This window comes from Legionella erythra (assembly GCF_001467615.1).
GTDB classification, from domain to species: Bacteria; Pseudomonadota; Gammaproteobacteria; order Legionellales; family Legionellaceae; genus Legionella_C; species Legionella_C erythra.
In genome coordinates this window covers 183,889-268,643 of the sequence record NZ_LNYA01000024.1, presented here as the reverse complement: position 1 = coordinate 268,643, position 84,755 = coordinate 183,889, and the positions used below count along the sequence as shown (strand labels likewise).

Here is an 84,755-nt window from a genome sequence, read left to right as displayed (position 1 = left end):
CGATAATATTTGGCTATCACTGAATTTTGATCTTTTCATGAAGAATCTCCTCCCGCATAGATTATGAGAAAACTCTACTTTTGGCATCAGTTATTTTTCGGGGGGATTACCCCTGGACCCGTTGTATATATAACGCTCTCTTTTAGCAATTGTGAACGGATTTCATCAGGCATATCATCGTCCGAAGTCATATAAACAGACAATTGCTGCAGGGTTAATGACAGGATGGCCTGACGTGTTTCCACTATGGTTTTACCCGCACTTAATTCAGCCAATTTTCTTACCAGGTTATAATTGGCAACTGTTAATGCCTCTGGGTTTAACTTGTACTGTTTATACTGGGCGGCTATCTCGGCAAGCCGTTGACTTATCGTTGTGTCAGCTGGGGTCTGGGGTTGTCTTTTGCATGCTTTGATAAGATCTTCCTGGATCGTATTAATTTGCTCACTGGCTGCCTGGCTATCGATAACGGCGATAGTGTCTGTATTCAGGGCGATGCATTCTAATCCATCAGGATGAATAATACTGCCTATATGAAATAACAATGGTTTTTCAACGGGGATGAATTGAGGCAACGAGCTGGTGTTAAGATAGGTATCAAAATCCGTATACGTTCCGCGTTCATAAACAGGAGAAAGCCAACGTAAAATGTCACTGGCTGCTGCCAGGTTCCCCCCTTCGTGAATATGAAGAATCTCGTTTTCATACAGTTCAATTAATTTTTTTTCATTTTCCGTTTTACAAACGGGGAAAACATCGCTTCGCACATCAACCGGATGCAGATTGCATTTCTTACAGAAATAAGCCAGCTCACGTTGTGCCTGCTCTGACAAAAGCAAACTATCATAAACAAAATGGATGGTGTCATTAGGATTGTTATCTCTTACTGTAAGCAGCCGAAGAATATTTTCGAGATTTAGAAATGAATCCTTATCTTTGCTAAGCCATATTTTAACATGAGCATGGGGGTTGAATTGATAGGTCATTTTGGTTAAAGCAAGTCATGATTTTTAGTATTATACCTTATTTTGGTCAATATTAGGTCATACATACTGACAGCAAGCGCCCAATTTGCTCCCAAATGGGTTTACGGCCCCCCTGTAACATCCTGTTTGCAAGCCAACACACTACACTCGTTTACCCCGGTTAGAAACTAAACCCATGATAATTTGCGTAATGGCCTGGAATCACTATGATTAATAAGAGGCCTGATTTATCGCTTGAATAAGACCATGTCGGGGAATGCCACAAAATGGCAATGGAATAGTATTGGCCTATAAACGTCATTGAAATGGATTGGAGAGCCCATGGATAAAATAGGCAGGGCACCTTACCTGGAAAATACCCCTTGGTTACCCCTTGCATTAAAAGCCTTCCTGCCGCCTGGCTTTTTGGCATTAATATGTATTTTTATTGGCCGTTACGCAGGCTTTCTGGCATTTCACTTACTAGCCGAACTCATCACGGTCTTTATTAGCCTGATTGCCATGACGGTGGCCGTCACATCGCAGCAATTTACAAAAAATCACTTTGTCGTGGTTATTTCACTCACAGCCGGCTGGTGCAGCACCCTCGATATTGCGCATATTTTAGTCTACAAAGGCATGTCTATCCTACCATTTACAGGTGGAAATGAAAGTACACAACTTTGGATTTCTGCCCGTTTTATCCAGGCGATGTCATTTGTTATCGCCACTTACTTTTTTCGCCACGTTTTGCGGGTTTGGATACTTCACTTCCTCCTTTTTGTGGTTATATCGACCATTTTTATAGCGGTTTTTTCAGGGTATTTCCCTCAGACATTCATTGATAATTATGGATTAACACCTTTTAAGACTTATAGTGAGTTGGTCATTATTGTGATTTTATTTGCAGCGTTGATATTGCTTTGGCGAAACAGGCGCTTTTTAACTACCACGTCTCTGTTTTATCTGTCTATGAGCATTATCACCATGATGCTCACAGAAACCCTGCTCTCCTACTACACGAGTTTATTTGGTATTGAAAATGAGATCGCTCATGTTTTAAGGATATTTTCCTATTGGTTTATTTATATCGCCCTGGTTATCCAAACATTAACCAACCCCTTCAGCATGCTGGCACGCGCGGCAAATACCTATGATCATGTCCCTGATCCGACCTTAATCGTTCAGATGGATGGTTATATCAGTCAGGCAAATCATGCAGCTGGATCCATGGCGAAAACACCCCCTGAAAATCTGGTTGGCCTGTCATCCCATACGCTATTTCATAACCGCTCAACCGATCGCAGCCACTGCCCCGTCTGCGCTCACTTGCCAGAAGCTACACAACCCTTTGAGGCTGAAGTCGAGATTGAAGACGGTTCCTGGATGGAGTGTATTCTGTCCCCCATCCATTCTGACTTTTTCCCAAATGCCTGGGTACAGGTCATAAGAAACATTACACCGCGTAAACGGCTTGAACTGGAACGAAATAAATTAATGCATACTCTCGGAGAGCGGATTAAGGAATTGAAATGCCTCTACCATATCTCAGAGTACAGTGGCCGCAAAAACATTAACATTGAAGAGTTATTCGCTGAAACTGCAAGGCGATTGCCGCAAGCGTTCCAGTATCCTGAACTGATGGTTGCCAAAATCGAGTCCATTTGGGGTAAATTCAGTTCAAACCCAGACGTTCATCCACTATCTCCCCCCTTGATCAAGACCTTTTGTATTGACACCACTTCGCAAGTCTGTATTGAGGTAGGATATCATCACCTTCCGACTGGTAAATCCCCCCTTTTCTTAAGCGAAGAAGTGGCCTTACTTGATTCAGTAGCGACCATCCTGGCCAGTACAATTGAGAGAATAATCTCCAATCAACAAATAGCCATGTCACGCGAGAGTGAAAAATATTTTCAAGCCTTCATTGAAAAAGCAGGAATTGGTATCTATGTGCGAAATAAAGAAAAGTTTCTTTATGTCAATCCAAGGTTTTGCGAAATAGTGGGCTGGAGTAAGGAGTCGCTCTTAAGCATCGGCCTATTGGACTTAGTTAACGATCAGCCCTCACGAGAATTCATCCTTAAACATTGGGCATTACTTGATCAAGGACAGCCCAATGCTTCCTATACCTTTCCTTTCCTGAAAGAAGATGGCGTTACCATCACACTCCGGGTCGATGTGACCGCCCTCTCCTGGCAAGGTAATTTTCAGTATTTGTCCCTGGTTCAGGATATTACAGAGATTCAAATCGCACGTGAAAAAATAGAAGACTATGTAGTCCAGTTAGAGAAGGCTATCAAAGGGACATTCCGGGCAGTATCCAACATGGTTGAATTCCGTGATCCCTATACAGCCGGTCACGAGTACCGTGTTGGATTAATTGCCAAAGCCATTGGCGAAGAATTGGGTTGGCCGCCAGCACGTTGTGACTCGTTGGAATTAATGGGATTAGTCCATGATATCGGCAAGATTGCGATACCGGCTGAAATTCTGGTGAAACCAAGCAAATTAACAGCCATTGAGATGGAATTAATAAAAAGCCATCCTCAAACAGGTTATGACATTTTAAAGGATGTTCACTTCGATGCCCCTGTCGCTGAGGTTATCTTACAACATCACGAGCGCCTCGATGGCAGCGGCTACCCTCGCGGTTTAAAAAGAGACGACATTCTTCCAGAGGCACGGGTAATCGCCGTTGCCGACGTCCTGGAAGCCATGTCATCTCATCGCCCCTACAGACCGGCTTTAGGCATTGAAGCCGCGGTCGCGGAAATTCAACGCGGTAGAGGACTGCAATATGATGCCGATGCAGTGGATGCCGCTTTAAAATTAATCGAGGACAAGAGGCTGCGCCTGAATGAAAAACGCCCAACAATGGATCATGATAATACAGAATAATCACAAGCTTTTTTATTCAATCACCTGGCTAGTGGGGTCAAAGCGCCCATACTCACACGGACAATGTCTATCTGAATCCGCCTCCAAGGGATATTTACAGTTCATCCTGCTCCAATATGTTTTTCAGGTTTGCCGCAATTAAGTCCACTATATTGATTTGGTTGGTGGAATCTGAAATGGTATTACAGGTAATAATGGCAGCTGCCCCGGAAGCAAATAAATTAGCCTTCGTTTTTTGATTCAGGAGTGGATGGATAGCCAGGCAAATGCCCTGATGCCCCTGTAATGACAGCTGGTTAAGAATGGCTGCCATGCTTGAACCAGTCGATATTATATCATCCAGAATAATCAGTGTTTCATCCGTATGCGAGAATGGAGGAATTTCAATGGTTACTTCATGAGCCGATAACCGATTTTTCCTGCATACGATGTAAGGCGCTTTTAATTGCTCAGCAACCTCAGAGACCCATTGTTCACTTTCCCTGTCAGGGCCAATTAAAAAAGGCGACTTGATATTGGCTTTTATCCATTGGGCAATGACCTGTGTCGCGTGCAAAGTCAAAACAGGAATAGAATAGATACTTGAGAGTTGGTGGACACGGTGTAAATGGGGGTCTATCGTTATCAGGTAATCCACCCAATTTGAAAGGCATTTCGCAAACAGGTGGGCGGAAATCGCTTCGCCTGGTTTAAACCGTTTATCTTGACGCATATAGGGGAGGTAAGGAGAAATCAAACTAATTTTTTTGGCACCCAATTCCTTCAATGTCTGGGCGGCAAACATCAAAGGCAGCATCTTTTTATCTGGATTGTTTAAGGTGCAAACGAGAATAACCCGTTTCGCTTTAACCCTGGAATGGATACGCACATAGGACTCCCCATCAGGAAATTTCTTGATAGTGAGCTCCCCTTCCTCAAGGTGCAGTTTATTGGCTAAATCACGAGTCAATCGTTTATTTCCAGGCAATGCAAAAATAATGGTTTTGTCCATAGGCACCTATCCAATTAACATCCATTTAACTACTCGGTAAATCAATTTTAATTTTAGAGCCAAACGCCAGGCGCAATGCATTAACAATTGCAAGAACATCAATGCATTCTTGCAAAATTGCCCCCATAACCGGACTTATAAAACCCGTTGCTGCAAACCCCATGCCGATGAGACTCAACAGCATGCCGCCAATAGCACTCTGCGCTGCAATCGTCCTCGTGCGGATACTTAGATGCAGTAATTCATCCACTTTAATTAAGGTGTTTTCCATGATAACAGCTCCTGCGGCTTCAGCCGTTACCTGGCTGTGTTGTCCAAAGGCAATGCCTACGGTCGCTGCCGTTAAAGCCGGGGCATCATTGATCCCGTCTCCCATAAACACTGTCGGTGCTTTTTTTCTTTCTCTGCGCACGATGGCTAATTTTTGTTCCGGACTCTGCGCAGCATAAACCGCTGTGAACGGCACTAATTCAGCGAGATAATGAACCTCTGATTCACGATCCCCGGAAACCAGCATAACTCGGTTAAATTGATGAGCAGGCATTAAATGGCTAATAAATGATTTGCTTTCGGTTCGGGGCGCATCATGAAAATGTAAGGTAGCCGCATAGTGGTTATCTAACAAAATCACACACTCTAAACCAGGCGCAACAGGGGGAAGCAAGGCATTGCATTCCGGCATCATTTCTAATAATTTTTTTCGGCTGGTAACCATAACGGTTCGATGATTAACGATGCCGTTTAAACCCTGTCCCGGTTTTTCGGATACGTTTGTCGATTCCAATAAATCAATAGGCCATTCTTGGGCTGCTTTAATGACGGCACTGGCAAGGGGATGCCTGGAATAACGTTCGAGACTGGCCACATATTGTAATACCTGCTCTTTGGTATAATCGGGTGCGGTATAAATTCCGGTTAATGTTGGTTTGCCGTAGGTCAGCGTTCCTGTTTTGTCAAAAATAGCTGTTTTACAGGTCGGTAATTGTTCGAGGACAACCGGATCTTTTATAATGATAGCTTGCTTTGCAGCGCGCGAAATCGCACTGATGATGGTAATGGGAATCGCGATTAATAGGGGACATGGTGTTGCAATAACCAGCACGGCAAGAAAACGAATGGCATCTTGGGTAAAATACCAGGTGACCGCCGCTAATAGAAACGCTATCGGTGCAAAAATAGCCCCAATTTGATCACCCAAGCGGCGAATGGAAGGCCGTTTTTGTTCTGCTTCTTCCAATACCTTCACAATAATGGCGTATCTTGAATCCACGGGTAACCTCGTGGCTTGAATAATGAGGACCGAATCACCGTTAATAGCCCCTGATAAAACGGATGCACCGGGTGCCTTGGAAATTTGATAAGGCTCGCCTGTCAGATAAGATTCATCCATAGAGCCATTGCCATCAATCACAATGCCATCAACAGGGCAGGTTTCATGCGGATAAACGACCATGTCATCATTAATCTGAATGCCATCCAATGAAATATCTTCAATGCCGTCTTTAATCTTCCGGTGAGCAATGGTGGGCATTCGTTTCACCAATGCCAATAAAACAGAAGACGCTTTATGCCGCGCATAACGCTCTAATGTCTGACCGCTGGCTAACATCAGAATAATCAACGATGCCGCTAAATATTGTTGTAAGACAACCCCGGTTATTAACGCCATGGCCGCCAGCGAATCAGCCCCCCAATTCCCCTTTAGCAGTTTCAAAAAAATTTGCAAAAATAAGGGTATGCCGCCAATGAGAATTAAAAAAATCAACGGCAGGTTGCTAAACACTGGATTGATAGAACTCAGAGTCAGGGAGATACCGATACCCACAAGGGAAAGGATCACGATTAATGATTGCCATCTGGATTCCAGTGAGAAAAAACGGATTAATTTTTCTTTCTTCATGGGGTAACCACTGTCTTTTAATTAATCATGATTACTGCCGAGCCCGTGAAACGCCCATGGCGCAGATCATCGAGGGCTTCATTGACTTCTCTTAGAGAATACGTATGAATTTCAGTTTTAACCGGGATGGTCGGTGCCAATGATAAAAATTCTTCGCCATCCTTTCGGGTTAAATTAGCCACGGAACAGAGCGTGCGCTCGCCCCAAAGGAGCTCATAAGGAAAACGGGGGATATCACTCATGTGTATCCCTGCACAGACAACAATCCCCCCTTTAACGGTATGTTGCAAGGCAAGTGGAACCAGGGCGCCAACCGGTGCAAAAATAATGGCCGCATCAAGGGGTTGAGGCGGTGATTGATGCGAATCCCCCGCCCAGACAGCGCCTAATTGATATGCAAATTTTTGGGCCATGGCATCACCAGGGCTTGTGAAGGCATACACTTGACGCCCTTGTTTACAGGCAACCTGGGTCAAGATGTGGGCCGCTGATCCAAAACCATATAAGCCTAAATGGTTTGCTTCCCGTGTTTTCAATAAAGCCCGATAACCAATCAGCCCGGCACAAAATAAAGGTGCAGCCTGTACATCTGAATAGCCATCCGGTATAGGAAAACAGAATCGATGATTGGCGACGCAATACTCTGCAAAGCCGCCGTCAATGTGATAGCCGGTAAATTGTGCTTTATCACACAGGTTTTCTCGGCCGGTCAAACAAAATCGGCAAACCCCGCAGCTGCCGCCTAACCAGGGGATGCCAATGCGCTGACCGACACGAAAAGCATGAACTTCCTCGCCCAATGCCTCAATCACACCAACAATTTGATGGCCTGGCACCAGAGGAAGTTTGGGGTACTTCAATTCGCCATCCACAACATGCAAATCCGTTCTGCATATACCGCAGGCGGTGACTTTAATCAGCATTTGGTGAGCAGCCGGTACGGGTTTTTCAATGTTGGTGTAGATTAACTTTTCATGGCTGTTGTTCATCAGCATGGCATGCATTTTCATTTATGCTTCATCCTCGCCAAGCGTTGCAGTTTTAAGATATGAAGGGATTTCACATGGCCAGTGAAACCGTTGTTTTATTTGAGCTTTCAGCGCTTCAGCCGCCTCAGTTTCACCATGGGTAATGAATACTTTACGCGGGGCTTTTCGTAGATGAGCCAACCAATGAAGCATTTCCGCCGCATCGGCATGGGCAGATATAGTGTCTATCTTCACTATTTCAGCCCGTATGGGAATCATTTGCCCAAACATCTTTATTTCTTTCTCGCCTCGAATCATCCGGTCGCCGCGTGTTCCACCGACCTGAAAACCACTGAATAAAATAGTATGTTTCGGATTAGGGGCAAAATGACGGATGTGATGCAGGATGCGGCCGCCAGTTGCCATGCCACTGGCGGAAATAATAATGACTGGTTTTGTCGTGTGATCCAGGGTCATGGATTCCTCGACGGAGTTAACATAATGAGCAACCGCACAGACCGCTTGATTTTGTTCTTTTGTTAATCGATTTTGCGCCGCATAACGGGCAAAAATTTTGGTCGCGTTGGTGGCCATTGGACTGTCAACGAATACGGGGATATCGGGAATGTCCTTTTTTAATTTCAATTGATGAAGATAATACAGCAAGGACTGGGTCCGCCCCACGGCAAATGAGGGAATAATAATGGAACCACCGCGTTTTACTGTGCGATTAATGACTTCTTTCATCTGAATCAATGGATCAGTCTTATCATGTACGCGATTACCATAAGTTGATTCAATAACAAGATAATCCGCGTCGGGAGGGGCTTTCGGTGCAAACATCAAGGGATCCTCTGGCCTCCCAAGATCACCTGAAAATAATACAGACGTATCGCCCTGCTCCAAACGAATGAAGGATGCGCCTAAAATGTGGCCACCGTAGTAAAAGGTTGCATAGAGATTTTTAGCTATCTGAATGCGGTCATCAAACGAAACCACCTGAAAATAACGGAGTGAATCTTCGGCCTCCTGTTGTGTATAGAGCGGCAAGGCCGGGTGATGTTTCGAGTAGCCTTTCCTATTGGCATAATTTGCATCTTCCTCATGCAGGTGACCACTGTCGGGTAATAAAATACCGCATAACTCTTTTGTAGCAGCCGTGCATAAAATTTTTCCATTAAAACCATTTTTTACCAATAACGGGATATAGCCACTGTGATCAATATGCGCATGGGTGAGCAATACGTAGTCGATTTTTTCAGGGTCAATCGGAAGAGCAGCCCAGTTGCGCAACCTCAACTCTTTATACCCCTGAAAAAGGCCGCAATCCACCAATAGATTCATTTGATTGGCTTGAATAAGATATTTCGAGCCCGTGACTGTTTGAACTGCACCTAAAAATTGAATTCTCATACAGGCTCTGGTTAACGATAATATTTTGATTATAGATTTGTTTTTTGGTTTTTAATAAAAATTATTCTAAGATTTATTCATCAGGCAAATGACTGGTTTGGATAAAAATTGACGGTAAAAAACAAGCTTTCCCTAAAATATTTAGGCATTAACACCTATAAAGAGCCGATTGTTTATATGCGTGCAGATTGCTTTATTTGCAAATCAGAGGGATTTAATGCTCAGGCAAGAGTCATGGTTACGCTCGGAAAACGCGCTATTATCGCCACACTCAATATCGTTGAAACGGACCTGTTAAAACACAATGAAGCCAGTTTGTCTAATTATGCCTGGAAGCTATTGTCGGCTAATCCAGGCGATGAAATTACAGTCGCGCATCCCAAAACACTTGAATCAGTCAATTACATCCGTTCCAAAATTTATGGAAACGAATTAAGCAAGCTCGAAACAGAATCCATTATCCAGGATGTCGTATCAGGACAATTATCCGATATTCATATCGCGATGTTTATCGCGGCCAGCGGTGGAGACCGATTATCCAATCAAGAAATTCTTCATTTAACGCACGCGATGGTTGATACCGGCCAGAAAATCGATTGGCCATCCCCTGTGATAGTCGATAAACATTGTGTGGGTGGATTATCGGGAAATAGAACCACCCCTATTGTGGTAGCCATCGTCGCAGCCTATGGGCTTTGGATTCCTAAAACATCCTCTCGAGCGATTACATCACCTGCAGGGACCGCCGATACCATGGAAGTGTTTACCAATGTAACCCATGATATTGCAGCCATGAAAAAGATCATGGAAAAAGAACAGGGTTGTATTACCTGGGGCGGCGCTATCGGCTTAAGCCCCGCCGATGATTTACTCATCAGGCTTGCACGCACGATAAACTTGGATAGCATGGGGCAAATGGTCGCCTCTATTTTGTCAAAAAAAATTGCTGCAGGTTCAACGCATGTGGTGATTGATGTCCCTATTGGGACCACTGCCAAAATAAGAACATTGGGGCAAGCAGAACAGCTTCGGTCATTATTGCACTTTATAGCCAGTCAGTTTGATATCAAAATAAACGTCATATTTTCAGATGGTTCACAACCTGTCGGGCGAGGCATTGGACCCGCTCTTGAAGCCCGCGACATCTTGGCCGTTCTTCAAAATGAAAAACAAGCGCCCCAGGACCTGCGTGAACATGCTCTCGTTTTGGCAGGCCATTTGATTGATTTTTCGCCTGGCAAGACGGCATCAAATGGTTTTGAAATAGCCAAATCTATTCTTGAAAGCGGCGAAGCGCTTAGAAAATTTAAAGCCATTTGTAATGCACAGGGTGGTATGAAAGACATTCCGGTTGCGCCGTTTACTTATACCGTGGAATCAAAATATTCTGGTTTAATTCGAAATATAGATAACCGGCATATTGCAACCATTGCCAAATTAGCCGGAGCCCCGGATGCAAAAGCAGCAGGCATTGAACTGTTAGCGAGATTGAACTCGAATGTAGAGAAATCGCAAGCGCTGTTTAAAATACATGCAGAAACGAAGGGCCAACTTCATTATGCCGTAAATTTTTTTAATGAGGGGCACGATATTTTTCAAATTGAGGAAAATATATGATTGGCATCATGCCTCGCCTGATACAATCTGGGATGCATGTAACCCAGGAAGTTATTCTCCTGCCATTAGGGTATTGAATCCGCATTGTCCGTAAGCCTTGTTATACCGTCTTAAACCGTTAACTCACGAAAGAGCTTATGGAGCGTGGGGCCTCATGCTCATAATATTTACTCATCATTTTATGACCGGCCAGGCACCCGCTAAGAATAGAGTTCCCCGATAATTTTTGGTCCAAATCCAGTAAATAGTCGAAAAACTGCTCCTGCTCTTCCGGAGAAAGCATCTCACATACCAGGATTTTATCCAGATTTTTATGGTAGATTGTTGCAATCTGTTGCGCTAAATCAGCCATTATTATGTAAGTGGGTTGAGTATCATCACCTATAAAAGTACTCCATTTTAAATGGCCTTTAATGTATTTAACTAGCCGACAGTTCCCATCCTTTACCCCTTGCAAAACATGCCCAACAATACTTTTCTTTTGTACTAATTGCACACCTTGTAAAGTCAATGGGCGGCCTCTGTGATCTTTTATGACATTATTTTTAGCCTCAATATCCCGGGTAGGTTCAATGTCTATTTGCTTTAAAACAGAATTAATGCATGATTCGGCACAAAAAAGATAATCAAACGCCCTTTTCTTATATTTGTCATCGATGGACGATGATGCACCGGCCTGGATGAGCGCATCCGCGATATCATAACGCCCAAGAATTACCGCATAATGAAGCGCGGTCCTGCCTGAGCTATCCTGATAATTAAAATCAATTTTTTCTTTATATTGCTTTATAAATTTAAGTGGCAACATACCATTGGATACCATCATGGTTAACAGGATTAAAAGGGATTTTTTACCATAGAATGGTCCATCGCATAAATTGGGGTTTATGTATTGGGGTATTAAATCTAGAAATCGCTCAAAATCATTAAACCTTTCATTGGCTAAAAGAAGATGAAGAACAGGGTTATCATGCGCCCATTTCTTATTGACATTAAATCCTTCTTTTACCATAAACGAAACCAGTTTTTTATCATCCAAACTCAGAAAGCCCAACGAGGAAAACGTTGGATTATTGCAATAGTAATTAAATGGCATAAAAAACAACTTCAAGCGCAAGATTGTGCCTAATTTTAACTCAAAATAGATTAAGTGGAAATTAATTGATCTGAACAGGCTCATTTGAAAGAAGACGTTATTACCGCAAATTCCATCAAATCCAATAATTAACCGCTAATGAGATGGTATTGTTGGTTAAATTAACACGCGCATTCCCATTGGTATCGACCAGCCCATAGACACTGGGTAATTTCAGTTTGATAACATTTCCATAATCCATGTGAACATATTCAGCAAGCAATAACCAGTTTTTCCCAAAGGCCCACTCCAATCCTGCGCCCAATAACCAGCCCGCTCGCGTTGTATGTTGTGAGTAAAAGTCGCCGCCCTCATTGGCGTATGCCAATTCGGCATGAGCAAAACTTACCCCAGTTGTTAAATACGGAAACAAAGACCCTTTATCCGAATTCAGGGAGAGACCTCCTCGACCCTTAATAGAAAATTGCCCCTGATTCTTAAATGAGAAACGATCTGAAACCTCGGGATTAATGGAGCAGGGACAACTTAAGCTGTCCTTTTGACGCGTGTTAACGGTCAGGTTCGTTTCTATTCCTGATACAAAGTCATTGGCAAATTGATGAACATAGCCCCATTGTATACCAGGAAAAAATGTTGAAAAATCAGCGCTGGTATTGCAACGTTCACTCAGGTTAGTAAAACCTAGCTGCTGTGATCTTAATTGGACATGGTTAAACACAAACCCGGCATTCATACCCGTATAAAATCCCGTCCAACGGCTTAATGAGGAATCCTGTGAGGCGGCATTATCAGCATAAACGACCCCAATAAGGCTTATTGCCGCCAGTATACGCATCGCTGTTATGGAACGCTTATTCATGGTGCTATTACCTTTAAGGGATTCGACTTAATGCCATTTTTTGTACCGATAATAGTACAGGAGCCATTTTTACCATGCATCTTCAGATAAGTTTGCGACGAGGTTTGCCCAATTTGACACTGAACGTTGCCGGTGCGATTGATGATGGTATAAATGGTAGGGCCCGAACCGGGTACAGGTAAAGGACCAAGAAGAACGGGTCTGCCGCAACAGACAACAGCGGGATTTAAGACTGGAGAGCCATTGACTGTCGCAGGTATATCAACGGCCGACGAGGGGTAACCTAAAAAATTTAATTGCACATAGGTAGGCGCTCCGGCTGGTAAATAGGAGAGCGTGTAATTTGGCGTTGCTCCTGCCAGTGTGGCGGAATTGGTAAATGTGACCGAATTAAAGGTCCCTGTAATACCGGCTGAAGTGAGCAGAATATAGGATCCAGGCGTAGCGCTTGGCTCCAGATTAATTTCCAGCGTACCGGCTAGCGAGGCAGCCCCGGTAACAGCAACGAACGATGTACCGCTGGAGTTGATGTTAATATGAACCAGGCTTCCAAGACTTCCACCCATTGCGGGATTAAGAGACAAGCTGCCGAGAGTCATTTCCGGTTAAAACCCCTCTCCCGCTCAGCGTCCCTCGTTGGGAACTGATGCCCGTATTCCTGCAGACGAAAACAGAAGCCTGATCAATTTGCCCGTTCACTTTGAAATTGGCATTGTCGATTTTGACTATGCCAAGATAATCGGTTGTGCCATTGTAAATAACCGATCCATTGCCATTAACAAAGACACTGGTATTTCCGGCGCCAAAAACAGTATCATCGGCAAATGCGACTTGATTGCCCAACGTCAAAATATCATTCGCATTTTGTGCCCTTAAGGTGAGAGAAGACCCTGCCCGAAGGAAAATACTGTTTCCCATGGCGGAACCATCCAGGCCGTCTGTCCCGCCTGGACCACCCGCGCCATGTGTTCCTGCCTGGGTTGTGTTATTGGATGTATTGAAGACCGTAGGAATACCCGGCAATGCCTGTACCGTCAAATTCAAATTGCTATCCACAAAGATAGCCCCTCCAAGCCCACTTCCGCCACCGCCGCCGCCATAGCCACCGCTCCCGGCCTGCCCATCGATGCCATTGGAAGGGCCGACAATAACAACGCCTCCCCCACCGCCTCCCGCACCATCGCCGCCATTCCCGCCGGACGGTGTGGCATTGACGCGAAATTTTCCTTGAAGCGGTGGTATATTCCCTTGAGCCGACATGCCATTTGCCCCGAGACTTCCGCCCCCGCCTCCTCCAAAAGCTATAGCGGCTCCGCCACCGCCGCCTCCCGCATTGTTTCCTCCACTATTACCGCCCCCACCAGAACCCGCGGTAATCGTAAGACCATAACCGTTCCCATCGAGTCCGGCGTTTTGATCCGAGCCTCCATGACCAAGATTCGTGGTCACTCCTACCGTGGCACGGGATCCGAGGCCACCGCCTCCCCCGCCACCGAGCATGTCGGTGGTTGAAAGGGTGACATCCCCTCCATCACCACCATAACCGCCACCTCCGGCACCGCCAGTAATCCCAGTCGTTGTAATCGAGCCGCCATTTCCGCTAAAGCCACCGCCGCCACCTTCATGGCCTGTAGCAGCGGGGCCTAAATAATTCCCTCCATTTCCCCCGACGGCAGAACAATTGTTTATCGAGACATTCATCAAGGTAATGGAGGGGTTAGAGCCATTTAAGAAGGATTGGGGGGCATAAATGGCTCCCCCGGCCCCGAGGCCGCCACCGCCGCCCGAAATGCCATCGCCACCATTGCCACCTTTTGCAGTGAGGTTTTGGAAAATCATGTTTTGGATGGTCACATTCCCTGTAGGGATGAAAAAGCCGCTGTATGCACCACTGTTGCCATCAATGATCACGGTAGGAACAGGACCGGGATTGCCGATGGTAATATTCATCGGGTTTGGGGAGTTGTTAATCACCGGCAGAATGCCATTGAGTTGAATCGTCATCGGCGAAGCAAAAACAATGGCATAGTCATCGGGTATGGTGTTTAAATCCTGATTCATAAGATTTAACATATATCGCAGATCGCCGACGTCTCCCATGCCGCCTGGATTATTATCTGAACTGAGTGTAACCGTCAGGGTGGTTAAGGCATATAAAGAATGCGAGACGAGAAGAAGACTCCAATATCTGAATTTGAACATGGAATAATTTTTCTTATAAATTATGGAGTTAAAAAATAATTATAGGTTTCCTGCCGTTCAAATTCAATATAACCTATTGTCTCCACAACCCGCCAGTTACTATCCAATCAACGGCATTTCAGACCAATAATTGACCACATTGACCATGAGATGGTAAAATGATGCCCATTTAATTTTCTTGGTCATGGGCAGAGTTCAGCAGAAGACGTGTGCCGCAGACCACTGTCTAATTTAGTCAGGGAATACCATGCGCCTTAAATTATCTAATCTATCCATGGCCGAAATCATGGCCCGGTTACACGCTATGAATGGCCGGGGTATCACTCATCTTGATTTATCAAAGTGCAATTTCGGGCAGAGTGCCTATGCTGAGTTGGAAGCCTTGTTCAACCGGATCAAAGCGATGGGGATAACGCACCTTGATTTGCGCTTAAATCATCTGGGGCAAAAGCCAGGGCCTGAATTAATCGCTTTGTTCAATATCCTTAAAGAGGCTGGGATCACTTACCTTGATTTAAGCTTTAACGCCCTTGATCAACGACCCATGGCTGAACTGTCAGGCCTGTTCGCTGTTCTTAAAGACTTGGGGATTATCCATCTGAAACTGGATGCCAATGGCCTTGGAGAAAGGACAAACCCTGAATTAATCACTCTATTTCAGGCGCTTAAAGGCGCTCCCACCACTCATCTTGGTTTAAGCACGAATGAGTTTTACCGAAAGACGGGAGCCGAATTGGCTGACCTGTTAGCCATTTTAAACGATTTGGGCATCCGCCATCTTGATTTTAGCTTCAATGACTTGGGCAAAAAACCAGTTTCCGACCTGATAACCCTGTTTAAAGCCGTGAGTGTAACGTTAATCACTGAACTCAATTTGAGCTTTAATGACCTGGGTCAAAAGAAACGATTTGAATTGGCACTCTTGTCCGATACCTTAAAAAAATCCGCCATCACCCGCCTCCATCTACGGTCCAATGGTTTGGGAGAAAGGCCAGGTGACGTATTGGCGTCTATGTTCCGTTCATTTAAGGATTCTTTGGTGACGGATCTTGATTTACGCTCGAATGAGCTTGGTCATAAAAATGGCGGTGAATTGTCGCTGATGTTCAGTGCGTTCAAAGACTCACCCATGGCCCGTTTTAATTTAGCGGATAATGCCTTTTGGATGCGTCCAGGCGACCAATTAGCCGCCCTGCTGAATGCCATGAAAGACTCCCAAATCATCGAGCTTGATTTAAGCAATAACGGATTGCACCGAAAAACAGTGGCTGAGTGGGTGACGATGTTCGCGGCTTTAAAAGGCTCCCCCATCACCCATCTTAAGCTGCGCTTCAATAAACTTGGAGAAAAGACAGGGGCTGAATTAGCTACGATACTAGCCGCGCTTACCGACACCAGCCTGACCCATTTGGATTTAAGCTGTAATGAACTTAACCAAAAGACAGCGGTCGAGTTGGCTACCCTGTTCAGTGCCCTTCAAGGCACTGAACTCATTCATCTTGATTTAAATTTTAATGGTTTTGATACGAAAACAGCACAGGAGCTGCGTCTTATATTTAATGCATTACCAGCCCATATTGCGACGATTGCCTTATCACTTCAGGAATTCACTCAAATGAATAACGAGCAACGGCAGGCGATTCAAAGCCGTTTTCCCAGGGCCGAGCAACTTATTCTCGTCGATAACGAGGATGGCAGGGCTTTAAACCCTGCGCTATCCCTGAGCGATGCCAATGTCTATCAAGCGCTTGGCTTTGTTGGCCTGGCACCGCCATCGCTGGTGAACCAGGCGTCTTTTTTTGTGGCCAGAAACAGTACCCGGTTCAACCGTGAAGAAGGTGAACTTCCAGACGAAATTAAAGCGAGCATCCTTAAGTTTAAGTTGCGCGGATAACATGGGTTTATTCGCGTGGAAAGGCCGCTTATAATTTTTTTCCCACAGCGATATCCTGGGCACAACCATCATAGCCATGCGGATCATCAAACGGCATATCAAGATAATCATGCTGTCTATAAAACCTCAATGCCTCTGGCGACGATTCAAGATGCAAAGACTGATAACCCTGTTGTTTGAGCCACTTTTCACACAAAGCCAATAATTGACTGCCGCACCGCTGATTTCGTTTGGCTTCGTCAATGACAATGATACGCAAAGCCGCGCGCGCTTCGGGCCATAATTGCAAATGGGCATAGCCAATGATGTCACTGCCTTGAAATAATACAAAATGCACATGATCCAGATGTTCAAACGTCCAGGTGTAGGGATCAATAAGGCCTGCTTTGCAAAAAAAATAAAATTGCCTGAAATGGCGAACTGCCTCCCATTCCCGAGGCGTCAAGGCTTTCACCACCCGTAATCCATTAAACCCGGCTTTCTTGTCAATGGCGGCAATAAAGCGTTCTTTACCCAAACAATACGCCATGATGTCCTTTGGGTATTGGCGCGCCAAATCCTGCTTTAAACGAGCATAGGTCTCTCTATCTTCAGCATGAATCCTCATCCAATCCCTGAATTTTAAATGGCGCTCAATGTCCACATGACCGGCCTCAAACGCATGAATATGATGCGTGCGTTGACTCCCCCCTTTGTGGAAATAACGGCGAAAAGGGATGCCGTATTCGCCGTTTATGGCGTAGCCCAAAGCCTGCATCCTGGCATTGGCCTCATCGACCTGACCAATATCCGCCACAACAGGCATCATATCAATCACGGGTTTTGCGGCTAAATCAGGTACGGAGGTCGACCCGATATGATGAACCTCAAGGCAATTGTCTCCCATTGCCTTTTTAATCCGCTCGGCTTCAAGGGCAAATGCCTGAGGCCAGCTGGGGTCATAGGAAACGACTTGAACGAGCTGTTGCCCGGATTGCATTGCCATTATTGCTACTCCTCTTTTTTATCGGGTAAAAATCCACCCACCTGTGCATCCCACAAGGTTTTATACAAACCCTCGCGGCCCAGTAATTCAGTATGCGACCCATCATCGACAATATGGCCTTTATCAAAGACTAAAATGCGGTCCATATGCAAAAGCGTGGATAAGCGATGCGCAATGACTAAGGTTGTTTTCCCCTGCATTAACGCCCAGAGGCTTTCCTGGATATGGGATTCGGTAATCGAGTCCAATTGGGACGTCGCTTCATCGAGTATAAGGATGGGTGCATTTTTTAAAATGGCCCTGGCAATGGCAATGCGTTGACGCTGCCCGCCGGACAGCTTGACGCCACGTTCGCCAACCAGGGTCTGATATCCCTCTGGCAAGAGGCAGATGAATTCATCCGCATGCGCCTTTTTAGACGCCGCAATCACCTCATTCTCCGGCGCCTCCAACCAGCCATAACGAATGTTGTCCATTAAGCTTCGATGAAAAAGGCTGGGGTCTTGGGGAATCATGGCAATGGCTTGCCGCAAGCTGTCCTGGGTAACCTGCGCGATATCCTGGCCATCAATTAAAATTTGGCCGTCAACCAGATCATAAAGCCGTAAAATCAGGTTCACAAAGGTTGATTTGCCACTGCCGGAGTACCCGACCAATCCGACTTTTTGGCCTGATTCGATGGTGACGGATTTATTTTTAAAAAGGGAATAGCCGCCTTGATAATGGAATCTAACCTTGGCGAATTCAATCCGCCCCCGGGTTACAGTCAATGAAGAAGCCTGGTGGCTGTCCCTGATTTCATGAGCAACACTCAGCGCATTCAGGCTTTGCTTAGCCTTGCCTAAAGCCTGATTAAATTCATCCACCTGATACATGGTGTACCACATCATGTGCCCCAACTCCATGGAAATCCCAAGAATTAAGGCAAAATCCCCGATGCTGACAAGACCCTGGCCATGCAAATGGATTAAGGTCATCGCAGCTAACCCCATCATCACCGCAATCATGCCGCCCTGCGCGCAGCATAAGAGCACAATAAAAAGTTCTTTTCTCTGGAAGGCCTGCTCGACCCTGGCAAAGAAATGGTTCATTCGTTTTATTTCATAGGCTTTCTGCGAAAAGATACGAATGTTGGCCTGGTTGGCGAGGCCATCCACCAATTGCCCGGAAAGCTGCGATTCCGCACTCGCATGATCATCCGATAAAGAAACCAATCGCGCCGAGAGATAAATACTGACAACCGCAAAAGCGATGAACCAGACTAACAGGATATAAAAGAATAAAGCATTCACCGCATAGGCGGTGATAAATGAAATCACCAGAAGCGAGGTGCCGCGAAGAAAATCCACGGACACCCGATGCAGGATGATTTCAATATTGTCAGCCAGGGTGGTTATCTGATCGGCAATACGTCCAGATAGATTATCCTGAAAAAACTGGGTACTGGCCCCAAACACATAGGCTAAGGTCTGACTGATGACCTGGTTTTTGATACGGGCTTGGTGTTTATAATTTAAAAAGCCAATGGTGCGCCAGGTGACATTATCAAAAACAATGAAGTTGACCACCAGTAATGCCGCTATCCAATACAAGGACGAAGGATCCGGACCCCTTTTTGCCGCCAGGGTATTAATAAACGACTTCACCAATAAGCTATTGAATGGCCCCCAAAATCCAGCCAATAAGGCAAGCATAACGAATAGCGTGACAACCGTTCGATAGGGCTTTAAGACATGCCATATAAAAGAGCCCAACTGCTGGGGGATAACCGGGCTATTGTTCGATGAGACAGGTTTATGGTTCATGATTTACTCTTAAGTCTGTCGATTAGGACAATAAAAAAAAATCAAAGCCAAAAATGACTTTGTTTTGTTTTTGCCCTGACAAGGGCTTCTTAAGATGTAGTTTTCATGACTGCGTGAGACCGGGTTAGATAGATAAAATTAATAACCGACCATCATAATTAAAACATCTATGTCTGTCAATACGTTTTGCCTGATTGTGCCAAGGCCAGCTTCACAATCCCCTCACCCAATTGACACCCGTTGAAATTTTGGCTAGATTTTCGCCCCTCCTGATGGACAAGGTGCGCTGTGAAACAGGTTATCATTGATATTACTAGCTTATCCAATCTGCTACGCAAAAAGCGATTGCCTCATGGTGTGCCTCGCGTGGCGCTGGCTTATTTACGCCATTATCTCGACGACATGCACATCCTTTTCAGAATCCGCGGCAGAAGCATTATTTTATCGAAACAGGATTCAAAAAAAGTAGCCCGCCTGTTACTTGCCTGGGAACCGGGTTCTTTCTTTCAGTTAATTCGTCTCATTTCAGGCGCGGCATTTCGACCGTCTGGCCTTAGACCTGATTGCCGCTATTTTGTCATTAAACTCGATTACAAAGGGTTTAAATATGAACGCTTTCTTACCACCATTACCCAAAATAATTTGACCATGCTGGCGGTTGTGCATGATTTAATTCCTCTTCTAAACTCGGAATTCTGCACACTGGCGGAGACCACGCAATTCAAAAAGCATTTATCCAAAATTCTGACTCACGCGCAAGGGATAGTAACCATTTCGGAAGCCACAAAACAGCAGTTGCAGCACTACGTGCTGAAAGAAGGTCTCTCCTGCCCGCCAGTCTTAAGCGTCCCCTTGGCTCCAGGCCTTACGAATGACATAACCATCGGTAAACCGCTTGTAGCAAGCCCCTATTTCATCGTCTTAAGTACCATTGGAGCACGTAAAAATCATTTATTATTATTGCGTGTCTTTCAAAAATTACTTGCACGTTATGGCCCAAATACCCCCAAACTGGTCATTGTCGGCAAGCGCAGTACCTCTTGCCCCTCAACCCTGGCCTTACTCGATAAGAACGGACCCTTGGCAGAAATTATTCTGGAAGCACAAGCCAGCGACACTGATTTAGCCAATTACCTTCATCATGCCAGGGCTTTGTTATTCCCTACCTTTGCCGAAGGGTATGGTTTACCGCTCGTTGAAGCCTTAAGTTTCGGCGTACCGGTGATAGCGAGCGATTTGCCGGTTTTTCGTGAAATTGCTGGCGATATTCCCGACTACTTCGATCCACTTGACGGCTTAGGGTGGATGCACGCCATTGAAAATTATGCTCAGGAAAACAGTGTCTGCCGTCAGGCTCAACTGAAACGGCTGGCCTCTTTCCGTGTACCTGCCTGGCAGGTACACTTTACGCAAGTGGATGCCTTTATGGATGACTTATTAGTGAGGAATACCCCAAAAACCATCTGCTAAACGGCATCAATTGATTAAACTTTGACCAAAAGCTAAAAATAAAATATACTGTTAAGTGCAGCGATTTAGCCTGCGCTAACCCATCGCTCGATGGGTTAGCTGTTTTAACCGCGTGCCGGTCTGTTTACGACACCTCGATTAACATCTTTAAAAGGAATTTAAAAATGCCTAAAACTATCCATGCAGATCCAAAAGGAACCCTGGGAATGGCTTATGGCATGGTCGGCAATACCCTGGTTATTTCCGCTTCCCATAGCCGCCGTGAAATGATGCCATTGCAGTTCATTAAACCGAATGGCGAATGGAGCAAACTCCAAGCCTCCGATATGGACACGTTACCATTCTCAACAGCCATCAATACCTTTGTTAATCGCAAGGAGGGTATTCAAAATGTATTATTCACGGGTGATGTGAATCTCGGGTATTCCAATCAAAGCGTGGTTTCACCGCTGGTTGATGATTTGTTAAAAGGTTTTGAATCAACCCCTATCCCCGTCACGAAAGTGCTCTTTTCTGGAGAACCCAAGATTGTTCGGGATTGCAATATGCAGATTAAGAAAGATCCCGAACTTATCGCCAATGCAGGGCATACCCATGTGGTGGATATGGCATCTCTAGCCGTCGCCAATATCATCAATGGCAAACCCGTCAAGAAAACGCCAGTCTATGGTACGGGGCCATCGCATGGTCAGCCGCCAGGCACAATGACCAAGGAAAATCAGGCCGAAGAACAGGACATGTGGGCCAGAACAATGCCAACGGAAGAAGACGAAGGCATGAATGCCCGGAACGATTTTTACAATAAAACACATCCGCAGCAATTAACCCAGGCGGAGCTAACCCACAATCAGACGTTAAAGCAAAAATTGGGTGATGAGCTTGGAAAAAACGCGCCGGATAATAGCAATCATTATAATCCATCATGAGGCATTGCCTGATGAGGAGAGTAGAGTCTGGTTATCTCTCCTCATCACTGTTTTAATCGCTGATGAGAAAAAAAAGTGAGTCAGGTGGTCGTTTTTTGCTATAGTCTCTGCCTGTTTTTCTAAAATCTGAGTAGCCATGAAAAAAGTCATCCTAACCGGCGATCGTCCCACCGGCCCCTTGCATCTTGGACATTACATCGGCTCGTTAGCCAATCGGGTAAAGCTGCAGGAATCGTATGAGCAATTCGTTATGATAGCCGACGTGCAGGCCTTAACGGACAATTTCGAAAACCCAGCCCGAATTATTGAAAACCTCTACGAGGTCGCATTGGATTATCTGGCTGTTGGCATAGAGCCGCAAAAAAGCACTATTTTTATTCAGTCGCAAATTCCTGAACTGACCGAACTCACCCTGTATTTTTTAAATTTAGTGACACTCGGGCGTCTGGAGAGAAACCCAACGGTTAAAGCCGAAATTCAGCAAAAAGGTTTTGATTCATCCATACCCGCCGGTTTTTTCTGCTATCCGGTCAGTCAGGCGGCAGACATTGCCGCATTCAAGGCAGAGGCTGTACCCGTCGGTGATGATCAGGTTCCGATGATTGAGCAAACCAATGAAATCATTCGCAAATTTAATCGCATTTACCATACGGATTGCCTGAAAGAAACCCAGGCGGTTTTAAGCAAAACCTCACGTCTCATCGGTATCGATGGACAGGCCAAGGCCAGTAAATCCTTAGGCAACACCATTTTCCTGTCCGACTCGCCAGAGGAAATCAAACGCAAGGTCTTTTTAATGTTTACGGATCCAAATCATTTAAAAATCAGTGATCCGGGTCAGGTTGAAGGCAATGTGGTCTTCGCCTACCTGGATGCATTTCACCCTGATACCGAGGAAGTGGCGGCTCTTAAAGCGCATTATCAAAAAGGCGGGCTCGGCGACTCGACCATTAAAGCCCTGTTAAATACCACCTTACAAACCCTGCTTGAGCCTATTCGCGAAAAACGAAACCGTTTCAATAAAGAGGAGGTGATGGATATGTTAATCACCGGCACGGCGGTTGCGAGAAAAGTGGCTCAACAAACCCTGGAGGAGGTACGTCACGCCATTGGCTTGAATTATTTTGGGAAATAGCCTTGGTGGGGTTTAAGCCTAGCCTGCATTTCATCGTGAGTCTTTATCCAGTATACTGATTAAAAAAATAAAGCGTGAGGACAGTCGAATGAAAGCACTCGTTTACCAGGGCCCGGGTAAAAAAGAGTTGGTTGAGCGCCCGAAACCGACCATCATGCATCCGAATGATGCCATTGTTAAAATGACTAAAACCACCATTTGCGGCACGGATCTCCACATTCTGAAGGGCGACGTTCCCACCTGTACCCCGGGCCGTATCATTGGCCATGAGGGCGTAGGGATTGTTGAGGAGGTGGGAGCTGCTGTAACCACTGTGCAGCCGGGTCATCCTGTACTTATTTCCTGCATTTCATCCTGCGGCACCTGCCGTAATTGCCGCAAAGGCATGTACTCGCACTGCCTCACCGGCGGTTGGGTGCTCGGTCATACCATTGACGGTACGCAAGCGGAATATGTACGCATTCCCCATGCCGACACCAGCCTGTATAAAATTCCTGCCAATCTGGCAGAAGAGGCCCTGGTGATGTTAAGCGATATTTTCCCAACGGGCTTCGAATGCGGGGTTCTTAATGGCAAAATACAGCCCGGGCAAACAGTAGCCATTGTCGGTGCCGGCCCCATTGGTCTTGCCACCCTGTTGACGGCCCAGCTTTACTCCCCGGCCGAAATCATCCTAATCGACATGGATGAGCATCGCCTCAACGTGGCTAAACAATTAGGCGCCACCCGGATTCTTAACATCCAGCACGACAATGTCATTGCCAACGTAATGGAATTGACGGAAGGGATTGGCGTTGATACGGCAATTGAAGCGGTGGGGATTCCTCAAACCTTTGAACTGTGTGAAGAGTTGGTCGCTCCCGGTGGAATCATCGCCAACATCGGCGTGCATGGCGTCAAGGCAGATTTGCACCTTGAGAAACTCTGGTCGCATAATATCACGATCACGACCCGCCTGGTGGATACGGTTTCCACCCCCATGTTATTAAAGGCGGTACAGACACACAAACTGGATCCCTCCGCCCTTATCAGCCACCGGTTTAAATTGACTGACATCATGCAGGCTTACGAGGTATTTGGACAGGCGGCAGCGACCGGCGCCCTTAAAGTCATTATTGACATGGAATGAATTCCTGGCTCGGAATTCTATGCTATAACTGAACGAGGTTATCTTTAAATGTGGACTCATGAGAAAACCCACACAGGATGAGTTTCTGGAAATGTCAGACGCCGAGGTGTTTGATCGCGTATACCCCTGTAAATTAAATTTGTCTGTTCTTTTAAACGGCACCAGGCGATGGTATCTGACTCAGCAGTTTGAAAAGCCGCCTGAAAAAGAATTGAACCATGCCGAATTACTGGATTTAATTTATGTCAACATAGCCAAGCTGTTTAAACAAACGGCCAATTTGGGGGTATACCGTATTTTTGGCCCCGCTTATTCCAGAGTACAACGCTTAAGGGACGGGCCTGCTCATGAATAGTAAATCAATGGCTTGATGAACCTGCATCGTCATCAAGCCCTGGTGTCGCTCTATCAGCAAAACGGTTTTAAAGTCTATTTTCCTAGTGATTTAAGCTTTCTACCCGCAGAAAGTCCAGGAAATGAAAGAATTCTCACAATCTACGCTCAAAAGTAACCGCTATTGCGTTTATTATGATATGAATAATCAGAATAGCTATAATTACCTTTTTAAATTAGCTTATGATTTTATTCAAATTTATCATAAACCCCCTACGTGGGAAGATATAGTTGAAATGTATTATGACTATCGAGACCTGGGTGAGTTAAATATCCTTATCTGCAATGGCAGATTTTACGGCAGAACAGGCATACCCCCTCTGCTCGGAAATTTAAATTCAGACGGCATTTATGCCACGGCTGTTACTCCCCCTGTTAATGACCCCTACCCTTTGAAGACGCATTTTGTATGATTATCTATATGTAAATCCACCTCAGGGGGTTCATTATCGGAACATAAGCCAGGATGATTTACTGCGGCTTAAAGTCTATTATCAGGCGAATAAAGACAAGTTACTAGCCTTACTCAACAATATGGGCAATTTGTATACCCTTTTGAAGAGCAGGTCTGGCCCGATGCCTTTTTTAATCCACCTAAGCCTAGTGAATGATCAACTCCAGAGCTCTGAGGTTGGCAATGACTTGTTTATCCAGCTCATGCGTGTCCTGCTGACGATTAACCCAATAAGCCGTCATCCCTATGGCGCTTGCACCGGCCACACAGACTTGTTCATCATCAAAAAACACACACTCTTCCGGCTCGACGCATAATTTTTTGCACAATGCCAGGTAAGCTTCAGGAGCCGGCTTTCTGACGCCGATGGTGGGCGCACTGATTGCTTCATCAATGTAGGCATCCAGGTTAAACCATTCCAGCGATTCCTGCAGGCTGGCCAAAGGAAAATTCGATAACACCCCACCTTCATGTTTTTCTGTTTACAAAACCTTAAAGCAGGAAGCGTATCGGGAAAAACATCAATAAATTCCATGTAGTTAAATTGTTGAATCGCGGCTTGCCGTTTGGGGCTTATGGTGTAATGATCAGCTAAGGCCTGCCAGAATTTATCAAAAAAGAGAATTTCTTCTTCTGAATTTTTTGGGAACCCATGCACTTTTCCAAGCGACTCCCAAATGCTCATGCCTTCCTGCAAAGTAAATTCAGGTATAAATTTTGAAAACGCTTCGATAACTTTCTTAAACAAAAAGAATGTCAAAACACCATCCCGATCAAAAATAACTGTGTTAATTTTTTTCATAATTGCGTTGTATCCTTTGATGAATATTAACATTTCAACTCAACGTCAATGGCCTTCTTTCTGCTGTCCCCCTTTACCATACCGGTTTAGGGCATATTGTCCCATGTTGTCGGCAATTTCACCCTCGGCAAAAAAAACTTTTCCCGGGACTTCATTCTGCAGGAGCAGGGCTTCCTCTTCATCATGGCTGCGTACCACGATTTCTATATCCGGATTGAGTGCACGCGCACAGGCAATCATTTTTCGCACATGCACCGTATCAGACACCACAATCATCAACATGCTGGCTCTGGCAATATGGCCCTGAATAAGGACTGAAGGCTCCGACGCGTCCCCATAAACAGCTGCCATATCAGCCTCCCGCAGTTGCGTAATAATTTCACGGTTTTCATCCACCACCACAAAAGGAATGGCATGTTCAGCCAATAAATTGGCAATCCGTTTGCCAACCCGTCCATATCCGACCAAGACCACTTGCCCGGCCAGGTATTCTTCCCGCGTTGTCTGCGGCAATTCCGCCAGGGGATCGTTACCGCGCTCAAACAGCGCAAGTAGAGTTGGATGCGATTTAACCCAATTGTGCACCGGATTAATGAGCTTAAAGATGAGTGGATTCAGGGCGATTGAGATGATTGCACCGGCGAGAATAAAATGGCGGCCTTCTTCCGGCAACAGGCCAAACCGGATCCCCAACTCAGCCAGAATAAACGAGAATTCGCCGATTTGTGCGAGGCTCGCTGAAACAATCAAGGCCGACCGCAGGGGATAGTGAAAGGCGAGAACCAATATAAATGCCGCAATGGATTTACCAATAATAATGATAGCCACCACCGACAAGACCTGCAGCGGCTGCTCAACCAGCACCATGGGATTAAACAGCATGCCCACCGACACAAAAAACAACACCGCAAAGGCATCGCGCAGCGGCAGCGATTCTTCAGCCGCCCGATGACTGTAGGACGATTCCCTAAGAATCATACCGGCAAAAAAAGCGCCCAATGCGAAGGAAACGCCAAATAATTGCGCCGCAGCATAGGCAATGCTTATCGCTGCCGTAATGACGCACAGCGTAAACAGTTCCCGTGACCCAGTGCGGGCCACATGCCAGAGCAATTTCGGCAAAAGCCTGCGCCCAACCACAAACATCAGGATAATAAAACTCAATACTTTCAGCAGCGTCAGGCTTAAAACCAGCCATAAGGGCTGCTGCTGAACGTCCACTGGTACATTATCACCCAATCCATGCGAGAGAGAGGGCAATAACACCAGCACAATCACCATGGCCAAGTCTTCAACCAAAAGCCAGCCCACGGCAATGTGACCGTTAATCGAATCCAGAGCGCCTCGCTCTTCCAGGGCGCGTAACAAAACCACCGTACTGGCAACCGAAAGCGATAAGCCAAAAATCAGGGCGCTGCCGTAATCCCAACCCCACCAGACAGCTAGCCCACCGCCAAGCAGGGTGGCGGCAATCATCTGCACAACCGCTCCGGGAATGGCAATGGTGCGCACCCGCTTTAAATCGTCTAAGGAAAAATGCAATCCAACACCGAACATCAGGAGCATAATACCGATTTCAGCGAGTTCCTGAGCGATTTTCACGTCAGCGAACAAGCCGGGAGTAAAGGGACCGATGACGACGCCGGCTAACAAATATCCCACGAGAGCGGGAATTTTAAACCGCACGGCAATAAATCCCAGAATGAGCGCCAAGGCAAATCCCAGAGCAACGGTGGTAATCAAGGGGAGCGAATGGTGCATTTAATCCGTCCTTGCTGTGATGTTTTTATCATAAGCTGACATCTCTTGATTAAATGGTAGCCAACAGAACGATGAAGGGAAAGTAAAGTGCCTAAATAGTTATTTTTAAATCGATTTGATTTATTTTTTCCTATTGGCTATAACACTAATAATTTGGACTGAGAGTAATCTATCTTGCCGATTACAAGTTACTTAATGGACTGCCAAAACAGAGTTAATCTGGCGCTTGAACGTCATTTGCCCTGCCAAAACACTTACCCGACCATACTTCATGAAGCAATGGCTTATTCGGTATTAAATGGGGGTAAACGCATCCGTGCGGCATTTGTTTATTCAGTCGGGGAGCTTTTTCAAGGGGATGAACTCGTTTTGGATGGATTGGCTGCTGCCATTGAAATGATCCATGCGTTTTCCCTCATTCATGATGATCTGCCTGCCCTGGACAATGATGATTTGCGCCGTGGTAAACCCACCTGCCATAAAGTCTATGGAGAAGCAGTCGCCATTTTGGCCGGTGACGCCCTGCATACCTTAGCCTTTAATAGGCTCGCCAATCTGGCGTTTGAATACAACCAGTTGACAGCCGAAAACGGGTTGAAAATGATTGCTACTCTCACCCAGGCTATCGGCTCAGCCGGCATGGTCGGGGGAGAAGTGCTGGATCTGCTGGCTTTACAGACACCGACAACCGTCCGTGATCTTGAAACCATCTACCGCATGAAAACAGGTGATTTAATCAGTGCGGCTGTGGTTTTGGGTGCATTGTCCTCCACAGAGGATGCGGAAATTTTAAATTTGCTGCGGGAGTTTGGTCTCCTGATAGGGATTGCCTTCCAAATTCATGATGACATCATCGGCATAGAATCGAGTACAGAAACGCTTGGAAAATGCCAGGGAAAGGATTTGGAGCGGCATAAACCCATCTATCCCGTGATAACCAGCCTTGATGACGCCAAAAAAGCCGAAAGACATTTTTATGACCAGGCCCTGGCTTGTTTAGCCAAAATACCTGTTAATACCGGTAAAGTGAAAGGCATTGCTGACTTCATTCTGCGGCGCCATCACTAATCGAACCTGAATAACGAGGGTAATTTTGGCCAACCAACGGTCTGCTCGTGTGAAATAATGCTATCTTAAACAACTCTCCTCGTGATTGAAAATTTAAATGGGACATCAACCCCTGCAGCGGGTAATCGGATTGACTGGCGCGACACTGATAGGCCTTGGTTCCATGCTTGGCACCGGTATCTTCGTCAGTATTGGCATCGCCGCAGGGGTTACCGGGCCCTGGGTCATTTTTGCCATCCTGCTTGCCGCACTCGTTGCATGTTGCAATGCGTTGTCCAGTGCCCAGCTCGCAGCCAGCCATCCGGTCAGCGGCGGAACCTATGCTTACGGTTACCGCTATCTTCATCCGGCGCTGGGTTTTACCGCCGGATGGATGTTTTTATGCGCTAAAACCGCTTCCGCTGCGACCGCAGCTTTAGGATTTGCCGCTTATTTACTGCATCTGTTCCACCTCCCTTTCGCCTCGATAACCCCGGTAGCCGCCATCACCGTCGCCCTGCTGACTCTGCTCGCGGCCAGTGGTATGCGGCGCACCAACCTGACCAATACCGTAATTGTTGCAATTACCCTCTGTTCTTTAGGGCTTTTTTCGCTTTCTGGCAGTGTTTATTTGCTTCAGCAAGATGGAAAATATTTAAATTCTTTTTTCACACCTGACACCCTCAATCCCGGTGATTTTCTTTATGCAACGGCCTTAATATTTGTGGCTTACACGGGTTATGGCCGTCTAGCGACCTTGGGTGAAGAAGTGAAACAACCGCGCACGACCATCCCCAAAGCCATTATGCTCTCCTTGCTGTTTAGCGCCTTGCTTTATGTGTGGGTAACCTTAGTCGCCCTTGGCTTAACCGGGTGGGAACAATTGGCCAGTGCAACCCGGCATTGGCCTACCCCGCTTGAGATGGCAGCCAACACCATGACAATTCCGGGCTTACCCATCGTGGTCATCGTCGGTGCCTGCACAGCCATGCTCGGTGTTTTGTTGAACCTTATCCTTGGCCTGTCGAGAACTGTCCTGGCCATGGGGCGGCAGCAGGATCTGCCGAAACGGTTTGCTGTGATTTCCGGCAAACATCAGACCCCAGTCGCCGCCATCATTGGCATTGGCATCAGTATTCTGGGTTTAGTCGCCATTGGCAATGTTAAAACCACCTGGTCATTCAGTGCGTTCACCGTTCTGATTTATTATGCGATAACCAACCTGGCCGCCTTACGCTTACCCAAAACTGAGCGCCGTTACCCTGCCATTATCGCCTGGATTGGGCTTTTTGCCTGTTTGTTCCTGACCTTTTGGGTGCCGCTTGCGATAGGAATATCCGGATTGGGTTTAATTGCTCTTGGTCTCTTGTGGCACTGCCTCTATCGCTCGTTTGTGTTAAAAAGATAATCAATTAGTTTTTTGTCTATACTTAATTCAGGTTTTAGCAAATGAGGTTAGGTATGAAACAGCACAAAACGACTAAGAAAAAATCCAAAACACTGTCTAAAGAAGATTTGAATAAAGTTTCTGGCGGTAACCAGGATAACAGTTTCGGCACGCGCGTTAGAGAAGGCTTTGAAAGGATGACGCCCCCTAACATCGATCGAATCATTGAACATTTCAACAATAAACGCAACAGATAACCCATGAGTTTTTGTTAAGCCGCAAGGAAACAACGTTTTGTTGCGGCCCCTCCTTTTGAGGATTGACAAGGCTTCCCTGTTTTCGTTAGCATCAACTCTCCCGCAGAGGCTGGTGTTTACAACTATTCTCGATCCTTCCCGAGTTGTAACGACAATCCGTCCTTAGGGCGAGGGATACTTTAAATGGATTTCATTAAGGTATCTCTATGTTCAAAGCGGCTCAACCCAACACCCTGTCAATCAACCTCGACGATTTTCCCGGCGGCGTGGCAGCCTGGGGGGCATTGCCGGCTGTCTTTGACAGTTATGCCCATGGTTTCGACCGCGGCGTTCATTTGCATGCCCGCCTCACCGATCCCGGCAAAAAACAAATCGATCAGTCATTTGCCGAAGTGGAAATCTGCTGGAAGAACCGCCGTCTGCTGCTAACCGAAGAAAGCGCGGTCCATTATACCTTAAGCTCGATATTTAATTTCCCCATTCTGAGTATGGATTGCTGCCACTGCGGCCATGAATTACTGGATATCGGCCTCGCCGCCGTCATGCCTTCCTTTGACCACTACTGCGGTTTCTGCGGCCAGGTCACCCTAAGCGAACTACGGTGCACTGCCAATCCAATTATGCGATTTAAGCGCTATCTGGGTGATGAGCAAATCAAACGGCCGGTGATTATCCCTGCGCGCAAAATCAGCCTCGATGCTGAACGCTACCCCGGCGGATTTCAGATTTGGGGCTCCAATCCGTCCATCCTTTGGACAGCGACGCGTCAGGAAGAAAGCGCCATCCATGTGCATGCTTACGACAGTCAGGGCAAGCGCGTCGTCGACAATACCTATGGTGAAGTCCGGGTGATGGGTCGGTTGCTGGATATTGAGATGGTGCGGGTCCTGCAAATTCAGCAAGCCCTGCCTTCTTTACAAGACTATTTGAACAGTTACCATTGCCCTTATTGTGACCATCCCCATTTTGATCAGGCGCTCTTAGCTGTCATACCCCATCAGAAGCATGCGTGCGAACAATGCCACAGAGTCTTTATCACACCCAGAGCAGTCAGCAATCCTGCACTGGCACTTTTAAAACAACTTGCTTCAGCGACGGAGGAAATAAACGATGAATCCTGTTCTTAAACCCACCATTATTAAAGCCGGCGCCTTGATTTTTGATGAGCATGATCGTGTACTGGCCGTGCATAAACGCGGAAAACCGCCAATGGATTTAATTGTCCCGGGCGGAAAAGTCGAGGCAGGGGAAACGGATGAAGAGGCGTTGCGGCGCGAATTGCAGGAAGAATTACAGGTTGAATTGCGCTCTGCCACTCCCTTTGGCCGTTTTCAGGCCCAGGCGATTTATGAAGAGGCCCTGCTGGTGATGCACGTTTATCGGGTTACTATTGACGGTGTTCCTGTACCCGGGCAGGAAATCGATCAATTAGTCTGGCTTGATGACAATTATGTAAACAGCGGTTATCAGTTCGCCTCTATTTTAGGACAACAGATTTTACCCAAACTATTCACGCAAGCCATGCCCCTGAACCCCCATATTGCCCTATAATTAAAACATGTGATTTTTTAATATGCAAAAATGACCCTTATTCTAGAGCAATTCCTGAGAGGTGGTATTCATGAGCGCGTATTGATCACAGACGATGCGCCCAAGGGCCGGAAGCCGCAAAATTTTGAAGAATATTTACAAGTCCTGGACGCTATTTCTGCCATCCGTGAAGAAGGCAGTCAGGCGTCAGAATCCGATCTGATTAAAAGACTGGCTGTAAAAATTCTAATCGAATACAAAAAAGAGCTTGAGCGTACCAGCGCCCAATGGAACCATCCACGCAACCCGCAATTATTTGTTATCGCCACAAAACTGTAAGCCATCGCCTATCTCGTGGGTGACAAATTGGTCGATGATATTTTTTTTGGGGATAAGGACAAGCCAAACCCGGGGTTCTCTTTTGAACTGCTGAGGCGAATCCATCGGGAAAAAACTTCCTATCAGACGGATAATTTTCTGGCCCGGGAAAATGAAGGCCTGATGTTTGCTCATTTCTCGCGACCCAAGCTGGCTGTGCAATTAATGCTGCGTGTTTTATCGCCTCGCTACATCAATCAAAGCAATGATCAGGTCTGCGGCGTGAACAGTTTTGTTCATAATATTGCTCTTATGAACCCCGTGGTGTATGTCAAAATGGTCGACCAATTGGCCACTCACGGTGAATTTGATTTCAGTACCCTGTTTAAACAACACGGTGACTTTAAGTTCAAATTACTGAAACCGCCATTTTTGAAAAACCCGAGGAAACCGGTCATGACGGTATTCACGATGCTGACCATATTATCTTAAATGGCATCCGTTCTTCACAAAATATTCTACATACCTATCGCCCCGAAGGCCCGCAATTCATCAAACAGATTTTTGGCGTCAGCATGCCCAAGGAATTAAAGCGCTGGATGAAAGCCTCAGGTTATAGCAATGTGCATAGGCTGACTTTATCCACGGAAGAATCTTTCCAGCAATTATAATTGTTGATGGCAGATGGCTGCAGCGTGGCTTTTCTTGGTACGGGCACATTGGCCCAGATTATCCTTGAGCAATCAAGCCCCGAGGAGCTCGGCAAGCCCAATGCACTGGCGCAAAAACTCGATGGTCACTTTTTTGTAATTAACCAAATCCAATACGACAAAGCAAACCAAAATGTGCAACTGAACATCATGACCTGGGGTGAAGAAAAAACCGTTACCTTACCCTTTGAAGTTTGGCAGCAATACCGCGGACAGGCTACGGCATTTGTGGGCAAAAACCCTTACATGACCTCCCTTTTTCGTAATAAAATACGCCAATCGGTGAGTGAAGGAAGTGAACCTTATTTTGCCGCCGAGGCTTACTGCCTGTTCATTCACCAGTTGCTATCCAATCCACAGGCCACGTCGGTATCGACTGCCCAGCGTCAACAGATCATTGCAAAACTGCATGAAGCCTATCGCCATGAGAAGGGACAAACCTGGCTTCAAGCCGCTATTGATCTAAGGAATTACATTCAGGCCCTCCCCCCCGAAGAACAAAAAAGCATGCCGTTGAATGCAGCCATTCTTGACATGGACCTCTTTACCCATGTCAGCGCCCTGGATGAAGCCTTGAAGGCCAACGCCTATTGTCATTTTGTTAAACAACACCTTGACCAGTTTCCGGACGTATTAAAAACCCGGTTGTCCGCAAGGCTAAACCAGGTGAATGATGAGTCGCCAACCGATTGGGTCGATGCAACACTGTCCATTAAAAATTTAATCATCGAAGAACAGGCACGTGCCTTCTGCAAAGAAGCCGAGACTATTGACGTTTTACAGGGACGCATTAAAGCCATTTTAGCCTCCAGTAAAAACTGGGTGGAAGCAGAACACCAGATCAGGGGCTTGTTTTTTCATGTAGATAAAGAACTCCAATCCAAACTTCCTGCCAGGGTAAAATACCTGGAAATCCCCCCCACGGAAACATTACTGGCTGAGGCGTCTCTTTCTGCCAATGAAGAAAAAATCGGTTGGCTTGAATACCTTCGCGCCCAGCAAGATCATATCGAGATCCGGCGTCAACTCCTGGCGCTGTAGATTGCCGAGAAGAAATGGTCAAAAGCGTTAATTATGTTTGATCATCTAGAAGATCCTGTGGATAAAGCGATGCTCTGTCACGCCTTAAAAAAAGCATTACCCGCTGAGCAATCGCAAAAATCCCTTAATCCCATCCAGCCCACACCCTCTCCGCCAAGCGTCTTGCCCCTGATCGGATTCGCAGTGGCCGGCGCGATTGGCGCCGGCCTGACTGCCCTGCTGGGGATTGGTTCGCTTATTTTTGGTTTGGTCACTTTAAAAACTGACTCATCTGGCAATAACCCCACCCCGCAATCTGATCCCAGTCTGGATAAACTGGAAGATTTGGCGATGAATGGCACCCCCTGCCAGTTAGTCAGCCAATTAAACGTTAAACCGGAAACAATTGGCCAATCGCCGCAAGAGGATGACGACTTATCAGCCGAAGAGGAAGAAAAAGAGAGCCTGGATTTCGCACAACCGCAGTTTGAGGATTTGTCCGATCAGGAAAACACCCCGGAAGCAATCTATAAATAGCATGCATTTAAGCAATAAAACTTTACTTTAAGTCGAAAAAAATCCAGGTATAATGCGTGACTGATTCGCTTAAATTTTGCATGAAATTAAGCAAATAACATCTTGAAGAGGAGGTTCAAACCATGTTACCCGGCTGTCTTTTACGATATCTATCCGTATAAACAAATTCCTCGCCATGACCTTACCAGAAATAATCAAGCATCTCCTCATCCACGATGAAACCCACGAGGCGATTAAACACATTAGGCAGCTCAGCCAGCAGGAACTCGAAGCTCAGGACCAGACAACACAGGGTTATTTGTTTGATTTTGCCGTTCGCCACAGCCGACATCCCGATGTATTCCATGCGTTCATCACTCAATATGCCAAGCTTACCGGCGACACCACCTTACGCGCATTGACCCTCGATTGCCACCCCACAGCATTTAATCACCTGGATGTGGCATTCATTATGGGAAAACTTCCCATCATGCGGCATGAGGCATTAAACCAATACAAAAACCTGATGAATCTGCAAAAAATAATCTATTGTCATCGCATCATGAATGAGGTTAAAAAGCTCTCGCTTTATGGGGCTAAATTACTCCTTGAAGTGCTGAACCCACCGCAAAAAGGGATGATTGAAAAGGCCATTATTCATTACGAAAAAAGGCTTATTGATAGTAACGATTTCAACACCACATTCCATGCCAATGAACCCGCAGACACCACCACAGTCACATTCAGGAAAGCACGCATTATCCAGAAAATCGCCTTTGAATTGATGAACATGACTTTTCAGTTTTTAAACAACGATCAACAGCCTTTGAGCAGTTATCAAAACGCGGCAAGGGACATGCTGCATTCGCAACAAGCCATTATGCAAACCTGCCGTGGGCTTGGGAAAATAGTAAGGGATATCGGCAACGCCATTGCCCATTACACAGGCTTAAGTCTCCTTGTCTCGCTTTCTCAGGGAAAAATCAATGAATTTCAAGCCGGACGCTGGACATTGTTTTCAAACCGCTCCAAAACCCAGCAGCACCAGGAAACCATCCTGAACGTCATTGACGTCTTACCCCCTCTCGGCTAATCATCCGTTTTAAACATTTTGTCAATTTATTTGCTTTTATGATAATTTAGAAAAAAATACCTCAGGGAGGGCCAGAATGAAATGCTATGCCATCATTACGCGTTTTGAAGGTGAACGCGCCACGCTCCATATTCCATTGAACCCAATCATGCTTTCCCTGATGGGAGACCAAATAAAAAAGCATGTAGCGAAGCTTGAAGAAATCGGTGAGGCCTTGGAACCAGGAAAATACTTCTTCGACACCATTGGCGAGATGAGAGTTTACGGACTCAAGTTAGGCGGAAATTATTGGGCTGTTGCCTGTGACAGTGACATGAGTCTTGAACAGCAACGCAACCTGACTCTTAATTTACTGTTTCATAAGTACCCTCTTCCGGAAGTGGCTCAACACTTAAGCCAATTCATGGACAAGGCGTTGGATCCCAAGATACAGAAATTTCAACAGGAAATCGATGAAACCCGCGATGCCGCACTCAAAGCATTGGATTCTCTGGATATGCGCGGTGAAAAAATAAGCGATTTATTGCAAAAAACCCAGAGTTTAAGTGAAGCCTCCTTTGCTTTTAAAGAAAAGAGTGAGGATTTAAACCGCTGCTGGCCCTGTGTGATTCTCTAAATGTTACCGATGAACGAAATTATTCTTGCGACCAGCAACCCCGGCAAGATTGCAGAGTTGTCAGCTCTCCTTGCCCCCATCACCTGTATTCCGCAGGCCTCATTAGCTATCACCGATGCGGCCGAAACCGGGCTCAGTTTTGTCGAAAATGCGCTGATTAAAGCCCGGCATGCCAGCCGCGAAGCCCAAAAAGCAGCGCTTGCGGATGACTCCGGGCTTGTGGTCCCGGCACTTGGGGGGCGCCCCGGTATTTACTCCTCGCGTTTTGCCGGACCATTGGCGACTGATAAAGACAACATCACGCTGTTGCTGCAACAGTTAACCGGCATGCCCGACGTTAAACGGCAAGCCTTTTTTTACTGCGCCATCGTGCTGGTACGCCATGCCGATGATCCCATGCCTCTCATTGCCTGCGGTCAGATTGAAGGGCAAATCAGCGAGACATTAAGCGGCGATCAGGGGTTTGGCTATGATCCCGTGTTTTATGTTCCTGCAAAACAATGCACAATGGCCCAATTGCCTGCTAAAATAAAAAATACCATCAGCCATCGCGCCCAGGCGCTTCAACGGCTGCAACAACAACTTAGCGCCTCATGATTAAAACAAGCATTCAACCGTTTTCGGCACTAACTCCCGAAGATATTTACGATATCCTCGCACTGCGTAATCAGGTCTTCATTGTTGAACAGCAAAGCATCTACCTCGATGTGGATTATCAGGATCAATCCGCCCTGCATCTTAAGATGCGGGATAATAAAACCTTGGCTGCCTATGCCCGCCTGCTGAATTACGATAAAAAAACCATGAGTTTTGGCCGTGTGATTGTGGCGCCGGCTTATCGTGGGCAAGGTCTTGCCAGGCATATGATGACGTTGATTTTAAACTACCTCAGGGACCATTACCCTGACCATGACATCGCCATCACGGCCCAATATTACCTCAAGGCCTTTTATGAACAATATGGGTTTGCCGCCAAGGAAACGCCCTTTGATCTGGATGGCATCCCGCATGTTCTCATGGTAAAAAGCCGTGACCCGCATTGACGAATTATTTGCAGAAGCCCAGATGCTGCAGGCACAGGAGAAGCTGCCGCAGGCCATGACGCTTTACGAGCAAATCCTGGCCGAGAATCCAAATCATGAACCGAGTCTGAAGAGCCTGGTTGTCGCCTGCATCCAGCTTGGCGACAACACCAGCGCCGTGGACTACCTCAAACGTGCCTTAGCCCTTAATGCCCAGGATCCAGCCCTGCACAATAATCTGGCCAATGCTTACCGTAAAACCCATCAACTGGACTTAGCCATTCATCATTATCAGCAAGCCATTGCTTTAAAACCGGACTATGCTCAGGCCTATGGCAACTTAGCCGCTGTTTTTGCCATGAACAATGACTACAGGAACGCGTTGGAATATTACCGCCGCGCCATTCATGCTCAACCCGATTTTACAGCAGCGCACTATAACCTCGGCCTGCTCCTCCTGAAAAATAATCAACTGGAGGCAGCACGCATTCAATTCAATAACGTGCTCGCACTCCATCCCGAGCATGTAGAGGCGCACTTTTACCTCGGCGTATTAAGCCTTGAAGCCAATCAACTCGATGACGCAGAAAAAGCGTTCCAGCATGTGGTCATGCACAACAACGCGCATGTACAAGCCTTAACCAATCTGGGTGTCATTGCCTTAAAACGGGAGCGCGGTCAACTGGCGGTTGATTTCTTTACCAAAGCCCTGGCTCTGGACAATAATCACCTGGATGCGCGCAATAATCTCGCTGCGACATTCATGCATCATGACCGGTTTGAAAACGCCCTCATGCATTATGATGTCCTGCTTAAGCAAATGCCTGATAACATTGAATACCTCTATAATTCCGGCGTGGCACAAATGGCGCTGGGGCATTTAAATGAGGCCATTAACCAGTTCGAACAATTGCTGTCCTTAGACCCGCAGCATTTTGCGGCACTTAATAATCTTGCGGCTATTTTTATCCGCCTTGAGGATAAGCCCAAAGCCATTGAGCTCCTGCAGCGCGCACTGGCTGCCAACCCCAAAGACTTAGCCAGCCGGCACATGCTGAGCGCCCTGCAGGGTGACAAGTCAACGGCCGACACCTGTGCTCCCTATGCGGCTAATCTTTTTAATAATTACGCGCTTTATTATGACAAGCACATGCGTGAGCAATTAAAATACACACTCCCCCTGCACATCGAAGCCCTGTGCAGGGAATATGATCTTGGCCATTTCACCAAAGCCCTTGATTTAGGCTGCGGCACCGGCCTGACCGGCGATATTTTGCGGCCACTTAGCCGCCACTTAACCGGGGTGGATATCGCGGCCAAAATGCTCGCCATTGCCCGGGAAAAGGCGATTTATGATGACCTTGTCGAAGCCGATATCATGGCGTTTCTAAGCAGCGACAGACAACAATATGATCTCATTACTGCTGCTGATGTGTTGCCTTATTTTGGTGAGTTAAAACCTCTTTTTGCCGCTGTACACGAGCATTTAAAGCCAGCTGGATATTTTATCTTCAGTATCGAAATCAGCGATACCCTACCCTGGCAATTGCAGGAAAGCGCCCGTTTCTGTCATCATATTGATTATGTTGAACGCCTTTGCCAGACGTTTGGGCTTAAACGCCTTGAGTGCCAACGCGTCATTGCCCGTCAGCAAAACAACGACGGCTTGCCTGTGTTTTTATTTCTGACCCAGGCCGCTTAAGCTAAAACGAGGGGAGCTTTTTTTGCACACATCCGTTGATTTAAATTACAATAAAAATACTCTGGCTTATTATCAATCCGCTAAAGAGTTGCTGCTGCCAGCCGAACTGGTGGAAGATATTGAAGGGGTGGCTGTTCAGTTAGGCAAACGCACCTATTATTTTCGCGGCGGTGAAACCCCTTTTAACAACAGTTGCAGCGCCAATATCGCCAGCAACAAGTATTGTGCCAATAAAATGCTTGAGCGCGCCGGCATCCCGGTACCTAAAGCCACCGCTATTCATGTCGATGATTTTCATAACGGCCTTCTTGAAGAAGTGATTGCCGATTTAAGCTTTCCGCTGGTGGTTAAACCCTCGAAAGAAGGACGTCTTGGACGTGATGTGGTTTGCAATATTCAGACGATGGACCAATTAAAGGCATTCATGGAGGATATTTTTCCTGCCTATGAATTTTTAAGCATTGAGGAATTCCACGGTAATTTAAATTCCTACCGTGTTTTAATGTTTAGGCAACGCATCCTCGGTGTGGTACGCCGCTACCCCGCTCACGTCATCGGTGACGGGCAACATACGATTAGCGAGTTAGTCGAACTTGCTAATGCCGAACGCGCCCGCCTAAGCGACACCTTAAAACCTATCCAGATCGACGGTGAATGCCAAATCAGGCTGAGCGAGTTGGGCATGAGTATCAATGACATCCCCAAACTGAACGAACGCGTGGACTTGTGTTATACCTGCAATGCCACCCGTGGCGGGACCTATGAAACCATTAAAACCCGCGTGTGCCGGGAAAACCGCCGTTTATTAAAAAAAGCGGCGGCCACCTTAAACCTGGCTGTCGCAGGACTTGACATTGAATGCGTGGATTTAACCATCCCCATTGAAGAGTCGGGCGGTGTCATCATTGAAGCCAATCCGGCCCCCAGCGTGCGCATCCACGAAACACCGCAAAAAGGCAAAGCCCGGCAGGTGACTAAAATTATTGTCCGCTCATTGATCTATCGCCACCCCCTTTCTTACCTGCATGTGCTATATAAACATAATCGAACCGCGTTTTATGTAAGAAGTTTAATATTACTCCCCATTTTATATTTCTTTTACAGGAAACTGATTTAAACAGCGGAAGCAGGATGGCGTACCATGAACCCATTACACGTTTTAGATGTCTCGCTACGGGACGGGGGCCACAGGACCAACTTTCATTTTTCATCGGATGATTTAAAGGCCATACTCACCCCGCTTGATCATTCTGGCATTGAATACATCGAGGTGGGTTATCGCAATGGGTCCTTGCACCCTATTCCCGGCATTGGCGATGCCGGGTTATGCCCCAGATCCTACCTGCAGTTATGTCAAAACCTCATTCAACGCGCCCGCATAGCCGTGATGGTGCATCCTGAGAATGTCGCTCGCAGTGATTTTGTCGAAATGAAAGCCTGCGGCGTCAAACTGATTCGCATCTGCGTTATCCGGGGCGGTATCCAGGCTGCCTGTGAAACCCTGGATCGCGTCAAAGACACAGGTCTTGATGTCTCGGTTAATTTCATCCATACCTCCCAGTACCAGGAGAGCGAACTGGATAACGTCGTAGCCCAGGCCGCAAGCCACCACCCTGATATGATTTATTTCGCCGATTCCAATGGCAGCCTCATGCCTGCCCGCGTCAGCGGGATTTATAAGCGCTACATTCCCCGTTATCCAATCGCTTTTGGCTATCATGCCCACGATAATCTCGGTCTGGCGCAAGCGAACACGCTGGCCGCCATCGATGCGGGCGTACAGTATGTGGATGCATCCCTGGCGGGAATGGGAAAAGGGATAGGGAACCTCAAAACCGAATTTTTTGCCGCCTATCTTCACGCCAATCAACTGACCAAATACAATCTGGATGATTTGCTCACGGCATCCAATTATACCCGGCATGCACTGGGCATTGGTCAGGAAGCCATTGAAATGGATGAATTTATTCGCGGCATCGCCGATCTTTCGACCGCACAAGTGAAGCAACATTCCGTTAAGTAGGCATATCTTATATACTGCGCAAAACAGTTACCCGGGGTTGACCAATGACTCAAAAACGCCTTTTAATCCTGGCACCCGTCATGCCGCAATCCACCGACCTTACCGGCATCGCCGATTCGCTTGGTTTTTTATCATCCCATTACCAGTTAGATGTGTTTGACCCTCTGGCGGAAGTGGACATCACGCTGCCCAATGATGCCTATTATCAGCATTGGCGAGAAAAACTGATTGCCACCATGCCGGGCTACCACGGATTTATGGGCTTTTCTTTTGGCGGCGTCATCCTGCAGCAATGCCTTTCCCTGTTCGTCAACAAGCCTCTGATTCTCTTCTCAACCCCCGCTTTCGCGGATAAGCCCCTGACTGAAAAATTGATGCGGGTTGTCCACCTGTGCCAACAGCACCAACTGAAAACAGCCCTTGAATGCTTGTACAGCGACGTTTATTTTCCAAATCCGCCCCCTGTCCACGCGTGGTCTATTGCCGACACGGCAGCAGCAGAGCATCGCCTCATCACGGGCTTAACGAAAGTATTGGCTACAGATTCATCTAAACTAATAACAACGAGTGAGGCAAATTACCTGCATTTTATTGGTGAGAAATCCAATCTGGTCAATCGCCAGAATGTGCTGGCTCCGCCCCAGGGTCAATTGATCATTGTTCCGGGCGCGAGCATGCGCGTATTGCAGGATAATCTACCTTTTTGCAAAAAAATAATCCTGGAGAAACTGGATTATGACGCTGAATGATGTGATAAAAATTGCCGTATTGCCGGGTGACGGCATCGGTAAGGAGGTCACCGAGGCCGCCTTGCCGGTTTTTAAGGCCTTGAATCTACCTGTCGAGCTTCATCGCGGCGACATTGGCTGGACCTGCTGGCAGGAGCATGGGCAGCCCCTTCCGGAAAAAACCTGGCAATTAATCCGTCATTGCGATGCCACATTAATCGGTGCCATTACCAGCAAACCCATGCGCGAAGCCTTACGTGAACTATCACCCAAACTGCAAAAGCATCATGCGGAATACGTCTCCCCTCTTATTCAACTCAGGCAAAACCTTAATTTATTCGCTAATGTCAGGCCCTGTTTTAATTTGGTTGACGGTAAAAAGCCATTCCGTTTCTGCATCATTCGGGAAAATACTGAAGGCCTGTATGCAGGTTTTGATTTTCACCCGGCTCCAGAGTCCATCAGCAACTTGATTCATCAACAAAAGCGCTGGCAGCATACCGCAAGTCAGGATTTGAGCGTCACGCTGCGCCTGCAAAGTCGGGATGGGTTGCAACGGCTGTTTGAATTTGCCTTTCAATACGCCAAGGATAATCATTTCACCCGCGTCACGTTTGCCGATAAACCCAATGTTTTACGGCAAAGCAGCGCGTTTGCGCGTGATATTTTTGAAGCAGTGGCCGCACGCTATCCTGCTATTCACGCAGATATAACCAACGTCGATGCCACCGCGCTTTGGCTGGTCAGGCGGCCTGAAGAATTTGGCGTCATTGTCGCTGAAAACATGTTTGGCGATATCCTTTCTGATGTCGGGGCGGCTGTTATGGGCGGCCTGGGCTTTGCCCCCAGCGCCAACATTGGTCATAAGGGCTGCTATTTTGAACCGGTACACGGCAGCGGCCCGCGCATAAGCGCCCACCGTGCCAATCCCAGCGCCATGTTCCTGACCATTGGCTTGTTATTAAATCATTTTGGCTACTGCGAGGAGGCCGAGCGCATCACGCGTGCCATCGCCGCGGTTATTCAGGATGGTCGTTACCTTACTTATGATTTAGGCGGCAACAGCACCACAGACGAGATGGCTCAGGTGATCATCGAGCAGATTATTCACCCTGACTTGCCGACCCCGTTTTTTTTAAAACAGAGGGGCGAGGGAGAAAAATTAACCCTGGATTTACAGCTTCAACAACTCAAACAGTTCAGCACGGCTGAAATTTCCGATGCCCTGGATGCCTGCGGCGTGGACGGTGCGCTCCTGCACATTAAACCCATTGCCCCTGGCCAAAAACTGGCAGGGCCTGCCTATACGGTCCAATACAGTCCCTCTCAACGAACCGCCGGGCAACCGTTTAAGCAAGCGGCGAATTACATGGATAACGTGCCGGCCAATGCCGTCATTGTTATTGATAATCAGGGGCGGATTGATTGCACCGTCTGGGGTGATATCCTCACCCAGACGGCTTTGGTCAGAGGCATAGCCGGTACCATCGTCCATGGCGCTGTGCGCGATGTTCCCGAGATTCTGCAAAGCAACTACCCGGTATTCTCGGTTGAGCGCTTTATGCGCTCCGGCAAAAACCGCGTGCAAAAATCGGGTGAACAATGCCCCATTACCATCAATGGGGTTGTCATCCACCCCGGTGACATTCTGTTTGCTGATGACAATGGGGTGCTGGTGATCCCGGTTAAGGTATTGGCCGACGTTCTGGTGAAGGCACAGGCCATTTGCCAGACTGAACATAAAATCATGGATGCCGTCAGAAAAGGGCAGCGTCTTGACGAGGCCCGGGAAAGGTATCGTTACGATCAACCCTGGCTAAACCCTGAGACAAAGGATATGAAATGATTTCTGCTGAACTGGACTTCATTGATATTCATTACCATGCCAATCCTGATCTTTATGAGCGTAAAGTGGATGCTTTAACGGCAGGCCGCATTTATCAATCCTTGCGGGGTGCTGTCGTTTTAACCAGTCATCTCGGTGCAACCAGCATTGAGGCGACGCTCGCCCAAAAACAGGGGTTGCCGGTTTGGCCATCCCTTATCCTCAATCACATCAGTGGCGGCATTCATTACCGTGCGGTGTTGCAGGCCTTGGCCCAGTATCAGCCAAGCCTTCCTGGAAAAATGATTGTCCACTTCCCCACCATTACCGGGCGGCATTACCGTTCTCGCCTGGCCAGGGAGTTAACTCACCCACGCCTTAATGCGGCGACCCAACAAGGGGAAACCCTCTTTAATGACCAATCGCACTTGCGCCCGGAAGTAATCGATGTGATCAAAATGGCTACGGATTACCCCATTGTTTTATCCACAGGACATGCGTCAAAAGAAGAGGTCTATGCGCTGATTGATGCCTGTATCCAGCACCATGTGCCGGCGCTTTTGCTGAATCAGCCGGCCAACCCCCTGACGCACCTGCAGGCACCGGAACTTGCAAATTTATCCCATCTGACCTGGCTCTGGATAGAACAAACCCTGTTAACCTACCTGTTGTATTATCAGGATAAAGAGGATTTTGCCGATGTCGTCCAAACCCTGCCGCGGGTCATTTATAGCTCCGATTTAGGTCAAAGCAGTCAAATCGATATTCACACCTGGCACGAATATACGAATACCCTGTTTCATGAATTAGCCCTTCCGGCGTCCCGCCAAACGGCATTACGGAAAACAAATCCCTTGCATTTACTGGGTATCATTTAATTTCCCCTTAACATTTAATCACTATAATTCGGCTTTTTGAGTAACGGTGTACTTCATGCCCATCCGACCGATGACCAAAGAGGACTGCAAAGCGTTTCTGGCCCTTGATCGCATCGTATTTCCGAATGAGAAAGCCTGGACCGAATATACCTTTAATTATTATTTTCAGCCCGGTCTTGCTTTTGTCTCTTATGATGAAAAAACCGGGCAGATGAAGGGGTATGTGTTTGCCAAACCCGAGGGGAATAATATCCACATTTCCAATCTGGGTGTCGATCCCGAGGCCGCTGGTAATAAAATTGGCATGCGATTAATGGAGACCGTGATTGAGGCCGCACAAGCCCATTATACTCAGCCCTCTATCAGTCTGCAGGTACGGAAAGGAAATGACATAGCCAAGAGGCTCTACACCAAATTTGGTTTTGTTATCACGAATGATGCTGCCGATGAGGGATTTGATGCCATGAAACGGCCCTTACACCTTGTGCCGGCTAAACAGCAAACCGATATCCTTATTCTGCAACCTGCTCTAAAAAATACCCCCAAAGGGATCCAGGCAGTCGAGCAAGAAATTAAACGCCTCAGAAAAAACGCACTGTCTTTTTTCAGTATTGGCAATAATCGTAAAGCCGACGCTATTGAAGCCGCACTCAACCAGGCCGTTTTAGACAAAGACAGCGACGTCAGGCAAAACGCCGCCGTGAAAACCGCTTTAGCCAGGCACCGCCTGTGCAGCTTCTTTGGAACCAAAACGGCCGATGCCTTATTGAATGTCAATAAAAGCTATCCGATGACGTCTTTCTCTGGCTAAGAGCCGACATAAAAAAGCGGCCTGTCATAAGACGGCCGCTAATCCTTGAAAATTTCGTCCAGAAATAACGCCGTGGTCTGCCACGAACGATGGTCAGCCGCCGCGTTATACACCAATCCCGTTTCTTTTTCATGGGCTTCAGGATTGCTGAAAGAATGCGCGGTTAAACCGTACATATGCACTTGCCAATCGACCTGCTTGCGCGTCATTTCATCAGCAAACTGCCTGACTTGTTCTGGAGGCACCAGCGGATCATCGTAGCCATGCAAAACCAGTACCTTAGCCTGGATGTCAGCATGGCTGCCTGCGGGTTCAGAAAGCAAGCCATGAAAGCTGACCACCCCTCGAAGCGCAACACCGGTCCTTGCCAAATCCAGTACACATAATCCACCAAAGCAGTAGCCAATGGCCGCTATTCGCCGGGCATCCACCTGGGGTAAATGGCACACGGTATTATAAGCCGCAAGAAGACGCTCGGCCAAATGCTCACGATTTTGGACCAGCGGCGTCATAAGTGCGCGCCGTTGTTCATTATCAAGGCCTACGCGAGCCTCCCCATACATGTCCATGGCAAAACCCACATAACCCATGCTCGCGAGTTGCCGTGCCTTTTCACACGCAGCCTCCCCGCGTCCGCGCCAGTCAGGCGCAATCATGACCACGGGGCGAATCGCGCTCGCCTGATCATCATAAGCAAGGTACCCTTGACATACGGTATCGCCATGCTGGTAGTTGACTTCATTGCATTGAATCATTGAATCCCTGGATTAATCACACGGTTAACTACCATAAAGCACATTAAAAGAACATTCAAGGTTGTTTTACTCATTAAATCTTGCTATTGTTTTTGGTTTTTCTATATAATTATAACGATGACTCTATCCAAATCGCTCTTCGCCGGTCTTGGGACGGGTGCTGGAGTAGCCTGGCCTTTGTTTGGAATTGTCAGTTCTGCTTTAAGTCTTGCTCTAGGCGGCCTGACTGTTGTCGGTTTTGGGGCGGCTTGTTCGTTGTTGTTTTTGCTCATTTGTTTACCTGTCTTTTATTTTTCCTATCGGCAGGAAAAACAGCAAAAAGAACAGTCAGAAGCCAAATTTGTGAAGGCAAGTCAAGAACTGGTCGACAATCTTTATGCTGTCTTTATGCTAAGAGGCGATTGCAATTATGTTAAATTTGTGCGGGAATGGCTGCGAAAAAAAGACGATTTTCCAAAACAATTAGTGCCTTTTCTATCCATACTGTTATTAAAAATGAATGATGCCGGTGCGAAGATACCGGATGAGCAAATGATTCAGCTCGCCGCCAAACACTATTTGGCCGCAATACAGGCCAGACTACCTGCTCCCCCCGCAAAAAAGCTGGCACAAACCGCTTTTTTAAGCTTCGTCGGTACATTTGGTTCCATAGCCGGATGCAGTGCCGGTATGATGGGAGTTGTTTCTTCTTTAGGCATTATGACAGGATTTGGCGCTATTCCCCTGCTGGCAGCTGTCATTCTGGGCACCGCCATCATCTGTGGGATTTATGCAGCAACGCAGGCCATGGCAAGCGAAACCGCAGAGTGGAAAAAAACACAAATAAGACAACAATTAAAATCCTTTAATCGTACCTTTGCCATGGACATAATTGTTGAAAGTCGGCTAAAGAAAGAGCAAAAAAAAGAGGGGTTCCGTCATCTTTCTGACCCGACTGAAAACCTGAAGTCAGAAAATCTGCAAGAGGCCCTTTTAATATCTGACCAGGACGAGGCCATGACAGGAAATTTTTTACACAATTGATCGTTATTTTACCTTTTTGAAAAATCAGCACGAGTGCCTTGCTGCTATATTTAAAATATAAGCATAATCTTGGTTTATTCAGGCAAGGAAAAGGCCATGTTAGCGAATTACTCCGTGAGCCGCATGACCAGGGACGAGATCGAATTGGCCATTCAATGGGCAACCAATGAGGGCTGGAATCCCGGTTTACACGATGCCGAGTGTTTTTATGAGGCCGATCCTGAAGGGTTTTTCATCGGCAAGCTGGATGGAAAAATCATTGCCATGGGATCAGCGGTTGTTTATGACGATCAGTTTGCCTTCTGTGGTTTTTACATGGTCGCTCCCGAATACCGCGGCAAAGGCTATGGTCTTGAATTAACCCGAAAACGCCTCGATTACGTGGGAAACCGCAACGCCGGCATTGACGGTGTACTCAACATGCTCAACAAGTATGAACGCCTGGGATATCAAATTGCCCATCAGAATGCCCGTTACAAAGGGCAGGGGTTACCCATACTCAAGGAATTTAACAATGCCATTGTCCCGCTTGGACCAGAGCAGGAGAACGAATTATTTGCCTACGATAAACGGCACTTTCCAGCCCCTCGGGAGCAATTTTTGCGGCACTGGATAAGGCAGCCTGAAGGGGCGGCCTTAGGCTGGGTTATCAATGGTCAATTAAAAGGCTATGGCGTTCTGCGCGCTTGCCAACAAGGCTTTAAAATCGGTCCCCTGTTTGCCGATAATTCCCACATTGCCTTTGGCTTATTCGATAGTTTAGCCAGTTATGCCAAGGGGGAGACCGTATACATTGATATACCCGAAAATAATCCGCATGCCTTCGCATTGGTCAATCGGCACGCCATGCAAAAATGCTTCGCCACGGCCAGAATGTACTTAAAAGGTGAGCCTAAGCTGCCCATTGAGCACATTTATGGCATTACTACCTTTGAATTGGGTTAATGATGGGCAGAAACTTAACCGGTTACGCGGGTCACACCCCCATTTCCTGCTGGCCAGGGGGGGCTCGCATCGCCATTAATTTTGTCATTAATTACGAAGAAGGTGCCGAATTAACGCCGCTTAACGGCGATACACAGGCTGAGACCTATGGCGGTGAATTTCCCATGCCGCCGCGTCCTCAAGGCCTGCGCCATTTAGGCATGGAATCCCTGTTTGAATACGGAAGCCGCACCGGGATCTGGCGGCTTCTTAGGCTGTTTGAGCAGAAAGCCATTCCTTTAACTTTTTTTGCCACCGGATTCGCGCTGCAACTCAATCCAGAACTCTGCCAGTATTTACGGTTCAGCGGTTATGATATCGCCGGCCACGGCTGGCGATGGATTGATTATGCGTTTATGCCAAAAGAGGAAGAAAAAAAACACATCCAACAATGCGTTAACACCATTGAGCAATTAACCGGCCAACGGCCAGAAGGGTGGTATACCGGTCGACGCAGTGAACATACTCGGCCATTGCTGCGGGAAATCGGCGGGTTTCTCTATGATTCTGACAGTTATGCTGATGATCTCCCTTATATTGAAGAAGAGCATCTGATTATCCCCTACACGCTGGTCTGCAATGATTTTCGTTATACCACCAATCCTGGCTTCCCAAACGCGGATGCCTTTTACCTTGCGCTTAAAAACACGCTCGATTATCTCCATGAAGACAATCGCCCCGCCCTGATGACCATCGGCTTGCACGCGAGAATCAGCGGCCATCCGGGACGATGCCTCGCCGTCAGGCGATTCATTGATTACTTACGTCGGTTTCCCGATGTATGGATTGCGCGGCGCGTGGATATTGCCCGGTACTGGTTAAGTGAGATCAGGACTCCGTCAAAAAATGACCACCCAGCACGCCGTCAAAAAAAGCAATGAGTTAAAAATCGATGGCTAAACCATGATCTATTTTTTTAAGTTGTGATTTAAATAAATTCTTAATGGCTTCCAACCGTTCTTCATTTACCGCCTCAAACCGTGCCACCAGACAAGGGGTCGTATTGGAGGCGCGTAACAAACCCCAGCCATCTGGAAATTCTACACGCATGCCGTCAATATCAATGATCTCGGCCGCAGGAAAATGGGCTTCGCGGATGAAGCGCTCCATGAAGGGGAATTTTTCTTCTTCCGGAATAGGGATTTTAATTTCCGGCGTATTGATGCTATTGGGGATTGCAGCAAACTGCTCGCCCACAGTAAGCGGCGACGCACTGATAATTTCCAGCAAACGGCAAGCGCTGTAGAGCGCATCATCAAATCCATACCAGCGATGTTTGAAGAACAGGTGGCCGCTCATTTCACCTGCGAGTGCCGCCTGCTCCTGCTTCATCACCGACTTCACGATGGAGTGGCCTGTAGGGCACATTTTTGGCGTACCGCCTCCCGCTTTAATCACTCGGGCGAGATGATTGGAGCATTTGACATCAAATACAATGGTCGCACCCTCCACCTGCTTTAACAGATCGCGGGCATAAAACATCATTAAACGGTCAGGCCAGATGATTTCGCCGGTGTTGGTGACCACGCCCAGGCGATCAGCATCACCGTCGAAAGCAAGCCCGATATCAGCCTGATGCAAGGCCACGACCTGCTGTAAATCGCGTAAATTGTCTTCAATGGTTGGATCAGGGTGATGGTTGGGAAAACGCCCATCCACGTCGCAATACAACGGTATAACCTCACACCCCAGTTTTTCAAGCACCATCGGGATTACCGGGCCGGCAATGCCGTTGCCGCAATCCACAACGACTTTTAATGGTTTCGCTAAAACCACGTCGGAGACAATGCGGGCGATGTAGTCTAAAAGCACATCCTGGTTAATCAATGTCCCCATGCCGGATTGAAACTGACCCTGGCAAACCCGCTGGTATAACGCATCGATGTCTGTCTGCACCAGCGTTTTACCGGCAAGAATGATTTTGATGCCATTGTAATCAGCCGGGTTATGGCTGCCGGTGACCATCAACCCGCAGTCCAAATCATAGGCACAGGTGGCGTAATACATGACCGGTGTCGCCACCGCGCCCAAATCAACGACATCAATGCCGCTGTCTAATAGCCCCTGTTTTAACGCCGTGCATAAACTGTCGCTGGTTAAACGCCCATCGCGGGCTACAAAAATTTTACGGCGTTTCAGGGTCTGTAATTCGAGGCTAATGGCCTTGCCAATCGTATAAAAGGCATCCTCATCCAAATGGGTGCCGATAACGCCGCGAATGTCATAAGCGCGAAAAACCGCACGGTCAATTGGCCGTGGTTGATAATGCATCATTGTCTCCCGGAACTGCCAAAGCCGCCTTCACCTCGGCTCGTTTCGGTAAAGGCGTCAACCACGGTAAAACTGGCTCGGGCCACGGGCAGGAAAACCAATTGAGCGATACGATCACCGGGTTGAACGGTGAAATGATCCTGGCTGCGGTTCCAGCAGGAAATTTTTAACTCCCCCTGGTAATCCGAATCGATCAACCCCACCAGATTGCCCAGTACGATACCATGTTTATGACCCAAACCTGAACGGGGAAGAATCACCGCGGCCAGGTTGGGATCAGCGATGTAAATTGCAAGACCTGTGGGTAACAAGACCGTTTCATTCGGCGCAATTTGCAACGGCTCATCCATGCAGACCCGCAAATCAAGACCTGCCGAACCGGGCGTTGCGTAGGAGGGCAATTCAATGGTTTTACCCAGGCGGGGATCAAGAATTTTAAGTTGAATCGCTTGAAGCATATTAATTCCTTGCTTTAGTAAGGGAGCCATTTTGAAGAGTTGCCGCAAGAATTGCAATAATTTCTCCCGCCACGCGTGTCTTGTGTTGGAAGGCCAACGTCCTTTCCCCCTCTTTCGTAATCACGGTGACTTCATTACCATCCTGATCAAAGCCTTTATTTCCCCCGACCTGATTGGCAATGATCATATCGAGTTTTTTAGCTTTAAGTTTTTGTTTGGCATGGTGAACCACCTGGGTGGTTTCCGCGGCAAAGCCAACCACAAAAGCGGCTTTGCCGCTTAAAGCAACCTCAGATAGAATATCCGGGTTTTTAGTCAGATTAAGCGACAGGTCGTCCATCGCCTGTTTTTTAATTTTTTCTAATGCGGGTTGTTCAACCCTGTAATCCGCCACCGCGGCACAACCGATAAAAATCATACCCGGCTTAAGGGCTTCCATTACGGCCGATCGCATCTCGCTCGCTGATTCAACCGGGTAACAGGTCACGCCTGAGGGGACGGGCAAAGCCGATGGTCCACTGATTAAAATCACATGAGCGCCAGCCCGTTGTGCCGCGGCGGCCAGAGCATAGCCCATTTTACCCGAGCTGCGGTTGGTGATCATCCTGACCGGATCAATCGCCTCCCAGGTAGGACCCGCTGTAATCATCACTGTTCTGCCGGTTAAAAGGCCGCTGATGGTATGAAGCCTTAAACCGGTCAGGATGGCATCCACCTCGCTCAAACGGCCAGGCCCTTCTTCCCCGCAGGCCTGAAGGCCTTCTTCTGGTCCGACAAACACAACCCCCCGGTTGCGCAGACGCTCGCAATTGTCGCGTGTGGCCGGATGCTGCCACATGCTGCGGTTCATAGCCGGACAAACGATCACGGGATTGTCCGTGACAAGGTAGAGCGTGGATAACAAATCATCTGCCAGGCCATTGGCCATTTTTGCCAGAAAATTGGCTGAAGCCGGTGCAATCAACAGGTAATCAGCCCAACGTGCCAATTCGATATGGCCCATGGCGCGCTCAGCCTGTGAATCAAACAAGGTCGTGCGTACATCATGGCCGCTTAAAGCCTGTAAGGTCAGCGGCGTTATGAATTGCTGCGCAGATTGCGTCATGACCACCCGCACATCAGCACCCAGGCGCGTCAATTCCCGAATCAGGTAGGCTGATTTGTAAGCGGCAATACCGCCGCAAATTCCTAATACAATGTTCTTGCCAGCAAAATCTTGCATGCGTTTCTCATTTCAATAAGACTCTATGTGATCAAAGCACAATTCCTGACCTGAAGGAAAGCTTTGTCCAGGGGTAAACAGACCGCTACGGAGACGATGGTTCTGTACAATGCGCGCGCAGGCTCTCAACCCACTCACGGTTCTTGCCAAAATCGTAATAGCCCATGGTCGCGCTGGATGTCACCTGCCCATCCCTGGTGATGATTAACCAATCAGTAAAATTAAACACAGGACTCTGGCGATAGGCAATTAAGGATGCCTCGTCCAGTTTGACCAGCGTGGTTTTCGGCGACTGCTTCACGACACACGCTTTTAATGCGGCCAGGGAAGAAATCGTCAAAGGAGCAATGTAGTGGGCATCGTTTTTCGGCACCCGACTGCTCACCCAATTGGGTTTGCCTGCGTCCAGCGCCCCCTCAGCCAACCCCGCTGGCATGTCTCGAAAATTAATCGTTGGTATAAAATACATAAGCAGGAGGGTGATGATTAAAATCATCAACAATATCATGAATGCTGTGCCCAAAATTCCCATGTTTTTTTCTTTCATCAATGTAAAATTCAAACTGTTTAGGTATTGTTACCCTGACAAGGAGGGCGACGTCAGCTCCTCACCCACTGTGTCCGTGTCCTCTGCGAGCTCCGTGGTGGGAGCAGGCATTAAACGCGCCTGTTTTAGTTCTTTAATTACTAATTCGGTTTGATTCAGCCTGTCAATGTAAAACGCCGTAAAGCTGAATTGTCTCGGCAGTTCGTAAGCCTTACGGTAATTATTCTCATCATCGTCATAAAATTCAACTTCAATGGCCTCCGCCAAAGAAATGGTCCTCGCCGTTTCAAGATACTGAAGCACGTGATTTATCTGGACGTTTTTGCCGGTTTCTTTCAGGCGTCCAACACGGGTATTGAACTGATCGCTTTTTACGGTCGAAATGATGAGGGGGGTGGATACTGATTCAAGTGCATAAACAGACAGGACATTATCCTCGAAGGCGTCCATTCTTTCCTTTAATGTGAGAGGAGTGCCCAAAATAAATTCGATATAGCGTTTGATGTAATCCGGGTCATTGTGATAACTGGCAATGGCGGCAAGATTGTTCTCATCATGGATGAAAAGCCTGCTAATGCCCCCTTTAATATTCGTTTCAGGCGCGTGCAAATGGGTTCTGTTGAACGTGTGTTCGCGGGTAATTGTCCAATCGAAATCAAAGATCCGTATTTTCATGGCAGACAAGAAATAAGAAGTGTTACCAAAGTATAAATGATTCGTCCTGAAAATAATGCTTTTTTAGCTGTTTGTCAGCCTATGATCGATTTTAGCTTATTTTTTGACCAATAAGCTATACTTTATAAGTAGTGTCGATGGGAGTCTATCCAATGGCGAATATATCTCGTAAAGAAATCATGGATTTATCTCATGAAAGTACGGTCGGTTTGATTTATTCACGCAGTGATTTGCATCAATATTTAGTCGAACTCATTCATAATGACAGGACAGACTATATTCATGAAGGGATAGGTGTAGCCGTATTTCCCACCATGGAGGATGCGTTAAGAAGCGCTCGACGGCGCGGGGCCACCTGCTTTTTTCTATGCCTTGACAATACCTATGACGAATGTGGTGCCGAGCCGGCCGCCTCTCATTACAATTATCTCCCTATCCGTCCCAGTCGAAAACATTAACCCTTTTCTCCAATTCACACTAGAATGAAAACATATCGGCATGAAGCCGCCATTCTGCAATGGACGCTGGAGTGAATGTATGGAAAGGACAAAAACGGACGTTTTAGTGGTCGGTGCGGGGCCCGTGGGTTTGTTTTGCGCCAACGAATTGCTTCGTCACGGCCTGAAAGTCCGGATTATCGACAAAAAAGAGGGGTTAAGCGACAAATCCAAAGCCTTGGGCCTGCACATCCGTACGTTGGATGTCATGGACGATTGTGATTTTCTGAAAGAAATACTGAGTCAGGGGCAGCGGGTCGAAGGCGCGATTTTTAATTCCAAAGGCAAACCGCTTTTTGAAGTCAATTTTAACGGCATCGGGTCCAACCGCAACTATTTAATCGATTTACCCCAAAATCAAACCGAGGCCATTTTTTACCAGCGACTCATGAGTCAACAGATGCCAGTAGCGTGGCAAACGGAGCTGGTCTCCTTTTCTCAATCCAGTCTGGGCGTTAAAGCCACCCTTAAAGACAAAGATGGCAATACACAAGAGGTTGAAGCCGATTGGCTGATGGCATGCGACGGCTCACACAGTACCCTGCGTCACCTGGTCAACGAATCCTTTCAGGGGGCAGCCTATGAGCAAACCTGGTGGCTGGCCGATGTCCATATTGACTGGGCAAAGCCTCAGAATAAAATGCTTATCTACGTCAACGATCGGGGGCCTTTAGCCTGTTTCCCCATGGGTGAAACCCGCTACCGCGTAGTGATGACCGCCCCGCCTGCATTCAGCGGCGAGTTGACACTGGATGACATTGTCAGCGAATTTAAAATCCGAAGCCTTGAGGCATTTACCCTGTCCAATCCTCTCTGGCTTAGTCAATTCACCATTCATCATCGCCAGATTCAAAATTATCGCCACGGTCGGGTCTTTTTTGCCGGCGACGCCGCGCATATTCACAGCCCCATGGGTGGTCAGGGTTTAAATACCGGCATCCAGGATATTTATAACCTCGTGTGGAAGCTGGCCATGGTACAACGAGGATTGGCCAAAGACGAATTGCTGGACAGTTATCAGGCCGAACGCCATCCCATTGGTGAACAGGTGTTGAAAAAAACCGATCTCATGACCCGAATGATTCTTTTGCGTAATCCTGTGTTAATCAGTTTGCGCAATGCTTTTGCCCGGCTAATGGTTTCCCTTAAACCGGTGCGTAAAGCGATAGCCAGAGACTTGGCGGAACTCACCATTTCTTACGCCAAAAGCCCGATTGTTTACGTGCAGGGCACAGCGGGTCAATTGAAAATCGGCGAGTACATTGGGGATTTCAGCCTGATGGATAAGCAGCGTGGCAGCCAGGAAACGGCGTCACTCCTCACCCGTGGCACACGCCATCATCTGTTTGTTTTTTGCGGGCAAAATCCAGGTGATTTAACCGCGTTTTCAGCGCTATTGCCGCGATTGGCTGAACGGGTGCAATCCTTTGCTGCCGTTCACGCAGTGGTGAGCGACACCATAACCTTGCCAGGTGATTTTCCTTCAATCTATATTGATCCCGCTTTTTCACTGCACAAACGCTTTGCACTTGAGCATGAAACGGCCGTTCTGGTGAGGCCGGATAAATACATAGGCCTCATTCAGTCGCCCATTCATGAAGCGGATTTACTGACAGCGATACGGAGTATGGGGATTATTTGTTGAACAACAACAGTTGCAAATACCCTGTGGTCAATTATCATTAAGGGCATGTACGCATTTAGATCATTGAGAACAACCATGCGCTCTTTCCTTTTTTGTACTGCCGCAGCCTTCGCAGCAGGCCTTCATGCCGACACCATTGACCATTACATGAACATCGCCAACAACATTCCGCAAATGGAGATGAAAGCGGATCCGCAGGCGCAGGCCTGGGCGCGCTCAGCCCGCAATGTGTTGACCATTACCAGTGAAACAGTGGCTGAAACCTTGATGCAAGCCAATGAACTGGCTAAAACCCAGGGACGCCCCCTCTTTTGCCTGCCCAATGGCGTTTCACTCAATGCGGTCACCCTCAATGGCATTATTATGCAGACCTACAATGAAATTTCCAGTCAGCAAAGCGACAAAGACAAGATGACGGTCTCGCAGGTTGCCTGGCTTGGGGTGGCTAAAGCATACCCCTGCAAAGGTCAATCGAATTTGCCGCAGGCCATTCAACACGTCGGAGGCTTATCCGGCCAATAAGAGCAGAAGGCCGGCTCTAACCGGCCTCAAGTCCAGTTTACTGGCTTGCCTCTTCAAAGGCTTCCAGTGCTTCAGCCGCATACATGAGAGAAGGTCCACCCCCCATATAAACAGCCATGCCCAAGGTTTCAATCAATTCTTCGCGGGACGTGCCCAGTTTGACCAAGGCCTGCGAATGAAAACCGATGCAGCCAGGGCAATGATTGGCCACAGCCAGCGCCATGGCAATGAGCTCTTTGGTTTTTTTATTGAGTACCCCGTCTTTGGTCGCGGCTTGCGACAGGGCCGAAAAACCAGCCATCACGTCAGGCATCTCTTTGCGTAATTTTGCTAATTGAGTACTGATTCCTTTGGTAATGTCACCAAACTTCTGAGTCATTGGCATCTCCTGTGTTAGCTAAAGCGTTATTTAACAGCCGTTTATATCACGGCGTCCCCTGGCGCCACAAGTTTGCTTATTAAGCAATCAAAGCGAACACCCGGCACCCTGTTTCAGGGTGTGCAGATCAGCCCATAACCGTTCAACAATCGGCGTGTGAGCCGGCTTTTGCAGGCGAATAGCCCCCATGGTTAACAGGCGTTCATCAATATGCGGCCCAATAAGCCGTTGCAGACTGCCATGAGCCAGCTCTTTCGCCACCAGGTGTAAAGGCAGACGGCCCCAGCCCAAACCGGCAAGGATAATGTCTTTTTTGGCATGAACATCACTGACTGTCCAGCGGCGACCGTGTTCCAGAACGCCAAACGTAAAATCCGACTGCGATGAATCACGCAAAATGACTTGCATGCAATCGGATAAATCATCCAAATCATGCAGTTTCTCGGCAAATTGTTCGACAAAGCGCGGGGATGCAACAGCCACCATGGGTTCTGAACGCAACACAATCATTTCCACCGCCCGATCAGAAATCAGGTTTTCACTGATCACCAAATCCGCCTGCTGCCGCAATAAACGTTCACAGGCACCGCCTAAGGATTCCGATAGAAAATGAAACTGGGTCAAGGGGTAGGTATTAATCCAGTGGCGCAATAATTCTTTTAATGCATTTAAGGGATAAAACACATCGATGGCAATGGTAATGTCGCTTTCCATGCCTGCTCCCAATTGCTGGGAAAACTCGTTTAAATGCCGCCAATGGCTCACCAGCGACTTGGCCCGTTTATACAATTTTTCACCTTGGGGTGTCAGTTGCGGCCGATAATGACTGCGATCAAACAAACAGAGGTTTAAGCGGTTCTCGAGTTTCTTCACGGCGAGGGTGATGGCTGGCTGTGTTTTAAACAGAGCCTCTGCCGCAGCATTGAAGCCGCCTTTTTCCACGACTGTGACAAACGTATGCAAGGCATCAAAATCAATTTCCATTAATTTTATTAATTAAATTCATAAAAACTTAATATTATCAAATTATACAGATTTCTTCTAACCTGCTTTTGAACCCAATCACAGCAGGATCAATATGAATGACATGAATCATGATGAGGTAGTCAATGAGTTAACGTTTCTCCTGATGAATCGTCTCCGTTCCAGTGAACCGGGGCACAGCGCCTGCCGCAAAGCGCTCTGCCCCCATTGCCAGCATCATCCCAGACAATACCTGACATTTGCCATTCAAAGGCAACTGCCGCTGGTGATGATCCTGCCTGCTTTCCCTGCCAAATCGGCTAACCGCAAAAAAACCCTGTCCCCCCATCCTGATCGCGGTGAAGTGATGGGATTAAGCCATTTAAATGCCCTCTGCGCGTCCATGCAACAAACCTACAGCCACGGCGTTAAACTTATCATTTGTTCCGATGGGCGGGTGTTTAACGATCTGGTGTTAGTCAGCGATGAGGACGTGGACATTTATCAGCGCGGCATCAAGCAAATCATCAAGGATAACCAATTAAACCATCTTTCAACGTTTTCACTGGATGATATCTATGACTCGCTGACATACACTCGTATGCGCGAGCGGTTAATGATGGAGTATGCTGAATCCTTGCCAGCCCTTTTAACCCGTATCGAGGACGATCCCGCCTTGCTGTATCAGTTTAACGGCATCCATCGTTTCATCGTTGAAGATCAATTGGCACTGCACCCGGGCCTGTCGAAAAATCAGATTCGAAAGCAGGCTAAATCTGTGGCCTATGAGGTGATACGGCGCTCCAATGCCTGGTCGCGGCTGTTGGCCAAATCTTTTCCAAACAGCCTGCGCTTATCCATTCATCCCCAACCCTGCGGTTCTGACAAACTGGGCATTCAGTTTCTACCCGCCAGTAACCAATGGGCCACCCCCTGGCATAACGTCATGCTAAAAAGACCCAATGGTTGGCAACTGGTCAAACGACAGGAAGCTGAACAGCTTGGCGCCCGTTTAAATCATGATCATTATGTTCTGGAGGCTTGCTGATGCGAACGCCAATGCCCCCCTTTACCCCCCACGTGATAACAGCCAGACAGGATGATCTCACCCGGGTACCGCTCAACACGATCCTTAATCAGGTAACAGAACACCAGTTAGTTTTGATGCGGGGGTTTAAACCGCTCAGTAAAGACGAGCTGGTCGATTATTTGCAAAGCCAGGCACCGCTTCTTTATTGGGACACAGGTCCGGTGATGGACATGCGGGTCGATAAACGTAAACCCAACTACCTGTTTACTGAAGGCGATGTACCGCTGCACTGGGATGGCGCCTTTCATCAGGAGCCGCGTTTTCTTTTCTTCCACTGTTTAAAAGCGCCTCTGCCGCATTGCGGCGGTGAGACTGTTTTTGTGAATACCCAACGGGTGTGGAAAACAGCCAGGGCAAGGCAACAAGCTGCGTGGCGTGATTACACGTTCACGTTTAAAACTGAAAAACGGGTTCACTATGGCGGTTCCATCGTTCGGCCTATGGTCATGCTGCATCCGGATACCGGCGAAACCATTCTCCGCTTTGCCGAACCCGTGGGCGAGGATTACTTAAATCCCGTCGACGTGGCAGTCCTTGGCAAAAGCGCGTTGGAGTCAGATGCCATACTGAACACGTTAAGCCGTGTCATGCGCGCACCGCAGCACTGCTACGAACACCGCTGGCAGGAAGGCGATTACCTTCTTGCTGATAACTTTGCGCTCTTGCATGGCCGCAATGCCTTTAGTAAACACAGCCCCCGTCATTTAAGAAGGATACAACTCTTATGAAACCTTATACCCTGATGCAGTTAAAACAAAGCACAACCCCTGGCGAATTCAGCCGCCACTTGCGTGAGATGGGTGAGCTTTTCTGGTGGGACCCAGGCCAGTTTTTTGTGATTACCGCTTATGATTTAGCCAAACAGGTCTTGACCAGTGAAGATTACACCTGTGATCGCACCCCCTTCTTTATTTCACGTATGCCGGACATGAATCTGTCCCTGATTAGTGATTTTTTCAAGGTTGTCAGCCGCATGATGGTGATGAGCGATGCCCCAGAGCACACCGACAGGCGACGCATTTGTTATCATGGCTTTGGTCACCAGACCATTGACCAGTTAAAGCCGCTGATTGATGCCACCATCGACCGCTGTCTGGCGGACTTTAAACCCGGCGAACCGTTTGACTTTGTGCATCAGGTAGCGCAAATCATCCCGTCCACTGCCCTGGCTGAATTGTTTGCCATCCCTGAAAGCGAACGGCATGATTTTTATGAGTGGTCAAATAACATGACGCAATTTTTTGGCGGTTCCACCACGTATCAGGATGCCGACGGCATTCAGGTTAACCACAGCGCCAAACGGTTATATGACTATTTCGCCAACCTCATCGAGTCTCGCCGCCGGATGCCCGGCCCGGATTTTTTAAGCACCCTGCTTTTGCATCAGGCGCATTTCGGCCTGAATGATGAGGACATTATTTCCCAGGCAATTATGATGCTGGTTGCCGGTCAGGTCACGACCACCGATCAACTCTGCAATAATCTGTATACCCTGCTGACCGAACCCGGGCTTTGGTCAACGCTACAGCAGGATAGAAACCGGCTTGATGCGATCCTTGAGGAATGTAACCGTCTGGATCCCGCCGTCACCTTTATTTTTCGTGTGGCTAAACAGGATACGGTATTAGGAGGCCGGCTTATTGAACGCGGCAAAGTGATTTTTATTTCAACGCATGCGGTAAATCGTGATCCAGCCTGTTTCGACGCCCCCCATGCGGTGACGCTTCAGGACAAGGCCATCCCCCATTTCAGTTATGGCTATGGCAGCCATTTCTGCCTCGGCACGAAATTGGCCCGAATTGAAATGAGCCGCCTTATCCGCGTGCTGCTTGAACGCTACCCGGAATTACAGCTCGATCCCGCCTATGTACCGCAGCGAAAACATCACAGCCTGTCCTTTTCCGGGTTTGAGCATCTTTTCCTGTGTGCTTGACGACGATTAAGCAAAAATTTCCTGCAGGAAATTATCCATCGCCTTCAGGGCGCGTCGCTCAGCAACTGGATTGTAAATGGTCCCCAGTTGCATATCATGCGCCTCTGGGTTGGTAAACGCATGCTCGGTATGACCATACATGTACACCTGCCAATCGACCTGGGCATCGGTCATTTCCTGACAGAACTCAGTCACCTGATCAGGGCGAACCATGGGATCGTCGTAGCCATGCAAGGCCAGGATTTTGGCACTGATAGGATGGGTGTGCAGTTCTTTGGGTTTATTGAGAAGACCGTGAAAACTAACTACCCCTTTTAAAGGCACGCCGCTTCGGGCTAAATCCAGGACACAAAGGCCGCCGAAACAAAAACCAATGGCCGCCACCCGGTTGTTATCCACTTCCGGCATGGCAATGACGGCGTCAAAGGCCGCGTTAATGCGGTCGCGCAATAAAAGCCTGTCATTGGCCAACGGCTGCATAAGTCCCATTTTTTCATCCGTCGTCTCACCCAGACGCCCATGGCCATACATATCCAGGGCAAAACCCAGATAACCCATTTTGGCGAGCATTTCCGCTTTTTTACAGGCGAAATCATTACGCCCGGTCCAATCGTGGGCTACGAGTACCGCAGGCCGCTGCCTGTCGTGTGAATCGTCATAGGCTAAAAAACCGTGCAATTCCTGCTCGCCGTGATGATAAATGTAATTCGATGTATGCATGAACGATCCCTTTGTTTTTGCCACTGGTCAACACTATTGGGTAAATATCCAACCAAAATGCTCCTAGATCAATCCCTTACGTGGATTATTTTTCCCATTCCGTAATTTTCTTCATTAAAAAGCCGGCCCCGTATAGCACCCCACCCGTGAGCAACAGGCAAAAAATTCTGACCATGGTGGGGGTCGACGCCGCATCGTAGAGCAGGGCTTTACCTGCCGCAAAACCTAAAACCACCAGGGCCGATTTCGCCATGGTTTTATCCCGGCGTTGATAGGCAAAGGCCATGACGGCCATGGCATAAAACAACCAGCAGGCGGAAACAGCCAATGAGCCGTAAGGATCCGCCAAACGATAAAAACCGGCAAGAGCCAGTAAATGGGCAGCGCCCAGCAAACTGGAGCCGTATTCTTCATGTTGAGCCAGATCATCGCGGCGATAAATAAGGGCTAACCATGTACTGATGAGGGCGGCAAAAGCGACCATAAGCCAGGATGAAGGATCGTCACCCGCGGCCATGCTTGAATTAAGGTGCAGCAAGTGATTAAGAATATTGATGTATTCAATGGCGAGAATAACAAAGCCAATCAGTGCCGGAACATAATAAGTGCCTCTGTCTTTCATCGTGGCCGGCTTAAGCGGTAAAAAGGCTAAGGCCAGCATGATCAACACATACAGCCAGGGTTTCACGGAGGCAGGCAGCAGTTCAATATAAAATGAATGAAATAACACAATCGCCACAAAAGCAAAAATCATGGATTGGCTTTTAATGCGACCGTCTGGAAACAGGTGTTTGGCCGAGACATACAACACCAACACCAACCCGGCAAACAGCAGCGACAGCCAGGGGGCCAACCCTGGATAACTCCTATCGATATAAAAGTACTCCATCGCATAAAACAGCATGAGGACAGGAAAGAAACCCCAGGCTTCTTTTTCAGTTAATTCCTGTTGATGCACATGGGTAAACAGATAGGTCCCCAGGGTAAAAATCAGAAAATGTAAGGCCAGAACAACCGCGATGGTGACATCATCGTTTAATTGAAGCCCAATGAGAGAAGTAATCAATATAGCTAAATAAGCGGCCAGAATGGTCATTATCCGCGAACGGAGCCAGATAGAAATGGTGGCAAAGGTCAGGGAGCAACAAACAAAATAATACATTGAAAACATCGAGGCGGCCTGCAAACCCAGAATAATCGGGCCAAGGTAAGCGCCTGCTGCTGCGCATATCGCATAGGCATCGTGTTTTATTTTCAGATACAGGCCGATGCATAACAGCGATACCATGACGATGAGGGCCATGGCCGTATTAAACGGCACGAGGTTATAAACGCGATGCGCCGCAAAAACAGAAAGATAAAGAATAATCACCCCAGCCGCTGGCAACAGACTGGCATAGGCGCGGTCAGCATGCAACAAGGCAAACCCGGTTCCAATTAATGACAATCCAAAGACCGCTGCAATGACAATTTGCCGCCCGGGTGTTAACCACCCACTGTCAACGGACAGTTTGATAATGAATCCAGCCGCCAGCACAAAACACACCACGGCGATTGTCCCCAACCAATTACCTGATTTTGGCGTGTTCAGAGGCCTGCTCACATCCGCTTTTCCGGCATTGGAAACAGGTACAACAGGATCATGCCAGCCTAAGGACGGTGCAGGAATGGCAAGATGCTGTTCAATCACAGCAAGGCGCTCTTCGATAGCATGTAAACGCTGTTCAAGCCTGGTCAAATCCATTGACTGTCTCCAGGAATTATTGACCGATACCCCTAATGGTAATCCTATCCCAAGCAAATGGGTATGTTACTTCGCAAATTCGACAGCGAATTTTTCCTGCGGAATAAACTGCCCCTTATCAAAGACATACCGATCAACTTCGCAAGTCAGACGCTCATTATTTATAACATAGAAGCTGTTGAACTTATCGCGAGTGCGCACACAGGACAAAGAGCCAGCATGCAGGATCATGGCATTATCGCCGTTGTTTTTTTCAATGAGGGTAATGTTGGCATAATGCAAATGGCCGGTACAAACGATGTGGATGGGGCTTTGCTTTAAATAATCAATAAATTCTTCGGCATTGGTTAATGGATTATGCATGCCCTCAAAATAATGAAAATTATGATGGAAGAATAAAATATTTAATTGCTGCCCTTCGGACTGAAAAAAAGCCTTCATTTTTGTCAATGACGCCTCTGACAACCGCCCGTCCTTGATTTCATAAGGGTTCACTGAATTTAACCCCAGGATTCGGCAATCGGCGTTCCTGAAACTGACTTCAAGCGTCGAAGACACATGGCGCTTATACTGTTTAAAAGGCCACAAGAGCCTGGCTATGGCATTAAAGAAAGGGATATCATGATTGCCGGGGGTGACGAGATACGGAGCAGGTAATCGCGCTAAAAATTCGGCTAAGGCTTTAAATTGCCAGCTTTTGGCGCGTTGCGTTAAATCCCCGGAAATGAGGAATAAATCCGGCTTGATTAGCGCACAGGCCTCGTGAAATGCCTCGGGGATTGCCTCAAGGTGGTGGCCAACATGCAAATCGGAAATATGGATTATTTTTATCATGCAGTCCTTGCTCTTTTGCGATCAATCGATTTTTCTTCGAAAAAGTTGAGTTAATTCAGTACTTGAATTATCACCAGAGTATAGCTTGGCATTCATCAACCTGCCTTCCATTTTCATAAAGACCATTTTTTGATCATAGTTAGTAGAAATTGTCCTGAAAACTGCCATGATTTAAGGGAATCCAATCATTTTAGAGACACGCCATGAAATCGGATGAATTCGATAACTTAGTCAGTTCGCCAGAGGAACTCAAAGCCGCCCTAGACGCTAACCCTAATCTGATTAAAGAGCAAGATGAAGAGGGGATGACGCTTTTACATCATACCGCTCGAATCGGAAATGTTATGGGTTCTACCAGTGCCAGTAGAATTTTAGACGTCCTGTTTGCCAGTGAAGATCTTGACTTCACGATTAAAGACAATGACGGTAACACGCCTTTACACACGGCGGCCTGGGGTTGTAATGATAGAGTAACATGCCAATTTGTCTTTCCCTTATTTGTTACGGAAGCTTCAAAACGGGGATTTGATTTTGCCACGCTGGGTCAACATGGACAAACTGTTCTACACATTGCCACAAAGATCTCGTATACCGGTAATTTTGGCAGACACAACAATGTTGAAAATGTTATTGGTAACGCAGAAAATCCAGGAATTAATACGCTTTCCTCTTCAGGATCCAGCGCACTCTATTATGCAATCAATCATCTTCATTTTGATGAAGCCTATTCATTATTGACGGCCGGAGCAAATCCACTGGTGTATGAAGCTGATCGCGATCCATTTGCAATGCTTGAAGCTCATCTTGCAACCTTGACCGATATGCTATCGCAGCATGAATATGCCGACCGGCACGACGTAATCAACGAAAAGATTAGTCAATTAAACGACTTAAAAACGGCGATGATCGCAAGTGAGCCCGTAAAAAGTTTTGCCGAAGTCAGAAAAAATGCCCGAATACTGGCGCAAGGAAAACGGCAGGGTTCTCTTTTTGCCACGTTACCTGATGAGTTACTAAACAAAATCGCGGCTCATACTAAAGAACCAGGGACGCCAACCCAGGAAGAAGCCGAAGCCATAGCCAAAGAGCATTTGAAAAGACCCGGATGATGGAAGGCTTTGCACCGTCATGATTTATTCATCGTGACTAAACGCAGGCATTGCGGAATAATTTTATAACGCAAGGGGGATTCCATGCGTTTGACATCGCCATCCAGCGATACATTGAGTTGAGCTGTTTCCTGACAGTGGATTTCAATGGGCGTCTGAGAGTCCCTGAATTCAAAATTGCTTCGGCGGTTAAGCATGGCTCGAATGATTTTGAGTAACCGCAGCCGGCCGTGCCTGAAAAAATAAAGCCCCAGCCGGCCCTTATTAAAATGCTCGCGCTTAATGGTTGCAGGAAATTCATAGGTGTAGACATTATTACTCACCATCAAAAACGATGTGCGCAAGGAAAGTACGAAATCCTCGTTTTTTACACACAAAGACAAGGTGGGGTGCTTGCGCAGGCTGTCGATGAGGCTTGGGATGTAGCTCAGTAATTTATAATATTTTCGGCTGTAAAAATCGCGCCGGCGGGCAAATTTGGGATAAAAGCCGATGGATGAATTATTGACAAAAACATGGCCATTGACTTCGGCCAGATCAATCAGAGTGGTGGTCTGCCGGGTTAAAGCATCAACCATGTCATCAACCGTTGATGGCAATAATAATTCCTTAGCGAAGTGATTCAGAGTCCCTAACGGCAAAACCCCAAGCAAGGTATTCGTATTCGCGCAATAATGAGCAGCCGATCGCACCGTGCCATCGCCGCCGCCCACTAAAAGGGTCTCATACGTTGGCTGGCAGTTTTTGATGGTGGCCTCGAGCTCGCTGGCATCGACCTCATAGAGGTCATAGGCAATGCCCGCCGCCTTCAACCCATGAAGATACGCTGCCGCCGATTGGGCATTGTTGGCTTGTTGGTTGATAATAACCGCCAGTGCGGTCATGGGCTCCCCTCTTTTTTATCGTATACAACAAGCGTAGTTGGCTAATAGCTGCTTCTCAAGCCCTTTGCCGGGGTAAAAGCAAATCAAAAAGATTGTTTTTTAGCTCTTTTTGCCAAAAAACAGTAAAAATTGCCAAAAAATGATTGTTTTTAAACTATGCTCTAAATAGAACAAAAAAAAGGGAAAAGATGATGTTCGTCAATACCTTAAAAGAGATGAGGGATTTTTTACATGCCCAGCTCTGTTATCAACTGATCATTACCCCGCTCCCCATGCCCGTGGAAAAGCAATACCGGGCCTTTGCCGAGCGAGCTTGTGAATACATCGTCAGCAAACGTTCGACCTTGATTGAGCGCCATTCACCGCGCCATCATGTGTTGCATCATTTTGCCCAGCCCGATAACCCAGCCGCCAAAAAAGTGTTAATTACCCATGGCTGGATGTCGCGGGCCGCTTACATGGTAAACCTCATCCGCCACCTTCATCAGCAGGGCTATGATGTCTATGCCCTGGATTTTCCAGCGCATGGCGAAGCGAAAGGCCTGCAATTGACCTGGACCGAGGCGGTCAGCATTCTTCGTGAAACCATGAATCACTTTGGCCCTTTTCATGCCGCAATTGGCCATTCCTTTGGCGGCTCGATGTTGCTGAACACACTGAATCTGGCCAATCAGTTCGACGAATGGCAATTGGCCGTTGAGCCTGAGCGCATGGTCCTCATCGCCTCCCCCACCCGCATGCGCACCCCCGTAGGCCGCTTGGCCAGACAATTGCGCTTAACCGGTCAGGGTTACCGTGAATTACGCAATATTTTCAGACAAAATGCCTCCACCCAGATTGAGCGCTTGCATTTCAGGCATTTAGTCCACCGCGGCAAAGTCCCTATTCTCTGCATCCATGGCAGCGAAGACAAAACCATCCGCCCCGTGGAATCCATTCACTTTTGCCAGCGATACCCTCATGCCGCGCTAAAAATTATTCCAGGCATCGACCACATTGAGGTGCTGATTGATTCCCGTGTAGAGGAAGAAGTCGGTCGCTTCCTGACTTAGTCCAGTGTACGGCGGTAGCGTTTATAACCAATGGCCATCATCACCAGGGCAAATAGCATGATGGGAATGGTTTCCTGCCAGACATCCCAAAACCCATTGCCCTTAAGCAAAATTCCCCGCACGATAATGAGAAAATGAGTCAATGGCAGGATAGATCCCACCCATTGCGCCCATTCCGGCATGCCCTGAAAGGGAAACATAAAGCCCGAGAGCAGGATGGAGGGCAAAAAGAAAAACATCGCACTTTGAGCTGCCTGCAACTGCGTGGAGGCCATCGTGGAAAAGGTCAATCCCATCACCAGATTGGCGAAGATAAACGGCAGACAACACACCATCAACAGCAGGATGCTGCCTTCCATAGGCACACCAAAGAGAATTTTAGCTAAAATCAGAATAATCAGGGCCTGCAGATAACCAACAATAATATACGGCATCAACTTACCAATCATCACTTCCAGAGGCCTCACCGGCGTTGCCAGCAAATTTTCCATGGTTCCCAATTCATATTCCCGGGTAATAACCAGGGCCGTGACCACCACCAGCGTCATGGTCATCACCACCCCGAGCAACCCGGGAACTATGTTGTAGGAAGTAATCGCCAGAGGATTATAAATGGTATGAACCTGGGGCTGGTAAGGCGGCATTTTTGCACTTAAACCAGCGAGCGGTCCCGTTAACTCTTTCTTTAACACCAGGGAAGCAAGCTCAACAAAGACATTCACAGCCCGGCTGGTTGCCGCCGGATCCGTGGCATCGGCCTCGAGTAACAACACAGGCCTTAAGCCTTTTGCCAGATCATGAGAGAAGTTGGGCGGGAAGCTCACAACAAATTGCACCTTTCCCTGTTTGAGCAGACGATGTGCTTCATCTTCACTCAAAAAGGGCGACACAAATTTAAAATAGGTCGAATTTTCCATGCCGCTTAAAATTCGGCGGGTCAGCGGGCTGGGATCATTATTCACAATGGCGGTGGGTAAGTGGCGGGGATTGTTGTTAATGGCAAAGCCAAACAGGATGAGTTGCAGCAGGGGTATAAAAAGAATCATGCCCAATGTGGCCTTGTCCCGCCGCATTTCAATGAATTCTTTGACCATAATGCCAATAAGTCCGGAAGCAAAGGGGGCTCTCATCCCATTTTTCCTCCTGTTTGGTTAACCAGGCTGATAAAGGCATCTTCCAATGTCGGTTCGATTGCCTCCCAGCGTATGGGGTATAGTGCCGCCAGTTTATTCAGTTCATTTTCCACGAGGGTCTTGTCATACCCACACACATGGATACGGCTACCGAACAAAGCGGATTGCACAATGCCTGGCAATTGTTTGGTTTCCTGCAACAGTCCGGTAGTCACTTCACCTGAAATCTCCCAGGTGCCGAGTTTGGTGGTGGCAATGACTTCAGCGACTGTGCCGGTAACCAGTAAATCGCCATAGGCAAGATAGGCAAGCCGGGTGCAGCGCTCGGCCTCATCCATGTAATGGGTTGAAACCAGAGTGGTAATACCTTGTTCACTTAGACTATGGATTTTGTCCCAGAACTCGCGTCTGGCGATGGGATCGACCCCAGCGGTTGGCTCATCCAGCAACAACAAATCGGGATCATGTAACAGGCAGGCCGCAAGCGCCACCCGTTGTTTCCAACCGCCGGATAATTGCCGGGTCAACTGATTGCGGCGAGCCGTTAATTCCAAATCCGCCATCGTCTGTTCAACCCGCTCCTTGCGCCTATCCACGCCATAGACACGGGCGACAAAATTTAAATTCTCTTCCACCGTCAAATCCAGGTAATAACTGAACTTCTGAGTCATATAGCCGACGTGTTGTTTTATTTTTTTTGATTCCGTGAGGATGTCATAGCCCAGGCATTGACCCTCCCCTTTATCCGGGGTTAACAAGCCACAGAGCATCCGGATGGTGGTTGTTTTGCCGCTGCCATTCGGACCTAAAAAACCGAACACCTCTCCGCGCTTAACCAGCATGTCAATGCCGTTAACCGCGGTTTTGCCGGCGAACGATTTTGTTAAATGATGGACATCAATAATGGCGTCGTCGGTCATCGTACCAACACCGTTACCGGCTGGCCGGGTTTGAAGGCATGGAAATGGTCAAATCTCGCCTGAATGCGAAAGACCAGTTTATCGTCGTTTTCCCGGCTATAGACGAGGGGCGGCGCATATTCCGCTTCTGGCGCGATGTAACTGATGACGGCGGTATTGTCCGGTTGACAACCACTGCAGGTAAAACTTACTGCCTTGCCAACGCTTAAATGAGCCAATTCCTGAACCGGCACATAAAATTCAATATGAACATTCTCCGGTGTCAGCAATGACGCCACGGCCTGTTGCGCACCGACAAATTCACCGGGGCGGTAGTAGGTGTCAAAGATCACGCCAGCAGCAGGAGAATACACGGTTTTTTGCGCCAATTGCCACTTGGCTTCATTGAGTTTGGCGGTAATGGCCTGAATCTGTGCTTCCTGCGCTTTAATCTGTTCGCTGCGGCTGCCCATTTTAGCCAGCGTTAAATTAGCCTGGTACTGATCTTTTAATTTTTTCTGCTGATCATAGGTGGCTAAAATTTCATCCAGGCGATCTTTCTCAATGGCATTTTTCTCATACAGGCTTTGGTAACGCTTCACGCGGATTTCCGTTAATTTTATTTGGGCATCCACCTGCTCAATCTGTGCCTCAATGGCTTCGACCTCCGGAGCACGGCGCGGATTTTTTAAATCGAGGAGCAGGCTTTTGGCCTGCTCCAAATCACTGGCATACTGCTTGATGACTTGCGCCTGAGGCTCTGAATCCAATTGAAAAATCAGTTGCCCCTTAGTTACCGTCTGGCCTCGTTTGACCAGTAGTTTTTCCAAAATGCCTGAATTGGGGGACGCGAGATAAATGTTTTCACCCTCCACATACCCCTGATAACTCCGCTCGCCGGAGTGGCCGCAGCTTTGCAGAAGAAGGATTAACAACAGAGCAATGTGATGTTTGATTGTCATGGCGGCTACGGTTTAAAGCATGATTTGAGTATAATGAATTGCAATTGAACTTGCAGCTATTCTATGAAAAATCATGTTCTTGCAAGTATGAGACGAAGGTTGCTCTTCATGGCATTTCTGCCTACCATTCAATTTTGTATAGCGCTTATGGCCTGGCTTTGCGGCCTGTTAAAAGGATAATGACATGACATTCGATTTAATCGTTCTTGGCGGCGGCAGCGGCGGCATAGCCAGCGCGGTAAGAGCCGCAAAACACGGCGCCAAAGTGGCCGTGGTCGAACAGCAGTATTTAGGCGGAACCTGCGTCAATTTAGGCTGCGTTCCTAAAAAGATGATGTATAACAGCGCCAATATTGCCGAAACCCTGCGCAAGTCCATCGATTACGGTTTTGCGCCGACCAATATCCGCTTGAATTGGCAAACCCTGGTGCAAAAGCGCAATGCCTATGTCGCGGGCCTTAGGGAAATTTATGGCAAGCGTTTCAGTCAATATAAAATGACGCTCTTAAACGGCAAAGGCACTTTTGTTGATGCCCATACCATCGATGTAGGCGGTGAACACTATACGGCCCCTCACATCATTATCGCCACAGGCGGTGAACCCAGCATGCCGACTGATTTGCCCGGCATTGAACATGCCATCAATTCCGATGGCTTTTTTGATTTGACCGACAAACCCCGGAAAGCCGCAATCATCGGCAGTGGCTATATTGGGGTGGAATTGGCCGGGATCCTGCATGGCTTGGGCACGGAAACCCATTTGTTAATCCGCGGTGAAACCCCTTTGAGCCGTTTTGATGCCATGCTCGGCGATACCCTGATGGAGATTATGCGGCAACAGGGCCTGCATGTGCATGTCAATCACCATGCCAAAGAAATTAAAACCGATAAACAGGGTAAAAAAATCATTGTCTGCCGCAGCGGTTCGGTCATAGACAACCTGGATACGGTCATCGCAGCCATTGGGCGTTCGCCTCGCACGGCCCATTTGAATTTAGACCGAATCGGCGTGAACAGGGATGCCCGCGGTTTAATTACAGTCGATAAATACCAGAATACCTCGGTTGAGGGAATTTATGCCATCGGGGACGTGATTAATGCCCCCGCCTTAACGCCAGTGGCGATTGCCGCCGGCCGCCGCCTCTCTGATCGGCTGTTCGGCGGTGAGGCTAAAGCCCATTTGAACTATCATGATATCCCTTCTGTCGTTTTCACCCACCCACCCATCGGCAGTGTGGGACTCAGCGAAGCAGAGGCTATCCGTCAATACGGTCACGATTCCATTAAAATTTACCAGACCCGCTTTAATCCCATGTTTGACGCCTTTAGCAGCGAAAAAACACCGACGGCGATGAAACTGGTCACTTACGGTAAAGAAGAACGAATCGTCGGCCTGCACGTCATTGGTTATGGTGCAGATGAAATGCTGCAAGGATTCGCAGTTGCTGTTAAAATGGGCGCCTGCAAACGCGATTTTGACAACACGGTCGCTATCCATCCGACCAGTGCCGAAGAATTGGTAACCATGGTGTAAACATGAACCCAGCCGTTCGACCTTATCTTGATTATGTCCCCGTGCTTGGCCAGGAGGTTTATGTCGATCCCACCGCCGCTGTCATTGGCCGGGTGCATCTCGGCAACCATGTATCCGTCTGGCCCATGGCGGTTATTCGCGGCGATGTAAATACCATTACGGTCGGTGATGAGTGCAATATTCAGGATGCCGCCATTCTGCATGTCACACACGACGGCCCGTTCACCCCTGGCGGTAAACCGCTCATTCTTGGGAAAGGCGTCACGGTAGGGCATCAAGCCGTCCTGCATGCTTGTCAAATTGACGATTACTGCCTCATTGGCATGGGTGTACTCATTCTCGATGGGGCTTACATCGAGCATCATGTACTCATTGGGGCCGGCAGTGTTGTGCCGCCGGGCAAACGGTTAGCGAGCGGCTATCTTTATCTCGGTAACCCAGCGAAGGCCATTCGCCCGCTTTCAGACGAGGAGTTGCGCCATTTAGACTACTCAGCCGCGCATTATGTCCGCTTAAAAAACAACTACCTGAACGGCTAACTCATCAACAAATAGGGAAACTCCTGATGCAGCAATGCACAAACTTGCTGTTGATGCGCTTTGCTTTTCACAATCAGCAAGACGGTATCATCCCCGGCGATGGTACCAAGAATACCCGACTCGGCAGGCTCATTTGCGCTGAAGGAAACGTATTTGCGATCGAGATAATAGGCCAGACTGCTGGCGTTGCCAGGATGGGTTTGCAAAACAATGAGGCCAAAATCAGAAACCTGAATGTTTAACACCAACGGCAACCCCGGCTGATGGTAATCAATGACTTTGTACAGCCCGGCTACCTTGGCAATTTTCATTTTTTTAAGCCGCCGCGACAACGTCGCCTGAGGGATGTCGTACCCCCTTTTTTTCAAACTCTGTTGTAAATCACTTTGCTCGGCAATCACTTCGGTTTGCACGATATTAACGATTAAATCATCAATGATCTGATCATGAGACAAGCGCCCCTCCTTGAATATATATCAAAACAAATGAAATTATATTCATTTTTGATTGACAATTCAAATGCCTCCCTGTTATATTCACAAAATGATTAAAAATTGGATACGCATTCATGAGATATTATTTTTATTGGGCTCTTATTCTAGGAATTGCCTTAATTTCTGGTTGCAAACCACAAAAAAGCAGCGATGAACTGCATTTTTCCACCTCCGCTGAATATCCACCATTTGAATATGATGATCACGGCGAACTCAAAGGATTTGATATCGATTTAGCCAGGCTTGTCGCCAAGGAAATGGGTAAGAAGGCAGTTTTTGACAACATGCAATTCAGTACCGTGCTGCCCGCCGTGACCTCAGGCCAGGATGACGCGGCCATTGCCACCCTTACCATCACGCCTGAACGTCAAAAAAACGTTGATTTCTCCATGCCTTATTATTTTGAGGGAATGGCAGCGGTTTATCCTGACAATCAGCCAGTCACCCAATCGTCGCAGTTGGCAGATAAAAAAATCGCCGTGCAGCTTGGCTCCGTCATGGAAATCTGGGTAAGGCAGCAATTCCCTGGAGCACAAATAACAGCCCTGGATAATAACAATCAGGCGGTTGAGGCCCTGATAGCCGGCCATGTCGATGTGGTGCTTATGGACGGTGCGCAAGGCCGTGTCTTCAGTCAAAAGCATAAAAACCTCTCTTTCAGCATCATCGCACAGGCAAAAGATGGTTACGGCATTGCGGTGAAGAAAGGATCGCCCCTGACTCTGCAAATCAATCAGGCCCTTCAACGCCTGACAGACAAAGGCGAAATAAAGCAACTGAAAGCGCAGTGGTTTAAGGAGTCCTTATGAACGAGTGGAGCCAGAATTTATGGTTTATCGGCCAAGGGATTGCTTTGACGCTGCAACTGCTGGCCGGTGGTATTACCCTCGGTCTGGTACTCGGCAGTTTATGGTCTATCGGACGTTATTATGGTATCGCAACATGGTGCATCAACCGATTGATTTCTATTTTGAGAGGCACACCGTTAATTTTACAATTGAGCCTGATTTATTTCTCAGCGCCGGCTTTAACCGGGGCACGCCCAAGCATTCTTATCGCCGGTATTATTGCCTTTGGACTTAACAGCTCCGCTTATTTTGCGGAAATCCTGCGTGCCGGCATTGAAGGTTTACCGAAGGGACAATTTGAAGCCGCAGCCACGCTTCAGATTCCGACGTTCTACCTGTGGAAAGACATCATTCTCCCGCAGGTGGTAAAAGCCATTTTCCCGGCCATTATCAATGAAATCATCGCCCTGCTGAAAGAGACGGCCTTGATTTCAACCATAGGCGGTATGGATTTAATGCGTCAGGCGCAGTCTTTAGCCGCCCAGCAATTTACCTACTTCATACCCTTGTGCATAGCTGGATGTTACTACTACAGCCTGGTTTTATTCATTGAATGGCTTGGCAAAACGATTGAAAAACGAGGTGACTATGTTACAAATCACTAAAGCCTGCAAACAGTTTGGCGACACCGTTGTCCTGAATCAACTGAGCTTAAGCATCGCGGCCCACAGCGTGGTCGGTCTTGCCGGCCCGTCGGGCAGCGGTAAATCAACCTTGCTACGTTGCATCCAGCAACTTGAGACCTTAGACAGCGGCAGAATTGAATTAGGCGGCAAAAGCGGATTCATGTTTCAGGATTTTCAACTGTTCCCGCACATGACCGTTCTTGATAATCTGGTATATGCACCAAGCCTTCATGAAAAAGACATCAATCACGAAGAACGGGCGCTTCAGTTACTTGATTTTTTGGGGCTTACGTCAAAAGTAGACGCGTTTCCGCAACAATTATCTGGCGGACAAAAACAGCGTGTCGCTTTAGCCAGAAGCCTGATGATGAAACCTGATTGGCTGCTCTGCGATGAACCGACTTCGGGTTTGGACAGAAGCAGCACGAATGATGTCGTTGCCTTGTTAAACCAGGTAAAGGACATGAACGTATCCATGGTGATTGCTTCCCATGACCTGCCTTTCTTAACCGGCATTGCCGAACGGCTGGTGGTCATTAACCAGGGCAATCTCATTGCGGATTTAAACACCGCTGACCTAGACGATCCAATCGCCGCCTTGCAAACGTATTATTAAGGGGATGAACATGAAAAAAACAATCAGAAAAATTGCCTTGGCTTATTCAGGCGGACTGGATACGTCCGTCATGATTCCCTGGCTTAAGGAGCATGTGCCGGGTGCCGAGGTGATCGCGGTGATTTGCGATCTCGGGCAGCAGGAAGACCTCAAGGCCATTCAAAAAAAGGCATTAACAAGCGGTGCGGCCGAAGCCTTTGTCGTTGATGTGCAGACTGAATTTGTGACCGATTATCTCTGGCCCTTGGTCAAATCCGGCGCTCTCTATGAAGAGCAATATGTGCTGGGCACCATTTCGCGGCCGTTAATCGCCAAAAAACTGGTGGAAATTGCCCTGGCTCAAAAGGCCGACGCCATTGCCCACGGTGCCACCGGCAAGGGCAATGATCAGGTACGTTTTGAATACACCGTTAAAGCCTTGGCGCCACAATTACAGATTATCGCTCCCTGGCGAATATGGGAAATCAAATCACGGCAACAAGCCATTGATTACGCCAAAGCCCATGGCATCGACGTGCCGGTCACACCCAAAGCACCCTATTCCCGTGATCACAATATCTGGTATATCTCACACGAGGGTGGCGCCATTGAAGATCCGGCCACCCCCATGCCGGATGATGTATTACTGATGACAACGCCGCTTGAAAAAACACCGGATGAAGGGGAGATTGTTACCCTCGACTTTGAGCAAGGCGTGCCGCGGGCGATAAATGGAGCGAAATTAACGCCTGTTCACCTCCTGCAACAATTGAATGAGCTCGCGGGCAAACACGGTATCGGCGTGGCCGATATTGTTGAAAATCGCCTGGTGGGCATGAAAATACGTGGCATTTATGAAGCGCCCGGGGCGGCCGTGCTCTATAAAGCACACCAAATGCTTGAAAGCCTGTGCCTGGATAGGCACACCCTGCACCTCAAACAATCCCTGCAGCCGCATTATGCCAATCTGGTGTATGAAGGACGCTGGTTTTCACCCAGTAAAAAAGCCCTGGACGCTTTTATCGCCGTCACGCAACAGCACGTCAGCGGCAGTGTCAGGTTAAAACTCTTCAAAGGCAATATCATCCCCTGCGGCATGCAGTCGCCTTTCAGCCTGCATAATCCCGCCTTGGCAACCTTTGAGGAGGACAGTGTTTATAATCAGAAAGACGCAGAAGGCTTTATTAATCTTTTTTCTCTGTCAGCCAAAGTGTACGGGCTGGTGCATCATCAAGGGGTGCAGGATGACCAATAAAACCTGGGGTGGACGATTTAAACAGGCACTGGATGCCCGCGTGAATGAATTTAATGCTTCCCTGTCGTTTGATCAAAAACTTTTCAAACATGACATCGACGGTAGTCGCGCCCATGCGGCAATGCTGACCCGGCAAGGCCTGCTGACAGCCGACGAGGGGGCAGCCATTGACGCCGCCCTGGTGAAAATCAAGGCGGAGCTAGAGCAGGGCTTGCATGATATTGACCAGGGCAGCGAAGACATTCACATGTTCATTGAACAACTCCTCATTACACAACTCGGAGATACCGGTAAAAAATTACACACCGGACGCAGCCGCAATGATCAGGTAGCGCTGGACCTGCGCTTATACTGCCGCGATGCCGGGCAGCAATTTAAGCAGAAGCTTGACGCCCTGATTTCTTGCCTAAGCGAAATGGCCAATCAGTATCAGGAAAACTGGATGCCTGGGTACACGCATCTGCAGCAAGCCCAACCCATTCGTCTGGGTACTTATTTTGGCGCCTATCAATGTATGTTTCAACGCGATAAGAGCCGGCTTGATGATTGGTACAAGCGGATGAATTATTCACCCTTGGGTGCTGGGGCCCTGGCAGGCAGCAGCCTGCCCCTTGACAGGGCCTGGGTGGCCTCAACGCTTGGTTTTGATGGCATTGTCGACAATACACTCGATGCCGTCAGTGATCGTGATTTTGTTATTGAACTGGTCCATGTCGCCTCGCTCATCATGATGCATCTGTCGAGACTTTGCGAGGATTTGATTCTCTGGGCAACCCGTGAGTTTCATTTCATCACCTTAAGCGATGCCTTTGCTACCGGTTCGTCCTTAATGCCGAATAAAAAAAACCCGGATGTGCTTGAACTCATTCGCGGTAAAAGCGGGCGAGTCTATGGGCACTTAATGGCCCTACTAACGGTGATGAAAGGATTACCTCTCGCTTATAACAAGGACATGCAGGAAGATAAGGAAGCGCTCTTCGATACCGTCGCGACGGTCAACGCCTGCTTATCCATCATGACCCCTTTCTTGCAAAGCCTGACGTTTAATACCGACTGGATGAACGAGCAGGCCAAAAGCGGTTACCTGGATGCCACCCGTCTTCTGGAATCCCTTGTGATCAACGGCATGCCGTTTCGTGACGCGCACCATCAGGTGGGGCTCTGGGTTGCCGAGGCAGAATCCAGGCATTGTTCTCTCACTGAATTATTAAAGGAGGATCCAGATGTCTCTTCCAAAACCCAATCCTGATGCCCTGCTGCATGAGCAGACAGACACCTCGCCCATCACCGAGGTCACCCCGAATACCTTTGTCATTAATTTGCAACAAGCCATATTTGGTCTGGATACCGGCATTACAGAAGTGAATAATCTGAGGCAGCCGTATGAAAAAAATACAGCACGCTTATCGCCTCTCAGGCATTTGCTTACCGGTATGGAATTAAACCGTCAGGACATGCAGCTGATTCTTAATCAGGCGAAAGCCATTAAAAAAACACCGGCCTTTTATCGTCAGGCCTTAGTCAATAAAACGCTGGCCATGATTTTTGAGAAGCCCTCATTCCGAACCCGCCTAAGCTTTGCCCTGGCGATACAAAGCATGGGCGGGATAGCTATTGAAAGCGTCAGCGCGACACGCAAACAGGAAACACCTGCGGACATGGCCCGGGTGTTAAATGGCTATGCTGATTTCATTATGGTTCGTACTCATGATGATGAAACCCTGATTGAAATGGCTAAGCATGCCGCTGTGCCGGTTATTAACGGCCTCTCAGCCTTGCATCACCCCTGCCAGATTCTTGCTGATTTACTGACGCTTAATGAGCATTTTAATTCGCTTGACGGGTTGACGCTCACTTATGTGGGGGATGGTAATAATATCCTGCATAGCCTGTTGCTGCTGGCACCGCAACTGGGCATGACCATCCATTATTGCTGCCCGGATGAGCGTCAACCCAATCGCGCGCTGGTCGCCCTTGCTCAAAGCCATTATCCTGAGCACATTAAAGCCTTCACTCATCCCCAAGAGGCCGTGCGTGATGTTCAGGCTGTTTACACCGATGTCTGGACAAGCATGGGTTTTACGGTAGGTGATGAGGAAGAATTTACCGGCTTTCAGGTGAATGAAGCGTTGATGACGTTGGCAGACCCTGAAGCGGTATTCATGCATTGCATGCCCATGACACGAGGAAAAGAAGTATCCTCGACCTTACCGGATAGTCCCTCTTCCCTTATTTTTAAGCAAAGCGAAAACCGCCTGCATGTTCAAAAGGCCTTGCTCCTCCATTTAGCCTCCCCGGCCTAAATGGGTTGCTGAATGAGCTATAGTTAAATAAGTTTATCAAACGAGAGTGAATAGCATGATCATACGGATAGTGTTTCTGGCTGTATTAACCGGTTTGGCAATACCGGGCTATGCTTCATCGCAATCCCTGCAACTGGCTGACTTAAGCGAAGGGACTCGAACAATCGAAGTCATACGCGGCAAAACCATTTCAGCGGATGATTTATCTCAAATTGCAGATGTCGCTTCGGCACGCAACCAGAAAGGGGGCTCTGTATCCCTGGAGGCCGACGAGTATGAAATTGGTTCATTCACCAATACAACCATTACGGTCGTGCCTCCAGGGGGTGGACCGGATGATGTGATTACGCTCGATTTGAAACCCAAACAAAGCTATTAATGGCTTTGTTTTATTTCTTTCTGCACTTTACGGGTCTGTTCGGGATGATCCTTTAACTGTGGATTGCACATTTGATTTAAATAATGGTTATCGATGAGCCGTGCTTTGGTATGGCCGTTGACCATGTCGTCAATGCAGGCTTTTTGGAAAGCGTCGTTATTCAAGGCTGTTTCCCCTCCCCTAAGGGAGGGAGTAGGTGACATTAAATTGAGGGATTATTTTTACCAAAATGATTGTTCAATCGTTCGTCGTCATCATCAACATCCATGTCGGCTTCATTTTCCAATGGATAGCGATAATTCTTAACGTCTTCCTGTCGAGGAGATTTTCATTCATCATTGATGTCATCGGGGTCATTGGTTTGACCTGAATTTTCCCGACCATATTTACCATGGTTAATTCTATTTTCCATAACAAACTCCTATAGAAATAAATTCCATTTTTCAATGCAAATAAATATAAAAATAAATTATTATCTAATTATTAATTAATGCAACTTATTTTAACAATAATGTTTTATTAAAAATTTGTCAAATTCAATGGCTGTATATAATAAAAACTTTAGGTAAATATATTACATAATCATGCAACTTAAATGACTTATTCCTGTTGTCAAAATAGAAAAAATGACTTATTATTCGACCACATGCCCTTGGACCTTATATACAACCTTGATTATAAGAAAAGACCTGTGCTCACGCAGACACAGATAAGTCACAAGCGGAAGGCAGTTATGATGAACCGCTTTTTCGACACAAAATCAGATTCATTTATCCAGACTTTACCACCCATTTTCATACCGATACGACTCCTATTGGCGGTCACAAACCGGGCTGATAACGCGGCATGAGCAATAGCATTAGTGAAATTCGCCGGCCGGTGACCGCGATGACAAAAAACAGGATTTTAACCTATTATTCATGATCAGCCCCCCCGATAAAAGAAGTAATATTATTTGCGCATCCCCAGCGTAACAGGCGTTATAACTGTCAAATACACCTTAAAAATAAGCTCATAATATCTCGTTTTTCGAATCATTTTTACACATGGTTAACCGTCAATTTTTTCTTGATTTTTATTAAATGAACTATAATAAATAATAGATTTTAATTGAGTAATGATGCTCAGTTTAATAAAAAGGAAGCGAAATCATGAGTATTTTAGGATTAATCATTTTAATACTATTGCTGGCCGCGGTATTGCCTGCATGGCCTTACAGCGCCGGTTGGGGCTATCGTCCTTCAGGTATTGTTGGGCTTTTATTAGTGATTTTTATTGTCGTACTCCTCGTCAGAGGAACACCCTTATAGAGCAATGAAAATAATAGCAATTAAGCCTGCTCGCGCAGGCTTAATTGTCTGAGGATTGGCCAGCTTTTTTTAGTTGCTTTAAGTGTTGTTTCCAATCCCTGTCTTTTGAAAAAACAAATTGCGCTGCCTCTTCAACAAAATAACCGATGTCATCAATTTTGGCCCACTGGCAATAACATTCTATTGCCCTCAATGTATCCAATTTGAGCTCAATTTTTACTTTCTCTTTTTTCCCCGCTAAATTACCCTTTAGAATGGCCATATCGCCCTCACATTACACAAACTCAAGCAAGCTTTATGCATTAATTGATAAAACCAGCATGCATGTCATTTTATTTAAGGTAATAATCAGGATTTTGTCAATATTATGAAGAGGTTCGGGTAAGAGGACTGCTGCAGAAAATTCTAAAGGCAGGCGTATTGATGCTGAAGTGGCGGTGCCGCAACGTGTCTGTAGCACCCGTCAGAAGGCATTCATGTTGTTACAGACTGTTTTTATTGACTATCGAATGCACGCGCCATGAAGCGCCATGACAGAGTCTAAGTATTGGTGGACTCCACCTAACCAGGGCGGTCAAAATTGAGCATCACTTGATTACTATACCTGTTCAATGGTTTCTCTAAAGCGTGAGATATCTCATCACCAACTTACTCATTCCCCATATGCGTGGCATTCAACTGATTGAAGAAATTCGAAAAATACCATTGCAAACTCCCCATCATTATCATGAGTGGTCATGCAGATGAAGACACGGCTCAGGTACTAATTAACGGGCATATGTTTTTACATAAATGTATTATTAGACATAATTGACGATATTTTTAATGATTTTATTAAGAAATATGAGAAGATAAATGTCATGCTTTTTTAAAAAAATCATAGCCTGTATATTTACGATTTAACTTCGCAATTACTTCAGTGCAATCACCGCCGTTTTTATCAGCAAAGCAAACGCTCAAGACAAATCTAATTAATCGAATAATAAATTTCAAAAATTTATAACAGAAAATACTGATAATTTTGCTTTATAACTTCTTGTTACCTAGACTTAATATGTATAGGAGATAAGTTATGATTAAACCAAAAGCTCATACTCATGAAGCCGAACGATTAAAAGCATTGCATGCCACAGGATTGATTAATACCCCGATGGAACAAGGATTTGAACAAATAACCAGCCTAACCAAAAAAATATTTGATGTACCCATTGTGGCGATTAGCTTGATCGATAAGGACAAACAGTGGTTTAAATCCATTATTGGCTCCAACTTAACCGAAACACCACGGGAAATCTCGTTTTGTGGCCACACCATTCTAAAAGAAGAGGCATTGATCGTACCGGACGCTCAATCCGATATTCGCTTTAAAAATAACCCTCTGGTTACTGGCGAGAAGGCTTCGATACGCTTTTATGCAGGTTACCCCATTCATGCGAGTCAAGACCATCATCCCATCGGTGCGCTTTGCATAATTGATAACAAGCCGCGTCACATTTCCCCCACTGAAAAATCAATTTTGCATGATCTGGCTGCCCTGGTTGATTCAGAAATTAATAATTTTCACTCCCTGGAGGCTTTTAAAAGACGCACTATTGAACTTGAATGCCCGGAACGGATGACATTGCTTGATGGGGTTACCAAAACCTGGAATGCAAATGGCATTATGCAATTATTGCAACAACAAATGACGCTCAGTAAGCAGGACAAGGAAACTTTTGGATTATTTAATGTATCAATTGATAGCTTTAAATCATTCGCAGATGAATATGGTGCAGAAGTAGGCAATGACCTATTGTATGCCATTGCGCGCAATCTGGTAATTCATTGCCACAGTGACGCATCCGTAGGGTATTTAGGTGGTAAAGAATTCATGATTATCTTACCGCTTAATGATAAACACGAGATATTAAAGTCAGCGGAACGGCTTCGACAAAACATTGAACATGAGCCCATGGCGACTCAAGCCGGAGAAATTAAAGCCACTATAACCATTGGGGTCGCGTTTTATGATCGGGATGTACATCAAGAAAGCTCCAGTCTTATTAACGACGCTCATAGCGCCTTGGAAGAAGGCCGGCATGCGGGTGGGAACCGGATTGTCCTCCATTGATCCTGTCAGAGCAGCCAAGAGAACATGACGCTCTTTACAGCCTACCTCGATAATCAATTTTTAAGTCTTGGAGTCGTGCATTAACCAAAAATGAAGTACAGGCCTGGATGCCGGATTTAGACAAAAAAAAGCGGCGCAGATATTATCTGAGCCGCTTCGGAATAAAACCCTGGCGATGACCTACTTTCACATGAGGAAGCCTCACACTATCATCGGCGCGAGTCTGTTTCACTTCTGAGTTCGAGATGGATTCAGGTGGTTCCAAACTGCTATGGTCGCCAGGAAAACGGTTTAAGCATCATGGTTTTTCCGGTCTTACCCGGGTTGGCCACGAGGCCGGTAAAAAATAGAGTCACATTCATGTTATCCATATAACCTGAAGCGCATCAGGTTATATGGTCAAGACAATCAGCCAATTAGTACGAGTTAGCTTCACGCATTACTACGCTTCCACACCTCGCCTATCAACGTCGTAGTCTTCAACGGGCTTCATGGGAAAACTCATCTTGAGGGAGGCTTCCCGCTTAGATGCTTTCAGCGGTTATCCCGTCCGAACTTAGCTACCCGGCAATGCCACTGGCGTGACAACCGGTACACCAGAGGTTCGTCCACTCCGGTCCTCTCGTACTAGGAGCAGCTCCTCTCAATTTTCCTACGCCCACGGCAGATAGGGACCGAACTGTCTCACGACGTTCTAAACCCAGCTCGCGTACCACTTTAAATGGCGAACAGCCATACCCTTGGGACCTGCTTCAGCCCCAGGATGTGATGAGCCGACATCGAGGTGCCAAACACCGCCGTCGATATGAACTCTTGGGCGGTATCAGCCTGTTATCCCCGGAGTACCTTTTATCCGTTGAGCGATGGCCCTTCCATACAGAACCACCGGATCACTAAGACCAACTTTCGTTCCTGCTCGAGCCGTCACTCTCGCAGTCAAGCACCCTTTTGCCTTTACACTCTTGGTACGATGTCCGACCGTACCGAGGGTACCTTTGTGCTCCTCCGTTACTCTTTGGGAGGAGACCGCCCCAGTCAAACTACCCATCATACACTGTCCTTATCCAGGATTACTGGACCAAGTTAGAACCTCAATAATAACAGGGTGGTATTTCAAGGTCGGCTCCATGCGAACTGGCGTCCGCACTTCTTAGCCTCCCACCTATCCTACACAGTTATCATCAAAGTCCAGTGCAAAACTATAGTAAAGGTTCACGGGGTCTTTCCGTCTAGCCGCGGGTACACTGCATCTTCACAGCGATTTCAATTTCACTGAGTCTCGGGTGGAGACAGTGTGGCCATCGTTACGCCATTCGTGCAGGTCGGAACTTACCCGACAAGGAATTTCGCTACCTTAGGACCGTTATAGTTACGGCCGCCGTTTACCGGGGCTTCGATCAAGAGCTTCTCCGAAGATAACCCCATCAATTAACCTTCCGGCACCGGGCAGGCGTCACACCCTATACGTCTTCTTACGAATTTGCAGAGTGCTGTGTTTTTAATAAACAGTCGCAGCCACCTGGTCTCTGCGGCCCTCAACAGCTTTGTTGCGCAGGCAACTAACCATCAAGGGCGTACCTTCTCCCGAAGTTACGGTACCATTTTGCCTAGTTCCTTCACCCGAGTTCTCTCAAGCGCCTTAGTATTCTCTACCTGTCCACCTGTGTCGGTTTGCGGTACGGTTCTCTATAAGTTATGGCTAGCAGCTTTTCCTGGAAGCCTGGCATTAATGACTTCTCTGCACCCCGAAGGGTCAGAACCACTTCGCACCTCCGTGTTAACAAGAGACCGGATTTGCCAAGTCTCTCCACCTACGTGCAAGTACCGGGACAACCAACGCCCGGCTCATCTAGCCTTCTTCGTCCCCACATCACCACTTATAGAAAGTCCAGGAATATTAACCTGGTTCCCATCGACTACGCCTCTCAGCCTCGCCTTAGGGGCCGACTCACCCTGCTCCGATTAACGTCGTGCAGGAAACCTGGGACTTCCGGCGTGAGGGTTTTTCACCCTCATTATCGTTACTCATGTCAGCATTCGCACTTCTGATACCTCCAGCCCACTTCTCAATGAACCTTCATCAGCTTACAGAACGCTCCCCTACCACGTGCCTTTAAGGCACATCCGCAGCTTCGGTGTATGATTTTAGCCCCGTTACATCTTCCGCGCAGGCCGACTCGACCAGTGAGCTATTACGCTTTCTTTAAAGGGTGGCTGCTTCTAAGCCAACCTCCTGGCTGTCTATGCCTTCCCACATCGTTTCCCACTTAATCATAACTTGGGGACCTTAGCTGGCGGTCTGGGTTGTTTCCCTCTTCACGACGGACGTTAGCACCCGCCGTGTGTCTCCCGTGATTCAATTAGCCGGTATTCGGAGTTTGCATCGGTTTGGTAAGCCATGACAGCCCCCTAGCCGAAACAGTGCTCTACCCCCAGTAATCATTCACGAGGCGCTACCTAAATAGCTTTCGGGGAGAACCAGCTATCTCCGGGCTTGATTAGCCTTTCACTCCTAGCCACACGTCATCCGATAATTTTTCAACATTACCCGGTTCGGACCTCCAGTTGGTGTTACCCAACCTTCATCCTGCACATGGCTAGATCGCCCGGTTTCGGGTCTACTCCCAGCGACTCTCGCCCTATTCAGACTCGATTTCTCTACGGCTTCCTTATTCAGTTAACCTCGCCACTGAAAGTAACTCGCTGACCCATTATACAAAAGGTACGCAGTCACACAGCCTAAGCCATGCTCCCACTGCTTGTACGCAAACGGTTTCAGGGTCTATTTCACTCCGCTCTCCGCGGTTCTTTTCGCCTTTCCCTCACGGTACTGGTTCACTATCGGTCAGTAAGGAGTATTTAGCCTTGGATGATGGTCCACCCATCTTCAACCAGGATTTCACGTGTCCCGGCCTACTTCTTCGCGTGCTTAGTTCCTTAATCAATCTGCGTATACGGGACTATCACCCCCTACGGTCAGATTTCCCAATCTGTTCTACTCCATTGATTAATAAATCACACCAGGCTCTTCCCCGTTCGCTCGCCGCTACTGAGAGAATCTCAATTGATTTCTTTTCCTTCGGGTACTTAGATGTTTCAGTTCCCCGAGTTCGCTTCTTTAACCTATGTATTCAGTTAAAGATGACTGTATTTCTACAGCCGGGTTCCCCCATTCGGACATCTCTGGATCAACGCACGTTTCCAACTCCCCAGAGCTTTTCGCAGGATTCCACGTCCTTCATCGCCTCTTACTGCCAAGGCATCCACCGTTTGCGCTTCTCTTCTTGACCATATAACCTGAGTCTCCTCAAG

81 protein-coding genes and 2 rRNA genes are annotated in these 84,755 nt (G+C 47.4%); 50 read left to right on the top strand and 33 right to left on the bottom strand.

From position 1 onward, the window contains the following. Positions 1-86 precede the first annotated feature (86 nt). Positions 87-986 (bottom strand): glycosyltransferase family 88 protein, encoded by a 900-nt coding sequence (locus Lery_RS08100; RefSeq protein WP_058526744.1) that lies wholly within the window; start codon positions 984-986, stop codon positions 87-89. Positions 987-1,307: 321 nt separating this feature from the next. On the opposite strand from Lery_RS08100, the gene Lery_RS15005 reads away from it, so the two are divergent. Next, a complete protein-coding gene (locus tag Lery_RS15005) occupies positions 1,308-3,866 on the top strand; it encodes an MASE3 domain-containing protein (RefSeq protein ID WP_082657158.1) in 2,559 nt (852 codons plus the stop codon). 94 nt (positions 3,867-3,960) lie between these two features. On the opposite strand, the gene Lery_RS08090 is transcribed toward Lery_RS15005, so the two are convergent. Genes Lery_RS08090 through Lery_RS08075 form a run of 4 tightly spaced genes read right to left on the bottom strand, consistent with a single transcriptional unit; the run spans position 3,961 to position 9,138 of the window. Next, positions 3,961-4,857, bottom strand: a complete 897-nt coding sequence (locus Lery_RS08090; protein WP_058526743.1) for a ribose-phosphate diphosphokinase — start codon at positions 4,855-4,857, stop codon at positions 3,961-3,963. Between the two features lie 25 nt (positions 4,858-4,882). Then, positions 4,883-6,757 carry a heavy metal translocating P-type ATPase gene (locus tag Lery_RS08085; protein ID WP_058526742.1) on the bottom strand — a complete coding sequence of 625 codons (1,875 nt, stop codon included), beginning with the start codon at positions 6,755-6,757 and terminating at the stop codon, positions 4,883-4,885. Positions 6,758-6,774: 17 nt separating this feature from the next. Beyond that, positions 6,775-7,761, bottom strand: coding sequence for a zinc-dependent alcohol dehydrogenase family protein (locus Lery_RS08080; protein ID WP_058526855.1), 987 nt, complete (start codon positions 7,759-7,761; stop codon positions 6,775-6,777). 6 nt (positions 7,762-7,767) lie between these two features. Further along, complete coding sequence (locus Lery_RS08075) at positions 7,768-9,138, bottom strand: MBL fold metallo-hydrolase RNA specificity domain-containing protein (protein ID WP_058526741.1); 1,371 nt, start codon at positions 9,136-9,138, stop codon at positions 7,768-7,770. A gap of 177 nt (positions 9,139-9,315) precedes the next feature. Between Lery_RS08075 and Lery_RS08070 the strand changes: the two genes are divergently transcribed. Continuing rightward, positions 9,316-10,755, top strand: coding sequence for a thymidine phosphorylase family protein (locus tag Lery_RS08070; RefSeq protein WP_420324154.1), 1,440 nt, complete (start codon positions 9,316-9,318; stop codon positions 10,753-10,755). Positions 10,756-10,873: 118 nt separating this feature from the next. Here Lery_RS08070 and Lery_RS08065 read toward each other — a convergent pair whose 3' ends face one another. The 4 genes from Lery_RS08065 to Lery_RS15800 form a co-directional block, all read right to left on the bottom strand. Further along, positions 10,874-11,794, bottom strand: a complete 921-nt coding sequence (locus tag Lery_RS08065) for an ankyrin repeat domain-containing protein (protein WP_162262960.1) — start codon at positions 11,792-11,794, stop codon at positions 10,874-10,876. Between the two features lie 172 nt (positions 11,795-11,966). Next, entirely contained in the window at positions 11,967-12,710 is a 744-nt protein-coding gene (locus Lery_RS08060) for an outer membrane protein (protein WP_058526738.1), read from the bottom strand. Continuing rightward, positions 12,707-13,309: a hypothetical protein gene (locus Lery_RS08055; RefSeq protein WP_131751193.1), complete on the bottom strand. Its 603-nt coding sequence runs from the start codon at positions 13,307-13,309 to the stop codon at positions 12,707-12,709. Before Lery_RS08055 ends, Lery_RS08060 begins: the two co-directional genes overlap by 4 nt. After that, on the bottom strand, positions 13,284-14,912 hold the full coding sequence (locus Lery_RS15800; RefSeq protein WP_058526736.1) for a hypothetical protein: 1,629 nt from the start codon (positions 14,910-14,912) through the stop codon (positions 13,284-13,286). Before Lery_RS15800 ends, Lery_RS08055 begins: the two co-directional genes overlap by 26 nt. Before the next feature lie 247 nt (positions 14,913-15,159). Here Lery_RS15800 and Lery_RS08045 point away from each other — a divergent pair, with 247 nt between their 5' ends. Next, positions 15,160-16,806: a leucine-rich repeat domain-containing protein gene (locus Lery_RS08045; protein WP_058526735.1), complete on the top strand. Its 1,647-nt coding sequence runs from the start codon at positions 15,160-15,162 to the stop codon at positions 16,804-16,806. A 28-nt stretch (positions 16,807-16,834) separates the two neighbouring features. On the opposite strand, the gene Lery_RS08040 is transcribed toward Lery_RS08045, so the two are convergent. Together Lery_RS08040 and Lery_RS08035 are read right to left on the bottom strand one after the other, a co-directional pair. After that, positions 16,835-17,791, bottom strand: a complete 957-nt coding sequence (locus Lery_RS08040; protein WP_058526734.1) for a bifunctional GrpB family protein/GNAT family N-acetyltransferase — start codon at positions 17,789-17,791, stop codon at positions 16,835-16,837. A 5-nt stretch (positions 17,792-17,796) separates the two neighbouring features. Next, complete coding sequence (locus Lery_RS08035) at positions 17,797-19,596, bottom strand: ABC transporter ATP-binding protein (RefSeq protein ID WP_058526733.1); 1,800 nt, start codon at positions 19,594-19,596, stop codon at positions 17,797-17,799. 288 nt (positions 19,597-19,884) lie between these two features. On the opposite strand from Lery_RS08035, the gene Lery_RS08030 reads away from it, so the two are divergent. The 5 genes from Lery_RS08030 (at position 19,885) to Lery_RS08010 (ending at position 24,611) form a co-directional block, all read left to right on the top strand. Beyond that, the gene (locus Lery_RS08030) at positions 19,885-21,066 is read left to right on the top strand and encodes a glycosyltransferase family 4 protein (RefSeq protein WP_058526732.1); all 1,182 of its coding nucleotides are present in this window, start codon (positions 19,885-19,887) and stop codon (positions 21,064-21,066) included. 164 nt (positions 21,067-21,230) lie between these two features. Beyond that, positions 21,231-21,992 (top strand): hypothetical protein, encoded by a 762-nt coding sequence (locus Lery_RS08025; protein WP_058526731.1) that lies wholly within the window; start codon positions 21,231-21,233, stop codon positions 21,990-21,992. A gap of 136 nt (positions 21,993-22,128) precedes the next feature. Then, on the top strand, positions 22,129-23,127 hold the full coding sequence (trpS, locus tag Lery_RS08020; RefSeq protein ID WP_058526730.1) for a tryptophan--tRNA ligase: 999 nt from the start codon (positions 22,129-22,131) through the stop codon (positions 23,125-23,127). Positions 23,128-23,215: 88 nt separating this feature from the next. Beyond that, positions 23,216-24,256, top strand: coding sequence for a zinc-dependent alcohol dehydrogenase family protein (locus tag Lery_RS08015; RefSeq protein WP_058526729.1), 1,041 nt, complete (start codon positions 23,216-23,218; stop codon positions 24,254-24,256). Positions 24,257-24,314: 58 nt separating this feature from the next. Next, positions 24,315-24,611 carry a hypothetical protein gene (locus tag Lery_RS08010; protein WP_058526728.1) on the top strand — a complete coding sequence of 99 codons (297 nt, stop codon included), beginning with the start codon at positions 24,315-24,317 and terminating at the stop codon, positions 24,609-24,611. Positions 24,612-25,249: 638 nt separating this feature from the next. On the opposite strand, the gene Lery_RS08000 is transcribed toward Lery_RS08010, so the two are convergent. Both Lery_RS08000 and Lery_RS07995 read right to left on the bottom strand, forming a co-directional pair. After that, positions 25,250-25,564, bottom strand: coding sequence for an HAD family hydrolase (locus Lery_RS08000; RefSeq protein ID WP_058526726.1), 315 nt, complete (start codon positions 25,562-25,564; stop codon positions 25,250-25,252). Between the two features lie 386 nt (positions 25,565-25,950). Next, positions 25,951-27,666, bottom strand: coding sequence for a cation:proton antiporter domain-containing protein (locus Lery_RS07995; RefSeq protein WP_058526725.1), 1,716 nt, complete (start codon positions 27,664-27,666; stop codon positions 25,951-25,953). 195 nt (positions 27,667-27,861) lie between these two features. Between Lery_RS07995 and Lery_RS07990 the strand changes: the two genes are divergently transcribed. From Lery_RS07990 to Lery_RS07895, 20 genes are all read left to right on the top strand, one after another. Next, complete coding sequence (locus Lery_RS07990; protein WP_058526724.1) at positions 27,862-28,734, top strand: polyprenyl synthetase family protein; 873 nt, start codon at positions 27,862-27,864, stop codon at positions 28,732-28,734. Between the two features lie 97 nt (positions 28,735-28,831). After that, on the top strand, positions 28,832-30,121 hold the full coding sequence (locus tag Lery_RS07985; RefSeq protein ID WP_058526723.1) for an APC family permease: 1,290 nt from the start codon (positions 28,832-28,834) through the stop codon (positions 30,119-30,121). 53 nt (positions 30,122-30,174) lie between these two features. After that, positions 30,175-30,357, top strand: coding sequence for a bacteriocin (locus tag Lery_RS07980; RefSeq protein ID WP_058526722.1), 183 nt, complete (start codon positions 30,175-30,177; stop codon positions 30,355-30,357). Positions 30,358-30,563: 206 nt separating this feature from the next. Further along, complete coding sequence (locus Lery_RS07975; protein ID WP_058526721.1) at positions 30,564-31,484, top strand: hypothetical protein; 921 nt, start codon at positions 30,564-30,566, stop codon at positions 31,482-31,484. Then, positions 31,468-31,908, top strand: coding sequence for an NUDIX hydrolase (locus Lery_RS07970; RefSeq protein WP_058526720.1), 441 nt, complete (start codon positions 31,468-31,470; stop codon positions 31,906-31,908). The genes Lery_RS07975 and Lery_RS07970 overlap by 17 nt, the downstream gene beginning before the upstream one ends. Positions 31,909-31,938: 30 nt before the next feature. Further along, on the top strand, positions 31,939-32,226 hold the full coding sequence (locus tag Lery_RS07965) for a hypothetical protein (RefSeq protein WP_131751069.1): 288 nt from the start codon (positions 31,939-31,941) through the stop codon (positions 32,224-32,226). 27 nt (positions 32,227-32,253) lie between these two features. Then, positions 32,254-32,697, top strand: a complete 444-nt coding sequence (locus Lery_RS07960) for a hypothetical protein (RefSeq protein WP_131751068.1) — start codon at positions 32,254-32,256, stop codon at positions 32,695-32,697. 185 nt (positions 32,698-32,882) lie between these two features. After that, entirely contained in the window at positions 32,883-33,956 is a 1,074-nt protein-coding gene (locus Lery_RS07955) for a hypothetical protein (protein ID WP_058526717.1), read from the top strand. Between the two features lie 33 nt (positions 33,957-33,989). Continuing rightward, positions 33,990-34,472 (top strand): hypothetical protein, encoded by a 483-nt coding sequence (locus Lery_RS07950; protein ID WP_058526716.1) that lies wholly within the window; start codon positions 33,990-33,992, stop codon positions 34,470-34,472. Positions 34,473-34,647: 175 nt separating this feature from the next. Then, positions 34,648-35,544 (top strand): hypothetical protein, encoded by an 897-nt coding sequence (locus tag Lery_RS07945; RefSeq protein ID WP_058526715.1) that lies wholly within the window; start codon positions 34,648-34,650, stop codon positions 35,542-35,544. Positions 35,545-35,620: 76 nt separating this feature from the next. Then, complete coding sequence (locus tag Lery_RS07940) at positions 35,621-36,160, top strand: R-SNARE family protein (RefSeq protein ID WP_058526714.1); 540 nt, start codon at positions 35,621-35,623, stop codon at positions 36,158-36,160. Positions 36,161-36,169: 9 nt separating this feature from the next. Then, a complete protein-coding gene (rdgB, locus tag Lery_RS07935) occupies positions 36,170-36,757 on the top strand; it encodes an RdgB/HAM1 family non-canonical purine NTP pyrophosphatase (protein ID WP_058526854.1) in 588 nt (195 codons plus the stop codon). Then, positions 36,754-37,203: a GNAT family N-acetyltransferase gene (locus Lery_RS07930; RefSeq protein WP_058526713.1), complete on the top strand. Its 450-nt coding sequence runs from the start codon at positions 36,754-36,756 to the stop codon at positions 37,201-37,203. Before rdgB ends, Lery_RS07930 begins: the two co-directional genes overlap by 4 nt. A gap of 22 nt (positions 37,204-37,225) precedes the next feature. Beyond that, entirely contained in the window at positions 37,226-38,884 is a 1,659-nt protein-coding gene (locus Lery_RS07925) for a tetratricopeptide repeat protein (RefSeq protein ID WP_058526853.1), read from the top strand. A gap of 22 nt (positions 38,885-38,906) precedes the next feature. Beyond that, positions 38,907-40,001 carry a UDP-N-acetylmuramyl peptide synthase gene (locus Lery_RS07920; RefSeq protein ID WP_237759181.1) on the top strand — a complete coding sequence of 365 codons (1,095 nt, stop codon included), beginning with the start codon at positions 38,907-38,909 and terminating at the stop codon, positions 39,999-40,001. Between the two features lie 24 nt (positions 40,002-40,025). After that, on the top strand, positions 40,026-40,907 hold the full coding sequence (locus tag Lery_RS07915) for a beta/alpha barrel domain-containing protein (RefSeq protein ID WP_058526712.1): 882 nt from the start codon (positions 40,026-40,028) through the stop codon (positions 40,905-40,907). A gap of 44 nt (positions 40,908-40,951) precedes the next feature. Continuing rightward, positions 40,952-41,656 (top strand): hypothetical protein, encoded by a 705-nt coding sequence (locus Lery_RS07910; protein WP_058526711.1) that lies wholly within the window; start codon positions 40,952-40,954, stop codon positions 41,654-41,656. Beyond that, a complete protein-coding gene (locus Lery_RS07905) occupies positions 41,643-43,481 on the top strand; it encodes an isocitrate/isopropylmalate family dehydrogenase (protein ID WP_058526710.1) in 1,839 nt (612 codons plus the stop codon). The genes Lery_RS07910 and Lery_RS07905 overlap by 14 nt, the downstream gene beginning before the upstream one ends. Beyond that, on the top strand, positions 43,478-44,338 hold the full coding sequence (locus tag Lery_RS07900) for a DUF6282 family protein (RefSeq protein ID WP_058526709.1): 861 nt from the start codon (positions 43,478-43,480) through the stop codon (positions 44,336-44,338). The genes Lery_RS07905 and Lery_RS07900 overlap by 4 nt, the downstream gene beginning before the upstream one ends. Positions 44,339-44,393: 55 nt before the next feature. Then, positions 44,394-45,149: a GNAT family N-acetyltransferase gene (locus Lery_RS07895; protein WP_058526708.1), complete on the top strand. Its 756-nt coding sequence runs from the start codon at positions 44,394-44,396 to the stop codon at positions 45,147-45,149. 38 nt (positions 45,150-45,187) lie between these two features. Here the strand turns inward: Lery_RS07895 and Lery_RS07890 are convergent, their stop codons facing one another. Continuing rightward, entirely contained in the window at positions 45,188-45,904 is a 717-nt protein-coding gene (locus Lery_RS07890) for a dienelactone hydrolase family protein (protein WP_058526707.1), read from the bottom strand. A gap of 117 nt (positions 45,905-46,021) precedes the next feature. Between Lery_RS07890 and Lery_RS07885 the strand changes: the two genes are divergently transcribed. The 3 genes from Lery_RS07885 (at position 46,022) to Lery_RS07875 (ending at position 48,792) form a co-directional block, all read left to right on the top strand. Continuing rightward, a complete protein-coding gene (locus Lery_RS07885) occupies positions 46,022-46,927 on the top strand; it encodes a hypothetical protein (protein WP_131751067.1) in 906 nt (301 codons plus the stop codon). 96 nt (positions 46,928-47,023) lie between these two features. Beyond that, complete coding sequence (locus tag Lery_RS07880; protein ID WP_058526705.1) at positions 47,024-47,872, top strand: GNAT family N-acetyltransferase; 849 nt, start codon at positions 47,024-47,026, stop codon at positions 47,870-47,872. Between the two features lie 2 nt (positions 47,873-47,874). After that, positions 47,875-48,792, top strand: a complete 918-nt coding sequence (locus Lery_RS07875; RefSeq protein ID WP_131751073.1) for a polysaccharide deacetylase family protein — start codon at positions 47,875-47,877, stop codon at positions 48,790-48,792. 1 nt (position 48,793) lies between these two features. Here Lery_RS07875 and Lery_RS07870 read toward each other — a convergent pair whose 3' ends face one another. From Lery_RS07870 to Lery_RS07850, 5 genes are all read right to left on the bottom strand, one after another. After that, on the bottom strand, positions 48,794-50,182 hold the full coding sequence (locus Lery_RS07870) for a phosphomannomutase/phosphoglucomutase (RefSeq protein WP_058526703.1): 1,389 nt from the start codon (positions 50,180-50,182) through the stop codon (positions 48,794-48,796). Further along, positions 50,182-50,640 (bottom strand): dUTP diphosphatase, encoded by a 459-nt coding sequence (dut, locus tag Lery_RS07865; protein WP_058526702.1) that lies wholly within the window; start codon positions 50,638-50,640, stop codon positions 50,182-50,184. The genes Lery_RS07870 and dut overlap by 1 nt, the downstream gene beginning before the upstream one ends. 1 nt (position 50,641) lies before the next feature. Further along, a complete protein-coding gene (gene coaBC / locus Lery_RS07860; protein WP_058526701.1) occupies positions 50,642-51,862 on the bottom strand; it encodes a bifunctional phosphopantothenoylcysteine decarboxylase/phosphopantothenate--cysteine ligase CoaBC in 1,221 nt (406 codons plus the stop codon). 85 nt (positions 51,863-51,947) lie between these two features. Next, positions 51,948-52,358 carry a DUF1499 domain-containing protein gene (locus Lery_RS07855; protein WP_237759180.1) on the bottom strand — a complete coding sequence of 137 codons (411 nt, stop codon included), beginning with the start codon at positions 52,356-52,358 and terminating at the stop codon, positions 51,948-51,950. A gap of 81 nt (positions 52,359-52,439) precedes the next feature. Next, a complete protein-coding gene (locus tag Lery_RS07850; RefSeq protein WP_131751066.1) occupies positions 52,440-53,084 on the bottom strand; it encodes a hypothetical protein in 645 nt (214 codons plus the stop codon). Positions 53,085-53,236: 152 nt separating this feature from the next. On the opposite strand from Lery_RS07850, the gene Lery_RS07845 reads away from it, so the two are divergent. The 3 genes from Lery_RS07845 to Lery_RS07835 all read left to right on the top strand — a co-directional run bounded on the left by Lery_RS07845 (position 53,237) and on the right by Lery_RS07835 (position 55,748). Continuing rightward, complete coding sequence (locus tag Lery_RS07845; RefSeq protein ID WP_065230266.1) at positions 53,237-53,542, top strand: hypothetical protein; 306 nt, start codon at positions 53,237-53,239, stop codon at positions 53,540-53,542. Between the two features lie 79 nt (positions 53,543-53,621). After that, positions 53,622-55,226: an FAD-dependent monooxygenase gene (locus tag Lery_RS07840; protein ID WP_058526698.1), complete on the top strand. Its 1,605-nt coding sequence runs from the start codon at positions 53,622-53,624 to the stop codon at positions 55,224-55,226. A 75-nt stretch (positions 55,227-55,301) separates the two neighbouring features. Next, positions 55,302-55,748 carry a phosphatase gene (locus Lery_RS07835; protein WP_131751065.1) on the top strand — a complete coding sequence of 149 codons (447 nt, stop codon included), beginning with the start codon at positions 55,302-55,304 and terminating at the stop codon, positions 55,746-55,748. Positions 55,749-55,785: 37 nt separating this feature from the next. Here Lery_RS07835 and Lery_RS07830 read toward each other — a convergent pair whose 3' ends face one another. Next, entirely contained in the window at positions 55,786-56,127 is a 342-nt protein-coding gene (locus Lery_RS07830; protein ID WP_058526697.1) for a carboxymuconolactone decarboxylase family protein, read from the bottom strand. Between the two features lie 87 nt (positions 56,128-56,214). Next, positions 56,215-57,111, bottom strand: a complete 897-nt coding sequence (locus tag Lery_RS07825; protein WP_058526696.1) for a LysR family transcriptional regulator — start codon at positions 57,109-57,111, stop codon at positions 56,215-56,217. Positions 57,112-57,205: 94 nt separating this feature from the next. On the opposite strand from Lery_RS07825, the gene Lery_RS07820 reads away from it, so the two are divergent. Genes Lery_RS07820 through Lery_RS07810 form a run of 3 tightly spaced genes read left to right on the top strand, consistent with a single transcriptional unit; the run spans position 57,206 to position 60,113 of the window. After that, entirely contained in the window at positions 57,206-58,138 is a 933-nt protein-coding gene (locus tag Lery_RS07820; RefSeq protein ID WP_058526695.1) for an isocyanide synthase family protein, read from the top strand. After that, the gene (locus tag Lery_RS07815) at positions 58,138-58,908 is read left to right on the top strand and encodes a TauD/TfdA dioxygenase family protein (RefSeq protein ID WP_237759179.1); all 771 of its coding nucleotides are present in this window, start codon (positions 58,138-58,140) and stop codon (positions 58,906-58,908) included. Before Lery_RS07820 ends, Lery_RS07815 begins: the two co-directional genes overlap by 1 nt. Next, positions 58,905-60,113 (top strand): cytochrome P450, encoded by a 1,209-nt coding sequence (locus Lery_RS07810; RefSeq protein WP_058526694.1) that lies wholly within the window; start codon positions 58,905-58,907, stop codon positions 60,111-60,113. Before Lery_RS07815 ends, Lery_RS07810 begins: the two co-directional genes overlap by 4 nt. A 6-nt stretch (positions 60,114-60,119) precedes the next feature. On the opposite strand, the gene Lery_RS07805 is transcribed toward Lery_RS07810, so the two are convergent. The 3 genes from Lery_RS07805 to Lery_RS07795 form a co-directional block, all read right to left on the bottom strand. Beyond that, entirely contained in the window at positions 60,120-60,833 is a 714-nt protein-coding gene (locus tag Lery_RS07805; RefSeq protein WP_058526693.1) for a dienelactone hydrolase family protein, read from the bottom strand. A gap of 85 nt (positions 60,834-60,918) precedes the next feature. After that, on the bottom strand, positions 60,919-62,577 hold the full coding sequence (locus Lery_RS07800) for a DUF2339 domain-containing protein (RefSeq protein ID WP_058526692.1): 1,659 nt from the start codon (positions 62,575-62,577) through the stop codon (positions 60,919-60,921). A gap of 66 nt (positions 62,578-62,643) precedes the next feature. After that, positions 62,644-63,411 carry a metallophosphoesterase family protein gene (locus Lery_RS07795; RefSeq protein WP_237759178.1) on the bottom strand — a complete coding sequence of 256 codons (768 nt, stop codon included), beginning with the start codon at positions 63,409-63,411 and terminating at the stop codon, positions 62,644-62,646. A gap of 203 nt (positions 63,412-63,614) precedes the next feature. On the opposite strand from Lery_RS07795, the gene Lery_RS07790 reads away from it, so the two are divergent. After that, positions 63,615-64,520 carry an ankyrin repeat domain-containing protein gene (locus Lery_RS07790; RefSeq protein ID WP_058526691.1) on the top strand — a complete coding sequence of 302 codons (906 nt, stop codon included), beginning with the start codon at positions 63,615-63,617 and terminating at the stop codon, positions 64,518-64,520. A 17-nt stretch (positions 64,521-64,537) separates the two neighbouring features. Here Lery_RS07790 and Lery_RS07785 read toward each other — a convergent pair whose 3' ends face one another. Continuing rightward, positions 64,538-65,404 carry a diacylglycerol/lipid kinase family protein gene (locus tag Lery_RS07785; protein ID WP_058526690.1) on the bottom strand — a complete coding sequence of 289 codons (867 nt, stop codon included), beginning with the start codon at positions 65,402-65,404 and terminating at the stop codon, positions 64,538-64,540. A gap of 191 nt (positions 65,405-65,595) precedes the next feature. Here Lery_RS07785 and Lery_RS07780 point away from each other — a divergent pair, with 191 nt between their 5' ends. Then, the gene (locus Lery_RS07780; RefSeq protein ID WP_058526689.1) at positions 65,596-66,456 is read left to right on the top strand and encodes an alpha/beta hydrolase; all 861 of its coding nucleotides are present in this window, start codon (positions 65,596-65,598) and stop codon (positions 66,454-66,456) included. On the opposite strand, the gene Lery_RS07775 is transcribed toward Lery_RS07780, so the two are convergent. Genes Lery_RS07775 through Lery_RS07765 form a run of 3 tightly spaced genes read right to left on the bottom strand, consistent with a single transcriptional unit; the run spans position 66,453 to position 69,450 of the window. Then, complete coding sequence (locus Lery_RS07775) at positions 66,453-67,586, bottom strand: ABC transporter permease (RefSeq protein WP_058526688.1); 1,134 nt, start codon at positions 67,584-67,586, stop codon at positions 66,453-66,455. The two genes, Lery_RS07780 and Lery_RS07775, sit on opposite strands and share 4 nt — an antisense overlap. Then, complete coding sequence (locus Lery_RS07770) at positions 67,583-68,509, bottom strand: ABC transporter ATP-binding protein (protein ID WP_058526687.1); 927 nt, start codon at positions 68,507-68,509, stop codon at positions 67,583-67,585. The genes Lery_RS07775 and Lery_RS07770 overlap by 4 nt, the downstream gene beginning before the upstream one ends. Continuing rightward, positions 68,506-69,450: an HlyD family secretion protein gene (locus tag Lery_RS07765; protein ID WP_058526686.1), complete on the bottom strand. Its 945-nt coding sequence runs from the start codon at positions 69,448-69,450 to the stop codon at positions 68,506-68,508. Before Lery_RS07765 ends, Lery_RS07770 begins: the two co-directional genes overlap by 4 nt. 184 nt (positions 69,451-69,634) lie before the next feature. Here Lery_RS07765 and gorA point away from each other — a divergent pair, with 184 nt between their 5' ends. Together gorA and Lery_RS07755 are read left to right on the top strand one after the other, a co-directional pair. Continuing rightward, positions 69,635-70,984 carry a glutathione-disulfide reductase gene (gorA, locus tag Lery_RS07760; RefSeq protein ID WP_058526685.1) on the top strand — a complete coding sequence of 450 codons (1,350 nt, stop codon included), beginning with the start codon at positions 69,635-69,637 and terminating at the stop codon, positions 70,982-70,984. Positions 70,985-70,986: 2 nt separating this feature from the next. Beyond that, positions 70,987-71,523 (top strand): gamma carbonic anhydrase family protein, encoded by a 537-nt coding sequence (locus tag Lery_RS07755; protein ID WP_058526684.1) that lies wholly within the window; start codon positions 70,987-70,989, stop codon positions 71,521-71,523. Here Lery_RS07755 and Lery_RS07750 read toward each other — a convergent pair. Beyond that, the gene (locus Lery_RS07750) at positions 71,520-71,978 is read right to left on the bottom strand and encodes an arginine repressor (protein WP_058526683.1); all 459 of its coding nucleotides are present in this window, start codon (positions 71,976-71,978) and stop codon (positions 71,520-71,522) included. The genes Lery_RS07755 and Lery_RS07750 overlap by 4 nt on opposite strands. Positions 71,979-72,091: 113 nt before the next feature. Between Lery_RS07750 and Lery_RS07745 the strand changes: the two genes are divergently transcribed. From Lery_RS07745 to Lery_RS07715, 7 genes are read left to right on the top strand one after another with little or no spacing between them, the layout of a single operon-like run. Next, the gene (locus Lery_RS07745; protein ID WP_058526682.1) at positions 72,092-72,826 is read left to right on the top strand and encodes a substrate-binding periplasmic protein; all 735 of its coding nucleotides are present in this window, start codon (positions 72,092-72,094) and stop codon (positions 72,824-72,826) included. Then, positions 72,823-73,470: an amino acid ABC transporter permease gene (locus tag Lery_RS07740; protein WP_058526681.1), complete on the top strand. Its 648-nt coding sequence runs from the start codon at positions 72,823-72,825 to the stop codon at positions 73,468-73,470. Before Lery_RS07745 ends, Lery_RS07740 begins: the two co-directional genes overlap by 4 nt. Beyond that, positions 73,454-74,107 carry an amino acid ABC transporter ATP-binding protein gene (locus Lery_RS07735; RefSeq protein ID WP_058526680.1) on the top strand — a complete coding sequence of 218 codons (654 nt, stop codon included), beginning with the start codon at positions 73,454-73,456 and terminating at the stop codon, positions 74,105-74,107. Before Lery_RS07740 ends, Lery_RS07735 begins: the two co-directional genes overlap by 17 nt. 10 nt (positions 74,108-74,117) lie before the next feature. Then, positions 74,118-75,341 (top strand): argininosuccinate synthase, encoded by a 1,224-nt coding sequence (locus Lery_RS07730; RefSeq protein WP_058526679.1) that lies wholly within the window; start codon positions 74,118-74,120, stop codon positions 75,339-75,341. Continuing rightward, on the top strand, positions 75,331-76,590 hold the full coding sequence (gene argH / locus Lery_RS07725) for an argininosuccinate lyase (protein WP_058526678.1): 1,260 nt from the start codon (positions 75,331-75,333) through the stop codon (positions 76,588-76,590). The genes Lery_RS07730 and argH overlap by 11 nt, the downstream gene beginning before the upstream one ends. Beyond that, entirely contained in the window at positions 76,565-77,644 is a 1,080-nt protein-coding gene (gene argF / locus Lery_RS07720) for an ornithine carbamoyltransferase (protein ID WP_058526677.1), read from the top strand. Before argH ends, argF begins: the two co-directional genes overlap by 26 nt. A gap of 55 nt (positions 77,645-77,699) precedes the next feature. Beyond that, positions 77,700-78,023, top strand: coding sequence for a hypothetical protein (locus tag Lery_RS07715; RefSeq protein WP_131751063.1), 324 nt, complete (start codon positions 77,700-77,702; stop codon positions 78,021-78,023). Here Lery_RS07715 and Lery_RS07710 read toward each other — a convergent pair. Beyond that, entirely contained in the window at positions 78,020-78,187 is a 168-nt protein-coding gene (locus Lery_RS07710; protein WP_156412483.1) for a hypothetical protein, read from the bottom strand. The two genes, Lery_RS07715 and Lery_RS07710, sit on opposite strands and share 4 nt — an antisense overlap. Before the next feature lie 987 nt (positions 78,188-79,174). On the opposite strand from Lery_RS07710, the gene Lery_RS14990 reads away from it, so the two are divergent. Beyond that, positions 79,175-79,333 carry a DUF3309 family protein gene (locus Lery_RS14990; RefSeq protein ID WP_082657155.1) on the top strand — a complete coding sequence of 53 codons (159 nt, stop codon included), beginning with the start codon at positions 79,175-79,177 and terminating at the stop codon, positions 79,331-79,333. Positions 79,334-79,373: 40 nt separating this feature from the next. Here the strand turns inward: Lery_RS14990 and Lery_RS07700 are convergent, their stop codons facing one another. Further along, positions 79,374-79,595, bottom strand: coding sequence for a hypothetical protein (locus Lery_RS07700; RefSeq protein WP_058526673.1), 222 nt, complete (start codon positions 79,593-79,595; stop codon positions 79,374-79,376). 810 nt (positions 79,596-80,405) lie between these two features. Here Lery_RS07700 and Lery_RS07695 point away from each other — a divergent pair. Next, positions 80,406-81,443, top strand: coding sequence for a sensor domain-containing diguanylate cyclase (locus tag Lery_RS07695; RefSeq protein WP_058526672.1), 1,038 nt, complete (start codon positions 80,406-80,408; stop codon positions 81,441-81,443). Positions 81,444-81,610: 167 nt separating this feature from the next. Here the strand turns inward: Lery_RS07695 and rrf are convergent. Both rrf and Lery_RS07685 read right to left on the bottom strand, forming a co-directional pair. Next, a 5S ribosomal RNA gene (gene rrf / locus Lery_RS07690) occupies positions 81,611-81,726 on the bottom strand. Between the two features lie 112 nt (positions 81,727-81,838). After that, positions 81,839-84,733 (bottom strand): 23S ribosomal RNA (locus Lery_RS07685). Between the last annotated feature and the right edge of the window lie 22 nt (positions 84,734-84,755).

Excerpts from the sequence above, each read along its gene's own strand:
- Lery_RS07840 (WP_058526698.1), top strand. The coding sequence starts at position 53,622 with ATGGAAAGGACAAAAACGGACGTTTTAGTGGTCGGTGCGGGGCCCGTG.
- Lery_RS07965 (WP_131751069.1), top strand. The coding sequence starts at position 31,939 with ATGACCCTTATTCTAGAGCAATTCCTGAGAGGTGGTATTCATGAGCGC.
- Lery_RS07985 (WP_058526723.1), top strand. The coding sequence starts at position 28,832 with ATGGGACATCAACCCCTGCAGCGGGTAATCGGATTGACTGGCGCGACA.
- Lery_RS07975 (WP_058526721.1), top strand. The coding sequence starts at position 30,564 with ATGTTCAAAGCGGCTCAACCCAACACCCTGTCAATCAACCTCGACGAT.
- Lery_RS14990 (WP_082657155.1), top strand. The coding sequence starts at position 79,175 with ATGAGTATTTTAGGATTAATCATTTTAATACTATTGCTGGCCGCGGTA.
- Lery_RS07875 (WP_131751073.1), top strand. The coding sequence starts at position 47,875 with ATGGGCAGAAACTTAACCGGTTACGCGGGTCACACCCCCATTTCCTGC.
- Lery_RS07715 (WP_131751063.1), top strand. The coding sequence starts at position 77,700 with ATGATCATACGGATAGTGTTTCTGGCTGTATTAACCGGTTTGGCAATA.
- Lery_RS07695 (WP_058526672.1), top strand. The coding sequence starts at position 80,406 with ATGATTAAACCAAAAGCTCATACTCATGAAGCCGAACGATTAAAAGCA.
- Lery_RS07790 (WP_058526691.1), top strand. The coding sequence starts at position 63,615 with ATGAAATCGGATGAATTCGATAACTTAGTCAGTTCGCCAGAGGAACTC.
- Lery_RS07805 (WP_058526693.1), bottom strand. The coding sequence starts at position 60,833 with ATGCATACATCGAATTACATTTATCATCACGGCGAGCAGGAATTGCAC.
- Lery_RS08090 (WP_058526743.1), bottom strand. The coding sequence starts at position 4,857 with ATGGACAAAACCATTATTTTTGCATTGCCTGGAAATAAACGATTGACT.
- Lery_RS07995 (WP_058526725.1), bottom strand. The coding sequence starts at position 27,666 with ATGCACCATTCGCTCCCCTTGATTACCACCGTTGCTCTGGGATTTGCC.
- Lery_RS07925 (WP_058526853.1), top strand. The coding sequence starts at position 37,226 with ATGCTGCAGGCACAGGAGAAGCTGCCGCAGGCCATGACGCTTTACGAG.
- Lery_RS07870 (WP_058526703.1), bottom strand. The coding sequence starts at position 50,182 with ATGCATTATCAACCACGGCCAATTGACCGTGCGGTTTTTCGCGCTTAT.
- Lery_RS08080 (WP_058526855.1), bottom strand. The coding sequence starts at position 7,761 with ATGCATGCCATGCTGATGAACAACAGCCATGAAAAGTTAATCTACACC.
- Lery_RS07810 (WP_058526694.1), top strand. The coding sequence starts at position 58,905 with ATGAAACCTTATACCCTGATGCAGTTAAAACAAAGCACAACCCCTGGC.
- Lery_RS07730 (WP_058526679.1), top strand. The coding sequence starts at position 74,118 with ATGAAAAAAACAATCAGAAAAATTGCCTTGGCTTATTCAGGCGGACTG.
- trpS (WP_058526730.1), top strand. The coding sequence starts at position 22,129 with ATGAAAAAAGTCATCCTAACCGGCGATCGTCCCACCGGCCCCTTGCAT.
- argH (WP_058526678.1), top strand. The coding sequence starts at position 75,331 with ATGACCAATAAAACCTGGGGTGGACGATTTAAACAGGCACTGGATGCC.
- Lery_RS08085 (WP_058526742.1), bottom strand. The coding sequence starts at position 6,757 with ATGAAGAAAGAAAAATTAATCCGTTTTTTCTCACTGGAATCCAGATGG.
- Lery_RS07770 (WP_058526687.1), bottom strand. The coding sequence starts at position 68,509 with ATGACCGACGACGCCATTATTGATGTCCATCATTTAACAAAATCGTTC.
- Lery_RS08035 (WP_058526733.1), bottom strand. The coding sequence starts at position 19,596 with ATGAACCATAAACCTGTCTCATCGAACAATAGCCCGGTTATCCCCCAG.
- Lery_RS07700 (WP_058526673.1), bottom strand. The coding sequence starts at position 79,595 with ATGGCCATTCTAAAGGGTAATTTAGCGGGGAAAAAAGAGAAAGTAAAA.
- Lery_RS07900 (WP_058526709.1), top strand. The coding sequence starts at position 43,478 with ATGATTTCTGCTGAACTGGACTTCATTGATATTCATTACCATGCCAAT.
- Lery_RS07880 (WP_058526705.1), top strand. The coding sequence starts at position 47,024 with ATGTTAGCGAATTACTCCGTGAGCCGCATGACCAGGGACGAGATCGAA.
- Lery_RS07895 (WP_058526708.1), top strand. The coding sequence starts at position 44,394 with ATGCCCATCCGACCGATGACCAAAGAGGACTGCAAAGCGTTTCTGGCC.
- Lery_RS07980 (WP_058526722.1), top strand. The coding sequence starts at position 30,175 with ATGAAACAGCACAAAACGACTAAGAAAAAATCCAAAACACTGTCTAAA.
- Lery_RS08100 (WP_058526744.1), bottom strand. The coding sequence starts at position 986 with ATGACCTATCAATTCAACCCCCATGCTCATGTTAAAATATGGCTTAGC.
- Lery_RS07890 (WP_058526707.1), bottom strand. The coding sequence starts at position 45,904 with ATGATTCAATGCAATGAAGTCAACTACCAGCATGGCGATACCGTATGT.
- Lery_RS07930 (WP_058526713.1), top strand. The coding sequence starts at position 36,754 with ATGATTAAAACAAGCATTCAACCGTTTTCGGCACTAACTCCCGAAGAT.
- Lery_RS07740 (WP_058526681.1), top strand. The coding sequence starts at position 72,823 with ATGAACGAGTGGAGCCAGAATTTATGGTTTATCGGCCAAGGGATTGCT.
- Lery_RS08015 (WP_058526729.1), top strand. The coding sequence starts at position 23,216 with ATGAAAGCACTCGTTTACCAGGGCCCGGGTAAAAAAGAGTTGGTTGAG.
- Lery_RS07780 (WP_058526689.1), top strand. The coding sequence starts at position 65,596 with ATGTTCGTCAATACCTTAAAAGAGATGAGGGATTTTTTACATGCCCAG.
- Lery_RS15005 (WP_082657158.1), top strand. The coding sequence starts at position 1,308 with ATGGATAAAATAGGCAGGGCACCTTACCTGGAAAATACCCCTTGGTTA.
- Lery_RS07800 (WP_058526692.1), bottom strand. The coding sequence starts at position 62,577 with ATGGATTTGACCAGGCTTGAACAGCGTTTACATGCTATCGAAGAGCGC.
- Lery_RS08025 (WP_058526731.1), top strand. The coding sequence starts at position 21,231 with ATGCCTAAAACTATCCATGCAGATCCAAAAGGAACCCTGGGAATGGCT.
- argF (WP_058526677.1), top strand. The coding sequence starts at position 76,565 with ATGTCTCTTCCAAAACCCAATCCTGATGCCCTGCTGCATGAGCAGACA.
- Lery_RS08010 (WP_058526728.1), top strand. The coding sequence starts at position 24,315 with ATGAGAAAACCCACACAGGATGAGTTTCTGGAAATGTCAGACGCCGAG.
- Lery_RS08070 (WP_420324154.1), top strand. The coding sequence starts at position 9,316 with ATGCGTGCAGATTGCTTTATTTGCAAATCAGAGGGATTTAATGCTCAG.
- Lery_RS07910 (WP_058526711.1), top strand. The coding sequence starts at position 40,952 with ATGACTCAAAAACGCCTTTTAATCCTGGCACCCGTCATGCCGCAATCC.
- Lery_RS08075 (WP_058526741.1), bottom strand. The coding sequence starts at position 9,138 with ATGAGAATTCAATTTTTAGGTGCAGTTCAAACAGTCACGGGCTCGAAA.
- Lery_RS07990 (WP_058526724.1), top strand. The coding sequence starts at position 27,862 with ATGGACTGCCAAAACAGAGTTAATCTGGCGCTTGAACGTCATTTGCCC.
- Lery_RS07970 (WP_058526720.1), top strand. The coding sequence starts at position 31,468 with ATGAATCCTGTTCTTAAACCCACCATTATTAAAGCCGGCGCCTTGATT.
- Lery_RS08040 (WP_058526734.1), bottom strand. The coding sequence starts at position 17,791 with ATGGCAATGCAATCCGGGCAACAGCTCGTTCAAGTCGTTTCCTATGAC.
- Lery_RS07885 (WP_131751067.1), top strand. The coding sequence starts at position 46,022 with ATGACTCTATCCAAATCGCTCTTCGCCGGTCTTGGGACGGGTGCTGGA.
- Lery_RS07765 (WP_058526686.1), bottom strand. The coding sequence starts at position 69,450 with ATGACAATCAAACATCACATTGCTCTGTTGTTAATCCTTCTTCTGCAA.
- Lery_RS07755 (WP_058526684.1), top strand. The coding sequence starts at position 70,987 with ATGAACCCAGCCGTTCGACCTTATCTTGATTATGTCCCCGTGCTTGGC.
- Lery_RS07775 (WP_058526688.1), bottom strand. The coding sequence starts at position 67,586 with ATGAGAGCCCCCTTTGCTTCCGGACTTATTGGCATTATGGTCAAAGAA.
- Lery_RS15800 (WP_058526736.1), bottom strand. The coding sequence starts at position 14,912 with ATGTTCAAATTCAGATATTGGAGTCTTCTTCTCGTCTCGCATTCTTTA.
- Lery_RS07950 (WP_058526716.1), top strand. The coding sequence starts at position 33,990 with ATGTTTGATCATCTAGAAGATCCTGTGGATAAAGCGATGCTCTGTCAC.
- Lery_RS07915 (WP_058526712.1), top strand. The coding sequence starts at position 40,026 with ATGAACCCATTACACGTTTTAGATGTCTCGCTACGGGACGGGGGCCAC.
- Lery_RS08060 (WP_058526738.1), bottom strand. The coding sequence starts at position 12,710 with ATGAATAAGCGTTCCATAACAGCGATGCGTATACTGGCGGCAATAAGC.
- Lery_RS07820 (WP_058526695.1), top strand. The coding sequence starts at position 57,206 with ATGAATGACATGAATCATGATGAGGTAGTCAATGAGTTAACGTTTCTC.
- Lery_RS08055 (WP_131751193.1), bottom strand. The coding sequence starts at position 13,309 with ATGACTCTCGGCAGCTTGTCTCTTAATCCCGCAATGGGTGGAAGTCTT.
- Lery_RS07825 (WP_058526696.1), bottom strand. The coding sequence starts at position 57,111 with ATGGAAATTGATTTTGATGCCTTGCATACGTTTGTCACAGTCGTGGAA.
- Lery_RS07855 (WP_237759180.1), bottom strand. The coding sequence starts at position 52,358 with ATGATTTTAATCATCACCCTCCTGCTTATGTATTTTATACCAACGATT.
- Lery_RS07735 (WP_058526680.1), top strand. The coding sequence starts at position 73,454 with ATGTTACAAATCACTAAAGCCTGCAAACAGTTTGGCGACACCGTTGTC.
- Lery_RS07955 (WP_058526717.1), top strand. The coding sequence starts at position 32,883 with ATGGCAGATGGCTGCAGCGTGGCTTTTCTTGGTACGGGCACATTGGCC.
- Lery_RS07830 (WP_058526697.1), bottom strand. The coding sequence starts at position 56,127 with ATGACTCAGAAGTTTGGTGACATTACCAAAGGAATCAGTACTCAATTA.
- dut (WP_058526702.1), bottom strand. The coding sequence starts at position 50,640 with ATGCTTCAAGCGATTCAACTTAAAATTCTTGATCCCCGCCTGGGTAAA.
- Lery_RS07795 (WP_237759178.1), bottom strand. The coding sequence starts at position 63,411 with ATGATAAAAATAATCCATATTTCCGATTTGCATGTTGGCCACCACCTT.
- Lery_RS07785 (WP_058526690.1), bottom strand. The coding sequence starts at position 65,404 with ATGACCGCACTGGCGGTTATTATCAACCAACAAGCCAACAATGCCCAA.
- Lery_RS07745 (WP_058526682.1), top strand. The coding sequence starts at position 72,092 with ATGAGATATTATTTTTATTGGGCTCTTATTCTAGGAATTGCCTTAATT.
- Lery_RS07835 (WP_131751065.1), top strand. The coding sequence starts at position 55,302 with ATGCGCTCTTTCCTTTTTTGTACTGCCGCAGCCTTCGCAGCAGGCCTT.
- gorA (WP_058526685.1), top strand. The coding sequence starts at position 69,635 with ATGACATTCGATTTAATCGTTCTTGGCGGCGGCAGCGGCGGCATAGCC.
- Lery_RS07850 (WP_131751066.1), bottom strand. The coding sequence starts at position 53,084 with ATGAAAATACGGATCTTTGATTTCGATTGGACAATTACCCGCGAACAC.
- coaBC (WP_058526701.1), bottom strand. The coding sequence starts at position 51,862 with ATGCAAGATTTTGCTGGCAAGAACATTGTATTAGGAATTTGCGGCGGT.
- Lery_RS07905 (WP_058526710.1), top strand. The coding sequence starts at position 41,643 with ATGACGCTGAATGATGTGATAAAAATTGCCGTATTGCCGGGTGACGGC.
- Lery_RS07815 (WP_237759179.1), top strand. The coding sequence starts at position 58,138 with ATGCGAACGCCAATGCCCCCCTTTACCCCCCACGTGATAACAGCCAGA.
- rdgB (WP_058526854.1), top strand. The coding sequence starts at position 36,170 with ATGAACGAAATTATTCTTGCGACCAGCAACCCCGGCAAGATTGCAGAG.
- Lery_RS07940 (WP_058526714.1), top strand. The coding sequence starts at position 35,621 with ATGAAATGCTATGCCATCATTACGCGTTTTGAAGGTGAACGCGCCACG.
- Lery_RS07845 (WP_065230266.1), top strand. The coding sequence starts at position 53,237 with ATGGCGAATATATCTCGTAAAGAAATCATGGATTTATCTCATGAAAGT.
- Lery_RS07945 (WP_058526715.1), top strand. The coding sequence starts at position 34,648 with ATGACCTTACCAGAAATAATCAAGCATCTCCTCATCCACGATGAAACC.
- Lery_RS08045 (WP_058526735.1), top strand. The coding sequence starts at position 15,160 with ATGCGCCTTAAATTATCTAATCTATCCATGGCCGAAATCATGGCCCGG.